The sequence below is a fragment of the Nonomuraea candida genome (assembly GCF_000725485.1).
Taxonomy (GTDB): domain Bacteria; phylum Actinomycetota; class Actinomycetes; order Streptosporangiales; family Streptosporangiaceae; genus Nonomuraea; species Nonomuraea candida.
On record NZ_JOAG01000030.1, the window covers coordinates 1 to 115,343 of the forward strand.

A 115,343-nucleotide genomic window follows, 5' to 3' on the forward strand; every position below is an offset into this window, starting at 1 on the left:
CCGGCAGCAGCACCGGCACCTGGACCCGCCAGCACACCACCATCGAGAGCGGATACTTCCGCAACCTCACCTACGTGCCCCGCACCGGCCGCGTGCTGATCATCGCCGGATTCAACACCCTCCGCCACGCCGACATCGACTTCGGCCGCTCCACCGGCCCGTACTACAAACTGGTCAACCGGCACAGCGGCAAAGTCCTCGACGCCTACGGCGCCGCCCTCGCCGACGGCACCAACCTCGTGCAATGGACGGACAACGGCGGCCACAACCAGCACTGGCACATCACCGACGTCGGCGACGGCTACCGGGCACTGCTCAACCGCAACAGCGGCCGCGCCGTGTCCATCTTCGGGGCCGACACCGCCGACGCCGCACGAGCCGCCCAGTGGGTGCAGAACCTCGCCTTCGACCAATCCTTCACCCTCGAACCGGTCGGCGCCTACTACAAGATCCGCGCCCGCCACAGCGGCAAGCTGCTCAGCGTCGGAGGCGGGTCGACCGCCGACGGCGCCCAGGTCATCCAGTGGCCGGACCAGAACCGGCCCGAACAGCACTGGTCACTGGTCCAGGTGCCGAGCTAGCGCACCGGCGACGCACGCCACGACGGGGGCGGAGGAAGGGCACCGATCCGGGGCCGGTGGCCTTCCTCTTCCGCACACCGGCAGGAAAGGCCCGCCGACGGCCGCCCAGCAGCGGTTGGCAACCGAACGCACGAACCACTGTGGCCGTCCCCATGCGAGGGAATCGAGGTCCCGCAGAATGCGCATGTCATCCCCAGGTCCAGCGGCGGGACGCGCATGGTCGTCACGGCCACGCCGCCGCCGGCACACGTTCATCGGTGCATCCCTCTCGTGCTTGGCCCTGCTCCTCGGCATCGGCGCGCAACCCGCCGTGGCGTTGACGGGCGATGTCGCGATGCACGATCCCTCCGTCATCAAGGCGGGCAGTTGTTACTACGGCTATTCGACCGGAACCAGCGGCCGCGGCGGAGGGACGATCTCCATTCGCCGCACCTGCGACGCGGGCGGCGCGAGCGGATGGACGTATGTCGGCACCATCTTCAACTCGGTACCGGCGTGGATCACGGCTCGCCTCGGCCGGACCCCGCCGGAGCTGTGGGCCCCGGATATCAACTACTTCAACGGGATGTATCACCTCTACTACGCCGCCTCCTACTGGGGTCAGCAGACGACCGCGCTGATGGGGCTCGCCACCGCGCCGGACCCGGCCGGCCCGTGGACCGACCGCGGCGAGGTCACCGACATCAACTACCCCATCGACCCGAACGTGTTCACCGCCGATGGCACCATGTACGTCATGTGGGGCTCCTGGCCCGGAACCTACCTGCGCGTCCTCGACCCGGTGACGGGCAAGCTCTCGCCGTCGGACACGAGAATGTGGCGCATCGCGGAGAACATCGAGAACCAGGCGATGATGCGAGACGGCGCGTACTACTACCTCTTCGGATCGAGGGGCACCTGCTGCGTGGGCACCAACAGTACGTACTACACCGTGGTCGGCCGCTCGACGAGCCCGGCAGGCCCGTTCCTCGACCGCGACGGCGTGGACATGGCGAGGGGCGGCGGCACCACCGTTCTCACCGGTGCGCACCCCCAGGTAGCAGCCGGCGGCGGTGATCCCTTCGACGACGGGCCGCAGCGCATGTTCGCCTACCACTTCTACGACGCCAACGCCAACGGCCGCGGCACGCTGAACATCCGCCCCATCACGTTCAGCGGCGGATGGCCTGTCATGGGTCAGCCGCTGGGGACGACCACGCCGGTGTACGAGCGGATCAGCAACCGCAACAGCGGCCAAGTGCTCGACGTGAACGCCAGCTCGACGGCCGACGGCACCCCGATCATCCAATGGCCCTGGTACAACGGGGCGAGCCAGCAGTGGACATTCCAGGACGCCGGCGGCGGCCACTTCCGCATCGTGAACCGCAACAGCGGCAAGTGCCTGGATGTCAACGGCGCGTCGACCGCCGACGGCACAGCCGTCATCCAGTGGCCGTGCGGGACCGGCGCCAACCAGCAATGGCAGTGGGTGGCGACCGGCGCGTACTTCCAGCTCCGCGCCCGGCACAGCGGAAAATGCGCCGACGTGACCGGCGCATCGACCGCCAACGCGGCGGCCGTCATCCAGTGGCCGTGCGGGACCGGCGCCAACCAGCAATGGACACGCGCGGCATGGTGATCGCGGCATGGTGATCGCGGCATGGTGATCGCGGCATGGTGATCGCGGCATGGTGATACGGCACGCGACATCGCGGGAGAGGCGCCGTCATGACAGCCCCTTGCGGCTGCGCCGAGCGCACCTCTCCCGCGACGTGGCCAGACGCCTGGCCGCCGCCGGGGATGCGGCCGGACTTGCCGGGGCCGGACCTGCCGGGGCCTGGCTTGCCGGGGCCGGACTTGCCGGGGCCTGGCTAGCGGCCCCAGATCCGCCAGGTCTGGTTCAGCGGGCCGGCCTGGTTGACGGGGTTGCAGGTCCACTGGTGGACGACCGCGCGGGGCGCGGTGGAGATGGCGCTGACGTCCACGCACTTTCCGCTGTGCCGGGCGACGAGCTGGTAGTCATGGGGATCGTTGCCCGGGTAGGTGACCTTGCGCAACGTGAACTGCTGGTTCTGGGCGCCGTTGCCGCAGCTCCATTGGATGAGGGGGGCGCCGTCAGCGGCCGACACCCCGGAGACGTCGAGGCACTTGCCGCTGAGCTGGTTGACGAGGGTGTAGGCGCCGGGCACGCCGGCGACCGGGCGGAAGTCCCACAGTTGCTGATCGCCGCCCTCGCAGTGGTACTGCTGCTGGACGTTGCCGTCGTCGGTCCTGAGGTCGGTGTTGTCCAGGCACTGCTGGGAATGCTGGGCGACGGCGACGGAGGTGAAGCCGCCGTCGGAGGGCGGCAGGAGCGTGACGGTGAAGGTCTCGTCGGCATCGGTGTGCGGCAGGTTCAGCGTGGCGCCGTCACCGGAGAGGGTCACGATCGTGTTCCGCACGGTGACCGGGCCCTGGACGGCGCCGCCGCCGTTGTACGGGATGCGCTGCACGACGGCGCGCACCTGGTTGTTCTGCACGATTCCCCTGGTGGCGTCCAGGCGTTGCAGGCGGACGGCGATGTTGCCGGTGGTGCCGCCGCCACCGACGAGCACCTTGGCCACGCCGTCCGCCTTGGTGGCGAAGGCGTCGTAGGCCGGGCTTGGAGTGACGGAGACGATCTGCCCGGTCTGCGAGGCGTAGAAGCGGTAGACCCACCATTCGCCCTTGGGCAGGTGCTGTCCGCTCTGGTGGCGGACGAGCAGGTTGCCCAGGTCGTTGTGCAGGTTGCCGCTGCTGGCCCAGTTCGCGCGCAGGCCGTCGGCGCCGGCGCGTTCCAGCCGGGCGATGTACCACGATCCGTCGCCGGGGTTCTGCTCGTCGGGGGCGGCGTATTCGTTGATCTGGTACGGGCGCGGATGCGGGATGCCACGCGGGTCGAGGGTGGCATTGGCGGCGGCGACGTCGGCGACCGGGTCGCCGGGCAGGGAGTGCCAGCTGATGATGTCGGGGATGACGTCGTTGGCGCGGATGAAGTCCAGGTACTGGTTCCACCAGGGGTGGCCGGGGGACGGCACGCACGCGCAGCTCGGGCCGACGATCAGCTGATCGGGGAAGGCGGCGCGGATGCGCTGGTAGCTGCGTCGCCACAGCTCGAAGTACTGCGCCTGCGGACGGTTCCAGAACAGGTTGAGGTTGGGTTCGTTCCAGATGTCCCACTGCACGGCGATCCCGGCCGCCCGCACGTCGTTGATGAGGCGGGTGAGGAAGGCGTCGTAGTCGCTCCAGTCGCCACCGTCGCCGGGGAATCGGGAGATCGGGAAGCCGTCGGCGCCCCACAGATCGTGCGGGAGCAGGATGAACTCGCCGCCGAGTGCGATGGTGCGGCGCGCCTGCGCCAGCGTGGAGTTCCAGCGGCGTTCGTAGCCGCCCGCCACCCAGCCGCCGGGAGCGCCGAGCTGGGCGCCGCCGGCGCGCATGAAGCGGAACTTGACGTCGCGGTAGAAGTGGTCGGCGGGTCCGGAGGCGTTCTCGGTCATGCCGTAGATCCAGCCGGAGGCCCGGTAGGCCGGGGAGCCGCCGGCCGTGGCGAAGTCCACGGTGATCGATTCGTCGGCGGCTTGCGCGTCGGTGGCTTGCGCGGCGGCGGCTTGCGCGGCGGTGGCCGGCAGGGCGAGGCCGGCGATGGCCAGCGCGCATACGGCGACGCGGGCGGTGGCGGTGCGGAGGAGTGAGCGTAAGCGGGTGTTCACGGGCTGCTCCTGAAGGCGGGGGGTGGGGCCGCGATGGCCCCGGGCGGCGGAGTGACCGGTGGTGCGTCCCTGCGTTCGCCGCGCCTGGGCGGCGAATCGATTCGACCCGGAGCGTAGATCCGAGGCCGGCGCGTGTCAATGCCAGATCTGGCAGACGACCCACATCACCCTGGTCAAGCTGGAACCGGCCCGAAGGCCGAAGCCTCTGCGACCCCGTGGCAGGTGACGAATCGATTCCGCGCCGACGATCACGCTGGGACGACAGCGGCGTGGCCGGGCCTGAGCCGGGAGGCGGCCTCAACCCCCCGGCCTCGGCCGACCTGCGGGCGGCCTGCGGACGGCCCGGCGGGCGGCCGGTAGCCGGCCCGGTGAGCGGCCGGTAGCCGGCCCGGTGAGCGGCGGGCAGGCGGCCCGGTGAGCGACCTGCGGGCGGCCGGCAGGCGGCCGGTGACCAGCCCCGAGCGCGGTCCTCGGCGCCGCCACCGTCAGCTAGCGTGGCGGCACGAGCGGCTTCTGTCGATGATCATGCAGAAGTCAGGAGATGGCGGCCCTATCCTTCGGCGCTCAGGGCCGTCACCGCCTGGTCGACCACCTCGGGCGCCAGCACGTGCTCGATGACCATGACGGCCGCGCCGGTGACGCCCGCGCGGTCGCCCAGGTCGCTGGTCAGGATGTTGAGATGCTGCGTGGCCAGCGGCAGGGACGTGCTGTAGATGACCTCGCGGACTCCGGCGAGCAGATGCTCGCCCGCCTCCGCGATGTCGCCTCCGACGACGATGAACGAGGGGTTGAAGAAGTTGACGACCCAGGCCAGGACCGTGCCGATCTCGCGGCCGGCCTGCCGGATCGCCTGGACCGCCCGGACGTTGCCCGCGCGCACCAGCTCGACGACGTCGCGGCTGGCGGAGGCGTCCTCGCCCGCCTCGCGCAGGCGGGCGGCCAGAGCCCCGCCGCCCGCCACGGCTTCCAGGCAGCCGGTGTTGCCGCAGCGGCAGACAACCTCCTCGAACGAGGGGACCCGGATGTGCCCGATGTCGCCGGCCGCTCCCTGGGCGCCGCGATGGAGGCGGCCCTCGCTGATGATGCCGCAGCCCACCCCCGTGCCGACCTTGACGAAGATCAGGTGCTGGACCTGCGATCTGACCGCCCAGTACTCCCCCAGCGCCATGATGTTCACGTCGTTGTCGACCAGCACGGGCGCGCCGAGCCGGGCACTGAGCCACTCGGGCACCGCGAAGCGGTTCCATCCGGGCATGATCGGCGGGTTGACGGGCGTGCCGGTGCCGTGTTCTACCGGCCCGGGGAGTCCGACGCCGATGCCGCACACGTCGGCCAGGCCGCGGCCGCATTCGGCGAGCAGCTCGTGAAAGGTCTCGACGAGCCAGGTCAGCACGGGCACCGGCCCCCGGTCGATGGGCATCTCGGCACTGCGCTCGGCGAGCGGGTTGGTCGCGAGATCGGTGACGGCCAGGCGGGCGTGCGTCACGCCGAGGTCCGCCGCGAGCACGACCCGTGCGCTCTGGTTGAAGGCGAACGTCGTCGCGGGGCGCCCGCCGGAGTGGATCGCGTCGTCGGTGGGCGCCACCAGGCGCTGGTGCATCAGCGCGTCCAGCCGGAGCGAGAGCGTCGAGCGGGCCCATCCGGTGAGCTGGGCCAGCTCGGCGCGGGTGCGCGGCCGTCCGTCGCGCAGGATCGAGAGCAGGGCCCCTGCTCCGGCGGCCGAGCCGCCGGCGTCGATCAGCGTGCTCTCAGTCAACACCTGCTCCGTTCCTTGAAACCCGAACCTTTCAGGTCACATCATAGTTATGCCATCCCTACCCGCTAGTTTTGCTTGACCGTCGACATAAGACGCCTTTAGCATCCGGCAACATGAGGGACATAAGCCAGAAACCGCCCGATGGCCGGAGGATTCCCTCCCTCGGGGCAGGTTTCACGGGGCGGGCACGTGCCCGGGCCCCCAGATCAGCCGCCGCGGCCACCCCCCGATCAGCCGTGTCGCCGCCCGAGAGGACACGGCAGGCCGGTCTCCGCGGGGCGGCGAGCTGGAGGTGGAACGCGTGCTGAGCATGCGCGGCATCGGCAAGAGCTTCCTGGGCGTCCGGGTGCTGTCGGGGATCGATCTCGACGTGGCCGCCGGCGAGGTGCACGCCGTCGTCGGCGAGAACGGCGCCGGCAAGTCCACCCTCATGAAGATCATCTGCGGGGTTCACGCGCCGGACGAGGGCACGATCGAGCTCGACGGGCGGCCCGTCTCCTTCGGCCATCCGCTCGAGGCCCAGCGCTCCGGCATCGCGATCATCTACCAGGAGTTCAACCTGCTGCCCGAGCGCACGGTCGCCGAGAACGTCTTCCTCGGTCGCGAGCCGGTCCGGCGTGGCCTGGTCGACCGGGCGGCGATGGAGCAGGCCACCGCACGGCTCCTCGACGAGCTCGGCGAAGGCTCCTTCGGCCCGCGCGACGCCGTCAAGCGGTTGTCGGTGGCCCAGCAGCAGGTCGTCGAGATCGTCAAGGCGCTGTCGGTGAACGCCCGGCTCGTCGTCATGGACGAGCCCAGCGCGGCCCTGGCCGAGCACGAGGTCGAGCTGCTCTACCGGCTGATCGGGCGGTTGCGCGAGCGCGGCGTCGCGGTGCTCTACATCTCCCACCGATTACGAGAGGTCTTCGACCTCGCCGACCGGGTCACCGTGCTCAAGGACGGCTCGCGCGTCACCACCCGCCCGATCGCGGAGGTGACCTCCGACGAGCTGATCCGCCTGATGGTCGGCCGCGACCTCGGCACCTACTTCCCGCCCCGCTCCCCCGGCGCCGGCGAGACCCGGCTCAGCCTGCGCGGCGCGGGCAACCACAAGCTCCGCGACATCGATCTGGAGCTGCGCGCCGGGGAGATCGTCGGCATCGCGGGCCTGCAGGGCTCCGGACGGTCCGAGCTGGCCAAGGCGATCTTCGGCGCGGAGCCGTTCACGGAGGGCGAGATGACGCCGTCGCGGCCTCGCTCGGTGCGCGAGGGCGTGGCCCTGGGCATCGGGCTCGTGACCGAGGACCGCAAGGCCGAAGGGCTCGCCCTCCGGCAGTCGGTGCGGGACAACGCGCTGCTCGTCGCCCGCGCGGTCGGCGCCAGGGGCCGCGACGGCGTCCGCGACCTGCTCGAACGCGTACGCCTCGCGCCGCCGCGCCAGGACCAGGAGGTCCGCTACCTGTCCGGCGGCAACCAGCAGAAGGTCGTGCTGGCCAAATGGATGACGATGGCGCCGCGCGTGCTGCTGTTCGACGAGCCGACCCGGGGCGTCGACGTGGGGGCCAAGGCCGCCATCCACGACCTGATGCGCGAGCTGGCCAACGACGGCATGGCCATCATGATGATCTCCTCCGAGCTGCCCGAGCTCATCGGCATGAGCGACCGCGTCGTGGTCCTGCGCGACGGCCGGATCGCCGGCACACTGCCCGCCGGCCCCTCGGAGGAGGCCATCATGCGCCTGGCCGCGGCGGAGGTGGTGTCATGAGCGGCGTCTCGGTGGCGGCGCGGCTGCGCGAGCCCACCCAGGTGGTGTTCCTCGCGCTGCTCGGCCTGATCGCACTCGGCTGGGTCCTCGTCGCGCTCGACGGCGGCCAGTTCCTGACCATGGAGAGCGTCGTCGGGATCCAGCAGCGTTCCGCGGCCCTCGGCATCGTGGCGGTCGGGCAGACGCTGGCCATCCTGGCCGGCTCTCTCGACCTGTCGGTGGCGTACCTGATCAGCCTGGCCTCGCTGGTCGCGGCGGAGATCATGGCGGGCCGGGACGGGAACATCGTCCCCGCGGTCGCCGCGGTGCTGGCCGTCAGCGCGCTGGTGGGGCTGGTCAACGGGCTGGTCATCACCCGGCTCCGGGTCCACGCCTTCATCGCCACCCTCGGCGTCGCCCTGATCATCAGGGGCGTCCTCGACCACCTCTACGACGGGCCCGCCGGGAAGGTGCCCGAGTCGTTCCAGCTCCTCGGCTACTCCCGGATCGGGCCGGTCCCCGTCTCCGCCCTGCTGTGGGCGGGCGTGGCCGTCGCGGCCTGGTTCCTGCTGAGCAGGACCCGGCTGGGATACCGGATCTACGCGGTCGGCGGGAACGAGGAGGTCGCCCGCCTGTCCGGGATCCGCACCGGGCGGGTCGTCGTCCTCACCCACGTGCTGTGCTCGCTCTGCGCCGGCGTCGCCGGCCTGCTGCTGGCCAGCCGGCTCGGCGCCGGGGCGCCCACGGTGGGCACCGACGGCGGCTACGACCTGGAGTCCATCGCCGCGGTCGTGCTCGGCGGCACCGCGCTGGCCGGCGGCAAGGGCGGCGTGGCCGGGACCGTGGGCGGGGTCCTGCTGCTGGCCGTCCTGGACACCCTCTTCAACCAGCTGGAGGTCAACTCCTTCGTCAAGGACGTGGTCCGCGGCGTGGTCATCGTCGTCGCGGTGGCCGTCTACGCCCGGCGGCTCAAGGGACGGCCGGCATGAAGCGGGCCCTTCCCATCCTCGCGGTCCTCGTGGTGCTGCTGGCCGCGATCGCCTTCGTCAATCCCTTCTTCCTGGAGCCCGCCGGCTTCCTGGCGTTCGTCAAACGCGCCGCGCCGCTGGTGATCCTCGCCGCGGGACAGTACTTCGTCATCGTCTCGGGCGAGTTCGACCTGTCGGTCGGCTCGCTGGTGACGGCCGAAGTGGTGATCGCCGCCCGGCTCATCGACGGCGACGAGTCGGCCACCTGGCCCGTCCTCGCCCTGCTGATCGTCATCGGGCTGCTCGTCGGGCTGGTCAACGGCGTGATCACCACCAAGCTGCGGGTGCCGTCGTTCATCGTGACGCTCGGCATGCTGCTCGTCCTGTCCGGGGCGGTGTTCCTGTGGTCGGGCGGCGCGCCGCGCGGCGCGCTGTCGGAGGGCTTCCGCGCCTTCGGCCGCGGCGGCCTCGGGCCGGTGCCGTGGTCGGTGCTGATCCTGCTGGCGGCCGGCGCGGCGGCGATCTGGCTCATGCGCGCCGACTTCGGCAAGACGCTGATGGCCACCGGCGACAACGAGCGCGCCGCGGCGCTGTCCGGGGTCCGGGTCCACCGGGCCAAGATCTACGCCTTCATGCTCTCCGGCCTGGCCGCGACCGTCACCGCGATCCTGCTCGGCGGCTTCGCCGGCGTCTCGGCCCAGGTCGGCCAGGGGCTGGAGTTCTCCGCCATCACCGCGGTCGTCCTCGGCGGCGTGGCGCTCGGCGGCGGCCGCGGCTCGGTGCTCGCCGCCATGGCCGGAGCCTGCACGCTGGAGGCGCTGTTCACCCTGCTCAACCTGTACGGCATCTCGGGGGCACTGGAGTTCACCGTGCAGGGCGTCATCATCATCGCCGCGGTCGCGGCGGGAGCCGTCCGACTTCCCCGGAAGTTCACCCCCCGAAAAGGAGACGCACATGCCGCGTCGTAAGGCCACGGTCGCCGTGTTCGCCGCGCTCGCCCTGGCGGGCTGCACCACCGACAAGCCGCCCGCCACCCAGAGCAGCGGCGCGCCGGCCGCGAGTGCCGCCCAGAGCGGCCAGGGGTCGGGCACGGGCACGCAGTCGAAGTTCTTCGTGCAGGCCGACTTCGACGCCCAGCTCGCCATGCGGTCGCAGACGCCGCAGGGCCCCGAGGGGAAGCCGTGGGAGCAGGCCATCGCCCCCGAGATGACCGACACCAAGACGTTCAAGAAGGACGGGCCGTACCACCTGTGCTTCTCCAACGCCGCGGTCAACAACCCCTGGCGGCAGGTCGGCTGGAAGACCATGCAGGCCGAGGCCGGCCTGCACAAGGAGATCGCGAAGTTCACCGCCCTGGACGCCGAGGGCAAGGACGACAAGCAGATCTCCGACATCGCCGAGCTGCAGGCCAAGGGATGCGACGCGCTGATCGTCTCGCCCAACACGACCGCCACGCTGACCCCGGCCGTGAAGGGCGCCTGCGGCAAGGTGCCGGTCATCGTGTTCGACCGGGGCGTGGAGACCGACTGCCCGGTGACGTTCATCAAGCCCATCGGCGGCTACCTGTACGGCGCCGACGCCGCCGACTTCCTGGTGGAGAAGGTGCCGGCCGGCGGCAAGGTCCTCGCGCTGCGCATCAGCCCCGGCGTGGACGTGCTGGAGACCCGCTGGTCGGCGGCCAAGGTGGTCTTCGACAAGAGCAAGCTCCAGGTGGTGGGCGTGGAGTTCACCGACGGCGACGCCGCCAAGACCAAGAGCATCGTCAACGACTACATCCAGCGGCACGGCAAGCTCGACGGCCTCTGGATGGACTCCGGAGCGACCGCCGTGGCCGCGGTCGAGGCGTTCGAGGACGCCGGCCTGCCGGTGCCGCCGATCACCGGCGAGGACCAGCAGGACTTCCTGCAGAAATGGAAGGACGCCAAGCTCACCGCCATCGCCCCCACGTACCCGACCTACCAGTGGCGCACCCCGATCATCGCCGCGCTGAAGATCCTCAAGGGAGAGGAGGTGCCGAAGGTCTGGAACCTGCCCCAGCCCAAGATCACCGAGGAGACCCTGCCCACCTACCTCCAGCCGGACATGCCGCCGCTGCACTACGCCCTGTGCGGCTGCGAGGACCTGCCCGGCTTCCCGGAGAACTGGGGCGGAAAGAAGAGCTGAGCCGAGACGACGACGAAGAGGGACGCCATGTTCTCCATCGGAGTGAACACCTGGGTCTGGGTCTCCCCGCTGACCGACGACGAGCTGGCGCGGCTCGCGCCGCGCATCGCCCGGTGGGGCTTCGACACCATCGAGCTGCCCGTCGAGCGGCCCGGCGACTGGGACCCGGACAAGGCGGCGGCGCTGCTGGCCGAGCACGGGCTGGCCGCCTCCGTGGTGCTGGTCATGCCGCCGGGGCGCGAGCTCGTGGCCGCCTCCCCGCAGACCGTCCGGGACACCCAGGACTACCTGCGGCACTGCGCCGACGTGGCGGCGGCCGTCGGCTCCCCGGTGATCGCGGGGCCGGCGTACGCGTCGGTCGGCCGGACGTGGCGGCTCTCGCCGGACGAGCGCCGCGGCGCCTACGCCGAGCTGCGCGAGAACCTGCGGCCCGTCCTGGACCACGCGGCCGGGCGCGGGGTGCGGCTCGCGGTCGAGCCGCTCAACCGGTACGAGACCAGCCTCCTCAACACCGTCGAGCAGGCCCTCGACGCGCTGCCCGAGGACTGCCCGCTGGCTCTCGACGTCTACCACCTGAACATCGAGGAGAAGGACCCCGCCCGGGCGGTGCGGGCGGCGGCGGGCCGGATCGGGCACGTGCAGGTGTGCGGCACCGATCGCGGCACGCCGGGAGCCGACCGCTTCGACTGGCCCGGCTTCACCCGGGCCCTGCGCGACGCCGGCTACCAGGGGCCGCTCGTCATCGAGTCGTTCACCGCGCACAACCGGAGCATCGCCACCGCGGCCTCCATCTGGCGGCCCCTCGCCGAGAGCCAGGACGCGCTGGCCACGGACGGCCTGGCCTACCTGCGCACCCTCTGACCCCGGGGCGCGCGCCCACCGGCGCGCGCCCTCCCCGCAGCGTCCGTTGACGCCTCACCTTGAGACGTCCCCCGCAGCATTCGTGAACGCCTCGCCCTGAGGCGTCTCCCGCAGAGTCCCGTTGGCGCCTCGTCCTGAGGCACCCCCCAACCCCCCGGAGATTCGCATGCGACGATTTCTCGCCGCCCTCTTACTCCCGGCCCTGTTACTGGCGCTGTCGCCGGCTCCCGCCCACGCGGGCGGCTCCGCCTTGCACGGCTTCCGCGCCCTGCTGTTCACCAAAGCCGTGGGATACGTGCACGGCTCCATCCCGGCCGGCATCCAGATGGTGAACGACCTGGCCGCCGCCCATGACTTCGAAGTGGTGCAGAGCGCCGACTCCTCGGTGTTCAACGACGGCGACCTGGCCACGTACGACGTCCTGATCATGCTGCAGAACTCCGGCATGGTCTGGGAGAACGACGCCCAGCGGCAGGCGCTGCAGAAGTTCGTCCGGTCGGGCAAGGGCGTCGTGGCCATCCACAACGCGCTCGACATGGGCGTCGAGAACGAGTTCCCCTGGTGGGACGACCTGATCAACGGCGGCGCCCACATGCCGGCGCACTCGCCCGGCACCCTCCAGGGGCTGGCCAAGGTCGTCGACCGGGTGCACCCCTCGACCAGGAACCTCCCGCAGCGCTGGCAGCGGGCGGAGGAGTGGTACAACTTCGCGCCGAACCCGCGCGGCAACGTGCACGTCCTGGTCGCCGCGGACGAGACGACCTACAACCCCGGCTCCGCCGCCATGGGCCCCGACCATCCGATCTCCTGGTGCCGCCAGGCCGAAGGGGCCCGGGTGTGGGCCACCGCCATGGGACACGAGGCGAGCGCGTACGCCGAGCCGGAGTTCCGCGAGCACGTCCTCGGCGGCATCGAGTGGGCGGCCGGGGCGCAGCCGGGCGACTGCGGCGGCACCGTGTGGAGCAGCTTCGAGAAGGTCGCCCTCGACGACAACACCAGCAACCCGATGGAGCTGGACGTCGCCCCCGACGGCCGGGTGTTCTACGTCCAGCGCCAGGGCGAGGTGAAGATCTACAAGCCCGACACCCACCTGACCGTCACCGCCGCCACCCTCAACGTCTACACCGGCGGTGAGGACGGCCTGGTCGGCATGGAGCTGGACCCGGACTTCGCCCGGAACGGGTGGATCTATGTGTACTGGTCGCCGGCCGGCAGCGCCGAAGACGTCAACCGGCTGTCCCGGTTCACCGTGCAGGGTGACACCATCGACCTGAGCACCGAGAAGAAGATCATCGAAATCCCCGCCTATCGTGCGCGGACCTACCCCGAGCCCGGGCACACCGGCGGCGCGGTCGAGTTCGGGCCCGACGGCAGCCTCTACCTGAGCGTCGGCGACGACGTGCCGCCGAACCTGTCGCCCGACTGGCAGGGGTACGCGCCGCTCGACTGGCGTCCCGGCCAGCACATGCTGGACGCGGCCCGGACCGCGGGCAACACCAACGACCTGCGCGGCAAGATCCTGCGGATCAAGCCGAAGGCGGACGGCGGCTACGACATCCCCGAGGGCAACCTGTTCCCGCCGGGCACCGCCAAGACCCGCCCCGAGATCTACGCCATGGGCTTCCGCAACCCCTTCCGCTTCACCGTGGACGCCAAGACCGGTCACCTGCACGTGTCCGACTACGGGCCGGACCGGGGTGGCGCCACCACCGACCGGGGTCCCGAGGGCCTGGTGGAGTACAACGTCATCAAGAAGGCCGGCAACTTCGGCTGGCCGTTCTGCCACGGTGACAACCAGCCGTACGCGCCGTACAACCCCGACACCAAGGAGGTCGGCGCCAAGTTCGACTGCGCCGCCCCCGTCAACGAGTCGCCGAACAACACCGGCCTCACCGAGCTGCCGCCGATCGACAAGCCGGTCATGTGGTACGGCTACGGCACCTCCCCCGCCTTCCCCGAGCTCGGCTCGGGCGGCTCGGCGCCGATGAGCGGCCCCGTCTACCGCTACGACGCCGGCAACCCGTCGCCGACCAAGTTCCCGCCCTACTTCGACGGCGTGAACTTCTTCTACGAATGGTCGCGCCACTACGTCAAGGAGATCCACCTCGACTCCGCCGGCCAGGTCTTCAAGATCAACAGCTTCCTGGGGAACACGCCGTTCCTCAAGCCGATGGACATGACCTTCGGCCCGGACGGCGCGCTCTACCTGCTGGAGTGGGGCACCGACTTCGGCGGCGGCAACAACGACTCCGGCCTCTACCGCATCGACTACGCCGCCGGCGCCCGCTCCCCGGTGGCCAGGGCCACCTCCTCTCGGGTCGACGGCCCCGTCCCGCTGACCGTCGAGTTCGACGCCTCCGGCAGCTACGACCCCGACGGCGACACCCTCACCTACGCCTGGGACTTCGACGGTGACGGCACCGTCGACTCCACCCAGGCCAAGGCCGGCCACGTGTACCGGACGGTGGGCCGGTACACCGCCCAGCTCAAGGTGAGCGACAGCACCGGCAAGGAGGGCTTCGCCAACATCGAGATCACCGCGGGCAACAGCCGGCCCACGGTGACCATCGAGACCCCGCCGAACGGCACGCCGATCCAGTTCGGCCAGGACGTGCCGTACAAGATCAAGGTCACCGATCCCGAGGACGGCGTGATCGACTGCGCCAAGGTGTTCGTCAACCCGGCGCTCGGCCACGACGACCACGAGCACGAGACCGTCGAGCTCCCCGGCTGCGAGGGGGTCGTCAACACCGGCGACCTCGGCGGCCACCCCGACGGCGCCAACCTGTTCTACGTGCTCAACGCCCACTACACCGACGGCTCGCAGGAGATGCCGCTCACCGGCCGCGCCAAGGCGATCCTGCAGCCCATGCGCAAGCAGGCCGAGTTCTTCACCGCCCAGGCGGGCGTGCGCGTCATCGACGAGCCGGGCGCCGAGAGCGGCAAGCGCATCGGCGACATCAGCAACAACGACTGGATCTCGTTCACCCCGATGAACCTGCACGCCGTCAAGGGCGTGAACTACCGGCTGTCCAGTCCCACCGGCGGCGGGACGATCGAGCTGCGCGCCGAGTCGCCCACTGGCCGGCTGCTGGCCGCCACCGCGGTCCCCGGCACCGGCGGCTGGAACGACTACCAGCAGACCCCGACCGTCCCGGTCGCGGCGGACGCGGCCACCTCGACGCTCTACGTGGTGTTCAAGAACTCCGCCAACAACGCCTTCGACCTGGACGCCGTCCAGTTCGTGGGCGAGACCCCGCCCCCCGTGATCGAGCCGGGCCTCTACACGGTCACCGCCCAGCACAGCGGCAAGAACGTGACCACGCAGAACGCGTCGACGGCCGACGACGCCAAGCTCGTCCAGATGGGCGCCACCGGCGACCCCATCCAGCGGTGGGAGGTCATGCCCGCGCCCGGCGGCTACCAGCTCAAGAACGCCGGCAGCGGCAAGTGCGCGGACGTCCCCGGCGGCACGACCACCCCCGGCACCCAGCTCGTCCAGTGGACCTGCCACCCCGCCGGCGCCGCCGACGCGCCCAACCAGCACTTCACCCTGGTCCCGGCCAGCGACGGCCTGTTCCAGATCGTCTCCGCCAAGACCGGATTGTGCGTCGACGTCAACGGCGTCTCCCAGGACGACGGCGCCGCGGTGATCCAGTGGAACTGCACGCTCGCGCCCAACCAGACCTTCCGCTTCACCAAGGCCGACGGCGGCGCCGCCGACACGGCCGCGCCGGCCACCACGGCGAAGCGGAACCCGGCCGAGCCGGACGGCAAGGAGGGCTGGTACACCGCCGCTCCGGTCGAGATCACCCTGACCGCGGCCGACGAGGAGGGCGGCTCCGGCGTGGCCGCCACCGAATACCGGCTCGACGGCGGCGCCTGGACCGCCTACAGCACGCCGTTCACGGTCAGCGGCGACGGGGCGCACACCCTCGAGTACCGCTCGCGCGACGGCGCGGGCAACGTCGAGCAGGCCCGCTCGCTCACGCTCAAGATCGACGCGACCGCCCCCCGGACCACCGCGTCGTTCGCCCCGCCCAACGAGAAAGGATGGAGCAGGACCTCGGTCCCGGTCGAGCTGGCCGCGCAGGACGCCCACTCCGGCGTCAAGCTCATCGAGTACGCCCTCGACGGCGCCGCCTGGACGGCCTACGCCGGAACGCCCGTGACGGTCGACGGCGACGGCGAGCACGAGCTGCGCTACCGCACCACCGACGCGGCGGGCAACGTCGAGGAGGAGAAGGCGGCGGTGCTGAAGATCGACGCCACCAAGCCCACCCTGCTGGTGTCCGGCGTGGCCGACGGCGAGACGTACGGCGACGCCCAGGACGCGGTGATCACCTGGGAGGCCGTGGACGCCACCTCGGGCGTCGACCGCACGACCGGCACCCTCGACGGCGCGCCGCACACGTCGGGCTCGGTGCTGCCGCTGTTCACCCAGACCCTGGCCACGCACACGGTCGCGGTCACCTCCACGGACAACGCCGGCAACGCGGTGACCACGTCCGTACGGTTCGGCGTCACCACGTCGCTGCGGGACATGCAGAACCTGCTCGACCGGTTCCGGGCCACCGGCTGGCTGTCGCCGGCCGCGCACCACAAGCTGGCCAAGAAGCTCACCCAGGCCCGCAAGGCCCAGACCTCCGGAAAGGACGACCGGGCGGTGCGGCTCCTCGGTGACGTCAAGGAACTCGCCGCGGACGGGACGCTCGTCCCGCGCGCCGAGGTGCGCCAGGTGCTCACCCGCGACGCCGACAAGATGATCTCGGTCATCCGCGGCTGAGACCCCTGCACACCCTCCCGCCCGCCGCCCCGCCACCCAGCGGGGCGGCGGCACGGGGGTCCCGCCCGCCTGACGGCGCCGGCTGGCACCACCGACGGCACCGAGGTCGGCGTCAACGATGCCGATGCGGCTCCGGTCAGCCGGTCAGGCGGGGCGGGACGCTCTGGGGGTGATCAGGTTCTGCCGGTCATCCCGGTGGCGGGATGCCGGATCTCGATGCTCGCGGGGTCGGACAGTGCTCGTTCGACGACGACGCCGGCCGGATCAGTGGCCATCGCGGCGATGTAGTCGGCGTTGACCTCCACGCCCAGGGCGCCGACCCGCGAGCCGTCCAGGACGAGCGCGACCCCCGGGCGGCCGACGGAGCCCGCGTGCTGCGGTCCCGCCTCCTTGACCAGCCCGCGTGCCTGCGACTCGCTCACCAGGCTGGTGACGGTGGTCTTGTTCAGCCCGGTCGCGACGGCGATGGCCGACCGGGAGCAGGGGCCGTGCCCGCTGACGTGACGCAGCACCAGGGCGAGGTTGGACCGTCGCACGGTGGTCTGGTCCGCGGGGGCTCCCGCGGCCAGGCCCCGGCTCATCGAGTCGTTCGCGGGGGCGTCAGGCCTGCTGGGGTGCACGCCGCTCCTTCCCGAATAAGTACGGACGGCTCGCCGAATTAAAGGCGGCCGGCTCGGGAGAAGACAAGAGGGAAAACGGTTGCACGTTGCATAACAGTTCGATAACCGCATCGAAAACGGCGACCGAGCTGGCCGAAGAGCGGCGATGCCAACTTGTTACTGAACGCGGGGGTGCTCGGCCGGACATTTCCGTGTTACAACGCTCATTAATTGATCCCGGAGATAAACAAAGGGCGGGTGGCGCGCGTGACGTACGAGCACCTCACCCGCACCTCCGGCGGCGACCCTCCGCCGGCGGGCTCAGCGGCACTCCGAAGGGCGAACCTCTCAGCGGTGCTGCGCGAGCTGCGCGACCACACCTCCCTGTCGCGCGCCGGCATCGCCGAGGCGACCGGGCTGCACCGGGCCACCGTCAGCAACCTCATGGCCGAGCTGCTGGACCGGCGGCTGGTGCGGGAGGTCGGCGTCGAGCACGCGGGGGCGATCGGGCGGCCCAGACGGGCCGTGGCGCTGCACGGCGCGCACGTCGGCGCGCTGGGCATGGAGATCAACGTCGACTACATCGCCGTCCACGGCACCGACCTCAGCGGCCGCGTCCTGGTCGAGCGCCGGGTGGTCTTCGACGCGATGGGCAACGGCCCGGATCGCGCGGTACGCCGGCTCGGGCTCGTGGCCACGGAGGCCGTGGAGGCGATGCGCCGGGCCGGAGCGAGCCCGGCCGGCATCGTGGTGGCCGTCCCCGGGCTCGTGGACGTGGCCCGCGGCGTCGTGACGTTCGCGCCGAACCTCTACTGGCACGACCTGCCGCTGGCCGACCGGCTGACCGCCGCGCTCGGCCCGTCGCGCGTGCCGGTGCGGGTGGACAACGACGCCAACCTCGCCGCCCTGGCCGAATACACCTCCGGCGTCGCCGCGGGCACCTCCGACCTGGTCTACCTCACCGGCGAGGTCGGCGTCGGCGGCGGGATCATCTCGGGCGGCAGACTCCTGCGCGGAGCGGACGGATTCTCCGGCGAGGTCGGGCATCTGCCTGTCGACCCGAACGGCGGCAGGTGCGGCTGCGGCCGCACCGGCTGCTTCGAGACCAAGGTGGGCCTGGCCGCGCTCGTCGCGGCGGCCATGCCCGAGCAGGCGTACGGGCTGCCCGGCAGACCGGTGCCGGATCCCGGCGAACGAGTGGCCGACATCGCCCGCGGCCTGGCTGCCGGCGACGTGCGGATGATGAAGGCGGTGGCGCAGGTCGGCCAATGGCTCGGGCTCGGCGGCTCGATCGTGGCCAACCTGTTCAACCCCCGGGTGATCGTCATCGGCGGCTACTTCGCCTCCCTGGCCGAGTGGCTGCTGCCCCACGCGCAAGATCAGCTGCACCGGCTCGTGGTGGCATCTCCCGCCGCCCCGTGCCGGTTCGTCGCCTCCACGCTCGGCTTCGGCGCCGCGTCCCGGGGCGCCGCGAGCATGGTGGTCAGCCGGCTCATCGAGGACCCGACCACGATCACCGGCCCACCCCGGCCGGCGGCCTCCTGACGGCCCCCGCAAACCCCGGAGACGGCACCCTCCGGCCACCGCAACACCCGCTACGAACCAAGCGGCAACAAGCGCGGCGGCGCGCGCCTTGCCTGACGTCCCCCCGGTCAGGAAAGGGTTTCCATGTCACCACGTCTTCGCACGTGGGCCAGGCTGCTCCACGCGGCCCTGCCACAGAACGGGCGTCGCCCGCGACGCCGGATCGCCGCGGCGACGGCCCTCGCCCTCGTCGCCCCCGTCCTCACCCTCTTACCCGCCTCACCCGCGCCGGCGAGCGCCACCCGCCTCGCCGCACCGGCCGCGGCCGAAACCGCCGCCGCCCCCGCCTTCAAGGTGCTCGTCTTCTCCAAGACCACCGGATTCCGGCACGACGCGATCCCCGAGGGCATCGCCGCCGTGCGCAAGCTCGGCCAGGACAACAACTTCGCGGTCGACGCGACCGAGGACAGCGCCCAGTTCACCGACGAGAACCTGGCGCAGTACCAGGCCGTGATCTTCATGTCCACGACCGGCGACCCGCTGGGCACGCAGGCGCAGAAGGACGCCTTCCAGCGCTACATCCAGGGCGGCGGCGGCTTCGTGGGCGTCCACGCCGCCGCCGACGGCGGGTACGGCTGGCCCTGGTACGGCAAGCTGGTCGGGGCGTACTTCAAGCAGCACCCGGCGATCCAGCAGGCCACGGTCAAGGTCGAGGACCCGGCGCACCCGTCCACGAAGGACCTGCCGACGAGCTGGACCCGTACCGACGAGTGGTACGACTACCAGGCCAATCCCCGTGAGTCGGTGCACGTGCTGGCCTCGCTGGAGGAGAGGTCCTACACCGGCGGCACGATGGGCGCCGATCACCCGATCACGTGGTGCCAGGACTTCGACGGCGGCCGTTCGTGGTACACCGGGCTCGGTCACCTGAAGGAGAACTACAGCGAGCCGAACTTCCTCAAGCTCCTGCTGGGAGGCATCCAGACCGCCGCGGGCGCGGTCAAGGCCGACTGCTCGGCCTCGCAGAGCTCCAGCTTCGAGAAGGTCACGCTCGATGACAGCACCTCGAACCCGATGGTGGTGGACATCGCCGGGGACGGCCGGGTCTTCTACATCGACCGGCTCGGCGAAGTCAAGATCATCAAGCCGGCCGGCGGCACGGTGACGGCGGCGAAGCTGAACGTCTTCACCGCCAACGAGAGCGGCCTGCTCGGGCTGGCGCTCGACCCCGGCTTCGCCTCCAACCACTGGGTGTACCTCTACTACTCCCCCGCCGGCACGAACGTCGACCGGCTGAGCAGGTTCACCGTCACCGGCGACACCCTGGACCTGACGACCGAGAAGAAGCTCCTCGACGTCCCGGTCCAGCGGGCCGAGTGCTGCCACCACGGCGGCGGCATGGTGATGGACCCCAGGACCGGCGACCTGTGGCTGGCCACGGGCGACAACACCAACCCGTTCGCCTCCGACGGCTACACGCCGATCGACGAGCAGTCCGGCCGCGCCGCGTGGGACGCCCAGCGCACCTCGGCCAACACCAACAGCCTGAGCGGCAAGCTGCTGCGGATCCACCCCGAGGCCGACGGCACCTACACCGTCCCGGCCGGCAACCTGTTCCCGCCGGGCACCGCGAAGACCCGGCCCGAGATCTACGGCATGGGCCTGCGCAACCCGTTCCGGATCGGCCTCGACCCGAAGACGGGCGGCGTCATGGTCGGCGAGTACGGCCCCGACGCCGGCGGGGCGAGCGCCACGCGGGGCCCGCAGAACACGGTCGAGTGGAACCTCGTCACCAAGCCGGGCAACTACGGCTGGCCGTACTGCATCGGCGACAACAGCCCGTACGTCGACTACGACTTCGCCACCAAGCAGTCGCGCTCGGCGTTCAGCTGCGCGGCGCCGGTCAACGACTCGCCCAACAACGACGGCCTGACCGGCCTGCCGCCGGCGATCTCGGCGACGATCTGGTACCACTACGGGGCCGACCCGCGGAACTTCCCCGAGCTGAGCGGCGGCGCGCCGATGGGCGGACCGGTCTACCGCCACGACGCGGACCTGCGGTCGGACGTGAAGTGGCCGGCCTACTGGGACGGCAAGGCCATCTTCGGCGAGTGGAACAACGACAGCCTGTGGTCCTTCCAGCTCGACGAGAGCGGCGGCAAGGTCGTCGAGATGAACCGCATCCTCGGCTCCCTGACGTTCAAGAAGCCGATGGACCTGAAGTTCGGCCCCGACGGGGCGCTCTACCTGATCGAGTGGGGCTCCGGCTTCGGCGGCGACAACGCCGACTCCGGCGTCTACCGCATCGACTACATCAAGGGCGATCGCCCGCCGATCGCCCGTGCCACGGCGGACAGGACCGACGGGCCCCTGCCGCTGGCCGTCACCTTCTCCAGCGAGGGCAGCCGGGACCCGGACGGCAAGGCGATCACCTACGCCTGGGACCTCGACGGCGACGGTGACACCGACTCCACCGAACCCCACCCCACCTTCACCTACGACAAGGCGGGCGACTACGGCGTCGTCCTGACCGTGACGAACTCCGACGGCAGGACCGGCACGGCCGGCGTGCCGATCACCGCGGGCAACACCCGTCCCACCGTCACCGTGGACGTCCCCCCGAACGGCGCCTTCTTCGACTTCGGCGACCAGGTGAGGTTCAAGGTCACCGTCACCGACCCCGAGGACGGCACGATCGACTGCGACAAGGTGCGGATCCAGGCGATCCTCGGCCACGACAGCCACGGCCACCCGCTCGACCAGCTCGAAGGCTGCGAGGGCCTCCTGCAGACCCAGCAGGCGGGCCACGGCGAGTACGACAATCTCTTCTACGTCGTCGAGGCCACGTACACCGACGAGGGCGCCGGCGCCGCCAAGCCGCTGACCGGGCGCGGCCAGATCATCCTGGAGCCCAAGCGCAAGCAGGCCGAGCACTTCACGCAGACCGGCCGGGTGGCCGGCGGCAAGGGCACCGACGCCGAGGGGGTGCAGACGGAGACCACGACCGACCCGCAGGGCGGCAACCTCAACATCGGGTTCATCCAGGACGGCGACTGGTGGTCGTTCGACCCGGCGAACCTGTCGAACGTCACCGCCATCCGGTTCCGGGCCTCCTCGGCCGGCGCCGGCGGGACCGTACAGGTGCGGGCGGGCCACCCCGAGACCGGCACGCTGGTCGGCTCGGCCGACGTGACGCCCACCGGCGGCTGGCAGACGTTCACCGACGTCACCCTCGACCTGACCGGCCCGCCCACCGGGAGCGGACCGCTGTACTTCGTCGTGCGCAAGCCGGCGGGCGCGGCCGACAACGCCTACCTGGCCAACTTCAACTGGGTCGACTTCGTCGGCAAGGGCGCCACCGACAACCAGCGTCCGGCCGTGACCGCGACGGCGACCCCGGCGACGGGCGTCGCCCCGCTGACGGTCGGCTTCACCGCGACGGCCACCGACCCCGAAGGCGGCCCGATCACCTACAAGTGGAACCTCGGGGTGAGCGGCGCGCCGCAGCCCACCACCGCCGAGGCGAGCCACACCTACACCGCGCCGGGCACCTACACGGCCGTGGTGACCGCCACCGACGACAAGGGCGCCTCGGCTACCGCGCAGGTCCCGGTCAAGGTCGAGCCGGCGACCACGGTCTGCCTCACCGGCCGTTCCGACGACTTCACCGGGAGCCGGCTCGACCGTGACCGCTGGTCGGTCATCCGGGAGAACCAGGACCTCAAGGTCGCCGGCGGCAGCCTCGTGATCCCGACGTCGAGCACCGACATCTACGGCGCCGGCGGCGACACGCCGAACATCGTGGTGCAGCCGGCGCCGCAGGGAGCCTGGACCGCCACCGCCAAGGTCACGCTCAGGGCCCTCGACGCCTACGAGCAGGCCGGCCTGGTCCTGTACGGCGACGACGACAACTACGCGAAGATCGTGCTGGAGGCGCGCGGCGCCGACGACCACGCCAACCGCATCTTCCAGTTCATCCGGGAGGAGAGCGGAAACCCGAACGAGGTGGCGGCGAGCAACACGGCCGCCCTTGGGGACGCCTATCCGGACACGGTGTACGTGCGGTTCGCCAGCGACGGCACGAACCTGAACGCCTTCTACTCGGCGGACGGCGCCGCCTTCACGGCGATGCCGGAGACGAAGAAGCTGGCCGGCATCGCCAACCCGAGGATCGGCCTGCTCGCGCTGTCCGGCACCGGCGGCCACCCGGTGGTGGACGCCTCCTTCGACTGGTTCCAGATCACGCCGGACGACACGGCCACCACGCCGGCGCCGGACGACGAGTTCGACGGCGGCACGCTGGACTCCTGCCGCTGGAACGCGATCGTCCGCCCCGACGCCACCGGGCTGCGGGTGAGCGGCGGCAGCCTGCTGATCGACACCTCGAAGGGAGACATCTACGGGCCCGACAACACCGGGCCGAAGAACCTCGTCCTGCAGAACGCGCCCAGCGGCGACTGGACGCTGGAGACCAAGCTCGACGGCTCGGCGTTCGACCAGGCCTACCACCAGGGCGGCCTGCTGGTCTACGCCGGTGACGACGACTACGTGAAGCTCGACCTGGTCGCCGACAACGCCCCCGGCTCGGCGGTGCAGACCAGGATCGAGCTGCGCAGCGAGCTCGGCGGCACCGTACTGGACCCGCAGCCGCAGACCGGCACGCAGGGCTCCGGCGTGTGGTGGCTGCGGCTGACGAAGGAGGCCGACACCTTCCGCGCCCACTACTCCGCGAACGGCACCGACTGGACCGAGCTCGGCGGGCCCGCCGGGGTGAGGAACGGCGCCGTGGCGAGCGGGGCGAAGATCGGCGTGTACGCCTTCGGCGGCAACGGCCAGACCGCCCCGGTGACCGCGAAGTTCGACTACGTGCACCTCGCCCGGGGCGGCGGCGACGACACGACGGCCCCGGCCACGACGGCGGCGACCGACCCGGCGGCTCCGGAGAGCGGCTGGTTCACCGGCCCGGTCTCGGTCACGCTGTCGGCCGCCGACGAGGCGGACGGCAGCGGCGTCGACAGGACCGAATACCGGCTCGACGGCGGCGACTGGACCGCCTACACCGCGCCGGTGGTCGTCTCCGGCGACGGCTCGCACACGCTGGCCTACCGCTCGGCGGACAAGGCGGGCAACGTCGAGGACGCCCGGACCCTCACCGTCCGGCAGGACGCGACGGCGCCGATGACCGCGGCGCAGTTCCCGTCGCCGGACGACGGCGGATGGCACGGCGCCGCGGTGCCGGTGACGCTCACGGCGACGGACACCACCTCCGGCGTGGCGAGGACCGAGTACTCCGTGGACGGCGGCGACTGGACGCCGTACTCGGGCGCGGTCACCGTCTCCGGCGAGGGCGGGCACGAGCTGCGCTACCGCTCGACCGACAAGGCCGGCAACGCCGAGGACGTCAAGGCTTCCGCGTTCCGGATCGACAGCGGCGCGCCCACCGTGGTGATCTCCGGCGTCGCCGCCGGTGAGAAGTACGGCGACAGCCAGGACCTGCGGATCGCCTGGCAGGTCGCCGGCTCCGGGTCCGGCGTGAAGTCGGTGACCGGCACGCTCGACGGCGAGCCGTTCGCGCCGGGGACGCTCCAGCCGCTGTACGGGCTGGCCCTGGGCACGCACACGCTCACGGTCACCGCGGTCAGCAACGCGGGCAACCGGACCGAGCAGTCCGTGACGTTCTCCGTCACCACCTCGACGCGGGACCTCGCCGGCCTGATCGACCGCTTCGCCAGGGACGGCAAGCTGACGGACAAGGACGCGCACCGGCTGCGGACCAGGCTCGCCGCCGTGCGCGACGCCGAGAACAAGGAGAAGAAGCCCGAAAAGATCATCAAGGCGCTCCGGACGTTCAAGGACGCCGTCACCCGGCAGCCCCTCTCCGACGACCAGGTCCGGGCCGTTCTCCTCAGGGACGCCGACGCCGTGATCACCCAGTACGGCGGCACGCCCGCGACCTGACGACCGGTCAGGCCGGCGCCCGGACCGGCACCGGCGGCTCCGGCACGCCGCCCGCACACGGTGAGTGCCCTCGCCCCGCGAGGGCACTCACTCCCTCCGCTCCCCCGGCCGGCCGGCCTCCCCCGGCCGGCCGGGGCCGCCCTCCCGCACGCCGTGAACGCCGGCGCGGGGCACCACCACGTGCCCGCGCCGGCATCGCCCGACGACGCACCCGAAGGGAACCACCCCTCGTGAACAACGCGCTGAGATCCGCCATGACCGTCCTGCCGGCCGGGCTGACCCTGCTGGCCGGGCTGACCCTGCTGCCGGCCGCGCCGGCGACGGCCGCCCATCGCGGGCCGATCGAACTGGAGGTGATCGGGGACGGCGCCCACAACGTCAACGTGCTGGTCACCTGGAAGAGGGACGGGCACCCCGTCACCGACGCCGTCGTGGCGAAGCTGGCCGCGACCTCCGCCGATGGCCGCACCTTCGGCCCCGTCCCGCTCAGGTCCTCCTCGGAGGGGCAGAACCTCTACACCTCCCCGGTGCCGCTGCCGAACGGCACCTGGCGGGTGACGGTGACCGCGACCAAGCCCGCCAAGGCGCGGGCGACGGCGAAGGTGCGGGCGAAGGACATCGTCACCGCCGCACCCGCCACCGCACCCGCCACCGCACCCGCCACTGCGGCGGCGACCACGGCGGCGACCACGGCGGCGACCACGGCGGCGACCCGGCCCCGGGCGGCGGACGCCACGCCCGCGGCCGGCGACGCGGGCGCGGGCAGCACCCCGTTCAAGATCGGAATCATCGCCGTCGCGGTGATGGGCGCGCTCGCGGCCTGGCTCGTCCTCGCCCGTCGCAGCCGGCTGTACGCCCGGCGCTGAAGGACACGCCGCCCGGGCCGCCGCGCGCGACCCGGGCGACGTCAGATCCCGCACCGAACCGGCCAGGGCCGGACCGACGGCCTGGACGGGCCGCACGCCGGAACTCGATCCGGCTCCCGTCAGTCGATGACGTCGACGGTGACGTTCGCGCCTTCGAGTCGCGTGAGCTGTTCGAGCGGCGCGTCGTAGGCGCCGATGTGGATCGTCTGGCCGGAGTGACCGATGCCGGCGGTGTTGTAGAAGAAGCCGAGGTTGCCTCAGGGGGCGTAGTAGATCAGGTCGCCGTCCTCGGGGTCGGAGCCGGGGGAACCCTCGTGCTTCAGCCGCCGGGGCAGGTAGCTGATCTTCTCCCTTCCGGAGAACTCCTCGACGGTGAGGGTGAGGGGCAGCAGGGACAGGAAGTCGCGGACGGCGGGGTTGTCCTGATCGATCGTCACCTCGACCGAGGTCGCCGGTGAGGAGAACCGCACCACCGTCCCCACGATCTCCTTCCCCCGGCTCGTGCCGGGGCCGGGAGTCGGGGCCGGCGGCGTCGCGGGCCGCTCAGCCGCCGAGGGGACGGCGGCGGGTGCGGGCGTGCCGCATGCCGTCAGGACGAGCAACGCCGACACAGCGGCGGCGGTCATGGTGTCCGTCAATCGCATGTCTTCGGGGTCCTCGGGGGCGTCGGGGTGTCAGCGGGCGACGTATCCGCCGTCGACGGGCAGGGCGACACCGACCACGAAGCCGGCTCCCGGGCTGGACAGCCACAGCACGGCCTGGGCGATCTCGTCGGCGCGGCCGAGCCGGTTGATGGGCTGGTCGGCCTCCGCCTGGGCGCGGTCGAGCTCGCCCTTGGCGATCATGCCGGTGACCATGGGGGTGTCGATGGTTCCGGGGCAGACGGCGTTGATGCGGATGCCACGCGGCGCGTACTCGAGGGCGGCGCTCTTGGTGAGGCCGATGACGCCGTGCTTGGTGGCGTGGTAGGAGGCGCGGCCGGGGATGCCGACCAGGCCGCCCAGGGAGGAGCAGTTGACGATCGCTCCGCCGGCCTGAGCGCGCATGTGCCGCAGCTCGTGCTTCATGCACGCCCACACGCCGCGCAGGTTGACGGCGTTGACGCGGTCGAAGACTTCGACCGGCTCGTCGGCGGCGTCACAGGGCGGGACCTGGATGCCGGCGTTGTTGAAGGCCATGTCGAGACGGCCGAAGGCGGCGACGGTGCGGTCGACGGCGGCGGCGACCTGGTCCTCGTCGCTGACGTCGCAGGTGAGGGCCAGGACCTGGTGGCCCGCGCCGGTGAGCTGCTGTGCCGCGGCGTCCAGGGACTCCGCGTCGGCGTCGGTCAGGGCGACGGCGGCCCCGGACTCGGCGAAGGCGCGGGCGGTGGCCAGCCCCATGCCGGAGCCGGCTCCGGTGACGAAGGCGACCTGGCCGGTGAAGTCGTAGGCGGGGTTCATGTCGTGTCCTGTCGTGGTGGTACGGGTTCTCGTCCGGCCCGGCCCCGCCGGGTGCTGGAGCGCTCGGCTCCGTACTCGGCGTCGCTGACGTGTTCGAGCCAGGTGGTCTCATCGCCCTCCCACAGCGCCAGATGCGTCATGAAGTGGCCGGGGGCGGCGCCGTGCCAGTGCTCCTCGCCCGGCGGGGTGTGCACGATGTCGCCCGGGTGGGCCTCGACGAGCCGCCCGCCGCGGGACTGGATCAGCGCGACGCCCGCCACGATGAACAGGGTCTGGCCCAGACCGTGGGAGTGCCAGGCGGTACGGGCGCCCGGCGCGAAGCGGACCAGGTTGGCCCGCGCCCGCGAGGGCTCCTCCCCCCGGTAGATGACGTCCCACCAGGCGTCGCCGGTGAACATCTCGGCCGGGGCCTTGCTCGTCTCCGGTTGCGTGATCAGCTCCATCGGCTCAGCTCCCCTCGTCCGGCCGCACCTGCCCGAACAGCACCTCATCGGCCAGCCGCACCAGCTTCGGCGCGTACTCCCCGGACATCACCTGCGCGCCGGACGGCTTCTCGCTCGGCATCCGCATCCCCTCCTTCAAAGCTCCTGTTACCGAGAACGGGCCCGGTGGTCTCCGTTCCCGCAGAAGATGGCCCTTTCCAGGACGTTGCTTTGCCCTGGGCGACCGGCCGGCGGCTTCCGGACCCGGTGCCGCCGCCGGGCGGGACGGCGTACGCGAGCGACGCCGGTCCGTCGCAGCCCGGCCGGAAGCGGCACATGCCATCGCTTCGTCTGACACCACCCAGCAAACCGGGTCCATCGCCCGCGCGGGAGGTCGCGTTCATCGGGGGACAACCTCCACCCCCTTATGCCTCCGGCCGCCGCTTACCCTGGACACCGTCTTCCGCGACACTCCGGCCGGCCGGGCCACGTCCACGCCGCGGAGCGTCGAGAAGGCTCCACCCCGTCGCGCCTGCGCTGTCATGGTCTCTCCGGAGGGCCGGCCGCCGAACTTCTGACCGCGATGACATGTGCGCGATCAGAAGACCCCGGTAAGGCTCACCGAGGCCACGGCGCCCCGCGATCGGCATGGTCAAGGCAGTGTTTCCGGGACCTTGACAGCCGCCACGTTTACGTAAACACTCCCTCACAACCCCCACTTTTGACTACGCAGTCACAACATCGCCTCCACTCCTTCCCCGCACCGCCGTCAAGGGAGGCCGGCATGAGGGCCGGCGACATCCGCGAAATGTTAGCGCTATCAGCCTCGACGTCCCCTCGATCTTCGTCCGAAACGAGAGGTCTTCCATGGACGCCTTCACACCCCCCTCCAGCCGGCGGCGGCTCCGCCCTCGGGTCACCACCGCGCTCGTGTCATTCGTCGCGATCCTGCTCGCGTTCTGCCACCCGATCGTGGCCGCGACCCCGGCCAACGCGGCCGACATCGACACCAGCGCCGCCTACCTCCTGGTCAACCGGAACAGCGGCAAGGTCCTGGAGGTCTTCAACCGGGGCACCGCCGACGGCGCCATCGACCAGTGGGCACGCCACGACAACGCCTGGCAACAGTGGCAGTTCGTCGACTCCGGCGGCGGCTACTACCGGCTGCGCTCCGTGCACAGCGGAAAGGTCCTCGACATCGCCACCGCCTCCACCGCCGACGGCGCCGACGTCGTGCTGTGGACCGACCGCAACGCCACCAACCAGCAGTTCCGCGTCAGCGACAGCGAGGGTGGCCACATCCGCCTGATCAACCGGAACAGCGGCAAGGCCCTGGACGTGTGGGAGCGCTCCATCGCCGACGGCGCCCGCGTCTCCCAGTACACCGACCTGGGCAGCGCGAACCAGCAGTGGCAGCTCGTCAAGGTCCGCAGCCGGCCCGCCTACCCTCGTCCCGGTCCGGTCACCGGTGACATCGGCGTGCACGACCCCACGGTGGTCAAGCGTTCCGACGGCACGTATCTGCTGGCGTACACCGGGGACAACATTCCGCTGAAGACCTCCAACGACCGCACCGCCTGGCGCAACGTGGGCCCGGCGTTCCCCGGCGGAGTGCCGTGGGCCCACCCGTACACGAACAACAGCAACCAGATCTGGGCCCCCGACCTCACCTACGTCAACGGCCGGTACTACATGTACTACTCGGCCTCCAGCAACGGCTCCTCGCGCTCGGCGATCTTCCTGGCCACCAGCACCACCGGGGCCGCGGGATCGTGGAGACATGAAGGCCTGATCTACGAGTCGCGCGCCGGGGACAACTTCAACGCCATCGACCCGACCCTGACCATCGACACCCAGGGCCGCTGGTGGCTGACGGGCCGCTCCACCTCGGTCAACGGCCCCTTCACCGACCGCGACGGGGTGGCGATGATGTCCGGCGGCGGCACCGAGATCCTCGCCGGCCGCGGCGGCATCCACGGCCCCGGCCACCAGGAGTACCTGGACGACAGCGACGGATCGATCCTCTTCTACCACTACTACGCCGACAACGGCGCGCCTCTGCTCGGCATCAACAGACTCGGCTGGGACCAGGACGGCTGGCCGTACGTGTACTGACCTGGAGGACTTACCTGCCGATCAGCCGATCGGATCGCGGGAGGTGGTGCGGCCCGCCCGGCCCCGCGGGGCCGGGCGGGACGGCTCATGCCGGGCCCAGCCGGATGATCGCCAGGCCACGGGCGGCAGCTCGGCGCGTGCCCGGTCGCCGGTGACCTTGGCGGAGTCATTGGCCCGCGGCACGACGGAGGTGTCGTCGCCGGCCGAGGCGGCCCACGTGTGGTCGGGGTCGGCCAGGGTGAGGGCTTCGACGACGCGCAGGCTGGGGAAGCCGCGCAGGCCGACGTCGAGCACGACGCTCTCGGTCACGGACCGGTTGGTCGCGAGCAGCACGACCTCGCCCGTGGCGGGGTGGTGGGTCGCGACGGCGTCCAGGGTCGCGACGGCGCCGAACTCGGGGGCCGCGATTCGGCGCGCCGCTGATGCCGGACGTTCCACCGAGGTTGACCGCCATCATCGGCTCGACGCCGGTCTTGGCGCACCAGCGCATGAAGCGGAAGCCGTCGTCGTCGGCGCTGGGGTGGCCCGGGTCGTGGATGCCGGTGTACACGCACCGGCCCAGATGCTCCGCGAACGGGCGGGTCTCCCCGGCAGTGCGCACTGCCGGGGAGACCCGCCCGGTGCCGCGCCGATCCCGGAGGAAAGGCGTCACTTGTTGACGGTGAAGCCCTGCTGGTTGCCGTAGGTGACGAGCTGGGCCTGCCAGGCCTGCAGGCCGGCGTTCAGGTCGCCGCGCTTGATGTAGGACTGCCCGGCCGTGTCGGCGAAGGCGCTGTTGGCGTAGACCTGGAACGGCAGGTACCGCCATCCGGAGGTGACGTGCTGCGACGCCTTGACCATCACCTCGTTGATCTTCTGCCCGCCGAAGTACTCGGGAGTCTCGCCGAGGAACTCGGCGGAGTTGAGCTGCTTGACCGTGGACGGGAAGCCGCCGCCCTCCATGAAGACGCCGATGCTCTCGTCGGAGCTGTTGAGCCAGCGCAGGAACGCCGCGGCGAGCGCGGGGTTCTTCGACTGCTTGAGCACGGCCTGCGAGCTACCACCGTTCTCGGAGGTGTCCGGCGAGCCGTCGTAGGACGGCACGGGCGCGATCCGCCACTTGCCCTTGCCCTGCTCCACGGAGGATTCGAGGATGCCGGGGATCCAGGCGCCGGTGATGAGCGTGGCGATGTCGCCGTTGTTGAGTGCCTTGTACCAGTCGTCGCTCCAGGACGGGATGTCGGACAGCAGGCCGGGCTGGAGCAGCCGGTTCCACATGCCGGCCCACTTCTTGGTGCCCTCGTCCTGGAGGTCGATCCGCACGTTCGTGCCGTCGACCTGGTACGGGCGGCCGCCGGCCTGCCAGATCAGGGGGTTGATGAACCCCGGGTCGCCGGCGTCGTTGGTGATGTACGCCTTCGGGTCGGCCTCGTGGATCTTCTTCGCGGCGGCGATGTACTCCTCCCAGGTGGCCGGGACGTCGATGCCGTTCTCGTCGAAGACCTCCTTGTTGTAGGCCATGATCATGGGGCCGGAGTCCTGCGGCAGGCCGTAGAGGCCGTCGCCGACGTTCACCGCCTCCCAGGTGGAGGGCGTGTACAGGTCCTTGAGGCCGCCGAGGCCGTACTGCTTCAGGTCGAGCAGTGCGTCGGAGATGGCGAACTGCTGAAGCGCGTAGTACTCCACCTGCGCGACGTCGGGCGCCCCGGCGCCCGCCTTGACGGCGTTCTGCAGCTTGGTGTAGTGGTCGCCCCCGGTGCCGGCGTTGACCACCTTGACCCTGACCTTGGGGTGCTGCTTCATGAAGGCGTCGGCCTGGGCCTGCCCCGTCGGCGTCCAGGTCCAGTAGGTCAGCTCGCCGCCCTTCTGCAGGGCGGCGTCGAGGTCCGCCGCCGACCCGGTGGCGCCTGCGCCTGTGCCCCCGCCCCCGCCCGGGGCGCTGCTCCCGCCGCAGGCGGTCAGTGTCGCGGCGCTCAGCACCGCGGCGGCCAGGGCGGCGATCGCTTTCGTCAGGATGGTGCTCGTGCTTCTCTTCACGGTGACTCCTTCACGTCGTCGTGCTGCTGTGGATGCCGGTGAACGGATGGTGGTGGGCGGCGGAGGGGCTGGTTCCGCGGGTCACTGCTTGACGCTCCCGGCGCCGAGGCCGGACTGCCAGAAGCGCTGCATGAACAGGAAGATCGCCACGATCGGCACGATCGTGAGGAGAGACCCGGTGATCACGAGGTTGAAGATCGGCTCGGCCCCCACGCCCTGGGCCTGCGCGTTCCACTGGTTGAGGCCGATCGTCAGGGGGTACCACTGCGGGTCGCTGAGCATGATCAGCGGCAGGAAGTAGTTGTTCCAGGTCGCCACGATGGCGAACAGGGCCACGGTGACGATGCCGGGCGTGAGCAGCCGGATCGAGATGCTGAAGAACGTGCGCAGCTCGCCGGCGCCGTCGAGCCGGGCCGCCTCGAGCACCTCGGTCGGCACGGACTCGACCGTGTAGGCCCAGATCAGGTAGAGCCCGAACGGGCTGACCAGCGACGGGATGATGATCGCCCAGGGCGTGTTGGTCAGGCCGAGCTGGCTGAACAGCAGGAACGTCGGCACGGCCAGCGCGGTCCCGGGGACGGCGATCGCCCCGAGAACGACGGCGAAGTACGCTCCCCTGCCCGGAAACCGGTACTTCGCCAGCCCGTAGCCGCCGAGCGTCGCCAGCAGGGTCGCCCCGCCGGCTCCGGCCAGCACGTACAGCAGGGTGTTGCCGAGCCAGCGCAGGAAGATGCCGTCGTCGTAGGCCAGCGTCGCGGCGATGTTGTCGCCCAGGGCGAACGACGAGCCGAAGGACAGGCCGAACGTCGAGAGCAGGTCCGGCTGCGTCTTGGTCGCGTTGATCAGCAGCCAGGCGATCGGGAGGAGCGCGTACACGAGGAAGGTCGCCGTGACGATCGTCAGCGCGAGCGACTTGCGGGGCGCGAGGAGCGGGTTGCGGCGTCGCGCGCGGGATCGGGACCCCGCCCGGCGGGCCCGCGGGTTGATGGTGCGGTGTTTGGTGGTCATCAGCGGACTTCCTTCCGGGAGCCGCGCAGCTGCACCACGTAGGCGATCACGGCCGTGATGACGCCCATGACGATCGCGACGGTGGCCGAGTAGTTGTACTGCTGCCCGGCGAACGACAGGCTGTAGGCGTACATGTTCGGGGTGAACGAGCCGGTGATGACGTTGCTGGCCAGGGGTTGCAGCACGCTCGGCTCGTTGAAGAGCTGGAAGCTGCCGATGATCGAGAAGATCGTCGCGACGACGATCGCCCCGCGGATCCCCGGCAGCTTGATCGCCCTGATGACCTGCCACCCGCGGGCCCCGTCGATCTCGGCGGCCTCGTACAGGTCCGTGGGGATCGTCTTCAGCGCGGAGTAGAAGATGACCATGTTGTAGCCGACGAACTGCCAGGTCACGATGTTGCCGATCGAGATGAGCACCCATGAGGGCGCGAAGGGCCGGATCACCTCGGAGCCCAGCCACTCGTTGATGCCGGCCGCCAGGCCGAAGTTGTCGCCGTACATGAAGCCCCACATCAGCACCGCGACGACCGCGGGCACGGCGTAGGGCAGGAAGATCACGATGCGGTAGAAGCCCGTCGCGTACAGGCGGGCGCTGTCGATCGCGAGCGCGGCCAGCAGGGCGAGGCCGAGCATGATCGGCACCTGGACGACCAGGAAGAGCAGGACCCGGCCGAAGCCCTCCCAGAACTGCGGGTCCTGGAGTGCGAAGACGTAGTTGTCCAGCCCGACGAACTGGTTGCCGCCGACCATCTTGTTCTGGAACAGGCTCAGCCACAGCGCGTACGCCAGGGGGGTGATGAACGTGAGGACGAAGACGAGCGCGAACGGCCAGACGAACTTCCAGCCGTTCCAGTCGCGTCTCGGCTTCGTGAGGGTGGTGCGGGGCGGCACCGTCGGGAGCTCCGGTGCTCGGGCGAGGGTGGTCATCGTGCGCCTCCGATCGTGGTCGGGCCCGCGGAGCCGAAGACTCGGCAGCCCCATGCGCCGAGCTCCAGCTCCTTGCCCGCGGGAAGTGTGCCGCCGGTGACGGGCTCGACGTCTGGGGGCGGCGTCGTCGTGGGCTCGCGGCCCCAGGTGAAGACGGACGCCGGGCAGCGCGCCGCCCGCGGGGAAGGAGGGGGAGGGGAAACCATCGTCAGCAGTACTCCGTCGTGCGGTGGGGGCCGGCACCTAAATGTTGCCGACAACATAAGGGGCCTAGCATGATGTTGTCGACAACATCGGCGATCCCCGATCGATGTCGATGTGAGGTTGACTTACAGTGAGCCGCCAGGACCCCCCAGGACCCACCAGGTGAAGGAGCATCGATGAGTCCCGATCCCGTAGCGGACGAGTCCGCCGGGAGTGCGTCGGCGTCCGGCGAGAGCCCGGCGTCCGGGCCGCGCCGGCGGCGCGTGGCGTCGTCGACCCTGAAGCGCGCCTCGGCCCTGGGCTCCGGCAGGCCCGCGACCATCTACGATGTCGCGCGCGCCGCGGGCGTCTCCCATCAGACGGTCACCCGCTACCTCAACGGCTTCGAGGGGATCCGTCCCGAGACTCGTGCCCGCGTCAAAGACGCCTTGCGGGCGCTCGACTACCGCCCGAACCTCAACGCGCGCTCGCTGAACTCCGGCCGGTCGCGCCGGATCGGCGCCCTGATCCAGGAGATCGACCAGTACGGCCCGAGCAAGGTCCTCCAGGGCGCGACGGCGGCCGCCCGCGAGGCCGGCTACGTCCTCGACGTCGTGGCCCAGGACGTCAGCAGGCGCACGTCGATCATGGCCGCGCTCGACCTGCTCAGCGAGCACGACCTCGCGGGCATCCTGGCCCTGTCGTCCACCGACGAGATGACCCGGGCCTTCGAGTCCTCCCGGTTCGGCGTGCCGGTCGTGATCTGCACCGAGCCGGACGACGTCACGAGCGGCCATCCCTCGGAGCTCACCACGCGCGGTTTTCCGGGTCTTGTCAGGCACCTCGCCGACCTGGGGCACCGGCGGTTCCTGCACATCGCCGGCCCGACGGCCTGGTCGTCGGCACGCAACCGGGCGCGCGCGTACGAGGCGGCCGTGGCCCGGCACGGCCTGCGCTCGGTCGCGACGCTGCCCGGGGACTGGACCGCCCGGTCGGGATTCGACGCGGTGATGGGGGTCCCCGGAGAGCTGGGCGCGACCGCCGTCGTCGCCGCCAACGACCAGATGGCGCTGGGGGCCATGCTCGCGCTGACGCGGCGAGGGCTCAGCGTCCCCGGGGACGTGAGCGTCACGGGCGTCGACGACATTCCCGACGCGGCCTTCTTCTCCCCGCCCCTGACCACGTTGCGGGCCGACTTCGCGGCCCAGGGCCGTGCCGCCGTCGCCGCGCTGCTCGCGCAGATCGACGGTGGTGAGTCCGAGGTCGACAGGACGTGGCACTCCGAGCTCGTGGTCCGGGAGTCCACTGGCGAGGCGCCCTGATCGGCCGCGCGCGGCGACGTCGAACATGGGGCCACCCCCTTGTGTGAGCCAGTGAGTATCGGCGATGTTAACGTAAACATCGATGGCCTGCCATGACCGGATGCGGTCGTGACCCAAGCGTGACGAGCGCCGGTGCGCCGCGGGCGATCGGGGTGTGCCTGCTCGGGGATGCCGGGCGGCTAACCTTGATCTCGAAGCGGCGCCCGCGGACGGCCGCGTCCGGATCCCAGGGGAGCGAACAGGTTTGGCGAGGTAGTGAGCAGCACCCAGATGCCCCAGGCGGGCAGTCACGATGCCGCCCGGCCCGGCATGCCGGCCAGGCGGAAGCGCGGCGCGTCGATGGGGGACGTCGCCCGCTTGGCGCAGGTCTCCTCGCAGACGGTCTCACGGGTCTCGAACGGGATCACGAACGTGGCGCCCGAGACGCGTCAGCGCGTCCTCGCGGCCATGGCGGAGCTGGGTTACCGGCCCAACAGCGCGGCCCGCGCGCTGAAGCGGGGCGAGTTCCGCACGCTCGGCGTCATCACGGTCACCCTGTCGACCGTCGGGAACGCCCGAACCCTCGAGGCGATCTCCGACTCGGCGGCCGAGCAGGGATACGCGGTGACCCTGATGCCGGTCGCGGTGCCCACCCGCGACCAGGTGCAGGGCGCGTTCACCCGGCTGGGTGAGCTGACCGTCGACGCCATCGTCCTCATGATGGAGGGGCACCTGCTGGACGTCGACGTCTCGCTGCCGCGCAACGTGCCCGTCGTGGTCGCCGACGCCGACGTGGGCGAGCAGTTCATGATCGTGGGCAGCGCTCACGAGCACGGCGCGCGGGCGGCGGTCGAGCATCTGCTCGGCCTCGGGCACCGCACGGTCTGGCATGTCGCCGGTCCCGACGACGCCTACGCGGCCAAGGCCCGCGAGGCCGGCTGGAGCGCCGCACTGCGTGAGGCGGGGGCCCGGGTGCCGCCGGTGCTGCGCGGCGAGTGGTCGGCGGACATCACCGGCGGCTGGTCGGCGGAGTCCGGCTACCGCGCGGGGCGGCTGCTCGCCGGCGAGCCGCACTGCACGGCGGTGTTCGCCGCCAACGACCAGATGGCGCTGGGCCTCTACCGCGCGCTGCAGGAGCGCGGGCTGCGCGTGCCGCAGGACGTGAGCGTGGTGGGGTTCGACGACATCCCGGAGGCGGCCATGTACCCGCCGCCGCTGACGACCGTGCGGCAGGACTTCGACGAGATCGGGCGGCGTTGCGTCGCCGTGGCGCTGCACCAGATCGCGGCGCAGAGCCCGGAGGCGGGCAGGACGTCCGTGGACACGGTGCTGGTGCCGCGCGCCAGCACCGCGCCACCACGGGATCGCTGATCCCGCGGTGGCGCGGCCCGCCGGATCAGGGGGCCGTCTCCACCACGGCGACGCCGTACGGCTCCAGCGTCGTGGCACCGTCGAAGCTCGCGGAGGCCAGGAGCTCGGTGCCGGACACGTCGACCCGGACCTCCTGGGGAACGGCCGTCGTGTTGATGAGGAACGTGAGCACCCTGCCGTCGCCGGCGACCCGGCGCGACAGCTCGACGCCCTCGGGAAGGTCGGCGGCCCGCACGCCGGTGCCGGACAGGAGAGCGTCCACGGTGAGGCGGACCCCGTCGGCGTCCGGGAACGACGCCGAGTAGAAGACGCCGCCGCCCTCCCCGGAGGGCTTGAACGTGAGCGCCGGCGTCCCGGCGTAGTACTCGCCGGCGTACCGGGCGAGGACCTCCGTCCCGGCGTCCGGGTGTACGACGTCGCACAGGATCGTGGCCGTCGCGCCGCCGCCGCCGTCGCCGTCCTCGCCGAACGCGAGCGGCACGACGGTGGACGGCGGCAGCGCGTCGGTCTCCTCCACCCACACCCCGGCGAGGTCGCGCAGAGGCACGGGCGCCTGCCCGAGGTGGAGGCGGTCGTACTCGTCGACGAGGCCCGACATCGGCGTCAGGAGCAGGCGCCCGCCGCCGGCCACGTACCGGCGCAGGGCGCCGGCCGTCTCGTCGCCCATCATGTAGAGGCACGGGGCGATCACGGCGGCGTACCCGTCGAACGGGCCGGTCGCGGGCACCACGTCCACCGGTATGTTCCTGCGGTGGAGCTCGGTGTACCAGCGCTCCACCTCCCGCACGTAGTCGAGGGAGCGGCTCGGCCCCGCGGAGAGGCCGATCCCCCACCGGGACTGCCAGTCGAAGACGACGGCCACGGCGCCGTGCTCCACCTGGCTGCCCATGATGCGCGGTGAGGTCCGGGCCAGCTCCGCGCCCAGCTCCGCCACCTCGCGGAAGGTCCGGGTCTCCGCGGTGCCGTCGGTGCCGATCACCGCGCCGTGGAACTTCTCGCAGCCCGCACGCGACTGGCGGAGCTGGAAGAACTGGATCGTGTCGGCGCCCCGGGCCACCGCCTGCCACGACTGCTGGCGCATCTGCCCCGGGCGCTTCAACGAGTTGTACGGCTGCCAGTTCTGGCGCGACGGCGTCTGCTCCATCAGCATGAACGGCTTCTGGTGACCCACGGCGCGCATGAGGTCGTGGGCCAGGCAGATCTGGGCGGGGGTGGTGTCGTGCGCCGGGTAGCTGTCCCACGACACGATGTCGAGGTCGTCGCCCCAGTCGAAGTAGTCGTAGTCGGGGAACGTGCCCATCAGGTTGGTCGTGACGGGACGCTCGGCGTCGAAGCGGCGGATCGCCGCCTTCTCCTCACGGAAGGACTCCAGCACCGCGGCGCCGTAGAACCGCCGGTAGTCGAGCGAGAACCCCGGCAGCACGGACTTCTCGCCGAGCGCGTCCCCGAGCTCGCCGGGCGGGAAGATCTCGTCGAACGAATGGTACGTGTGGCTCCAGAACGCCGCGTTCCAGGCATCGTTGACGGCGTCGATCGTGCCGTACCGTGCCCGGAGCCAGTCCCGGAAGCCGGCCGCGCAGTTGTCGCACCAGCAGAAGCCGCCGTACTCGTTCGAGACATGCCACGCGACGATGCCCGGCTCCGCGGAATAGCGCTCCGCCAGCCGCTCGGCCAGCGCCGCCGAGTACCGCCGGTACGTCGGCGAGCTGATGCACGCGTTGTGCCGCCCGCCGTGCCGCATCCGGCGCCCCTGCACGTCGACACGGTTGACGTCCGGATACCGCAAGGACATCCAGGCGGGCAGGGCCGCCGTCGACGTCGCCATGACGATCGACAGGCCGGCCTCGGACACGGTCTTGACGATCCGGTCCAGCCGCGTGAAATCGTATTCGTCCTCGGCGGGCTGCAGCGTGGCCCACGAGAACACGTTCAGCGTCACGGAGTTGATCCGGGCCTGCCGGAAGAGCGCCATGTCCTCGGCCCATACCTCCTCGGGCCACTGCTCGGGGTTGTAGTCGCCGCCGTAGAGCATGCGCTCCGTACGCAGCACCGTTGTCATCTGGTCCCGCTCCCGTCAGTCATCTCAGTCGGTCGTTGCCGGCGACCCGTGATGGCGTCGTCATCGTTCGCCCGGCCCAATGTTGCCGACAACATCGGCCGCCATCATCATGCATAGGTCATCGGCCCGTCAACGTGACCTGCTCCCTCTCCCCCGCCGCCCGGCTCGACCTGAGCTCGGGAGATTTCTCCGCCCAGCCCTCGATGATCACCAGCCGCTACCGCTCACGCCGGGCGGGTCGCAGGCCAGGACTGAACCGTCACTTGCCACATCGCCGATGGGCTCAAGGACGAGCGAACGGAACGAGCGTCATCGACGCGGCCGGATCGACGCGACCGAGCCGTCAATCCGCGAACGCCGCCGCGTACGACGCCACGCAGGTCTCCGGCGTGGCACGTGACGTCACGACGTGGCCGTCGATGGTCAGCGGCGGGTCGAACGGCACGTGCAGCACCCGGCCGGCGCGGGGGCCGGTCAGCTGCTCGGCCGGCATCACCGTCCAGCTCCCGGGGTCGCGGCCGACCTCGTACAGCACGTTGAGCAGGTCCCCGGCGGGCGGCCGTGATGGCGGCGAAGGCAGCAGGGCGAGGGTCGCGTCGTGCATCGGAGGGTCACTGTCGCGGGCGGGGAGCCGCAGGCCGTGCGGGTCGAGGTCGTGCAGGCTGGCCGTGGCCCCGGCGGCGGCCGGGTGGCCGCTGGGCAGCACCGCGTGCAGGGGCTCGGACCAGGCGCGTACCACCGTCAGCTCCGTGGCGGTGACCGCGCCGCGCACCAGCGCCAGGTCCAGCTCACCGTCGCGGACGGCGTCGAGGCGCGCGGTCACCGGCAGGTCGACCAGGATCGGCTCGGCGGGGCGCGCGCTGCCGCGCAGGCGAGCCAGGGCGCGCTCCAGCCGCTGGGTGACGCAGGAGGCCACCCCGATCCGCAGCGCGGCCGCCGGTTCGCCGGCCACCACCCGCACGCGGGCCGCCGCGGCCAGGGTCTCCCGGGCCGCGGCGAGCACCCGTTCGCCGGCCGGGGTGAGCCGCACCTTGCGTGAGGTGCGGTCGAGCAGGCGCACGCCGAGCTCGCGTTCGAGCCGGGTGAGCTGCTGGCTCACCGCCGGCTGCACGATCCGCAGCCGTTGCGCCGCGCGGCCGAAGTGCAGCTCCTCGGCGACGGTCACGAAGTAGTGCAGGGCCCTCAGTTCCATTCCTCCTGATCTATCACATGATGTGATCGCTGCCGGTGGTTTCTGGTCATTGTTCGCGCAGCTCACTTCGGCTGTGATGGGTGACGGCCCGCCCGGCGCGGGCCCGGCATGAGATGTCGCGACACCTGGAAACACCCCGGACGGAGACATGAAGTGAGCACCATCACCCTCGGCATCATCGGCACCGGAATGGTCGGCGCGGGGGTCGCCCGCCGGGCCGTCGACGCCGGCCTCGGCGTCATCCTGAGCAACTCGCGCGGTCCGCGGACGCTGGCCGGGCTCGTCGCCGAGCTGGGCCCGCGCGCCCGCGCGGGCACCGCGGCAGAGGCGGCGCGCGAGGCCGACCTGGTTCTCGCGTCCCTGCCGCTGGCCGCCCTCGATCGGCTGCCCCGCGCGGAACTGGCCGGCAAGACCGTGATCGACCCGATGAACTACGCGCCGAAGCCCGGGTGGCGGCTCCCGGAGCTCGACAGCGACGAGCTGACCTCCAGCGAGCTGGTGCAGCGTCGCCTCGCCGGCGCCCGGGTGGTCAAGGCGCTGCACAACATCGGCCCCAGGCAGGTGCTGGACCTGTTCCGCCCGGCCGGCGCTCCCGACCGCACCGCGCTGCCGCTGTCCGGCGACGACCCGGCCGCCAAGAAGGAGGTGGAGGACCTGCTGGACCTCCTCGGCTTCGACGCGGTGGACCTCGGCTCGCTGGCCGGCAGCTGGCGCAGCGGACCCAACACCCCGCTGTACGCCTTCCCGTACGTGGGACAGCCGCCGGCCGGTCTGACCGTGCACGAACTGGTGGCCTGGGTCCAGTCCGCGCCCGGTGTGCCGGTGTCCGCCGCCCGGGTCAAGGAGCTGGCCGCCGCCACGGTGCGCGGGCCCGCCGGTTTCGAGATGTAGCGGCTGCCAGGCGAGCCCCGGGCAGCACCAGGACGACCTGAGGTGTTCACGAACCGGTTCGCGGGCGTGGGGGCGGAGCGGTGCTGGCGCGCAGGGAGAGGGGCGGGGTGAGCATGACGTGGCGGGCCGGCGTGCCGGGGTGGGTCATCCGCTCGGCGAGCAGGCCGACGGCGCGTTCGGCCAGGTCGGAGATGGGCACGTCGGCCGCGGTGAGCGGGGGGTGGAACTGCTCGGCCCAATGGCGCCCCACGACGCCGATGACGGAGAACTGCCGGGGCACCGTCCGTCCCGAGCGCCGCAGCGCGCGCTCCAGGCCGGGCAGGGCGGCCTCGTTGATCGTGACGATGCCGGTGATCCGCGGATGGGCGGCGAGAAGGTCCCGCGTGCACGCCTCTCCGGCCGTCGCCTCGTCCGGGCAGCACAACGCCCGCACCGTGAGGGAGCGCGCGGCGGCGGCGGCGTTGAAGCCGTCCAGGGCGCGGCGGGCGGGACCGTAGCCGGAGTCCAGGAACGCCTGCGGCCGGTTGACCAGCGCGATCGCCTGGTGCCCGAGGTCGGCCAGGTGGTGCACGCACCTCGCCACGAGCCCTTCGTAGTCCAGGTCGACCCAGCAGCCGGGCGCGGCGCCGGCGGTGTGGCCGATGGCCACGAAGGGCAGGCCGGACCTCTCCAGGCGCGCGGCGCGGGCGTCCTGCACCCGGACCTCCATGAGGATCACGCCGTCGACGCGCCGGCCGCTGACCATGCGCTCGAACGAGCGGTCGTGCTCGCCGCCGCTGGGCGAGAGCACGACGTCCAGCTCGTGGCGGCCGGCGGCGGCCACGACGTCGGCGACGAAGCCGAGCTGGATCGGGCTCAGCCGGCGCCCGGCGGGCGGGATGACCAGGCCGATGGTCCGGGTCCGGCCCTCGGCCAGCGCCCGCGCGCTGGCATTGGGCCGGTAACCCACGTCGTCGATGACCTCCAGGATGCGCCGGCGGGTCACCTCGGACACCGCCCGCTTACCGCTGAGGGCGTAGGAGACGGTGCTTCGTGACACGCCCGCCCGCCTGGCGATCTCCCCGATGTTCACCCAGTCCCCCGCGCCGGTCCGTCGGCGAGCCGCGATCGAAACGATTCGACACCACGGTAGGAGCGCTCCGGAGTCGTGTCAAAGCCGCTGCCTGCGCAGCTCGTGGCCGGCGGCCAGGATGAGGTAGGCGCCGGCCGTCCAGGTGTAGGCGCGGTCGCGCAAGCCCTCGCCGGTGCGCGCGTCGAAGTTCTCCGCGAAGCCGGACCGCTCGCACAGCCGGCGGAAGCGGGCGCTGATCTCGTCGGCCAGGGAGAGGTGGCCGGCCCGGCGCAGGCCGTCCTCGATGAGGACGGTCGACGGCGCCCAGATCGGCCCGCGCCAGTAGCCGTCGTCCTGGTAGTGCTCGGAGGCGGGGTGCTCGGTGGCGGGCCCGAACGCGGTGAGGTGGGACTCGATGCGGGCGGCCAGTGCCGCCCGTACCCGCTCCGGCAGCTCGTCGCCCAGCACGATGGGCATGAGGTCGAGCAGGCTGGAGGTGGACCAGGTGCGTCCCGAGCGTACGGCGCGGGCGACGAACCGGTCGCCCGTCCACAGCTCGGCCAGCAGCGCGTCCCGCATCCGGTCGGCGGCGCCGGACCAGTGCGCGGCCTTCTCCGGATCGGGGGCGAGGCGGGCCAGCTCACGCATCTGGAGCACGAGGAAGGCGGCCAGGTCGGCGGTCTCGACGACGCGCTCGGGGTCGAAGGTGGTGGCGTTGTCCCAGCCGCTGTCGTTGCCGTGCTGGTAGTGCGGCAGCTCGCGTCCGGGGGCGCGGCGGGCCGTCAGCCAGAAGGTGGTCCAGCGTTCCAGCAGCGGGTAGACGTCCGGCCCCGGAGGCAGGCGGCGCGCGGCCCAGCCGTGGATGGGCGGCTTGACGAAGTTGTAGAGGATCTCCGAATGGGTGACGGAGTCGGGCAGCGCGCCGGCGGCGTCCTGGTGGTCGAAGGGCAGCCGGAACTGGTCCCAGGCCAGGTCGGGCAGGCCGCCCGCCAGGGCGATGGCGTTGAAGCAGTGGTCCCAGCTCCACACCTTGTCCATCCAGTGCTTCGACATCAGGACGGCGGGCCGGGTGATGAACCCGGCCGGGCGCACGGTGGCCGACCACAGCACGTACGCGGCCAGCTCGGCAGCGGGCGTCTGGTCGCTGCGCCAGGGCGCGACCGCGTCGGTGAAGGCGTCGAAGTCGGCACGGGCGGCCTTGGCCACCTGCTCGAAGGGGTCCGCGGCGGTGTAGGGGGCGCGGGCGGTCTCGTACTCCTCGATGGCGATCTCCCACTCGCCGCCCAGGACGACGCCGCGTTCGGCGGTGCCGAGCGCCTGCGCGCCGAGCGGCTCGGCCGTCCCGGCGAGCACGGTGATCCGGTAGCGGCGGCCGGTCTGGTAGACGGTGAAGACGAACGCGTCGTCGACGGGGTCCCGGTAGAAGTACGGGCCGCTGAACGGCGTCAGGACCGGATCGGCGGCCAGCACGCGCAGCCCGAGGCCGCGGCCCCGCACGCGTACGGTGTCGGCGCTGTCGTAGGCGAGGCGGATCCGCCCGTCCCCGGCGCTCCAGGTGAGCTGATGCGGGGTGGCCGTGACGGCGGCCTCCGCGGTGGGGACCAGCCGCAGGACGGGGTGCATGCCGGTCTGATGGGAGACCAGATGCACGTCCCGGGCGTAGGTCTTCTCGGCCACCACGGGCGAGAAGCAGAACCAGGATCCGCGGTAGCTGAACGGGATTTCCCGCAGGGAGAACACCGGGCCAGAAACGGCGACGGTCATGGAGCGAGGGTCCCTTCTCAATCTTTGACTGCGCCCGCCGTGACCCCGGCGGCGACGTAGCGCTGGGCGATCACGAGCAGGACGGTGGCCGGGATGGAGGCGACCACGGCGGTGGCCATGATGGCGTTCCATTCCTGGTTGTTGTTGCCGATGTAGTGGTAGATGCCGAGGGTGATCGGCTGGTGGTCGCCGCCCTGGTCGAGGGTGGAGGCGAAGATGAAGTCCGACCAGGCCCACAGGAACGCGAACAGCGACACCGTGATGAGCGAGTTGCGGGAGACGGGCAGCACGATCGAGACGAAGGTGCGCACCACTCCGGCGCCGTCGACGCGGGCCGCCTGGAGCAGCTCCTCGGGGATGCCGGACATGAACGTGGTGAGGATCAGCACGGCGAACGGCACGGCGAGGGTGGAGTCGGCCACGATCAGCCCGGGGACGGTGTTGAGCACGCCGGTGGACAGGAAGATGGCGTAGAAGCCCATCGCCATGATGATCCCGGGGATCATCTGCGCGATCAGCAGCACGAAGCTCAGCACGCCACCGCCGCGCGGGCGCAGCTTGGCCAGCGAGTACGCGGCCGGCGCCGCCAGCAGCAGGGTCAGCGCCACCGTGCCCAGCCCGACGACCAGGCTGGTGCCGAGGTAGGGAAGCTGCTGGTCGAGCACGTCACGGTAGCCGTCCAGGGTGCCGTCGAGCGGCAGGAGGTCCGGCGGGCTCTTGCGCATGGCGGTGTCGCGGGTGAACGAGACGTTGATCATCCAGTAGACCGGGAACAGCATCACGGCCGTCAGCACCAGCCCGAGCACGGTCTTGAGGTGCCTCATGTCAGGGCCTGCCGTCGCTGCACGCGGATGTAGACCAGGCCGAAGACGAGGGCCATCACGATCAGCAGGTTGCCCACGGCGGCCCCCGGCCCGAAGGAGGGCACGAGGTTGCCGAAGCCCAGCCGGTAGGACCAGGTGGCGAACGTGGTGGACGCCCCGCTCGGGCCGCCCTTGGTCATGATCCAGATGATGTCGAACACCTTCAGGGTGTAGACCAGTCCGAGCAGGATGGTGATCGCCGACACCGGCCGCAGCAGCGGGAAGGTCACCCTCCAGAACCGCTGCCAGCCGTTGGCCCCGTCGAGCGCGGCGGCCTCGTAGACGGCCGCGGGAATCGCCTGAAGGCCCGAGTAGAGCACCACCAGGTTGAACGGGATGCCGATCCAGATGTTGGCGATGATCACCGACCACAGCGCCCAGTCCGGCGAGGTCAGCCAGTTCACCGGCCCGATCCCGAGCCAGCCCAGCGCGGCGTTGACCACGCCGGAGTCGCTGTTGAGCATCCACGACCAGGTGGAGGCCGACACGATCAGCGGCAGCAGCCACGGCACCAGGAACAGCGCCCGCAGCGTCGCCGACAGGCGGAAGCTCTTGCTGAAGAACAGGGCCAGCGCCAGCCCGATCGTGAACTGGAAGGCCAGCGACACCAGCGTGAAGACCACCGTGTGCCACAGCGCCGGCCCGAAGGTGGCGTCGGCGAACACCTTGGCGTAGTTGCCGAACCCGGCGAAGGGGGCGTCACCCTGCACGAAGGAGCGCACCGTGTAGTTGCGCAGGCTCAGCTCGACGTTGCGGTAGAGCGGGTAGGCGTAAAAGACCAGCAGGTAGAGGACGACGGGGGCGAGGAACGCCCACGCCGCCCACTGACCCGATCGGCCGCGTGCCGCCCGGCGGACCCCCGGGGTCGCCGCGGCGGGACGCACCGACGTCTGCATCACTCGGCTCATGCGTCTACTGGATCGCGCTCGCCGCGGCGGCCTGGGCGGCGGCCATCGCCTCCTGCGGCGGCTTCGACCCGCTCAGCGCCGCCTGCACCGCGCCCCACATCGGCTCGGAGATCTTCGGGTACTTGGTGCCCAGGTCGTCGCTGGTGCGGCCCTTGGCGGCCTTGACCGCCTCCACCCACACCTTCAGCTCCGGGTTCTGCTCGACCTGCCTGGCCTGCACCTGCTCGGTGGGCGCGACGTAGGACAGGGTGGTGGTCGTGGTGAGCGAGTTCTCGCCGCTGGTCAGGCAGGTCACCAGCTTCTGGGAGGTGGCGTAGCGGCCGGTGTCGGACTGGACGGGCATGCTGACGAACTCGCCTCCGGTCGGGGCGGGCGCGGTGCCGCCGTCCTTGGCGGGGATCGGGATGACGCCGTACGCGAAGCCGGTCTTCCCGGCGTTGGCCAGTTGCCAGGTGCCGTTCTCGGCGAAGGCGAACTCGCCGCCGGCGAACTCCTGCCAGCTGGTGGTCTGGGTGTTGCCGATGACGGAGTTGGGGGCGTAGCCCTTCTTCAGCCAGTCGCTCCACAGCGTCACCGCCGAGACGCCCTCGGGCGAGTCGAGCTTGGTGAGGTTCGCGCCGGACCCCCAGAACCAGGGCAGGAACTGGAAGCTGCCCTCCTCGGTGCCGATCGCCGAGAACGTGATGCCCTTCTTCCCGGCCGCCTTCACCTTCTCCAGGGCCGCGGTCAGGGACGCCCAGTCCTTCACCGCGGCGATGTCCACGCCGGCCCGCTTCAGGACGTCCTTGTTGTAGTACAGGGCCAGGGTGTTGGCCCCGATCGGGACGCCGTAGGTCTTGCCGCCGCTCTGGCCCGCGGCCAGCAGGTTCGGCGCGATCGACGAGACGTCCAGCTTGTTCTCCTCGGTCGTGGTCAGCACGCCGGCCTCGGCCAGCGTCGAGACCACGGGGTTGTCCACGATGAGCACGTCGGGCGAGTTGTCCTGCTGGGCGGCCAGCAGGGCCTTGTTGGTGAGGTCGCTGGTGTCGTAGCCGGTGCGCTCCACCTTCACGCCCGCCTGGGCGCCGCACGTCTCCAGCAGCTTCACCCACGCGGAGCCGGCGTCGTACTGGGGGTAGGGGTCCCAGATCGTGTAGGTCCCGCCTCCCGCGGCCTGGCTCGCGCCGCTCGTGCTCCCGTCATCGCCGCCGGACGGCGAGCAGGCCACCAACCCGCCCGCGGCGGCCAGCACCGCCAGACCCACGCCGACGACCTGCCGGCTCCCTGCCGCTGAACTCATTGATCTACCTCCGCTGAGAGGAGTGGTGCGACCGTCCCCGATCGAGTCGAACCGATTCGGCGAATCGGTTCGACCGACCATAGGCGTGCCTCCTCCGGGGCGTCAATGGGCCCGGCGCGGTTTTCGGAGATGTCACGGGGAGCGACACATCCTCGTCACGGAAACCCGGCAGCCCGGCGCCTCATGAACCGATTCGACCTACGATGGTCGTCATCATGGGGAGCGAAGGAGCGCGGGTGAACATCGGGGAGATCGCCGAGAGGGCCGGCGTGTCGCGCAGCACCGTCTCCTACGCGCTCACCGGCAAGCGCCCGGTGTCGCCGGAGACCAAACGGCGCATCCAGGCGGTCATCGACGAGCTCGGCTACCGGCCCAACGCGGCCGCCCGGGCCCTGAAGGAGGGCCGGACCCGCACCATCGGGCTGGTCATCCCGCCCGCCAGCCGGCGCCTGACCGACATGCAGCTCGGCTTCGTGGCCAGCGTGGTGGACGCCGCCGCCCGCGCCGATCTCGACGTCCTGCTGTCGCCGTCGGGGGGCGAGCACGACCGCTCCTTCGAGCGCGTGGTCACCGGCCGGCGCGTGGACGGCGTCATCCTCATGGAGATCCGCCTGGAGGACGAACGCGTCACCCGCCTGCGGCACAGCGGCCTGCCGTTCGTCGGCATCGGCCGCACCGGCCAGCCCGAGGAGATGCCCTGGGTGGACATCGACTACGAGACGCTGATCGCCCGGTGCGTGGACCACCTGGCCGACCTCGGCCACCGGAAGATCGCGCTGGTCAACCGCAACGCCGACCTGGTCGCCGCCGGGTACGGCCCGGGCCGGCGCGCCCAGAGCGGCTTCGCCCGCGCCGTGGCCGCGCGCGGCCTGCACGGCGTGCAGGTCTGCTGCGCCGACGACGCCCCCGCCGGGCAGGCGTGCGTCGAGGAGCTGCTGGCCGCCCAGCCCGGCCTGACGGCCATCGCCACCATCAACGAGGCCGCCGTGGCCGGGATGTACCGGGCGCTGGAGCAGCGGGGCCTGACGGTCCCGGGGGACTTCTCCATCGCCGGTGTCGCCGCCCGGCACTGGGCCGAGAGCCTGCACCCGCCGCTCACCGCCGCCGACGTGCCCGCCGACGAGATGGGCGTGCGCGCCGTGGAGCTGCTCATCCAGAGCATCGCCGATCCCGCCGTCCCCCACCGCCACGTGCTGATCGCTCCGCCGATCTCGTTGCGCGGCACCACCGGACCGGCGCCGGCACGCGCCTGACCACCGGGCGCGGGCCGGCCCGCCCGGGATGGGGGAAGCCGGCGTGAAGATCCCGTGACGGCAGGATGCCGGGCACGTTTCCGGCTCTTGACCCTGGACCGGGCGGACGCCTATCGTCCAGTCGAATCGATTCGCCGAATCGATTCGACTCTCCTGCTTCCCGAAGGGAAAGGCCCATGGCCATGCCCTTGTCCCGGCTGCTTCGCAGGCTCGTGCCGCGTGCCGCCCTCGCTCCCGTGCTGGCGCTGACCGCGCTCCCGCTGGACGCCTTACCGGCGATCGGCGCCGCCGCGCCGGCCCTCGTCCTCCATTACGACTTCGAAGGCGACCTGTCGAGCGGCGCCGTCGAGGACCGCTCCCCCTCCGGGCTCGACGGGGTCCTCACCAACCCCGGGAGCGCCCGGGCCGTCACCGGGGCCGACGGCACGCAGGCCCTGTCCCTGCCCGGCGGGCCGGCCGGCTCGCAGAGCGCCCCCTACGTGACGATCCCGGCCGGCCTGTTCCGCGACCGCGCCGCCATGACCGTCTCCACCTGGCTGAAGTGGGCCGGCGGCCCCGACTTCCAGTGGGTCTACAACCTCGGCAAGGACGCCGCGACCGCCACCTTCGCCACCCCGTCCTACGCCGGTGACGCCACCACGAGATCGTCCATCAAGCCGGTCAACGGCACCGCCGAGGCCGGCGTGCCGGGCCTGCAGAAGCTGCCCGCGGGCCAGTGGCTCAACCTCGTCACCACGATCGACGGCAAGACCCTCACCTTCTACGTGAACGGCGCGCCCATCGGCGCCACCTCCGCCCGGCTCGACCTCGCCGCCGTCATGAACGGCGCCACCACCTCCGGCTTCCTCGGCAGGGCCTTCTGGGGCGGGCACCCCTTCCTGGCCGGCGACCTGGACGACTTCCGCGTCTACGACGCCGCCCTGACCGCCGGGCAGGTCGCCGCGCTGGCCGGCGACCGCCTGGCCACCCCCTCGAAGGTCGAGCAGACCGCCGTCGAGGTCACGACCCATCCCGGCGTCGCGCCGGAGCTGCCGAAGACGGCCACCGCGCAGTTCACCGACGGCATCCGCCGCGGCGTGAGCGTCACCTGGCAGAGCGTCGATCCGGCCCGGTACGCCAAGCCCGGCCGGTTCACCGTCAAGGGCACCGCGCTCGGCACCCCCGTCCAGGCCACCGTCACGGTGATCGGCAACGACCTCGCCATCGACCTCGGCAGCCAGACCGGCGCCTTCCACGGCGGCGCGTCCGGCACCCTGTACGGCGTGTACGCCGACGGCCTGCCGAGCCGCAACCTCCTCGAAGGCATCAACCTGCGCACGGTGTCCACCAAGGCGCAGGACGGCCCGCAGCATCCGGGCGCCGACGCCTTGGAGGTGGTCAAGCCCCTGGCCGACAGCAGCGGCGGCGACGTGTACATCTACATGACCGACATCTACCGCGGCTTCCCCTACCAGTGGCCCGGCGGCACGCCGGAGGCGAGGCTGGACGACTTCAAGTCCAAGATCGCCAAGCAGGTCGACCAGGTCCTCACCCTCGACCCGAAATATCAGGACAACATCGTCTTCGTGCCGTTCAACGAGCCCGAAGGCAACATGTTCGGCACCGGCCAGTGGAGCTACGACAAGGTCAGCTGGCTCACCGACCCGCGGCACTACTTCAGGGCCTGGGACGAGGTCCACGCCCTGATCAAGGCCAGGATGCCCGCGGCCAGAATCGCCGGCCCCAACACGAGCATGCTGTTCGACCAGGTGAAGGGCTTCCTGCGGCACACCGTCCAGGCGGGCACCGTGCCCGAGGTCATCACCTGGCACGAGCTGGGCGACCCGGCCCGCATCCGCACCAGCGTCGCCAGATACCGGCAGTGGGAACAGGAGGTCTTCAAGGGCACCCCGTTCGAGGGCAGGCGGCTGCCGATCAACCTCAACGAGTACGCCTTCAACTATCACACCTCGGTGCCCGGCCAGATGATCCAGTGGATCTCGGCCATCGAGGAGTCGAAGGTCGACGCCGACATCGCCTACTGGAACATCGACGGCAACCTGTCCGACTCCGCGGTCCAGGCCAACCGCGGCAACGGCCAGTGGTGGCTGCTGAACGCCTACGCCCAGCTGAGCGGCGACACCGTCAAGGTCACCCCGCCCCGCCCGGACGTCAGCTACACCCTCCAGGGCGTCGCCACGCTCGACAGGGCCAAGGCGCAGGCCCGTGCCCTGTTCGGCGGCGCCTCCGGCACCGCCGGCGTCCGCTTCGACAAGGTGGACGCCGCGCTGTTCGGCGGCACCGTCCACGCGCTCGTCCAGGAGATCCCCTGGACCGGCCAGCTCGGCGACTCGGCCCAGCCGCGCGTTCTGGCCGAGCTCAGCCGGCCGGTCAAGGACGGCTCGGTGGCCTTCGACTTCGGCGGCGATCTGCCCGCGCTGAAGGAGTCCTCGGCGTACCAGATCATCCTCAGCCCCGGGGCCAACGCCTCGCCCGCCACCGCGCCCACCACCCTGTGGCAGGCCACGTACGAGGCCGAGGACGCGGCGCACACGGGCGCCGGCTACAGCCTCAACGGCCCCGAGGGCACGCCCGCCGACGTCGGCAAGTTCTACACCTCCGGCGCCTACAACGTCGGGGGCCTGCGTACCGGCTCGGACGTGCGGCTCGACTTCACGGTCTCGGTCCCCCGGACCGGCGTCTACGACCTGTCCGTCTTCGCCAACTCGCTGAACACCTACGGCGCCGTCCGCGAGCAGGGCCCGACCAACGTCTTCCTGCGCGTGGACGGCCGCGCCGAGCAGGAGCTGCACCTGCCCCTGGGCTACAAGTGGGTGGTCTGGGACCACGCCGACACCAAGGTCACCCTGACCGAGGGCGAGCACGTGCTCACCCTGGCCGCGCGCAGCCTCGACGGCAGCCGGGCCACCAAGGGGGACGCGATCATCGACAAGATCGATCTCACCCTGGCCAACCCGGCCGCCACGGAGCAGATCTACGAAGCCGAGCACGCCACCCTCGCCGGCGCGAAGCCGGGCTACACCCGCGGGAAGGTCTCCGGCGCGGGCGTCGTCACCGTGGCGAAGGACCAGAGCGCGACCTTCTGGGTCTACTCCCCCACCGACGGCGGATCGGCGCTGGCCGTCGACACCTCCGGCGGAGGCCGGGGCCGGCTAGAGATCAACGGCCGGCACGCCGGCGACGTCGGCGCCTCCACCAGGGTGCAGGCGTTCCTGTCCGGAGGCATCAACAAGATCACCGTCACCGGCCGGTCCGGCAAGCTCCGCCTGGACCGCCTGCGCGTCCTGCCGGGCGCCGGCACCCTCCAGCCCACCTGGTACGAGGCCGAATCCGCGCGCATCGCCGGCACCGCCAAGCCGATCGACCTCCCGCTGGCCAGTGGCGGCAAGGCGGTCACCGACGTCGGCGGCGCCCCCGGCGACGCCGGCACCCTCACCTTCGACGTCACCGCCCCCAAGAACGGGACCTACGCCCTGACCGTCCGCTACTCCAACCCCGAACAGTCCCCCGCCTCCCATTACAACCCCGACCCGCTGGCCCGCCACGCCGAGATCTCCGTCAACGGCGCCCGGCCTCAGCGGACCTGGTTCCCGCACTCCTTCCACGCCGGCAACTTCTGGGAGCTGACCGTCCCGGTCCAGCTCACGAAGGGAGCCAACACCATCGCCTTCGCCTCGCAGGAGCTGCCGAGCTTCGACGGCGTCTCCTACATCTCCGACACCTTCCCCGACATCCTGCTGCGCTCGCGCCACGCCCCGATCGTGGACAGGATCGCGGTAACGCCCATCGGCGCGTAGGCCGCCGGTGCCCCCGGGCAGGCCGGTCGCGGGCCGGCCTGCCCGGGTTCGCCTGGATTCACCTGGGTTTCGCCGGGGTTCGCCTGGGAACAGCGGTGCCCGGTGCCCGGCGGGGAGGACGTCACGTCGCCGGGACGTCCTCCCCGGCGGGCGGGAGCCCTACATCGGATAGCCCCATGACTGGTTCGGGCCGCCGACGCAGTCCCACACCTGGAGCCGGCGGCCGTTGGCGGTGTCGCCGTGGGCCAGGTCCAGGCACCGGCCGGACCACGCGTTGCGATAGCTGTTCCCCACCCGGGTCCAGCGTTGCTGGGGCAGCCCGTTACACGCCCACACCTGCAGGGGTGCTCCGTTGCCGATGACCTCGGCGGGCTGGTCGAGGCACATCCCGCCGATGCCGAGTGATCCGTTCGCGTGGTGCGTCCACTGCTGGTTCGGCCCGCCCCAGCAGTCCCAGATGCGGACGGCGGCGGCGTTGGCGGCCGCCGGGTCCATGTCGACGCAGTTGTTCGTCCCGTTCCAGCGCATCTCGCCCGTTCCGCCCGGCGCGGGCGTCCACGCCTTGTCGAGGCGGTGGAAGGTCAGCGACACCAGCCTGACCTCGCCGCCGAGCGCGTAGGCGGAGATGCCCAGGCTGCCGGGCGAGGAGTCGAAGTCGGTGTTCTCCGTGTAGGAGAGCCGTCCGTCGTTGCCGAAGGCTTCGACCTGACCGCGGTCCACCAGCACGCGCATCTTGATCCGGTTGGCGACCGGAGCCAGCGGCTTCCACTCCATCTGCCGCAGAGCCCGGTTGTAGGCGATGGTCCGGTCACTGGAGCCGTCCGCGCGCTGGTGCAGCCGGAAGCCGAACTCCGCCGCCGTGGCGCCGGTGAGGTCCCATTCCGAGATCAGCTCGTAGGTGTCGGCGTGGATGCCGTTCAGCGGATCCGTACTGTCGCTCGGCGTGATCGTCCGCGCGCCCCAGGTCTGGGCCGGCCGGCGGATGGCAGAGATCTCGCTGACGGGCAGGCGGGTGACCCGCAGCCCTTCCGGGAAGCTGCGCAGTGCGAGCTGGGCGGGGAAGGACGCGTTGCCGGTCCAGGTCGAGCCGCGGTTGCCGGGTTGCCAGAACATCTGGACGACCCGGTTCGTCGGGAGGTTGGTGAAGGTGAGGCCCGCGTAGACCGAACCGTCGAAGCCGGCGCGTCCCTGGTCCAGGCGCTGTGGGGCGGGGAATCCGGCGTCCGGGACGAAGACGCCGTTGTTGTCGAGGGTGCCGACCGCGTACTCGCCCTGGGCGTCGTTCAGGACCCATCGTTGGTCGCCGGTGTCGCCGTCGACGGGCAGCTGGTAGATGTCCGGGCACTCGAACGCCCAGTCGGCGCGGTACTCGCCCCGATACGTCCACGAGAGCAGGTTCGCCGAGCTGAAGAACTTCACGGTGTTGCCGCCGTCGGCGCCCCAGAGCACCATGCCCCAGCGGTTGCGGGCGGCGTCCCAGAAGACCTTGGGGTCACGGCTCTCGTACGGCGTCGAGATGACCTTCGCTCCGCCGTCGTACATCTGGAAGCGGTTGCCGCCGTCGGTGCTGTAGGCGATGGAGACGCCGTTGGTGCCGGTGAAGAGCAGGATCGGGTCGTGATCCCCGTTCTTCAGGCCGGTCACGTTGCGGGTGTCGACCCAGCCGCCGCCCGACCACAACGTGGCATTGTGCACCCCGGGTTCCAGGGCGATCGGCCGTTGCGTCCAGTGCACGAGGTCGGGGCTGGTCGCGTGCCCCCAGTGCATGGTGTCCCAGGTCAGGCCGTGCGGGTTGTGCTGGTAGAACAGGTGATAGGTGCCCCGGTAGTACAGCGGCGCGTTCACGTCGTTCATCCAGCCGCCTTGCGAGCTGAAGTGGAACTGGCCGCGGAACGGTTCGTCGTAGCCGGTGGGGGCGTAGGGATACTCGGGATAGTCGGCGGGCTCTCCCGCCAGCGCCGCGCCGGCGGGGACGATGACGAGGCCGGCCACGGCGATCGCGATGGCCAGGATCGCGGAGACGACATGGCGTTGTGTTCGAGCGAGTTCGCGCATCACATTGCACGCCTTTCGGGGGGGACGAGAGGGCATCGGGGCTCTCTCGGGCGACGCGCCCGGCTCAGCCGGGCGGCAGCTCTCCGGAGCCGCGGACGATCAGCCGGGTCGGTATCTCAACGGTCCGGGCCCTGGACCGGTCGCCGTCCAGGCGGGCCATCAGCAGCTCGGCGGCCGCCTTCCCGATGGCCTCGGGGTCTTGTGCGACCACGGTCAGGGCGGGCTCCAGCACTTCGGCCAGCGGAAGGTCGTCGAATCCGACCAGGGCCACCTCCTGCCGGCGGAGCCTGGCCAGCCCGAGGACGACCCCGGTCGCGGCGAAGTTGTTGGCCGCGAAGACGGCCGTCGCCGGGTCCTTCGCCGCGAGCAGCCGGGCGACGGCCGCCGCTGCCGCCTTCTCGTCGTGCCCGGTCTCCACCAGCCTGCGGTCAAAGGGGATGCCCGCCTCGGCCAGGGCGTCCCGGTAGCCCTGGAACCGCTCCCGCCTGGTGTACAGCGTCGGGAGGTCGCCGATGAACGCGATCCGGCGGTGGCCGTGCGCGATCAGATGGGCCACGCCGGTACGGGCCCCCTCCCGGTTGGCGCTGACCACGCAGTCCGTGGTGAGCCCGCTCGGCGGCCGGTCCAGGAAGACGATCGGCAGACCCGTTCCCCGCTCGGCCCGCAGGGAGTGATGGTCGCTGTCGGCCGCGGGCACGACGAGCAGCGCGGTGACCCTGCGGGCGAGGAAGGTGGAGGTCAGCGACCGCTCACCTTCCGCGGTCTCCTCCGAGGAGCCGACGATGAGGGTGAGGCCGCGGGGCCGCATCGCGGCCTCGATCCCCCCTGCGACGGTGCCGAAGAACGGGTTGCCCATGTCCGGGATGATGAGCCCGACCGTGGAGTCGCGCGCCCCGACGCGCATGTTGCGCGCCATCAGGTTGGGCTGGAAGCCCAGCTTCTCCATGGCCGCCAGGACCCGTGCGCGGGTCTCGGCCGACACCGAGTTCTCCCCGTTGACCACCCGGGAGACGGTCTTGGCGGTGACGCCGACCTCCCGGGCCACATCGCTCATGGTCGCGCGGCGTACCTTGGACATGGGCCACCGTTCTTCTCCGTCGAAACCACTGCATCGGGGACAGGCTAAAGGTGATCAAGCGCATTCCTGGCATCGGTCAGGAGGATCCGGAGGCGCGGATCTCCTCCCGGTCGGCGGCTGATGCGTCCCTTGATGCCTCCTTCGATGCGTCCTCGTCCAGTTCCAGCGCACCCGTCATGATCGCGACGACCTCGGCCATGCTGCGGTCGGCCGGTCTGATCACGCCGATCCGCCGGCCGAGCCGCTGGATGTGGATGCGGTCGGCGATCTCGAAGACGTGCGGCATGTTGTGGCTGATCAGGATCACCGGCAGCCCGCGGTCGCGAACCCGGCGGATCATGTCGAGGACCTGTCCCGACTCCTTGACGCCCAGGGCGGCGGTCGGCTCGTCCATGACCACGACGTGCCGGGCCCAGGCGACGGCGCGGGCCACCGCCACGCCCTGCCGCTGGCCGCCGGAGAGCGTCTCCACCGGCTGGGTGAGCGAGCGCAGCCCGATCTTGAGGTCGGCCATGTGCCGGGCCGACTCCTCCCGCATGCGCTTGTGGTCGAGCATCCGGAACACCTTGCCCAGCAGGCCGGGCCTGCGGATCTCGCGGCCGAGGAACATGTTGCCGGCGATGTCGAGCGAGGCCGCGACGGCCAGGTCCTGGTAGACGGTCTCGATGCCGTGCCGGCGCGCGTCCAGCGGGTTGCGGAAGCGGATCGGCCTGCCGTCGAGCAGGATCTCGCCCTCGTCCGGCTGGAGCGCTCCCGTCAGCGCCTTGATCAGGCTCGACTTTCCCGCGCCGTTGTCCCCGATGACGGCGAGCACTTCGCCGGGCATCAGGTCGAAGTCCGTGCCGTCGAGCGCGGTCACGTGACCGTAGCGCTTGACCAGGCCGCGCGCCTGCAGCACCGGGGTCTGCGGGGTGTCGGTCATCGGATCCTCCTGCGGGAGAGCTGGTCCACGGTGACGGCGAGGATGACCAGCACGCCGGTGATCAGGGTCTGGTAGATGGAGGGCACGCCCATGAGCTGGAGCCCGTTGCGGAAGACGCCCACGATCAGCGCGCCGATCAGGGTTCCGAGGACCAGCCCGCGGCCGCCGAACAGGCTGGTGCCGCCGAGCACCACGGCGGTGATGCTGTCGAGGTTGTCGGTCTGCCCGGCCTGCGGGTCGCCGACGCCGGTCCGGGAGACCAGCAGCAGCGCGGCGATGCCGTACACCAGGCCCGCGACCGTGTAGACGCCGACGGTGAGGCGGGCGGTGCGGATGCCGGTGAGCCGGGCGACCTCGGGACTGTTGCCGAGGGCGTAGACGTGCCGGCCCCAGGCGGTCTGCCCCAGCAGGTAGGCGAAGAGGAGGAACAGCAGGATCGTCAGCAGCGAGCCGTAGGTCACCCGGGTGTCGCCGATGGCGAAGGTCTCCCCCAGCGCGGTCAGCGGCGCGGGCAGGTTCACCACCGTCTGGTCTTGCGAGTAGATGTGGGTGAGGGCGAAGGCCACGTTGAGCATGCCGAGCGTGACGATGAACGGCGGCAGCGGGATCGCGGTGACCAGCATCCCGTTGACCGCGCCGAAGGCCGCGCAGACCAGCAGCCCGAGCGCGATCGCCACCAGCGGCGGCACGGTGCCCTCCGCGGCGAGCTTGGCCATCAGGATGCCGCCGAACGCCATGATGGCGCCGTTGGCCAGGTCGATCCCGGCGGTGAGGATGATCAGCGTCTGGCCGATGGCCAGCGTGCCGACCACCATCACCTGCTGGATGATCAGCGAGAAGTTCCCGCCGCTGAGGAACTGCTCGCTGTTGAGGGAGAAGAAGACGCAGGCGAGCAGCAGGGCCACCAGGGGCCCCACGGTCGGGGTGGTCAGCAGCCGCCGCGCGGCCGACGGGCCGGCGGCAGGCGAGGGCTTCGGGGGCTTCGAGGGCGTGAGCGTCGTGGTCATCGGTTCTAGCCCCAGCAGTTCTGCAGGCCGAACGCGGTGTCCTTGGCGTCGACGCCGGCGGCGGGCCTGTCGGTGATCAGCGTAACGCCGGTGTCGGTGTAGCCGGAAACCTTGGTGCCGTTCTTGCCGAAGGAGGCGACGGCCTTGACGCCCTGCTCGGCCATCTTCAGCGGGTACTGCTGCGACGTGGCCGCGATCTGGCCGCCCTGCACCGCCTTGGTGCCGGTGCACCCGCCGTCGACCGAGACGATGAGCACGTCCTTCTCCCGGCCTTTGGCCTTCAGCGCGGTGTACGCGCCCAGAGCGGCGGGCTCGTTGATGGTGTAGACGACGTTGATGTCGGGGGCCTTCTGCAGGCAGTTCTCCATCGCGGTCTGCCCCTTGGCCTGGTCACCCCCGGTGTCCTGGGAGCAGACGATCGACGGGTCGCCTTCGGCGATGCCGAATCCCTTGAGGAAGCCGTCGTGGCGGAGCCGCCCGACCGCTACACCGGGCGCGAGATCGAGGGTCGCGACCTTGGCGGGCTTGCCGGCCATCGCGGCCTTGGCGTACTGCCCGATGAGCTCGCCGGCCTTGAAGTTGTCGGTGGCGAACAGCGCGTCGGTGGCGTCCTGCGGCTCGGTCGGGCTGTCCAGCGCGATGACCATCACCCCCGCCGAACGGGCCTTCTGCAGGGCGGGGACGATCGCCTTGGAATCGCTCGGCGTGATGAGGATGCCCTTGACGCCGGCGGCGACCATGTTCTCGATGGCGGTGATCTGGCCGGCGTTGTCACCGTCGAACTTGCCCGCGGCCGTCATCAGCTCCACGCCTTCCGCCTTCGCGGCGGCCGCGGCGCCCTCCTTCATCTTGACGAAGAAGGGGTTGGTCTCGGTCTTGGTGATGAGACCGACCTTGATCGTGCCGGAGCCCGCCCCTGCCTGGGAGGTCCCCCCGCCGCCGCCCCCTCCGCCGCAAGCCGATAGAGCGATGGTCGCCACGATCGCACCGGCGGCGAGCGCGCCAGTGGTCCGAATGGTCCGAGACATGGAGTACTCCCTGGTCCTATGGGGGGAATCGAAATGTCAACGTTGACACATGTCAACGTTGACATCCGCTTGCCAGTGATGATGAACTCCCGGGGACGAAACGTCAATGCCTTCCGGTCGTAACAAGTCGGCGACTTCGCCGGAAGCCTGCCCGTCCCCCAGAAAGGCAGCCCATGTCCCTGACCCAGATCGCCGTACTCGGCGAATGCGTCGCCGACGCCTTCACCACCGGCATTCCGGAACGGGGTGAACTGACCCTGCGCGTGCTGCCGGGCGGCGGGCCGGCGAACACCGCGGTGGCGCTCGCACGCCTCGGCACCCGCGCCCGTTTCCTCGGCAGGATCTCCCACGACACCTTCGGCGCCCTGTTCCGCGCCCACCTCGACGCGTCCGGGGTGGACCTGACCGCCTGCGTTCCCGCGGCCGAGCCCAGCACGCTCGCCGTGGCCAGCCTGGACGACGCGGGCCAGGCCGGATACTCCTTCCACGCCGAGGGCGCCGCCGACTGGCAGTGGAGCGCGACCGAGCTGGCCCCCGGCCGGATCGGGGAGGCGGCATGCCTGCACACCGGCTCCCTGGCGCTGGTCCGCGAACCGGGGGCCGGGCACATCGAGGAACTGCTGGCCACCGTCCGGGAGACCGTCACGGTCTCGATCGATCCGAACGTGCGGGCGGCGCTCGTCGACCCCGCCGTCTACCGGGCCCGGATGCCTCGCTGGTGCGCCGTGGCGGACATCGTCAAGCTGAGCGACGACGACCTGGCGCACATCCACCCCGGCGAGCCGGCCGAGCAGGTCTGCGACACCTGGCACGCCGCGGGCGTCCGGCTGATCGTCATCACCCGCGGCCCCCGTGGCGCGCTCGTCTCCGTGGACGGCGCGCGCACCCGCGTTCCCGCGGTCGCGACCGAGGTGGTCGACACGGTCGGCGCGGGAGACGCCTTCACCGCCGGCCTGCTGCACCGGCTGGGCGCCGAAGGGCTCCTCGGCGGGCGGCTCAAGACCCTCGGCCTGGAGCGGGCCGCCGAGGCCGCGGCCTTCGCCTCCCGGGTCGCCGCGCTCACCTGCTCGGTCGCCGGGGCCAATCCCCCCTGGGCCGCGGACCTGGCCGCCCGGAAGCTCACCTGAGATGAGCGGATGGTGATCCACCATCGCGGCCGCGCCGGCCGGCTGCGCACGTGGCGTGCCGATCGTCCCCGCGCGCTCCGGTGACCGGTCCCTCCCCGGGCGGGGAGGGACCCCGCTCACCGCCTCAGCCGATGCTCCAGTGCTGGGCGGCGGTGCCGGCGCAGGTCCACCGGCGGACCTCGGCGCCGGGCGTGGTCACCCCGTTGTGGTCGTCCAGGCAGAGGCCGCTGTGCCGGTTGCGGACCCGCGCGTACGCGGGGTCCGGATCGGGGCCGTTCGACAGGGCGTCAATGTCCATGTTCCCGTAGGTGTCCTGCAACAGGGCTGGCGACTCGGCGTGCGCGACGGAGTTCCACGGCAGCCAGAGGCCGACGCCGCCGTACCGCAGATCGGACAGGCCGATGGCCTCCTCGACCAGCCCGTCCCGGGCGTATCCCAGCGCGTTGCCGGGATACTGCGTGGTCAGCTTGGTCTCGTTGGCCAGCAGCCGGGCCTGCTGCAGATAGTGGGGGTCGCCGGTGGCCCGGTAGAGGCGGTAGTAGTCGTAGAGCATCCCCGACTGCCAGGTGTCCATCCCCGAGTGTCCGGTGGCGATGATGCTCTGCCCTCGCACGCCGTGACGCGCGTAGGCCGGCCGGCTGGACTGCACGGGGTAGTTCCAGGCGTACTGCCATGTCTCGGCGAAGTCGGCAGCACGCGTGGCCGCCTGCAACCACCGCTGGTCGCGGGTGTGGTCGTACAGCGACAGGAAGGCGCGCAGGGCGAGCGAGGCGGCTTCCTTGTCGGTCACGTTGGGGTTGTCCGGCGTGCCGCCGACGTAGGTCGCGGGCAGGTGCACGGTCCGCCACGCGAACTCCGCGGCCCGCAGCGCCGCGGCGCGGTAGCGGCTGTCGCCGGTCTGGACGGCCAGCTCCAGCAGGAACGGGATCGCGTTGTGCGAGTTGTACGTGGCCCGATTGTCCGGCGCGGTGCCCGCGAGGTTGTAGGACCGGTAGTAGGACCCGTCCGCGTTCTGGTGAGTGACCAGCCAGTCACCGAAGCGCCGCGCGTAGGCCTCCCAGGAGGGGACCGGCGTGCCACGGCCGCGCATGAACCGGGACGCCTTGAGCACGCCCTCCATGCCATCGGTGGCGATCCGCAGGTAGGTCGGGTAGAAGCTGCGCCAGCCGGGCGGGTTCACGTCGTACCAGGTTCTCGGCAGTCCCGACGGCGCCCAGGAGTTGGCCGCCCAGAAGTCCAGGATCTGCCGCCCCTTGGTGACGTGCTCCGGGCGGTTGTTGAGGTACCCGTCGCGCAGCAGCAGATACGCCGCCGGGAGCTGCTGGCCGACGAACCCCATCTGGTAACTGACCTCGTGCACCTCACCGCCCGGCAGGCGCGCGCTGAACGGCAGCCCGGGCGCTCCACCCCACGTCGACTGGTACGACGCCAGCACGTCGATCGACGATCGGTAGACCTGCTGGATCGGAACCTTGGTGACCTGCGGATTCACCATGTCCCAGTGGTAACGCCACGAGTCGCGGACCGCCGCCCCGAAGTCCGCGGTCCGGTTGACCCGGATCCGGAACTCGTAGTTCTGGGTGAATCCGGCGGTCACCGGGTTGCTGCGACGCACCCACGCGGCGGCACGGTTGACGTAGTTCCTCTCCCCCTCCATGCCGGGGTAGACGATCGCCACCTTGGTCGAGGGCACCTTCTGGGCGCCCAGGGCGGCGTGGGTGATGCCGGCGTCGACCAGCCAGGCGCCGGAACCCTCGTCCACCCGGGAGGCCGGCCGGGGGTTCTGGTGGGCGATGCTCACGTCGAGGCCGCCGGCGGGATCGTGCATCATCACGAACGGCAGCGGCAGCCGCATCTCCCGGAAGTAGAAGTAGTCGTCGGTGTAGTCGCCGGCCAGCGCGCCCGCGGGAACGTTCCTGTTGCGGTCGTACCACACGCCGGGAGCCAGGAACTGGTAGTCCTGAATCGGCCGCGGGCCGGCCGAGCCGATGGTGAAGCGGGAGTTGAAGCCCTGGTCGGCGCCGTTGGCGCTCACGACGGTCACCGTCCGGTTCACCGCGAACCCACCCGCGGCGGCGGCCGAGTAGCCGTCGCGGAACCTGAACACGCTGCCGTTGCGGCTGCGCACCTCCCCGGTGCCCACCAGTTGCCCGCCTTCGAGCGCGACCGACGTGTACCGCCCGCCGGCGTCGACCGGCGTCTCGCCGTTCTTGACGATCAGCTGGAGGGGCTGCTGCTCGGTGAGCACCGTCGCGCCGCTGGTGACCTGCCGCACGACGATCGGTTGCGCGGTCGCGAGAACGAGCTCGTAGTCGCCGGAGCGCAGGGAGCCGTCGGCGGCCCGCGCGGGAGTGACGTGCATGGGCAAGCCGGCCAGAACGGTCACGGCGCCGGCGACGAGCATGGCACGCCGGCCCCGCCGTCTCCCGCTTAATCGGTCTCTGCTCGTGGATGTCATCGGCGTTCCTCTCGTGGCGGAAGTCGGGCCGGGGCCCCGCGGCTACGCGCCGGGGGCGGGCGGTGTCCGCGGCGGCCGTCGCGCCGGTGCCCGTCGGCGCCGGGATGGTGGTGAACCGCCGGCCGGAGAGTGCCCCTCGCCCGGCTCGGTGCCGGTTCTGTCAGGCGATGCCGCCGTGCGGGGCGGCGGTGACGTCGCAGGTCCGCCGGCGCACCGCGGCGCCGGGTGTGTCCACCCGGGTGCAGCCGTCCGGGCGGAGAGTGCCGTGCCGATCGACCGGCGCGGAGGAGGCGTTGGCTCCGATGGTGGCGGATGCCGGACGGGCGGCACCGAGCGGAGTGCCCTGTGCCGCGATGATCATCATGACGGTCGTCCTGCGGTCGCCGCCGGATGCTGAGCGGGGAGTGGCGGGTCCGGTCATAGGGATGCCCCTTTGATTGTTAGCGCTAACATTTTCGGGCTGGTGAAGCGCTAAAAGTGGGCCATGAACAGCTGTGAGCCATTGTTAACGTGAACACCACCCCCGTCAAGAGACGCGAAGCAGGGCCCTCGGGGCGCGGACGCGTCACGAGGCCGTTGACGTGGCCCTTCTCATCGCGCCGACTGACTGCGCAGACATGGAGGATCGTGGTTTGTGCACGCTCGATCAGGACGTTCAGCCAAGGCAGCCGGCGCCCGAGGTTGTGGCGCGGGCTCTGCCCGTCGTGCATTCCCGTCCGGCCGGCTGCGCGGCCCGTTCGTTCGAGGTGGAACCCGATCTGTCCGGCGGGCCGTCGGCTTGCTGGTGGATATCAAGTGGCCGGTTCCGCGAAGCACCTGGACAATCACCTGACATGATGGGGATCTCCGGGTTCGAGCCGGCCTTTCTCGCCGGGCTCGAAGCCATCCGTGAGGAACACGGACCGAGCCTGGCCGCGCTCGGTGGCCGGCGTCTGACGGGGTTCGCGATCGTGCGCTTCGTCGAGGACGGGGACTGGTTCGCCGACTGCCCCGTCGTCCTGGACTTCGACGGTGTCCAGGTGGAGATCTGCCACTGGAAGTTCGACGAGCTGTCGATCGGCTGGAACAGCATCGACACGACGGCCGCGCTCAGTGGCTGGGAGGGGGCCGAGCTCGCTCCGGCCTGGTCCGGCGCCGACGAACGGCTGGAGCCGTTCGTCGGCCAGGAACTGCGCGAAGTCGCCCTCCTCGAGTGGCGTTCGCCGAGTCATGACCTGGCGAACGGCACCATCGCGGTGGAGTTCGTCTTCGACGCAGGCCGTTTCCACATCGCCAACGGTCTTGATGAGAACAGCATCGATCTCGGCGACGCTCATCCGCACTTCGTGCGGCACCCACTGGGCGCGGCGTGACCAGACGGGCGCATCGGGCGGCTAACGCGGCGTGACCAGGCGGGCCTCGTAGGCGGCGATGACGAGCTGGGCGCGGTCGCGGGCGTTGAGCTTGGCCAGCAGACGCCCGATATGCGTCTTGACCGTCCCGGGACTCACCTGGAGCTGGGCGCTGAGCTCGGCGTTGGACAGCCCGTGGGCGATGAGGGTGAGCACCTCGCGCTCCCGGTCGGTCAACGTGTCGAGCCCGTGAAAGGGCTGCTGGACCGGCCGGCGTACGAACTCCGCGATCAGCCGGGTGGTGACGGTCGGCGCGAGCAGCGTCTCACCCGACGCCACCACCCGGATCCCCTTCAGGAGGTCGTCCGGAGGCGCGTCCTTGAGCAGGAACCCGCTGGCACCGGCGCGCAGCGCCGAATAGACGTATTCGTCGAGGTCGAACGTGGTCAGGATGAGCACCCGGGTGTCCCCGGCGATCTGCCCGGTCGCGGTGATGCCGTCCATCTCGGGCATTCTGACGTCCATGAGCACCACGTCGGGTGACTCCGTACGCGCGAGCGCCACCGCCTCCCGCCCGTTGCCCGCCTCTCCGACCACGGTGAGATCGTCCTCCGAGTCGATCAGCAGCCGGAAGCTGCCGCGCAGGAGCGCCTGATCGTCGGCGATGAGCACCCGGATCACGAGTCTCCCCCTGTCGTGCCCTCTCCGGCCGGGCCCGGCATGGCCTGCTGGTGTCCAGTCCGGGCTCGCCGGACCCACGTTCTCGGGCTCACGCTCATGATCCTCGTCATCACGTCCATCATGACCGATCCGCGCCTGCCACTGGCACCACGCCGATGCCTGCTCGGCATGCCTGCCGTGCCTGCCGTGCCTCCCGTGCCCGCCCGGCCGCCCCGGCAGCACCCGCTGTCCGGGCCCGTCGTCGACCACGGAGATCCGCACCCTCCCGTCGGCGACCGACACCTCGGCCCGGCAGCGGGCGGGAGCGGCGTGCTTGACGACGTTGGTGATCGCCTCCTGGACGATGCGGTATACGGCCGGCTCCATGCCGCCGGGCACGGTTCCGTCCACCGACAGCTCGACCCGCACGCCGGCCTCGGCCGCCTGGCGCGCCAGGGACGGCAGGTCGGCCAGGCCGGGGAGCGGCGCGCCGGCGGGCGGGCTGCCGGGTTGGCGCAGCACGCCGAGAAGATGGCGCATCTCCGCGAGCGAGCCGCGCCCGATCTCCTCGATGGTCCGCAACGCCTTGCGCCCCTCCTCCGGATGCTTGTCGAAGACCTTGGCCGCCACCCCCGCCTTGACGGTGATCACGCTCAACGAATGGGCGACGACGTCGTGCAGCTCGCGCGCGATCCGCAGGCGCTCGTCGGCCGCCGCCCGCTCGGCCTGCCTCCTGGCCTCGCGGGCGGCGAACTCGCGGCGGGTGCGCGCCGCCGTGCCGAGACTCCAGCTCGCGACGAGGACCAGCCAGGCCGCACCGAGGATGACGACGGGGTCGGGCCAGCCGTTCGCAGATCGTGGCGAGCCCAGGATCGAGACCAGGAGCGCGCCTCCGTTGACGAGCAGGCCCGACACCAGGGCGATCGCCGACCGCCGCACCGGCAGGCCGGTCGCCACCGGGTAGATGGCCAGGGCCGCCACCACCGTCGGCATCAGCCGGTTGCCCTGCAGCGCCAGCACGGCGACGCCGATCAGGAGCGCACCGTAGTAGGCGGGCTCCGGCCGGATCCGCCGGACCGCCACGGGCACCGCGAGCAGCCAGCAGAGCACGGTGGTCACGGCATCGGTGGTCAGCTCCGGCGGACTCGCCGTGGACGCCGCCGCGAGCAGCGCCGCGACCACGGTGTCGGCCAGGATGAGCAGCCAGGGTGGAGGCCGCCGGGCGAGCAGGTTCACAGCTCGACGTTATCGGGGAACGGCCGGGGGCGAATCGGAGCACGGGCCGTCGGACCAGGGTCGTACTCCGCCCGCGTACACCGGCATCGTATGCCCCTGGTCCGATCCGAAAGATCGGATCTGGCTCCGACGCGCGGAAGCGCCGCCGTTCGGCATCGTTGCCGCCATGAACCGACGCAGACTCATCGCCTTGTGCCTGGCGGCCTGTCTCGCCCTGCCGCTCGGCGGTATCGCGCTGGCCTCGGCGCAGGCCCACGGCCTCGTCTGGAAGGACTGCGGGGACGGCCTGCGATGTGCCGAGCTGGCCGTCCCGGTGGACTGGGCCGATCCCGGCGGGCCCAGGACCTCCGTGCACGTGGCCAAGCTGCCCGCGACGGGCGAGAGCGCCAAGCCGCTGGTCGTCAACTTCGGAGGGCCGGGCGCCAGCACCTCGTTGCTCCGGCGAGAAGGCGGGCCGGACGCTCAGCCGGAACTGCCGGGCCTGCTCGACGAGTTGCGCAGGAGCTTCGACGTCATCGCCATCGATCCGCGCGGCCTGGCGGAGCCGGCGAGCGGCGACAGGGTGAGCTGCGCGGAGCCCGACGCCTCCGTCTACGGGCTGCTCCTGGCCAGGACGAAACAGGACTGGGACACTCACGCCGCCAAGAACGCCGCCCATCAGGCGAGCTGCCGCACGGCGGCCAGATCGGCCTGGCGCGGGATGACGGCGTGGAACGTGGCACACGACATCGACGCCCTGCGAGCCGCGCTCGGCCAGGACAAGCTGATCTACGCGGGCAACTCCTACGGCACCGTCTACGCCCAGGCCTACCTGGAGCTGTTCCCGCAGCGGGTCGGCCGGATGTACTTCGACGGCACCGCCGACCACACCCGGCAGGAGTTCGAGCCCTGGGTCCGCGACTACGCGCTCACGCAGGAGCGCCATCTCACTCGCTTCCGCGACTGGTGCGCCCGCCGCGCCGACTGCGCCCTGCGCGGCACGGACGCCGGCGAGGCGTGGGATGAGCTCGTGGCCAGGGTGCGCCGCGCGCCACTGCCGGCGTCGTCCGGACGGACGGTGCACGAGGGGCAGCTGTACGCCGGCGCGATCAAAGGCATGAATCCGGCGTTGTGGCCACAGTTCGCCACCGCCATCCGCAAGGCCCTCGACGGTGACGCCGGCGACTTCCTGGAAGAGCTGCTCCCGGACGAGGGCGGCACGTCGGTGAGCCAGGACTCCTTGTGCAACGACTTCATGCCGAAGCTGCCGACATACGAGGAGTTCCAGGGCATCGAGGCCCGGCTCCGCCAGATCGCGCCGAGGTTCGGCTGGCTCGAAGGACGTCTCGAGCTCGGGCGATGCTGGGGGCGCAGCGGGGGCGCGTCCTGGGCGCCGCGCCCGCTGCGGGTGACGGACGCCCCGCCGATCCTCTTCGCGATCGGGGAGCTCGACAACAACACCCATTACCGCGGGCAGGCGCACGTGGCCGAGCAGATCCCGTCCGCACGGGTCCTGTGGCACGGCGACGGCCACGCGCCGTGGGCGCGAAACACCTGCGTGCGGCGGCACGCCAACGCCTACCTGACCACGGGGAAGCTGCCCGCCCCGGGCACCCGCTGCCCGGCCGAGATCATCCAGAAGGTGGGAAAATGATCGAGGTCACCGAACTGACGAAGCGGTACGGCTCCACCCGCGCGGTGTCCGGGCTCACCTTCCGCGTCGAGCCCGGGCAGGTGACCGGCTTCCTCGGGCACAACGGCGCCGGCAAGTCCACCACCATGCGCATGATCCTCGGTCTCCACAGGCCCACCTCGGGCACGGCGTTGATCAACGGCGTCCGCAAACAGGACCTGCGCGACCCCATGCGCGAGGTCGGCGCCCTGCTCGACGCGGCCGAGGTGCAGGGCGGGCGCACGGCGTTCGCCCATCTCCAGGCGCTGGCGTACGCGGGCGGGATCGGGCGCCGCAGGGTCGTGGAGGTGCTGGAGGAGGTCGGCCTGGCCGGGGCGGCCCGCAAGCGGATCGCCGGATTCTCCCAGGGGATGCGCCAGCGCCTCGGCATCGCGGCGGCGCTGCTCGGTGACCCGGGCGTGCTCATCCTCGACGAGCCGGTCAACGGCCTCGACCCCGACGGCATCCGCTGGCTCAGGACACTGCTCAGATCCCTGGCGGGCGAGGGGCGCACCGTCCTGCTGTCGAGCCACCTGATGACCGAGATGTCCCTCACCGCCGACCGGCTCATCATCATCGGCCGGGGCCGGCTGATCGAGGAGAGCACGACGGCGGACCTGCTGGCCCGCTTCCAGAGCGGCGTCCTGGTCCGCTCCCCCCACGCGGCCCGCCTCTCCAGGGCGCTCGAAGCGGCCGGCGCGACCATCCGCTCCGCTCACGACGCCCAAGCCGTGGAGAAGCCGGCACCCGCCCGGCCCACGAACACAGCAGCGCCCACGCACCCCTCCCAGAGCTCCCGCCTGGGTGAGGAGCCGGCACACGCCCGGCCCGCGGGCACAAAAGCGGCCACGCACCCCTCCCAGGACTTCCGCCTGAGTGAGGAGCCGGTGCCCGGCCGCCTCGTGGCCGCCGGCATCGAGGCACGCGCCGCGCGGGACGCCGGCGGAGAAGAGCTGCTGGTGACCGGCCTGACCGCGGCCGCCATCGGCGACATCGCCCTGGCGCACGGCTGTGCCGTGCACGAACTGGTGCCGCGCCGGACCTCATTGGAAGAGGCCTTCATGGAGATCGCCAAATGATCGACCTCGTCGCGTCGGAATGGCTCAAGCTACGCTCGCTCCGCGCCACCTACTACGTCCTGGCCGCCACGCTCTCGGCCGTTGTGCTCACCGGCTTCGCCGCCTACTCGATCTCACGCTACTTCGACACCCACGGCCCCGGCGGTGATGCCGTCGGCACGGGTCTCGGCCTCAGCGCCGACCTTCCGCCCGTGCTGTTCGGCATGCTGGGCGTGTTCGCCATCTCCGGCGAATACACCACCGGCATGATCAGACTCACGCTGACCACGATCCGGAGCCGATGGACGCTCCTTCTGGCCAAGGCCGCCGTGGTGGCCGCCATGGCCGCTGTCGCAGGTCAAGCACTGGCGTTCGCCACCTACTTCACCGCGCAGGCCGTGGTGGCCGGGCGCCCGATCGGCGCCTCGTTCGCCGAGCATACGGCCCTGACCGAGGTGCTGACCAGCGGCGCCGGCGCCGCCGTCGCCGGGGTGCTGGGGCTGGGCCTGGCCACGGTCCTGCGTTCGACGCCGGGAGCGCTCATCGCGCTGGTCGTGCTCCCACTGGCCCCGACCGTGCTCGAGCGCTTCCTCCCGGCTCCGTGGAACGACTGGGTCAGCTCCCTGACGATTCCGTCGCTGACCAGGCAACTGGCCGCCGTGCCCGACGCCGGAGCCTTCGGCCCCGCGACGGCCGCCACCGTCCTGGTGGGTTACGTCGTGCTGTCCCTCCTGCCGGCAACTGTGGCGATCAACCACCGCGACGCCTGACCTGGCCCATGCGGACGGCCACAGATGCGGGAAGGGACGGCCATCACGCGCCTGGCCGCCCGGTGCTTCGATGGGGCCGGGGCTTGCGCCCGAGGTGAGTGGCTTGTTCGTGTCCGTCAGGTGCTCTCGTGCAAGAGGATCTCAGGCATAGTGACGGTAGATCGCCTGGGCCACGCAGGCGGGCTTGGCGCCGCCGTCGGTCTCCACCGTGAAGGTCAGGTGCATCTGGACACCGCCGGCGACCTGCTCCACCGTGTCCACGACGCCGGCCAGGCGAATTCTGGCGCCGACGGGAACCGGGCTGGGGAAGCGGACCTTCTCCAGCCCGTAGTTGACGCTCATGGAGACGCCGCTGATCCGCAGGAGCCGGCCGAACAGGGGGATGATCAGCGACAGGGTCAGGTAGCCGTGGGCGATCGGGGACCCGAAGGGGCCGTCCTTGGCCCGTTCGGGGTCGGTGTGGATCCACTGGTGGTCGTCGGTGGCATCGGCGAAGGCGTTCACCCGATCCTGGCTGATCTCCAGCCATTCCGTACGGCCGAGGTCGGTGCCGGCCAGCGCCTTCAGTTCGTCGATTCCGTGGGCGGTGATGGGCATGTGAGACGGTCCTCCGGTTCAGGCGGTGGGGGTGGTGTCCGTATGGGCGGCACGCAGGCCGAGCCTGGCGAACGGCCCTCCGGCTCAGGCAGTGGGAGTCGTGTCCGCGTGGGCGGCATGCAGATCGAGCTTGGCGATCTTCCCCGAAGGGGTTCGGGGGAGGCTCTCGGCCCAGACCACCGACTTGGGGATCTTGTACTTGGCGAGCCGGCCTCGCAGAAAGCCGAGGAGGTCGCCGGCGTCGGCGGTGGCGCCGGGTCTGAGCACGACGACGGCCCGTCCGACCTCGCCCCACGTCGCGTCGGGGACACCGATGACGGCGCACTCGGCGACGGCGGGGTGGCTCGCGAGCGCCTCCTCGACCTCGGCCGGATACACGTTCTCCCCGCCCGAGACGTACATGTCCTTGATCCGGCCGACGATGTAGGCGTATCCGTCCTCGTCGGTCCGGGCGACGTCCCCGGTGCGCAACCAGACGTCCCCGGTGCGCAGCCAAGCGTCCTCGGTACGCAACTCGATCTCCTCGGTGCGCGGCCCGACCTCCTCGGTACGCAACCCGACGTCCCCGGCGCGCGGCCCAACCTCCTCAGTGCGCAGCCCGACCTCCTCGGTACGCAACCCGACGTCCCCGGCGCGCGGCCCAACCTCCTCGGTGCGCAACCCGACGTCCCCGGCGTGCGGCCCGACCTCCTCAGTGCGCAGCCCCATGTCCCCGGTGCGCGGCCGCTCGTCCGGGGCGGCGGGCGGGAGGCCCCAGTAGCCCGTCATGACGTTCGGGCCCTGCACCAGCACCTCGCCGTTCTCCCCCGGCGCGGCGTCGCGGCCGTCGGGCAGCACCACGCGTACGTCGGTGAAGAAGTGCGGCACCCCGGCCGAGCCGGCCTTGGCCACGGCCTGGTCCGCCGGCAGGTAGAGCACGCCCGGGGAGGCCTCGGTCATGCCGTAGCCCTGGCTGAAGGCCAGGCCGCGGGCCAGGTACGTCTCGATGGTGCGCATCGGGACGGGCGCGCCGCCGCAGTTCAGCGTGCGCAGGCTCGACAGGTCGGCCGCGGTCCAGCGTGGGTGGGCGGAGATGGCGTCGAACATCGTGGGCACGCCGAACAAGTGGGTCACCCGCTCGGCCTCGACCGCCTCCAGCACCCGGCCGGGGTCGAACGCGCCCTGCAGCACCACGCGGCCGCCCTTGAGCAGGGTGGGCAGGCAGGTCATGTTCAGTCCCGCGGTGTGGAACAGCGGCGCGACCACCAGCGTCACCTCATCGGCGGTCAGGTCGATGTCGACCAGGACGTTGACGCTGTTCCAGGTGAGGTTGGCGTGCGAGAGAACCGCCCCTTTGGGACGGCCGGTCGTGCCGGAGGTGTACATGATCATGCAGGCGTCGCCGGGAGCGACCCGCTCGTCGATCGGGCCGCTTCCCGCGCCGGCGAGGAGGCCCTCGTATTCGGCGAGGGAGATCCGGCAGGGCACGTCCAGATCCGTGGCGGCGGCGTGCACGAGGACCGCGGTGCCGGAGTCGGCCAGGACGTGGGCCTGTTCGGGGCCGGCGAGCCGGGTGTTGAGCGGCACGAACACCGCGCCCAGCACCCCGGCGGCGAACAGGGTCTCCAGGAAGGCCGGATGGTTGGGCCCGAGGTAGGCCACCCGGTCGCCGCGTCCCACGCCCCGGTCCCGCAGGACGTGGGCCAGCCGCACCACCCGCTCGTGCATCTCCCGGTAGGTGACGTGCCGGCCGTCGTGGGTCACGGCGACGCGCCCGGGGGTCTTGCGTGCCCGCCGGGCCGGCCACGAGCCGATGCCTTGGTTGCGCATGCCGCTCCTGTCAGCTCTTGCCCAGGCCGAGCAGCCGGGCCGCGTTGTGCTTGAGGATCAGCGGCCGGACCTCGGGTTTGATGTCGAGTTCGGCGAAGTCGGCCAGCCAGCGGTCGGGGGTGATCAGGGGGTAGTCGGAGCCGAAGAGCACCTTGTCCTTCAGCAGCGTGTTGGCGTACCTGATGAGCTGGGGCGGGAAGTACTTCGGTGACCAGCCCGACAGGTCGATGTGGACGTGCGGCTTGTGCGTGGCGACCGCGAGCGCCTCGTCCTGCCACGGGAACGACGGATGGGCCAGGATGATCCGGAGCTCGGGGAAGTCCACGGCGACGTCGTCGACCAGCATCGGGTCGGAGTATTTGAGCCTGATTCCGCCGCCGCCGGGCACGCCGGCGCCGATGCCGGTCTGGCCGGTGTGGAAGAGCGCCGGAACGCCGAGCTCCTCGATGGCCTCGTACAGCGGGTAGGCGACGCGGTCGTTGGGGGCGAAGCCCTGGAGGCTGGGGTGGAACTTGAAGCCGCGGACCCCGTGCTCCTCGACCAGGCGGCGGGCCAGGCGCACGCCGGACCGGCCGCGCCAGGGGTCGACGCCGGCGAACGGGATCAGCACGTCGGCGTGCTCGGCGCAGGCGGCGGCGACCTCCTCGTTGCGGATCGGCGGATGGCCGGTCGCGTGCTCGGCGTCCACGGTGAACACCACCGCCGCCATCTTCCGCTCGCGATAGTGGGCCGCGATCTCGGGAATGGCGGGCCGGCGGGTGCCGTGGGTCTTGAAGTGGCGGGCGGAGGCGGCCGACAGCTCGGCGCTCAGGGACGGGTGGCCGTCGGCGGAGATCTCGGCGTGGGTGTGCATGTCGATCGCGATGAGGTCGTCCGGGTTCGGGGACGGCATCGAAAAGGCTCCTCGTGGGGGGTTCGTGTGTGTTTTCAGGCGCCCGGGACCTGCGGGGCGGGATGCCGTAGCAGGTCCGCGGGTGTCTCAGGCGCCCAGGATCTGCGGGGTGGGGATGCCGCAGCAGGTCCGCGGGCGTCTCAGGCGCCCGGGACCTGCGGGGCGGGGATGCCGTAGCTCTGCGGTTTCCGCCCCACCGAGGCGGGCCAGGCGGCGGCGATCGCGTCGGCGCTCCAGCCGCCGTCGGCGTAGGCGGTGACGATCTCTTCCGGGTGCGACCAGAGGGAGAGCTTGTCGCCGCCGAGGCCGACGCACTGGCCGGTGACGCCTCCGGCGGCGTCCGAGGCGAGGAAGACGACCAGCCCGGCGACGTCCTCGGGAGTGCCGAAGCCCTCGGACTTGCGCAGCCAGCCGGGCAGCGGTGCGCCGTCCTTCTCCGACGCCTCGACGTACGGGGCGAAGGCGGGGATGGTGCGGGTCATCTCGGTCGCCGCCACGGGCACCACCGCGTTGACCGTGATCTCGGCCCGCGCCAGTTCCAGCGCCCAGGTGCGGGTCATCGCCGCGATGCCCGCCTTGGCGGCGGCGTAGTTGGTCTGCCCGACGTTCCCCCGCTGGCCCGCCGGCGAGCAGGCGGTGATGATGCGGCCGCCCTCCCCCTGCTCGCGCATCCGTATCGCGGCGGCACGGGCGCAGGTGAACGTGCCCCGCAGATGCACGCGGACCACGTCGTCGAAATCCTCGTCCGACATCTTCCACAGCACCCGGTCACGCAGGATGCCGGCGTTGGCGACCATGACGTCGAGCCGGCCGAACTCCCGCACCGCGCGGTCGACCAGGGCCTGCGCCGCCTGGCTCGTCCCGACCGCGGCCACCTCCGCCACGGCCCGGCCGCCGCGGGCGGCGATCCGGGCGACGGCGTCCCCGGCCGCCTCGGCGTCCACGTCGTTGATGACGACGTGCGCGCCCGCCCCGGCGAGCGCGGAGGCGTAGGCGAACCCCAGCCCGCGCCCGCTTCCGGTGACGATCGCCACCTTTCCTGTCAGATCCACTGGTGACTCCTTGGGTATCCGGGTCGGCCGGTCATGTGAGCGGGTGCTTTCAGAGGAAGGTGACGGGGGTGAGGCGGGGCGCCCGGTCCTCGATGGCCTGGGCCGCGTCGAGGATGAGGTCCTCGGTGAAGCGTCCGCCGATGAGCTGGACGCCGGCCGGAAGTCCGTCCGCCACTCCGGTCGGGACGGTGACCGCGGGCAGGCCCAGCACCGGCACGGAGGTCATCGGCCACTGCGCCGCGAACAGGCTGCGCGCCCGGGTCGGGTCGGTGATGTCGGCGTCCTGCTCGAAGGGCGGCTCGGCCGAGACCGGGGTCAGCAGGATGCGGCCGGTGCCGAGCAGCTCCTGCAGCCGGGTGATCAGCGTCGCGCGGCGGGCCCAGCCCTGGATGTACGCCGTGAGGTCCGGCTTCTCCCCCCACAGCTCCGCGGCGGCCTCGTAGAAATGGGCCAGGTTGACCCGGGTCGCTTCGCCGCCGATCTCCAGCATGCCGGGCAGCATGGGCCGCATGTCCTCGGCGAGAAGGAGATGCCAGAGCCGGGCCGCCTCCCCGAGCAGGGGCAGCTCCAGCTCCTCCACGTCGTAGCCCGCTTCGCTCAGCCACCCGGCCGCGGTGTCCAGCGCGTCGCTGACGGAGCGGTGCGGGGCGGCCAGGCCCACGTCACGCACGAGTCCCACGCGGATCGGCCCCGCCTGCGGCACGGCCTTCGGGGTGCCCGGCCCCGGAGGCAGGGCGGGAATGCCGAACGGGTCGCGCAGGTCCGGGCACGCCATCGCGCGCAGGGCGGCGCGCGCGTCGGCCACGCTCCTGGCCAGCGGGCCGTGCACCGACCAGGCCTGGAAGGTCAGCGGGCCCTCCAGCTCCATCTCCCCCGGCGCCGTCCAGCCCGACACCAGGCCGACGGTCGGGCGGATGCCGACCAGCCCGCAGCAGGCGGCGGGATAGCGGATCGACCCGGCGATGTCGTTGCCCTGCCCGATCGGGGTCATGCCGGCGGCGACGCCGCTGGACGCGCCCCCGCTGGAGCCGCCGGGCGTGCGCTCGTGGTCCCACGGGTTGAGCGTCCTTCCGTGCGGGTCGTTGGAGGAGAACCAGCGCAGCGAGAAGGCGGGCGCGTTGCTGCGGCCGAGGAGGATGGCCCCGGCGTCGCGCAGGGCGGTGACGCACGCGTCGTCCCCGGCGGCCGTCGCGCCGGCCGCGACCGACAGCCCGTTGCTCATCAGGCGCGACTTCTGCCCGGTGTTGATCTTGGTGGACACCGGCACGCCGTGCAGCGGGCCCAGGCGCTCACCGGCGGCCACCGCCGCGTCGGCCCGGCGCGCGTCGGCCAGGGCGTCCTCGGGACGGACGTCGAGCAGGGCGTTCAGCACGGGATTGACGTCGCTGATCCTGCTCAGGCAGGACTCCACCACCTCGACCGCCGAGATCTGCCGGGTGCGGACTCCTGTCGCGAGCTCGGTCGCGGACAACTGCCAAAGTTCCATGCCTGCTCCTGGGCGGATGGTGAGCGGAGAATCCGGCGGCCTGCCGACGCGGCGCGCAGGGCCGGGGAACGCGATGCCGAGGAGAGTACGTGATACAACGGCGATGTACAACGGTGTTGTATATCGGGTTCTTTCTGGTTAGCCTCCGTCCATGCCGGTGGAAATCGACCTCTCCCAGCGCCTCGCGACCATCGCCCAGGCCACGCTCGACATCGTGGCGGCCGATGGCATCGACGGCGTGAGCATCAGAGCCGTGGCCAAGCGGATCGGCGGCTCCACGACGCTCGTCACCAACTACCTGCCCACGCGTGAAGCCCTGCTGCGCAACGCCGTCGAGCACGCGATTCACTCGTGGGACGCCGAGGCGGGCCAGGCCGTCGGCCGGTCCCCCGGCAGGGAGCGGCTGGCCGTCATCGCCCGCTGGGCGTGCTCCACCACCGGCAACGACCAGGTGCTGCGCCGGCTCTTCATGGAGATCCTCGGCCGTGCCGGGCCGGAGTCGGAGGCGCTCACCGTGCTGAGGAAGGACGCGCGGCAGGGCCGGGACCTGCTGGCCGACGCCGCTCGCGACGCCGGGGCGGCCGATGCCGCGTTCACCGCCGACATCGTGCACCTCGTCCTGCGCGGCTTCTACGTCTCCAGCCTGGAAGACCCGGAACGCTGGAACAGCGACAGCGTGACCCCCCTGATCGACCGGCTCGTCAGCCTCCTGATCGGCAGCCCCCCGCCGCGCCACGAGTGAGCGCGGTCCCCCCGGCGAAGCGAACGTCCTCGATCCGCCCAGATCGCGAAGGGTCCACCCCCCATGACACGTCCCCGCCCGGCCGCCCTCGCCGCGGCCCTCCTCAGCGCCTGCACCCTCACCGCCTGCGCCGGCGGCGGCGGCGCCCCGGCCGCCGGGAGGGCGGCCGGGGTGTCCGTCACCACGTCCGTCCCCGCCGCCACCACCGAGGTCGAGGCCATCACCTGGAACGTCCCCGCCGGCGAGCCCCCCACGCTGGATCCCGCCCGATCCGCCATCGACTCCGTCAGCACCGTCGTGGCCAACCTGTGCGAGGGCCTGTTCACCCTGGGCCCCGGCTACCGGCCCGAGCCCGCCCTGGCCACCTCCATCGAGCATCCCGACCCGCTCACGTACGTGATCCGCCTGCGCGCGGGCGCCACCTTCTGGAACGGCGACCCCGTCACCCCGGAGGACGTCCTCTACAGCGTCGAGCGCGTCCTCGACCCCAAGCTCGGCTCGTCCTGGATCGGCTGGGCCGCCCACCTGGACGGCATCACGGCCACCGGCGACGGCGAGATCACCGTCAAGCTCAAGAAACCGGACGTCGTCGTGCCGAACTTCTTCGCCATGCCCGCCTTCTTCGTCGTGCAGAAGGAGCACGCCGAGAAGGCCGGCAAGGACTTCGGCACCGCCACGGGCGGCGTCATGTGCACCGGCCCCTACAAGGTCGGCGACTGGGCCCAGGGCCGGCACATCACGCTGACCCGCAACGACGCCTGGTGGAATCCTCGCAAGCCCAAGGTCGGGAACGTGCGCTTCACGTTCGTCACCGACCCGGCCGCCCAGGCCGCCGCGCTGGCCGGCGGTGACGTGGACGGCCAGTTCAACGTCCCGCGCGCCGCGCACGACCAGCTGGCCGCCAAGGGCCACCTGCTGTACGGGGCGAGCCTGGCCACCACGTTCCTGTCGGTCATCAACCCGGACGGCGCGCTCTCCGACCCCGCCACCCGGCAGGCGCTGCACGCCCTGATCGACTACCGGGGGATCATCCAATCCGTCTACCGGGGCACCGCGCAGCCGCTGCGGGCCCTGGTCCCGCCACAGGCCTGGGGTTACGGCAAGGACGTCTACCAAGCCGCCTACGACCGGCTCCCCCAACCGGCCCAGGACCTCGGCAAGGCCAAGAGCCTGGTCGCCGGGTCGGCCAGGGCCAAGGAGAAGATGGTGCTCGCCTACACCCCCGCCATCGAGGAGGAGAACCGGATCGCCACGGCGATCGCCGACGCCGCCACCCGGGCGGGCATGCGCATCGAGCTGAAGCCACTGACCGCCGAGCAGTTCGGCGCCGTGTTCTCCTCCCCCCAGGCGCGCGCGGGCATCGACCTCCTGCTGTCGAGCGGCTATCTCGACTTCCCCGAACCGCTGGCCTACTACCAGTTCTTCACGACCGGGAACTTCTACAACTTCGGCGGATACGAGAACAAGGAGTACGACGCCGCCATCGCCGCCGCGCTGGTCACCGCCGACGACGCCGCCCGCGCCCGGCAGGTGGCCAAGGCGCAGGCCATCATGGCGAAAGACCTGGTCAACATCCCGATCGCGACCCAGTACGTCAACGTCTACTACGGCTCCCACCTCGCCGGGCTGGTGCCGCGGCAGAGCTACCTCAACACGCCGTGGGCGGCCGGCCTGGGCGGGGCATGACGATGGCCCGCTCACTCGCCGCCTGGCTCGGCCGGCGCGCGCTGGCCGCGCTTGTCACCCTGCTGGTCGCCTCGATCCTCATCTACGGCTCGCTCCGGCTGGTGCCCGGCGACCCCGTGCTGGCGGTGACCGGCGGGCGCCGCCTCACCCCGGACCAGATCGCGGCGCTGCGCGCGGGCTACGGCCTCGACCGGGGGCTCGTCCAGGGCTACCTGGAATGGCTGGGCGGCGTGCTCCGCCTGGACCTGGGCACCTCGCTGACCTACCAGAGCGGCGTCACCACGCTCCTGACCGGCCGGCTGGGCGTGTCCGGCCTGCTGGTCGCGTACTCGGCGGTGCTGGCGATCGCGTTCGGCTTGGCGGTGGCGCTGGTGTCGGCGGTCAAAGGGGGCCTGGTCGACAGGGCGGCGTCCATCGTGGCGGCGCTCACCACCGCCACGCCCACGTTCGTGGCGGCCATCGGGCTCCTGGCGCTGTTCGCGGTCGGCCTGGGCTGGTTCCCCGCCACCGGCGCCGGCACCGGCCTGGCCGGCCGGTTGTGGCACCTGACGCTGCCCGCGGTGGCCATGGCGATCGCCGCGTTCGGCGTCCTGGCCCGGGTGGGCAACGCCGCCTTCGCCGGCGAGCTGGGCCGCGAGCACGTGGAGGTGGCGCGCAGCCGCGGGGTGAGCGGCGGTGCGATCATCCGCCGGCACGTCGTGCGCAACGCGCTCGCGCCGCTGCTCACCATCGCCGGTCTGCTGGTGGCGAGCCTGTTCGTCGGCACCGCCGTGGTGGAGACCGCGTTCGGCGTGGACGGCGTCGGCTCGCTGCTGGTCAGTTCCGTGTCGCGGCGGGACTTCCCCGTCGTGCAGGGCATCGCCCTGGTCGCGGTGGCGCTGTTCGTGCTCGTCAACACGCTGGTGGACCTGGCGCTGCCGTTCATCGACCCGCGCGTGACCGTCGGAGGGCTGAGCCGATGACGCTGACCATCCCCGCCCTGCGGGCCGCGACCGCCGGGCGACGGCGCCGGCGCCCGCTCGGCGTCACCCTCGCCGTCGCCTTCCTGGCGCTGGCCACCGTCACGGCGGTGCTCGCCCCGGTGCTGGCGCCGCACCCGCCGGACGCCACCAGCCTGCTGAACTCGCTGGCCCCTCCCGGGACGGAAGGGCACCCGCTGGGCACCGACTCCACCGGGCGGGACGTGCTGTCGAGGATCATGTACGGCGCCCGGCTCTCCCTGCTCGCGCCGCTCGGCGTGGTGCTGCTGTCGGGGCTGCTGGGGACCGCGGTCGGGCTGCTCGCCGCCCGCGCGGGAGGATGGGCCGACGCCGTGCTCTCCCGGGGCATGGACATCGTCTTCGCCTTCCCCAGCCTGCTGCTGGCGATGCTGGTGGTGGCGGTGTTCGGGCCGGGGCTCACCGCCCCCATCTGCGCCCTGGCCGTCGGCTACACCCCGTTCGTGGGCCGGGTGGTGCGCAGCATGGCGATCCAGGAGGGCGCGCGCCCGTACATGGAGTGCTACCGGGTCATGGGGTTCGGCGAGTGGTCGGTGGCGCTGCGCCACCTGCTGCCCAACATGCTGCCGGTCCTCCTCGCGCAGAGCGCGCTGGCCTTCGGCTACGCGCTGGTGGATCTGGCGGCCCTGTCCTACCTCGGGCTCGGCGTGCGGCCCCCGGACGCGGACTGGGGCTCGATGATCGCCGAGGCGCGCAGCGCCATCCTCCAGGGCGAGCCGTGGAGCGGCCTGCTGCCCGGCCTCGCGGTCATCCTGACGGTCGTCAGCGTCAACGTGCTGGGCGAGCACCTCGGCGGCGCCGTCTCCGGAAAGCAGCGGGCGGGAACGTGACCATGCTCATGGACAAGGAGACCACGGCCCGGCCGGACGAGCGGGACGTGCTCGGCATCTCGCGGCTGGGCCTGGCCGTCGGCTCGGGCGAGCGGGCGACGCCGCTGCTCGCCGGCGTCACCGTCCGGGTGGGACGCGGCGAGACCGTCGGCCTGGTCGGCGAGTCGGGCTCCGGCAAGTCGCTCACCGCCCGCACCGCCCTGGGCATGCTCCCGCCGGGCGCGCGGGCCACCGGCCGCGTCACGGTGTCGGGCGTGGACGTGCTCGCCGCCGGCCGGAGGACCCTGCGCGACCTGCGCCGCACCCGCGTGTCGATGATCTTCCAGGATCCGCGCGCGTCGATCAACCCGGTACGCCGCATCGGCGACTACCTCACCGAGGGGCTGCGCGCCCGCGGCGTGCCCGCCCGCGCCGCCGCCGGGCAGGCCCTGGACCTGCTCGACCGGGTCGGCATCCGCGACCCGCGCGCCGCCGTGCGCCGCTACCCGCACCAGTTCTCCGGCGGCATGCTGCAACGGGTCGTGATCGCCGGCGCGCTGTCCACCGAGCCGGAGCTGCTGCTGGCCGACGAGCCCACCACCGCGCTCGACGTGACCACCCAGGCCGAGGTCGTCGGCCTGCTGCGGAACCTGCAGCGCGACCACGGCACCGGCATGCTGTTCGTGACCCACGACCTCGACCTGGCCGCCGCCGTCTGCGACCGCGTCTACGTCATGTACGCCGGCCGCATCGTCGAGGAGGCCCCCGGTGCCTCGCTGTTCGCCGCACCCGCCCACCCCTACACCAAGGCGCTGCTGGAGGCCAGCCCGTCCGTGCACGGAGACAAGGCCGCGATCAAGGCGATCGCGGGACGGCCGCGCTCCCTGGCGGAGTCGCCGTCCGGCTGCTCCTTCCGCGACCGCTGCCCCCTGGCCGGCGACGACTGCGCCGAGCGGGTGCCCGCCCACCGCCCGCACGGGGCCTCCGCCACCGCGTGCCTGCGCCCGGAACAGGTGATGCCATGACCGAGCCCGTACTGACCGTGACCTCGCTGGTGAAGAGGTTCGGCCCCGTCGTCGCGGTGGACGAGGTGAGCTTCGAGCTGATGCCCGGAGCCTGCCTGGGCATCGTCGGCGAGTCCGGATCGGGCAAGACCACCATCGCCCGCGTCCTGGCCGGGCTCGAACGCCCCACCTCCGGGACGGTCACCCTCGCCGGCGAGGTCGTCCGCGACCACTCCCGCCGCGCCCGGCGATGGCGGGCACGGCAACTCCAGATGATCTTCCAGGATCCGTACGGCTCCTTCGACCCGCGCCAGAGCATCGCCCGATCCATCGCCGAGCCGCTGCGGCTGCACCGGCCGGGCGCCCGCGAGCGCCATCGGGCCCGGGTCGAGGAACTCCTCGACCAGGTCGGTCTTGACGCCCGGGCCGGAGCGGCGCTGCCGCGCGAGCTGTCGGGCGGCCAGCGGCAGCGGGCCGCGATCGCCCGCGCGCTGGCCATCGAGCCGCGCGTGCTCGTCCTGGACGAGGCCGTCGCCGCGCTCGACGTCTCGATCCAGGCCCAGATCCTCACCCTGCTCGACGACCTGCGCCGCGGCACCGGCATCGCGTACGTGTTCGTCAGCCACGACCTCGCGGTCGTCCGCCACGTCACCGACACCGCCATCGTGATGCGGCACGGCCGGGTCGTGGAGCGCGGCGAGACCGGGCGGATCCTGCGCAGCCCCCAGCACCCCTACACCCGCCTGCTGCTCGACTCGATCCCCGCGCCCGGCTGGGATCTCGACCGGGTGGCCAGGGACCGGCGGGCCCTCGACCCGCATCCAGCTCACGGAGAGTCCTCATGCTCGACATCCACCACGTAGGGCCGGCGGCCGTGCCGCACGACGCCGCCCAGGTCATGATCCCCATGCGGGACGGCGTCCGGCTCGCGGCCGACCTCTACCTCCCCGAGCCGCCGGACCCCGGCCCCGTCGTGCTGGTCCGCCTGCCGTATGACAAGGACGGCGTCTACTGCTTCATGCCGCGGATCAGCCGCCACTTCCTCGCCCACGGCTACCGGGTCGTGGTCCAGGACGTGCGCGGCAAGTACCGCTCGGAGGGCGCGACCGAGTTCGGGCTGCACGAGGTGGACGACGGATACGACACGATCCGGTGGATCGCCGGGCAGCCGTGGTGCGACGGCGACGTCGTCATGTGGGGCGACTCCTACTACGGCTACACCGCCATCGCCGGGGCGATCGGCGGCCACCCCGCGCTCCGGGCCATCGCGCCCCGCCTCACCGGCTCCCAGCTGTCCACGACACTCGGCCACGGCGACGGCACCCGGGACGTCGAGCAGACCGCCCGCAAGATGTACCTCGCCTCCCACTACGTGGACGCCGGCCGCTACGAGTGGACGCCCGACTGGGGCCGCCGCCCGCTGCGGGCCACGTTCGAGGAGTTCTTCGCCCGCATCGGCAGGCGCTCGCCCGGTTTCGACGCCGAGTTCGGCGGAGAGTCCAGGTTCGTGCCGCCGCCGTTGAAGGCGCTGCTGGACAGCCCGCCCGTGCCGGCCCTGTACACGATCGGCTGGTTCGACAACTGCGCCGTCTGGTCCTGGCACGACGTCCGGGCCCTGTCCCGTGACCCCGCCTGGTCCGGCGGGCTGCGCCTGCGCCTGGAGGCCATCGACCACGAGAACTACTGGCTCGGCCACGCCCCCGTCGCCCCCGGCCACGACCACGCGGTCACCCCCGCCGCGCTCGAAGCCCTGCTGCCCCGCTGTCTCGGCCCGGCCATCGAGTTCTTCGACGCCGTGCTCGGCCGCGCCGGGGACCTGGCGGGCCTGCCCCGCGTACGGTACGAGATCTGCCACGGGGAGTGGCGCGAGAGCGACACCTGGCCGCCCCGCGAGGCCACCGGCCTGGAATACCACCTGTCGTCGTCCCTGCGCCTCACCCCGTCGCCGGAGCCGGAGGCGAGCGTGCTGGGCTGGGTCCACGACCCGTCCGACCCGGTCCCCTCGGCCGGCGCGAACCCGTTCGCCGCCCTGCTCGACCGGGCGGACCTGGCCGCGGCCGGAGCACGTGCGGACGTGCTCCGCTTCACCGGGCCCGTCACCGGCGCGGACGCCGATCTGGTCGGCGCCGTGACGCTGACGCTGCGCCTGTCGGCCCCGGCCGGCGCGCACGTCCACGCCCGGCTGCTGGACCTGACGCCCGGCGGTGCCGCGTATCTCGTCGCCGAGGGGCAGGTGCGGCTCGACGCGCCGCTCGACGAGGTCGTCGTGGACCTGCAGAGCGTCGCCTACCGGCTGCGCGCCGGGCACCGCCTCGCCCTCGACCTCATGAGCAGCGACTTCCCCGACTACGTCCCCGAGTGCCCCGCCGGGGCCGACCCGTGGGCGAGCCTGCCCGGCGAGCCGGTCACCCGGGAGATCACCGTCGGCGGGCCCCGCCCGTCCTGCCTGCGCATCGGCCCGGTGTGGCCCGACCAGCTCCGTACCGCCCTGTGAAGACCTTTCGAGGAGAGCCTGCCATGTCCTTCGCTCCTGCCCTGACCTTCGCCTTCGAGATCCGCGCCCGCCTGACCCCCACCCTGCACGTCGGCCACGGCGACGGCGAGCGGACCGAGTTCACCCCCATCGTCGGCGGCACCGTGGACGGCCCGATGCTGCGCGGAACCGTCCTGCCCGGCGGGGGCGACTGGTCCTGCACCCGCGGCCGGATCTGCCAGCTGGACGCCCGCTACCTCATCCAGGCCGAGGACGGCGCCGTCATCGACATCGTCAACCGCGGCTACTACCACGAGGGCTTCGACAGCCCCGACCAGTACGACGGGACCCTCCAGGTGAGCAGGGCGGGCGTGTACTTTCGGACCTCGCCGACCTTCCGCACCGACGCGCCGGCGCACGCCTGGCTCGCCCGTACCGTCTTCGTCGGCCTGGCCCGCGAGGGGGCGACCGAGGACGAGGTGGTGATCCGCATGTACGCCCTCGCCTAGGACGATCACGTCCTGCCGGGCACCGTTAACGGGAGGTTCGCACCAGGCGGGAGAAGCGACATCCGGAAGATGGGAAACGTTTACGGATCATCAATCCAAGATCACCCAAATGGCAGCCGGCGATCTTTACGTTTGCGGCGTTTGTGCACTCCCCCCACCGCACGTGGAAGGACATCCATGCGCAAGTCCGCTCGGGCACTCGTCGTCGCGCTGGCGACCGCCCTGGCACTCAGCAGCGCGAACATCGCCGGCACCGCCGCCTTCGCGCAGGACGGCGATCCCACGCTGGCCGCCCTCACCCAGGTCGTCCCCGAGATCGGCGAGGAGGCCAGGGCCGTTCCGCCGACCGAGATCCCGGACGGCGACGTCCAGCGGCCCTTCGCCGCCGCGGTCGACCCCGGCCGCACGCTGTCGGTGAACGTCAGCGAGGAGACGATCGGCATCGGCACGCCGGACGCCACCGGGGCCGGCAACCAGCCGCTGCCCGGCCTGGTCACCTACGCGGCCCAGCAGCCCAGCGTCTCCTTCGCCCACCAGCGCACCGGCCAGATCGCCCGCGCGCTGACCGTCATCCACGACGCCTCGGCGCCGACCGAGTACCGCTTCCCGATCTCGGCCCCCGAGGGCAGCATGCTGGAGGTCGAGGACGACGACGGCACGGTCCTGATCTACAACATGCGAGTGGTGGAAGGCCATGTGCCGGCTCATCTTCTCCAAGAGCCTCACCAAGAAGATCTACAACGTCTGGCTCGTCGCGGGCGTCGCCGGCGCCATCGAGGCGCTGAAGGGCGCCTGCGACAAGCTCAAGGGCAAGGCGAAGCTGATCTGCAAGATCGCCTACACGGCGGGTGGCGCCTCCGTCATCTACAAGATCCGGGAGGCCGCCAACAAGAAGCAGTGCTTCGCGATCCGGTTCCAGGCTCCGGGCATCGTCTGGTACGAGGTCCGCAAGAAGAGCTGCCAGAGCAAGTAACCCCCGTCTCGAACTGACGCCCCCGCCGGGCCTCGGCGGGGGCGTCGCCCTACGCGCACATCTCCGGAGCTCTCCATGCCTGCTCGCACGCCACGGGCCCTCGCCGGTGGCCTCGCCCTCCTGCTTCTCCCCCTGGCCGCGCCCCCGGCCGCCGCGCAGCCGCCGCCTCCGGCCGCCACCGCCCAGGCCCCCGCGAATCCGGGCGGCCCCGCGACCGGCCAGGACACCCCTGCCCAGGCCGCGGCCGACCCGGGCGACCCGTCCCGCGCCGCCGCCGAGCCGAGCGCGCCGGACGAGGCCTCGGCCCGGCTGTCCGCCCGCCTGACGGGCCGGCGGGTCGAGGTGGCGGACGCCCGTACCGAGACCACCACCACCTACGCCAACCCGGACGGCACGCTGACCGTCGACACGTTCGCCGGCCCGGTCAGGTTCCGCAGCGACGGCGCCTGGACGCCGGTGGACATCGCGCTCACCAGGGCCCCGTCCGGCGAGATCGTGCCCCGGGGCCACGGCAGGGCGCTCAGACTCGGCGGCGGCCGGAGCGGCCCCGCCGCCCGGCAGGCCGGCGCGCCCGCGCTGACCGACCTGATCACGATCGGCGAGGGCGCCGCCAAGGTCACCATGCAGTGGAAGGGCGCGTTGCCGGCGCCGCGGCTGTCGGGCGAGAGGGCCACGTACCCGGACGTGATGCCGGGGGCCGACCTGGTCGTCACCGCCACCCGGACGGGCGCCGAGCAGTTCCTGCTGCTGAAGTCGCGCCCGGCGGCGCCGCTGACGTACACGCTGCGGCTGAAGGCGGCGGGCCTGGAACCGCGCCGCGCCGAGGACGGCGGCGTGGTGCTGGCCGACGCCAGGGGCAGGGCCGCCGTCACCATCCCCGCCCCGGTCATGTGGGACGCCGCCAGGCACCCGGTCTCCGGCGAGCACCTGCGCCGCGCTCCGGTGGACATGAAGATCTCCGGCCGTGACCTCGTCCTGACCCCCGACCCGGCCTTCCTGAACGACCCCGCCACGACGTACCCCGTCACCGTGGACCCCTCGCTCAACCTGGGCCAGGTCTTCGACACGTTCGTGCAGGAGGGCTACGGCACCGACCAGTCGGGCGCCACCGAGCTGAAGATCGGCAACAACGGCAGCGGCCAGGTCGCCCGCTCGTTCATCACCTGGAAGACCCCCGGCATCGCGGGCAAGAAGATCGTCTCGGCCACGCTGAAACTGTGGAACCACCACTCGTGGTCCTGCAACGCCCGCTCGTGGGAGGTCTGGTCGGCCAACAAGGCCTCGACGGCGTCGCGCTGGCCCGGCCCCGCGCTGGTCAAGGAGTACGCCTCCAGCAGCCAGACCAAGGGGTACGGCAGCGGCTGCGCCGACGGCTGGGTCACCGCGAACGTCACCTCGCTGGCGCAGTACTGGGCCGACCAGGGTTACCAGGAGTCCGGCATGGGCCTGCGGGCCACCAGCGAGACGGACGAGTACGCCTGGAAGCGGTTCCATTCGGGCAACGCGCCGTCGTACGTGCCGGTCATCTCCGTGACGTACAACTCCTTCCCGAGCACCCCGGTCTCCACGTGGCTGTCGCCCTACAGCGACTACGGCGGCGTGCGCTGGACGAACACGCTCACCCCGCAACTGCGCAACCACGTGCGCGACCCCGACGGGGGCAACGTGCGCGGCAAGTTCGACCTGTACCAGGGCTCGACGCTGCTGGTCGACGACCTCTACGGCGCGTACGTGGCCAGCAACGGCTTCTCCGGCGCGAACGTGCCGGCGGGGAAGCTGGCCAGCGGCAAGACGTACACGATCCGGTCGTGGGCCCATGACGGCTCGCTGACGTCGAAGGCGTACCAGACGGCGACCTTCTACGTCGACACCGTCAAACCTCCCGCCCCCAAGGTGACCTCCACCGACTACCCCGGCGACGGAAGCTGGAACGGCGACGCCGGCAAGGCGGGCACCTTCACCCTCACCCCCGCCTCCACCGACACCGGCTGGATCGCCTACAGGCTCGACGGCGGCGCCACCACGAAGGTGCCCACCGTCGGCCCGGCCGTCACGGCCAAGGTGACCCCGCCGACGACCGGCGCCCACACGCTCAGCGTGTACACCGTCGACAAGGCCGGCAACGCCTCCCCCACCACCTCCTACACCTTCAACGTCGGCTCCGGCGCGGCCGTGGCCTCGCTCACCGCGCCCGCCGACGGCCTGCGCAGCACCGGCAGGGTGCCGCTCGCCGTGACGGGCACGGCCTTCACCCGGGTCACCTTCCAGTACCGGCGCTCCGGCGGCGACGCCTGGGCGGACCTGCCCGCCGCGAACGTCACCGGCGCGGACGGCAGACCCCTGACCGCCTGGCCCGTCGCCGCCCCCGGCAGGCTGTCCGGGCTGACCTGGGACGCGGGCACGCAGCTCGGCGACGCCGCGGTGCAGGTGCGCGCGGTCGTCTCGGGCACCAGCACCAGCACGAGCACGGCGGAGTCCGATCCGGTCGAGGTCGTGGTGGACCGCCGCGCCACCCGGGCCGCCACGAAGGAGATCGGGCCGGGCGTGCTCAACCTCCAGACCGGCGACTACCGCCTCCGGAGCACGGCGGGCGGCCCCTCCGGCCTGACGCTCACCCGTACGGCCTCCTCCCGCGAGCCCGGCTGGTCGCTCGCGCTGCCCACGCTCAAGGAGACCTCGGCCACCTCGGTCGAGGTGACCCGGGCCGACGGCACGCCGGTGCAGTTCACCAGGACCGCCGACGGCTGGAAGCCGGAGCCCGGCGCCGAGGAGCTGACCCTCACCGGCGCGTACACGCTCACCGACGCCCGCGGCGAGACCACCACGTTCACCCGGCAGGGCGACCTGTACGTCCCCGAAGGCCACCGCTACGACCAGGGCCGGCTGAAGTCGATCACCCGGTCGGGCCGCACCCTGGAGCTCGGCCACGACGCCGCGGGCCGCCTGGCCACCGTCTCGCTGCAGGGCACGGTGATCGCCCAGTACGGCTACGACGGCGCGGGACGGCTCGCCGAGTCATGGGACCCGCGGATCAGCCCGCCGCTGAAGACCCTCTACGGGTACGACGCCGCGGGCCGCGTCGCCTCGGTGACCCCGCCCGGCGAGCTGCCGTGGACCTTCGCCTACGAGGCCGACGGGCGGCTGCGCACGGTCACCCGCGCCACGCTGAAGCCCGGCACCGCCGACCAGGTCGCCGGCGAGGCGAGCACCGCCGTCGCCTACGGGGTGCCGCTCACCACGGCGGGCGGAGGCCCGGCCGACGTGACGGCCAAGGAGGTGGCGGCCTGGGGGCAGGCCGTGGCGCCCGTGACCGCGACGTCGGTGCGGCCGCCGGGGCTCGCCGCCACGGTGACGTACCTGGACGGGTCGGGCCGGGCGGTCAACGTCCTGACGCCCGGCGGGCACCTGTCCGCCACCGACTACGACCGGTTCGGGCACCCCGTGCGGGTGCTCACCGCCGCGAACAGGGAGCTGTCACAGCGCGACATCACCGACTACCGGCTCGCCGAGCTCGCCATCACGGGCTACGAGCCCGAGGAGCGCGCCGAGCTGCTGTCCACGCGTTCGCTCTACGACGCCACGGGGCGGCGCAAGCTGGCGGAGCTGAGCCCGGTGCACATCGTGAACCTGGAATCCGACGTGGACGACCTGCCCGCCGGGTACGCCATCGGCGCCAGGACCCGTGCCGTCTACACCTACGACGAGGGCCGGCCGGCCGGTGCGGCGGCCCGCGACCTGCCGACCACCGTCAAGGTCGGCGCGGTGATCGTCGGGCGCGAGTCCAAGCCGGACGCGGACGTCAGGACCACCTCCCTCACCTACGACTGGGCCACCGGGCAGCAGGTCGCGACGGTCCGCGACCCCGGCGGCAAGGCGGTCACCGTCCCGGCCCCCGTCCCCGCGCTCTACACCGCGACCGGCGCGGCGCCGTGCGGCGGGCGGCCCGAATGGGCGGGGCTGGTGTGCCGGGACGGCGGGCGCACCTACACCTACGACGCCTCCGGCCTGCCCGCCACGGTGACCGAGGGCGGCACGGTCACCACGCTCAAGCGCGACGCCGCCGGCCGCGTCACCGCCACCACGACGGGCGGGGAGGCCGAGATCGGCATCGGGTACGACCCCGCGACCGGCCGGCCGGCCCAGCGGTGGCGCGGCACGGAGCGGATCGTCACCGCCTACGACCGGCTGGGCCGGGTGATCTCCCACACCGACGCCGACGGCGGCCTGACCCGCACCGAGTACGACGACCTCGACCGCCCCGTCAAGGTCACGGACTCCTCGCCGTCCACCCGGGTCTACGCCTACGACGCCGGGATCGAGCCGCGCGGCCTGGCCACCTCGGTGACCGACTCGGTCGCGGGCACCTTCACCGCCCGCTACGACGCCGAGGGCCGCCAGGTCGAGGGCGACCTGCCGGGCGGCCTGCACCTGCAGACCGGCTACGACGAGCGCGGCCAGAGCTACGCCCGGATCTACACCCGGGACGGCCTGGAGGGCCCGGTGATGATCGACCAGGTCGGCCGGAACGCGCACGGCCAGGAGGTGCTGAGCATGCGGACCGACCTCATGGCCGAGCGGCAGCTCGGCTACGACAGGGCCGGCCGGCTCACCTCGGCGCTGGACATGGCGTTCCCGGTGTGCACTTTGCGCCGCTACGACCACGACGGGGCGGGCAACCGTACCCGGCTGGCGGTGCAGTCGTCGGACGAGGACTGCCCGGTGGCCGACGACGCGGCCTCGGAGATCACCACGTACGGCTACGCCTCCGACGGCAGGCTGACCGGCGACGGCTACGCCTACGATCCGGCGGGCCGGACCACCGCGCTGCCCGGCGGGCGCACCGTCGGCTACTTCGCCGACGGGCTGCCGTCCCGCATGACCTCCGGCGAGCGGAGCCTGACCTGGACCCGCGACCCGGCGGGCCGGATCCGCTCGGAGACGACCGAGGCGGGCGCGGTCACCGTCCACCACTACGGCTCCGACGGCGACAAGCCCTCCTGGACCGCCGCGAGCGGCACCATCGTCCGCAACGTCGCCGGGATCGGCGGAGACCTGGCCGCGCTCACCGGCGCGACCGGATCGGTGCGCCTGCAGTTGCTCACCGTCGGGGGCAGCGTCGGGACGGAGCTGGAGCTCGACACCGGCCTGGCCACCGTGGCCGGGTACGACGAGCACGGCGTGCCGTCCCAGCCGCTCCGTTACGGCTGGCTCGGCGGGGCGTTCCACCCGACCACGCTGAACGGCACGGTCCTGGTGTCGGGCCGCCTGTACGACCCGTCGCTCGGCCGCTACCTGCAGCGGCCGTACTGAGCGAGTGACCGGGGAGGAGGGTGAGGTCGTCTCACCCTCCTCCCCCGGCAGCCGCCCGTCACCGACCCGCCGGACCTTGATGGGTCGTGCCCCCGGGCGAGCCCGCTTCAGAGGATGAGCTGGGCGAGGTCGGTGATCTCCCGGGCCGCAGGTGCGGCTTCCAGGCGGGCCAGGGGGTCGGCGTCGGCGAGGCCGTCGAACGACAGCCGCGTGAGCTCCTCGATGCGCCGGATCGGAACCTGGTACGTCTTGTAGGCGCCGTAGGAGAACTCTCCGGGCACGGCCTCCAGGCCGGCGATGAGGTGGTCCTGGCTGAGCAGGTAACCGGTGGCCGACAGCTCGTCGTCCCGCCTGACCATCGCCACCACCTTCCAGTACTGGCGGGGCAGCCGGACGCCCCGGTAGGGGTCGTCGTCGTCCGCCAGCACCGGGCCGGTGAAGACGGTGACCTTCAGATCGCGGTTGTCGGCGTTGTCCAGGATGTAGTCCTCCAGCCCGGCCCAGGTCGTCCGGTTCTGGTTGAAGTCCTTGTGCTGCGGGGTGCAGTTGGTGAAGTGGAAGGTGTCGTCGTTGCCGGCCTTGGCCACCGCGTGGCTGGCCCCCCACGCGGGGTCCAGGCGGCGGACCAGGTGACCGCGGTCCAGGGGGTTGTCGCGGTAGACCTCCTCCCCGGCCTGCTCGCCGTCGGGGAGGCGGGGGTCGTAGATCCAGCGGTCGGGGTCGCGGCTGATGCGCAGGCTGGTCTCGCCGTCGATGTTGACCGCGGTGAAGAAGGCCAGCCGCCGCTGCCGGTTCATCACCACGCTGAAGTGGTGGTAGTTCAGCACGTACGCCGGGCCGTCGCCGGCGTGCCGGTTGATCGCCGCCAGCGGGACGAGGTCGGGGTGCAGGGCGGGCAGCGGCACCCGATGCCCGCCCGGCAGGAAGTCCGGGTCGTAGCCGCGGCGGGCGGCATAGTCCGGGTCGATCCGGATCGCCTCCGGCGCCGCCGCGGCGGAGCCGGCGGCGCCCGGCCCGCGGAGCTGGATGTCGAAGGGAGTCGTCAGGGTGAGCGTCAGCGGCACCTGCCCGGCCGCCGGCCGCGCCGTCACCGGCTCCGCCCGCTCCACCGGCTGGGTCTGCCGGGCGAGCGGGCGATCGGCAGGAGCAGGCGGGGCGGACGGGGTGAGCGCGTGCCCGGCGGGAGCGGGCGGGGCGGGCTGGAGGCCGGCGCGTTCGGCGAACAACCGGTCGAGCAGGGCCTGCTGGGCCGGCGGGAACGGCCGGCCGCGCAGGAAGGCCAGCAGGCTGCTGATCCGCACCCCTTCGTTGATGAATCCGCCGTACTCGTCGTGCTCGGGGGCGCGGACGCCGGCGTGGTGCAAGGCCACGATCTCCCACTGGTCGTTGAAGACGGGGGAGCCGGAGGAGCCGGGCTCGGTGTCGGTCTGGTAGTGCAGGAACGATTCCAGGATGTCGACGATCCGGTTCTCCCGGAGCGCGACCTGTTTCTTCTCCCCGCCCGGATGCTGAATGATCGTGACGAAGTCGCCGATGATGACCTTGCCCTCCGACGCCACCAGCGGGTTGAACCCGAACCGGGCCAGCTCGCCCGCGGCGGCTCTCACCGCCACCAGGGCGAAGTCCAGCTCCCGGTCGGCGACGAAGAACCGGCCCGGATCCAGCGAGAACGCGTGCAGCGGCAGCGGCCGCCCGTCGATGCCGTCCTGGTAGTCGAACTCGACGCTGCTGCGGCCGGCCGTGCCGGCGTCGGCGAGCACGTGGTGGTTGGTGAGCAGCAGCTCCGGGGAGACCAGCGATCCGGTGCCGTAGCCGGCCAGCCGCCCTCGATCGTCACGGACGACCACCCGCCCGACCGCTCGCGCCGCCACCGCCCCGCCCTCCAGGTAGCCGACGGGGAGCAGATCGTCGGTCTGGATGATCCGCTCCAGCACCGCCACCGCCGCCGTCACGGCCGCCGGGTCCGACGCGGCCATCGCCGCGGGCTCTATCGGGTGGATGTCCCGGTAGCGGTGGCTGAGCCGATCGATCCGGGTGGCCACGCGCACCGGCTCGTCGGCCCGGGCGATCCCGCCGGGCTCGGCGAGCACGGCGATCGTCCGCCGGCGCTGCTCGCTTCTGGCGGCCACCCGCTCCGCCACCTCTTCCCGCAGCCCGGCGGGCACTTCTGTGACCGTGACCATGACCTGTCCCCATTCCCCCGATAACCGCCAGTCCATCGCTTTCCTGGCATGGGGCCGTATTCCCCCAGCAGGACGGACGTAAGTCTCCCCAGACCCTCTGACCTGCATATTTGTCGGAAACTTCGCCAGTTCGAGACGGCTGCGGGACAGCGCCGTGGCGGCCGCGCGAGCTGTCAGCCCTCCCCTGGCGGTGCCGGGCGCCGGGGCGCCCGGCGAAGCCGCCGGTGGAAGATCCCCGCGACGCGGTGCGTAACGCGTGCGACACGGACGGCGATGAGCCGTTGCGAGGAAAGGGGGGACGATGAGGATCCCACGATGGGCGACCGTGATCATGGTCATGGCCCTCGGCGGCTGCTCCGCCGGCGGCTCCGGCACGGGCGCCCAACCGTCGTTCTCCGCCCGTTCGCTGCCGCAGGTCTCTCCGACGACGGACGGGGGGCCGTCAGGGCGACGGTCCGATGCCGCCACGCCGCCCGAGCCTGACCGCACCCCGCCGGCGACCGGCAACCCGGCCCGTGGGCGCGAGCCGTCCGCGACGGAGAACCCTGCCCGTGGGGGCGAGCCATCCGACGGGAAGACCTCATCCAGGAAGCCGGCCACGCGAGATCCGGCCACGCGAGGACCTGCCACGCACGAGCCGGCCACCAGGACGCCCCGCTCGCCGGAGCCGGTCACCCCCACCCCGGCGCCGTGGCGCACCCCGACCGTAGGCAACGATCACGCCTCGGTACGCCTCGACCACCGCTACCCGACCAACACCTGCCTCATCTACTCCGCGCCGCGACCGGGCACGACGGTCCGGATCGAGAGCCTGTCCGCCGCCTCCGGCCCGTACAGCCCGGCCGAGGATCCGACGGACGGCGGCGCCATCCCCACCGGCACCGAACGGGCCACCATGGGCGTCACCGGCAAGCCGTGCGTCCCCGGGGCCGAGGCCGGGAACGAGGTGCCCGGCGACGTGGGGTGCGAGGCGGGCGCGGAGCTCACCGATCGCAGCGGGTGCGGGCTTTACCCGGACTACCGGACGCCCACGCCGCTCGGCACGTACGAGGTGAAACTCACCTGGCGGCTGTCCACCCTGTGCCGGGACACCTCGTTCGCCCCCTGCCAAGGGGTGCGGCCGGAGCCTGAACGGGAGCGGCCGGTCCGGGTGACCTGGTCGGTGTCGACGAACTACTGCGTCCTGGTGCAGGGCGACCGGCCGGGCCTCTACCAGGTGGTCGGCTGCGCCGTTGAGTGAGCCGGACCCGCCCTCCCGCCCCGCCGGCGCCGAGCCTCCGGCGGGACGGGATGGCGCGCGACCGCAGGCCCCGGGGCCCGGGCCCGCCGCGCGCCGCTCCTCCCTGCGCGCGCGGATGCGCGGGGCCGTGGCCCGGCGTGCGCGGCGCAGTCCGGCGGGGCGCGGCGCGCGTGATCCCGCGGGACGTGCGAGGGGCCCCGCGGGACGTGCGAGGAGTGCAGCGGGACCCGCGCCGGGGGCTGCCGCCGATGCCGGGACGGAGCCGCCGCAGTCCTCCTTGCATCACCAGCTCGACCTGATCGGCAAGGTGGGACCGCCCGCGACCCTGCTCACCGCCCTGTTCGTGTGGGCGGGCTATGTGGCGACGCTGCAACGCTTCCGGTATTTCGGGGTCTATCTGGAACTGGCCGACCTGCCCACCCAGGACCTGATCCTCTACGGGGTGGAGACGGCCTACCCGATCGTGCTGGCGCTGCTGCTGGCCGCGCTCGGCGGGCTCGTGCTGCACACGGCGCTGTCGCGGGTGACGGCGTGGCGTCCCCGCTGGTCACGGCCGGCGTCGGCGGGCGCGGTGGCCGCCGCCGGCGTCGCGATGCTGGCCCGTGGCCTGACCGGCGTGCTGCGGCCGGCGCTGGCCGAGCGCGAGACGCCCGGTGTCACACCGCTCTGCCTCGCGCTGGGGGTGCCCGCACTCGTCTACGCGTACTGGCTGCTGGGCCGGCCGCTGGGCGACAGGTTCGGGCAGGCGCGGCTGATCGCCGCCGGGATCGGCATCGTGGGCCTGTTCTGGGCCGTCAGCAGCTTCGCCGGAGAGAGCGGCGTCGCACGCGGCCTGGAGGACGCCCGCCGCCTGCACACGCTGCCCGAAGTCGTCATCTACTCCAAGCGCCCCATCCCGGACCTGCCGGCGGTCACCGCCCACGACGACTTCGGCGCGGACGCGGGGCACCGGCACCGCTACCGTGGTCTCCGCCTGCTGCTGGAGTCCGGAGGGCGGCTGTTCCTGGTGCCGCTCACGTGGCGGCCCGGCGATGACCGGGCGGCCATCTCGACGTTCGTGATCCCGTACGACAAGGACATCCGGCTCCAGTTGCTGCCCGCCGCGCGCCCCGGCGGGCAGCCGTAGCCGTGGCCGCGCCGGGACGAAGCCGACGGCTGACCGGCCGCGCGCGGGCTGGGCTCATCGGCCGGGTGACGAGCGCGCGGCTCTCGCCCGGTCAGGGCTGGAGGTCGGTGAAGGTGAGGATGGTCGGGCCCGTGCTGCCGCCGTAACCCGGCGCGAGGCAGTCGAGGAGCGGCGTGATGGGGTTGTCGAGGGTGACGCCCTCGGAGGTCACGGTGTCGCCGGCGAACTTGCCCGCGGTGACGGTGCCGACGACGACGAAGGCCGCCTGGCCCGCGAACAGGTTGAGCGTGACGGTGTAGCTGATCGTCGACGACTCGCCGGTGTTCCAGGTCACCGTCTCGGTCGCGGGCATGGAGCCGGACAGGCAGCCCAGGCTCCCCTGCCCGAAGATCGTCGAGGTGCCCGAGGTGATGTCCGGGTCGCTCGACACGCAGGTCGGGTAGGTTCCCGTGCCCGTCATGGTCACGGCCTGCTCGGCCAGGCGCAGCTTCGGCGAGAAGGCGAGGGTGTTGGTCCCGTCGATCGAGCAGATGACGTCCTGGCCGATGGCGTGCGCCGGTCCGGCGTACGCCATGCCCAGCGGGCCGAGCAGCGCGAGGACGGCGCCGCAGACCGCAGCCCTGGCGGAGGTGACTCTGGTGAGCATACGGCGTCCCTTTCTCCACGAGGCGGAGCAGGCGCTGGGGGTTCGGTTCTCCAGCCTCACCAAGGACGGTAATGATTACTCTACGTACCGACAAGGTACGAATCTGCAACCTCCGGGCCATAGCCAGAAACCGGTGAGGAAGCTGTCATGTCTTCATAACTCCAGTGGTTCCGTCCGATGCCACATCGCCCGACCCCGTCCGCCTCCGTTCACCCCGGTAGGGAGCGCCCGGTGACCTCTCCTTCATCCCGGCAGAGCCGACGCATGCGCGTCCTGATCGCCGTCGCGGCCGTGGCCGCCCTCAGCCCGATCGTTCCGGCCGCGGTTCCCGCCCATGCGGCCGCACCCGTGCAGTGCCAGGGAACCGAGACCGTCACCTACAGCCCGGGGATCACCTTCACGCCACAGAACATCGAGATCACGGTGAGCGGGCAGTTCAGCTCCTGCGTCGACGGCTCGGGCCAGGTGACGAGCGGGACGTACGGGGAGCAGTTCACGATCTTCGCCGGCTGCAACGCCCTCTTCGACGACTTCGAGGGCCGGCGGGCCGTCGAGTGGAACACCGGCGACAGCAGCGTCATCGACGGCGCCGGGAGCAGCACCGCCGTGGCCGGCCAGGTCGTCACCACTTTCACCGGCACCGTCGTTGAAGGCCGCTTCCAGGGCAGGCCCGCGTTGCAGACCGTCACGCTCGTTCAACCGGATCTGCTGCGGTGCCTCACCACCGGCATCACCAGGACGAGCGGGCTGACGACGCTCACCATCACCTGAGCCGCCACGGGCTCGACCGGCGGTTCCGTCCTGACGCGAGCCGCCGGCGCCGGCCGGGGTCACCTCGTACGGGTCCGGCTCGACGTTCGCCAAGCAGAGATACGGCGAAGATCCAGGACCGGTAGGCTCACGCCATCGAAGAGTGAACGGCCGGCTCTGGGGACGGGGTGTTGAAGGCGGACAGCCCACAGATTGCCTTCCGGCTGGAGCGGGGCTCAACGGGGTTCCGTCACTTCGGCGACCCGCCGCTGCCGGAGACCGATCCTCGGACGTGTCGTGCCGCCTGGTACGCCGCAGCCCGGGCCGCCCGCGGACAGGTCGGGACTTTTGCGGAACAGCGGTACCCGCAGAACTTTCACAGCGCTACGATCAACGATCGAGATGGAGTGCACGTGGCGCTGTTTCACGCCCAGTATCCACTGATCGCCTTCGTGGACGACCGGCGTCACTGCTACACCGACGGGTTCCGGGACCCACCCGCCTGGGCGGCCTCCCTCCACGCCTTCGGCTTCACCGTCTTGAGCGCGTCGCTGCTCATGTCACCGCCGGCAGAGGCGGACACTGCTGCTCTGTCCCCCGCGGAGTGGAGGCAGATCGAGTACTGGCAGCCGCGGACCCTTGGCGCGACGCTCTTCAATTCGTGGGACTGACGCCTGGCCGTCCTGGGCCGGCTCAGCCTTCGGTGGCACACCATCGGCATCCCGGGACGCCAGGTCAACGCCACCACCGGTCCGGCCCGCCGGCCGGCGTCACGCCGTGCGCATCGAGGTGGTGATCTTCTTTCGGGTACGGAACCGTACGTGCCTTCCGCCCGTGGTGAAGCGGGCCGTGGCGGTGAGCGTGCCGGTGGGGGTGGCCTGTGCCGGCGGGGTGAGGGTGAAGCGGAGCGTGGCCGAGGCGCCCGGTCGCAGGGGGGCGTGGCGGCCCTGGCCGGTGATGTGCCAGCCGGCGGGCGGGTGCAGCCGGATCCGCAGGTCGGTCCAGGTCGTGGCGGAGCCGTTGTGCAGGGTGACCGTGACCGTGCAGGGCCGGTCGGCCGTCGCGCTGGTGCTGGTCAGGCGCATGCCGTAGGGCAGGCGCGGGTCGGGCGCGATGGAGGCGTCGATCGCCGCGTTCAGCTCGGCGGCGAGGTGCGGCCGGGCGCGGGCGAGGTTGTGGCGTTCGCCGGGGTCGCCGCTCAGGTCGTACAGCTCGAAGCGGCCGCCCGGCCCGGCTCCGGCGACGCCCGGCGCGAACCGGATCGCCTTCCAGTCGCCCCGCCGGATGGCCTGCACTCTGTCGGGGCGGTTCCACAGCAGGTGGGAGTGGCCGGTGAAGCCGGACCCGTCCAGCAGGCCGCGCAGGGAGGTGCCGTCGAGGTGGGCGGGCGCGGGTATCCCGGCCAGGTCGGCCAGGGTCGGGAGCACGTCCCAGAAGGCGACGGGCTCGTCGATGACGCGGCCGGGGTCGGGCAGGGCCGGCGACCAGGCGATCATCGGCACGCGGATGCCGCCCTCGTACAGGTCGCCCTTGTCGGCGCGGTAGGGGCCGTTGGAGTCGAACAGGCGGGGGGTGACGCCCTTCTCCCGGTGGGGGCCGTTGTCGCCGGTGAACAGCAGCAGGGTGGAGTCGGCGACGCCGGCCTCGCGTAGCGTCCGGACGATCCGGCCGACGTGCGCGTCCAGGCGGGTGACCTGGGCGGCGTGCCGCCGGTTGGCCCGGGTCCACGGCTCGTCCTCGTACCGCCCGGCGTCCCCGGGCACGTCGCTGGGCGAGTGCGGCAGCGTGGTGGGGAGGTACAGCAGGAACGGCTCGCCCGCGGCCGCGGCCGCGGTGATGAACGCGCGGGCGCGGCTGAGGAACAGGTCGGGGGCGTAGGCGGCGCCGTTGAGGGGGACGGTGGCGCGGTTGTGCCACAGGTAGCGCGGCCAGTACTGGTGGGCGTGCTTGTGGCCGATGAAGCCGAAGAACTCGCCGAAGCCGCGGGCGTTCGGATGGGAGGGCTGGCCGGCGATCTCGGGCCCGAAGCCCCATTTGCCGATGCACGCGGTGCGGTATCCGGCCAGCTTGAGCAGGCCGGCGAACGTGACGTCCGCCGAGGTCAGGGACGGGTCCGGGCCGCCCAGGGGGTTCTCGCGCACGGTGGCGTGACCGGCGTGCAGGCCGGTGAGCAGGCAGGCCCGCGACGGCCCGCACACCGGAGCACCCGCATAGGCGCTGGTGAAGCGGAGCCCCTGGGCGGCGAGCCGGTCCAGGTTCGGCGTGTCGATCAGTTTCTGGCCGTAACAGCCGAGCTGCCCGTAGCCGAGGTCGTCGGCCAGGATGATGACGATGTTGGGCCGCCTGGGCAGCGTTGACCGCGCGGGCGCTGCGGGCGCTGCGGGCGCTGTGGGCAATGTGGACGGCGTGGCCGCCCGGGCCCGGCCTGCCGCGCCGAGGAGCGTCGTGGTCGCCAGGGCTCCCGTGGAGGTCAGGAAGGCGCGGCGGGTCGGGGTGTCGAGGTTCATGGTCTCCGCTTTGATCATCAGGTCCGCGGGAGCGTAGCGGCTGATCGTGAACCGGCGGCGGCGCCACGGTGAACGCTCTCCCGGTGACGACCGGAACGAGGGGGCGGCGCCCCGGTCGGCGGCACGCGGGGCCTGCCATTTCCGCCGCACGCGGATTAAGATCCTGCGTGGGAGAACAGGAGTGAGCCATGGCCCGAGTGCTTGTTCTGACCGGTGATGCGGCGGAAGAACTGGACTCCATGTACCCCGTCTTCCGGCTCCGTGAAGGGGGTCACGAGGCGATCGTGGCCGCCCCCACCACCCGCGCGGTGAAGCTGGTGGTCCACGACTTCGAGCCCGGCTGGGACGCCTACACCGAGAAACCCGGCCACCAGCTGCCGGTGGATCTCGCATTCGCCGACGTGCGGCCCGAGGACTACCGGGCGCTGGTGATCCCGGGCGGCCGCGCGCCGGAGTACATCCGCACCGATCCCGACGTCGCCCGCATCGTGCGCCACTTCTTCGCGCACGGCCTGCCGGTGGGCACGATCTGCCACGGCCCGCAGGTGCCGGCCGCGCTCGGCCTGCTGCGCGGCCGCACCACGGCGGCGTTCCCGCCGCTGAGGGCCGACATGGAGATGGCCGGCGCGACCTTCGTGGACGCCCCCGACGTGGTGGACGGCGCGATGGTCTCCTGCCGCGGCTGGCCGGACCTGCCCGAATGGTCGCGTGCCTTCATGCGCGTGCTGGAAGGCGCGAACGTGCCGGTGTAGGCGGACGAGGAGGCCGGCTCGGGGAACATGCGACATCGCCGCCGGCCCCTCCAGCGAAGCGGAACTGTCGGTCCAGGCGGTTACCGTGAGCGGGTGCCCGCACGCTCCAACGACGTTCAGGCCGCCGTCTCCTTCGTCAAGGCGCGCCTGAATTCTGACGTTGTCATCATCGAATCCGCCGGCCTGCCCGATCGCACGACAGGGGAGACGCGCGAGGTCGAGGTCCTCCCCGCCGCCCATGTAGCCGGCGGGCGAGTTCGCGCACGATGGCGACGAACGGCAGACCAGTGACGGCGCACGCCCCGGCACACCCTCGGCATCGAGATCGGCTTCGGCCAGAGCCTCGGCAAGCTCGCCGCAGGCTCGCCCGACACCACGCCTCGACGCGACACCCCCTGAATGATGAGAAGGAACCCCTCATGCCTGAGAACACCCAGCAGCAGCGCAAGGTCATCGCCGAGGCCGTCGTCTCGATGGACGGCTACACCAGCACCGGCCCCGAGGACGACATGAGCTGGGCCATGGCGCACATCACCAGCGAGCAGAGCGAGCTCATGTACGAAGGGATCTGGCGCGGGGTGAGCACGGCGGTCGTCGGCCGCGTCAACTGGGAGGGCTTCACCTCCGTCTGGCCCGGCCTGACCAGCGATCCCAGCAGCTCGGCCCGCACCCGTGACCTGGGCAACTGGCTCGCCACCGTCGAGAAGGTGGTCATCTCCACCACCCTGCAGCAAGCGGACCTGGACAAGACGGAGTGGACCAACGCCCGAGTCTCCCGCGACCTCGAGGCCGAGGTGCGCTCCCTCAAGGCCGCGCCGGGCCGTGACATTCTCGTCATCAACAGCGCCAGCATCATCAAGGCGCTGCTCAAGGCCGACCTGATCGACGAGCTCCACATGACCGTGGTCCCGGCGACCCTCGGGGGCGGAGTGCGCCTGCTGCCCGACGGCCTCGCATCGACCTGGCGGCTTTCCCACGCCGCCGTCATCCCCGAGACGGGCGCCGTCGCCCTGTGCTACCGCCGCCCCTGAGCCGGCGTCTCGCCCCACCGGCAGTCGCGCGTCGGCCCACCCTCGGCAAGCCGGCGCCCGAGGGCGGCGCCGAGTCGCGCGGTGCCCGGTCATGACCTTCGAGCGGTTTGGGCTCGAACAGGGTGGGATAAGCCCCGTAAGATTCGATCAATGGGGTGGGAAGCACTTGCGCAGTGGGGTGAAGACGCCGCTCGCATCGAACGGCTCGTCGGTGGGGTCGCCAACGACGTGTGGAGCGTGCGCGTCAAAGGACGCCGTGCGGTCGGTCGTCTCGGCACCAGGAGCGACGCTGATCTCGCGTGGGAGACCGGACTCCTCGTCCATCTCGACCGTGCGGGTCTGACCGTGCCGGTGCCGATCCCGACGCGGGACGGCCGGCTCTTCGCCGACGGTCTGGTGGTGATGACCTATCTGGATGGCGGACCGCCCGAGACGCGGGCCGACTGGCGGCGCGTGGCCGGCACGCTCCGCGAGCTGCACCGGCTGACGCGGGGCTGGCCGCAGCGCCCGGGCTGGCGCTCGTCGACCGACCTCCTGCACGCCGAGAGCGGGACGAGGATCGACCTGGGCGCGATGCCCCCGGAGGGCGTTGCCCGATGCCGGGCAGCATGGGCGCGGCTGTCCGGACGCCAGACCTGCGTCGTCCACGGCAACCCCGGCAATCCCGGCAACATCCTCATCACCGCGGATCGGGTCGCGCTGATCGACTGGGACGAGTCGCACGTCGACGTCCCCGACCTCGACCTCGTGCTGCCCGGCAACGCCGCCGGCCTCGACGACGCCGCGCTCGACATCGCCTCTCAGGCATCGGCGGCCTGGGAAGCCGCCGTCTGCTGGGGCGACGACTACGCGGTCAGGCGGCTCGCCGAAGTCCGAGCGGTCTGAGCACGCATGGGCACGTGAGCAGGTGGTCGTCTCGGTGATCGAGCGATCGCCAGGTCGTCCTGGTGGCCGCCCCACCGCATGTCCGGGGCGGACGGCCTCGGGAACGAGCCGTCCAGGAATGGTCTACGGGAGCTCAAAGCCGAGAGCGGGCACAAGGAGGGCGCCGATAGCCTGCGCACGCGTAGTGATCAAGCGCATCGGGGGGCAGGACATGCGCAAGAAGACGGAGCAGGGTCGTGGACGGGTGTCCGCGAGGGCTCTGATGCTGATAGGTGGAGCCGCCGCCGTCATAGCCACCGCCGTCATAGCCACCACAGTGGCCATAGGCGGGGGATCGACACCGTCCCCCGGCCGGCAGGACTCCTCGCCTCAGGGCACGGACGCTCAGCGAGATGTCGCCCGCGATCGCGCTCCGGCAGCTGCTCAGCTGTGGCGCAAACCGAACACCCCGGCCGCCTCTCCCGCTCCGGCGCCGGCCGCTCTTCCCCGCGGGAAGGACGCGCGTCGAAGCAAGGAGGCCGGCCCCACGAAGCACGTGGGCGCGGTCAGCGATCGCGTGCGCGCCGACGAGCCGGCCGGCCGCCGCGAACCCGTACGGCCACGACGCCCGGCCGCCACCGCGACCGATCGCCGATCGTCCCGCCCCGCCTCTCAAGCAGAACAGGGACAGGACGGCCCCGTCTCCTCCTGGCCGGCGCCCCTCGGGCCCGGCCAAGGTTCATCGCTGCTCGGCATGAAGTGCGATGAGCTGTTCCCCCCGCACAAGCCGGAGTTCCAGATGCGCAACGCCGCATGCCATCGCCTCTTGGGCTGACACACCGCGCCAACGACCTGCGCCTCCTCCACCTCGGGCCGCGCGCCCTCTCCGACGGGCTCGCCGGCTACGGCGCCGCCGCCATCCGCGCCCCCCTCACCGCCGCATGAACCGCCGGCTCAGGCCCGGGACCGGCGAAGGGGCCGAAGCGGGGATCGTTTCCCGCGAGTGGGGCATCCAGCGGTTGGCGGGGAGGAACATGAGCGTCCGGCATCCTCAGCCGGAGGTGCGCAGGCGGCGTTCGGCGGGTGGGATCAGCAGGACCTCCAGCGCGCGGGCGCAGGTCCGCGCGTGCGTGACGAACCAGCCGATGCGCGCGTCGCTGATGGCCAGCGGGGTGGCGCGTACGGCCAGCGCGTAACGCACGTGGTTCTGCCGGTCGAGCACCGGCACCGCGACGGTGCGGATGCCATCGCCCGACTCCCCGTCATTGAGCGCGTACCCGGACTCGCGCACGCGGGCCAGCTCGGCGCGCAGTTCGGCGTGGTCGACGATGGTGCGGCCGGTCAGCGCGGGCAGCGGGCCGAGCGCCTCCAGGTCGGCGTTTCCCTCCGGGGCCCAGGCCAGCAGGACCTTGCCCAGCGCCGTGGAGTGCAGGGGACGGCGCAGGCCGGCGCCGCTGTCGGGGTTGAGCGAGCCGCCGCTCAGGATGACCGCGTGCCGGTCGTTGCGGACGGCCAGGTCGACGGTGGCGGAGGTGATCCGGGCCAGCTCGGCCAGCTCGGGGGCGATGCGGTGCAGGCCGCGCCGGTGGAAGGAGAGCTGGCCCAGCTCCGTGATCGAGGGCCCCAGCCGGTAACGGCCGGTGCGGGCCTCCTGCTCCAGGAAGCCCGTGCCGGCCAGTGTCCTGGCCAGGCGGTGCGCGGTCGAGGTGGACAACCCCATCCTGCGCGACAGGTCGGACAGGCTGAGCGAGGCGTCACCGCCGCCGAAGCAGCCGAGCATGCCGATCGCCCTGCGTACGGACTGGACGCCGCCGTCTGCTGCCATACGGGAAACTCCGTCTTCCGAGTAGGGAGAGCCGTGACCAGGTGAGAGCCGTTCCGGCCGGACATGCTTCCCGCATCGCGGGATATTCTTTGCATTTCCTACCAAATTACCAGCAAACTCTGCGTCATGACCACAGCCGCACTCGACGCCATCTGGTTCACCCGCTGTCCCGTGCCCACCGCGACGGGTATCGCCGCCGACCAGGGCTGGCTGGCAGACGAGTTCGCCGACGACGGGATCGAGGTCCGCTCGCTGCAGGACGAGGATCCCGGCGTGCCCCGCGAGACCCACTACACCCACGCCCTGACCGGCCTGTTCCGCGAGGGCGGCAACGTGCCGGCGCTGTGGGCGCGCTCGCGCGGCGAGGCGACGAGGCTCATCGGGCTCACCTGGATCGAGGAGCGGCAGGCCGTGCTGGTTCGCGGCGGCACCGCTCTGGAGGGCCCCGGGCAGCTCAAGGGACTGCGGCTGGCGGTGCCCCGGCATCGCATCGCCATCGACTTCTGGCGGGCGATGGCCCTGCACGGCTTCCACGGCGCGCTGTCCCTGGCCGGGCTCGGGCTCGGCGACGCCGAACTGGTGGACGTCGAGGCCGGGCCCGGCGGCGGCCAGTGGGAGGCGGAGCTGGCCGCGCTGGCCGCCGGCCGGGTGGACGCGGTCTACGTCAAAGGCGCGCTCGCCGTCGAGGCCGCCGTGCGCCACGGCGCGGAGGTCGGCCTCGACCTGGACGCCGTACCGGACCGGCGGGCGCGGATCAACAACGGCACCCCGCGCCCGATCACCGTGCACCAGCGCCTGCTGGACGAGCATCCGGAGGTGGTCACCCGCTTCCTGGCCGTCCTGCTGCGCGCCGCGGACTGGGCCGCCGGGCACCCGGCCGAGGTGGCCAGGATCCTCGGGGCCGAAACCGGCGCCGGCGCGGCGGGCGTGGCGGCGGCCTACGTCCCCGGCGCCTCGCTCCACCTCGACCTGTCCGCCGAACGCCTCGACCTGCTGGCCGAGCAGGAGCACTTCCTGCGCGGCCACGGCTTTCTCGAATCGCCCGTGGACGTCACGGCCTGGGCCGATCACACCCCCTTGCAAGGAGTCAACCATGCGTAAGCTACTGCCGGCCCTCCCCCTCGTTCTCCTGGCGGCGGCCTGCGGCGGCACCGCCACGACGGCCGGGCAGGAGCAGGTCGTCGTACGCATCTCCGACCCCGGCAACAGCGGCTTCCTGGCCGCCGCGAAGAAGGACGGCAGCCTGGACGCCGCCCTGGCCAAGGTCGGCGCCAAGGTCAAGTGGGCCGGCGACTTCTCCGTGTTCGCCCCGGCGGCCCAGGCCATCAACGCGGGCTCGCTCGACATCGCCACCGGCTCGATCACCGCAGGCGTCACCGCGCTGGCCGTCAAACCCAGCTTCAAGATCTTCGCCACCGTCCCGCCCGACCGGGCCGGGGAGGGCATCGTGGTGAAGAACGGCTCGCCGATCAGGTCCGTGGCCGACCTGGCTGGGCGCAGCGTGGCCGTCGGGCACGGCGGCACCAGCGAGTATCTGCTGCTCAAGGCGTTGCAGACGTTCAACGTGCCGGTGGAGAAGGTCAAGCGGGTCTACCTGCAGCCGTCACAGACCGCGCCGGTCTTCGGCTCGGGAGAGGTGGACGCCTGGTCGACGTTCTCCACCTTCCTCATTCCCGCCGTCACCGATCTGGACGCCCGGATCCTGGCCGACGGCGAGGCGATCAAGTCCGACAACTACGTGATCTACGTGGCCGCCGACAAGCTGCTGCAGGAGCATCCCGACGTGGTCAAAGCCCTGTTCGCGTTCATCAAGGAGGGCAGCGCCAAGGAGATCGCCGACCCGGCCGCGTACCTGAACGTCTTCACCCGGACGGGCCCACAGGCCGTGCAGGGCGAGCAGAAGGACCTGGTGGTGGACATCCAGAAGAAGGGCAAGCCCGCCCAAGCGGTCACTGCACCCGAGATCGCGAAATATCAGGATGTGGCGAAGTTCTTCCTCGACCAGAAGGTGCTCACCGCGCCCCTGGACGTCTCCCAGCACGTCGTGGACGTGACCACGCTCGGGGAGGCGACGTCATGAGCGTGGCCACCGCCACGGAGGCCGGCGTCGAAGGGCTCGTCGCCCCCGCACCGCCCCGCCGGGCCGGCCGCCACCCCGCCGTCACGCTCGCGCTGCGTGCCATCGGCCCCGTCCTGTTGCTCACGGCCTGGTACGCGGCCACCGCCTCCGGCGCCCTCACCAAGGACGTGCTCGCCGGCCCGCAGGACGTCGTCAGGACCTTCGCCGAGCTGTGGGCCGACGGCCAGCTCCCGGAGGCGCTGCGGGTGTCGGTCACCAGGGCCGGGCTCGGCCTGGTGCTCGGGGCCTCCACCGGGCTGCTGCTCGGCGTGCTCTCCGGCTTCACCCGGCTCGGGGAGGAGCTCGTGGACTCCTCGATGCAGGCCCTGCGCGCCATCCCGTTCCTGGCGCTGACCTCGCTGTTCATCGTGTGGTTCGGGATCGAGGAGGCGTCCAAGATCCTGCTGATCGGGGTGGCCTGCACGTTCCCCATGTACATCAACGTCTCCAGCGGGGTGCGCAACGTGGACCGCAAGGTCGTCGAGGCCGCCCGCTCGTTCGGCCTCGGCCGGCTCGCCATCGCCCGCGAGGTCGTGCTGCCGGGCGCGCTGCCGTCCATCTTCGCCGGGCTGCGGCTGTCCACCACGCTCAGCGTGATCGCGCTCATCGCCGCCGAGGAGATCAACGTGACGGCCGGGCTCGGCTACCTCATGGCCCGGGCCACCGACTACCTGCGCACCGACATCCTCGCGCTCTGCGTGCTGCTGTACGCGGTGATCGGTCTGGCCGCCGACCTGGCCCTGCGGCTGGCCGAGCGGGTCACGATGCCCTGGCGCAGGGCGGTGACGATCCGATGAGGCTCGCTGTGCGGGCGAGAGGCCTGCGCAAGGTCTTCGGCGCGCGGGCCGTGCTCGACGGGGTGGACCTGGACGTGCGGCGTGGCGAGTTCCTGGCGCTGCTCGGGGCGAGCGGCACCGGCAAGACGACGCTCCTGCGCATCCTGGCCGGGCTGGACGCGGCCGACGGCGGGAGCGTGCTGGTGCCGCCGGTGCGCACGGTCGTCTTTCAGGAGCCGCGGCTCGTCCCGTCCAAGCGCGCCCTCGCCAACGTCATCATCGGGCAGGGCCGTGCCGCCCGCGCCAAGGGCCTGGCGGCCCTGGCCGAGGTGGGGCTGAGCAGCCACGCCGGCGCCTGGCCCGCGACGCTGTCCGGCGGCGAGGCCCAGCGCGTCGCGCTGGCCAGGGCCCTGGTACGCGAGCCGGAGCTGCTGCTGCTCGACGAGCCGTTCGCCGCGCTGGACGCCCTGACCCGGCTGCACATGCAGGACCTGATCGCCGAGTTGTGCGCCCGGCACCGGCCGGCCGTGGTGCTGGTCACGCACGACGTGGAGGAGGCGATCCTGCTCGCCGATCGGATCGCGGTGCTGCGCGGGGGCACGTTCGTCACCGACGTGCGGGTCGGGCTCGACCGGCTGCGTGACCGTACCGACCCCGACTTCGTCGAACTGCGGCGCCGGCTCCTCGCCGACCTGGGCGTGGACACCCACGCGGCAGCGGCGCCATGACCGCCACGGGCTGGACCCGCGACACCGCCGCCGCCCGAGTTCCTCCACGAGACGGGCCGGTCACCGCGGCCTTCCCCGACGCCGCCCGTTTCCGCTGAACCCCTAGGAAAGATCTGACATGTCCGTCCTGCTCATCTCCGGCAGCCCATCGGCCGCCTCCCGCACCGTACGCCTGCTCGACCACCTGGCCGACCGGATGGGCCGGCCCGCCACGGTCCTGCGCCTGCGCGACCTGCCCGCCGAGGCCCTGCTGCGCGGCGACACCGCCCATCCCGGCCTGGCCCGCGCCGCGGAGCTGGTGGCCGCCGCCGGCGCGATCGCCGTCGCCACCCCGATCTGCAAAGCGGACACCCAGATCGAACCGCTGGCGCGGGAGCTGCTCCCGCGCATCGACGCCCTGCTGGAAGAGGTCCCGCTGGAGGCGGCGGCATGACGACGCGCAGCACCGCACGCTTTCACGTGGTCCTGCCCACCAGGAGCCCCGCCCCCGCCGCGTTGCCGCCTTTCGTCACCGACGTGCGGCCGGCGCTCGCCGACTCCGCCGGGCGGGCCGCCGTGGCGGCGGACCTGTCCGGGTGGGCGGGAGCGCTCGTGCCCTTCGACCCGGACGGGCAGGAGTCGCTCACCGTCGCCGCCGGAGTCCTGCGCCGCACCCGCCATCTGCGGGTCGCCGCCGAGTTCCACCCGGCCGTGGCCACGCCGGTCTACGCGGCCAAGCTGTCGGCGTCCCTGCAGCGGTTCGCCGCCGGACGGCTCGGCTGGCGGCTCGCCGTGGACCTGGACCCCGCCGTGGCCAGGGCGCAGGGCGACTTCCTGACCGGCGCCGCCCGGCTCGCCCGCGCCGACGAGTTCCTGACCGTGGCCAAGGGCGTCTGGCGCGGCGGTCCGTTCGACTTCAGAGGTGACTTCTACGAGGTGGTGAAGGGCGGCTTCGGCGCACCGCTGTCGTCCTCGCCCTTCCCCGAGGTGCACCTGTCGGGAACCTCGCCCGAGGCCCTGGAGCTGTCGCGCCGCCACGCGGACGTGCACGTCTTCTCCGCCGGCGACGACCTGGCCGCGCTCATCCCCGAGCTGCCCGGCCTGCGCCACGGCGTGCACCTGCCCTCGATCGACGCCGCCGGCGAGTACGCCGCGCTCGGGGTCACCGAGTTCTTCCTCCGGACCGACGACGTCTACCGCCTCGGCGAGCACCTGAAGGAGCGGGCTGTTGACCGTTGACATCTACTGGCGTATCCACATGGAGGGCGACCAGCCCTCGCTGCGCCGCCGCGTCCGCAGCCGCGGCGGTTTCGCCCCCGGCGGCACCGCCCCCGGCGCCAGGGACGGTCAGGACGACGGCTACAGCCACGCCGACTACATGGCCGAGGTCGCCGGGGCCGCCGAGGAGTCGGGCTTCGTCGGCGGGCTGCTGCCGAACTTCCCGCACACCGACGACCCGTGGGCCGCCGCCGCGACGCTGGCCCGCGAGACCACCTCGTACCGGTTCATGGTCGCCTTTCAGCCGGGATTCCTGCACCCCGTGCAGGCAGCGAGAATGACGGCCACGCTGCAGCGGGCCACCGGCGGCCGGATCGTCTACAACGTCATCTCCGGCGGCGGCGGCCCCGCGCAACTGTGGTGGGGCGACAAGGTGGAGCACGACGACCGCTACGCGCGGACCTCGGAGTTCCTGGACGTGCTCAAGGGCGTCTGGCACGGCAGCCACACCCATCACGGCCGGTTCTACCGGGTGGAGAACGCGGGACTGCCGGAGGAGCTGGCCGGGCAGCCGTTCCCGGAGATCTTCCTCTCCGGCTCCTCCCCCGCCGCCATCGACGCCGCCGGCCGCCATGCCGACCACTACCTGTCGTGGCTGGAGCCGTTCGAGGCGCTGGCGGAGAAGTTCGACGCGGTGCGCGCGCACAGCGCCACGCCGCCCCGCTTCGCCGTGCGGGTGGACCTGCTGGCCCGGGAGAGCGAGGAGGAGGCGTGGGCGGAGATCGAGGCGGGCTGGCGGGCCAGGCCGCGCGGGAGCGGCGCCCAGGAGGGCGACTCCGTCGGCGTGCGGCGCAGCCGCGCCTTTCTCGCCGATGCCGGTGACGATCCCCGCGCCCTTGAGGTCGCCCCGAACGTGTGGGGCGGGTTCAGCCAGTTGCGCGACGGCCCGGCCTTCGGCCTCGTCGGCGACTACCACCAGGTCGCCGAACGCCTCGACCAGCTCCTCGACCTCGGCGTGGACGCCTTCATCCTGGCCGGGATCCCGCACCTCGAAGAGGCCCGCCGCGTGGGCCGCCACGTTTTGCCGCTCCTGAAAGGACGTACCTCATGACCACCAAGGTCGGTTTCTTCCCGCAGAACAACACGCTCTGGGTGGCCCGCCACCGCGACCTGCTGCCCGGCGTCGAGTGGGTGGACCTGAACGCCCTCGGCCGGGGCGAGCGCGTCGACCCCACCAAGGCGCTCCCGTCCGCGCACGGCGATCACCTGTTCGACGGCGGGTACGACTTCATCGGCACCGGCTCCACTCCCCCGGTCACCGCTCAGGCCAAGGGCCACGACATCGTGTACGTGGCGATCTCGCAGCCGCGGGTCGAGAACGGCCGCCTGGTGGTGCGGGACGATTCGCCGATCGGATCGGCAGCGGAGCTGAAGGGCAAGAAGGTGGCGCTCGGCCACGGCTCCTGGCAGACCACGCTGCTGCTGCTGGCGCTGGAACGCGAGGGGCTCGGCTGGGGCGACATCGTGCCCGTGGACGCCTACGGCAACGCCGCCGAGCTGCTGGTGAACGGCGAGGTGGACGCCTGGGTAGGCTCCTACCCGTACCTGACGCCGGTCGAGTCGCGCACCCGTACGCTCGTGGAGACCGACGGCCTGTTCAGCCACCGCTCGCTCTGGTTCACCCGCCGCGACTTCGCCGTGGAGCAGCCGGAAGAACTGGCCAGGATCGTCACGGCCCTGCAGCGGGCGGATCTCTGGACGGAGCGGCACCCGCGCGAGGCCGCCGCCCTGTTCGACGGCGACGATGACGGCGGCAATGACGGCGGCAATGTGGACGCGTGGGAGCACGCGCTGCGCACCCGCCCGTGGGGGCTGCACCCCGTCAGCGAGGAGTTCGTCGCCGAGCAGCAGCACGCCGCCGACCTGTTCCACGCCAACGGGCTCGTTCAGCGCCGGATCACGGTCGCGGACGCCGTGCTTCCCGAGATCGGCGAGCTGGTGGCGCGAACCCGGTGACCGCCGGATGGCGGTGCCGGCGTCGGCGGATCGCGGGGGGCAGCGCGGCGCACACGACGCGAGCGGTGCGCAATCCCGCTCAAGCATGGCAAGCTGGGGTTTAGCTCCCTGGTCGCGTGGATCCGGGGATTCCACCAGTGTCTCCCACCTGATACTGCCTGGGGCGAGGACAAGGCGGGAGAAGGCTGATGTGCCAATGCCGAAGCACGACACCGTGGTGCGCGCGGGCGGGGAACCGTCCGGTCTGGAAAGGATGCTGATCGGGCTGCTGGAGGCCACTCACCTGGCCACCTTCGAGCAGGTTCCGGCGTTGGTGGACGAGCACGCCTCCCTGGCCGGGCTCGACGGCGTGCTGATCTACCTGGCCGACCTTCAGCAGACGGTCCTGCGCCGGCTGACCGGCCACGGCCTGGACGCCGGCCAGGACGGCAGCGACGACGATCACGAACTGCGCATCGACGGCACGCTGGCCGGCCGGGCGTTCCAGGAGTGCCGCATCCTGGGCAACAAGAACGGCCAGGGCAACGGCGACGACGCCGGGCCCGCCGAGCACTGGTGGGTGCCCGTGCTGGACGGCACCGAACGCATCGGGGTCCTGCGGGTCGGCGCGGCGGGCGACGAGCGGGACATCGGCGACGCCGCGCGCCACCTGGCCTCGATGGTGGCGCTGATGGTGGTCAGCACGCGTGCCTACAGCGACTCCTATCCCCGCCTGGTACGCACCCGGCCGATGAACGTGGCCGCGGAGATGCAGTGGAACCTGATGCCGCCGCTGACCTGCGCCACACCGGAGCTGGTGATCGGCGCGGTGCTGGAACCGGCCTACGAGATCGGCGGTGACGCCTTCGACTACTCCATCGCCGACGGCGTCGCGCACCTGGCCGTCTTCGACGCCATGGGCCACGACGTCTCGGCGGGGCTGACGGCCAACCTGGCGATGGCCGCCTGCCGCAACCACCGCCGGCAGGGCGCCGATCTGGTCACCAACAGCATGATGATCGAACGGGTGCTGATCGAGGAGTTCGGCCGGGCCACCCGCTTCGTCACCGCCGTCCTGGCCGACCTGGACCTGACCACCGGCGTGCTGAGCTGGGTCAATCGCGGCCATCACCCGCCCGTGGTGATCCGCGGCGGGCGCTGGAGCACCACCCTGGAATGCCCGCCCGCCCATCCGCTGGGCCTGGACCTGGGGCTGGAGCCGGTCCTGTGCCGCGAGCAGCTGGAGCCGGGCGACCGGGTCCTGCTCTACACCGACGGCATCACCGAGGCGCGGAACGCCGGCGGGCGCGAGTTCGGGCTGCACCGCTTCGTCGACTTCGTCATCCGCCACAACGCCGACGGCCTGCCGGTGCCGGAGACGCTGCGCCGGCTCGTCCGCAGCGTGCTGGCCTACCACGACGACCGGCTCCAGGACGACGCCACCGTCCTGCTGGCCGAATGGCGACCGGACGAGAAGCGCCGGCTGGGACCTCTGTGACGTGCGCTGCCGAGGCAGCGGGGTCGGACATCGTCAGCGTTCCGTGAACCATGGCGGAGGCGGAGGCGGAGGCGGAGACGAGGACGGACGCCGGCGGGCACGACGGCAGCGCACGATCCGGGCGCTGCCGTCCGCTGTCCTTCATCCTCACCCCTGGCAAGCAGGGGACAGCCCTCGGCGCCCTAGGAGCCGGTGACCGGCGAGGCGATTCCTACGAGGACGCCGCAGGGGTCTCGGACATACGAGACCACTTGCCCCCAAGGGGTGTGGTGTGGCTCGGCCACGGCGGTGGCACCCGCCGCGACGGCGCGGGCGAAGCCGCCGGCGACGTCATCGGTGATGAAGGTGAACTCGAGCCCTGCCGGAGGCGTGGAAGGGTCGAGGGCGGTGTAGGGAATGGGCACTGCCTGCACCCCCAGCCGATGGCTGGTGAAGGCGAGCGCCGTGCCGCCGGTATCGAGCTGGGCGAAGTCTCCGGACTCGTGAACGAACGCGCGGGCGAGCCCGAAGGCCCGCTCGTAGAAGTCAACGGCTTGGACCACGTCCGGGACGTACACGATGGCGTAACCGAACCTCATGGCGGCTCCTGGAAGATCAGTACGGGGCACGCTCCAAGGCCACCACGGAGCCGGTGCGGCGGTCTTGCAAGAATCAGACATCGTGCTGCCGATCACCGTGGTGCGATTGCCATCCCGGTTCGAGACGCGCGCCCCGCCCCGGCCTCGGCCGGCGGCCCGGACCGGCGACTGGTGCGGCTGCGACTCCCGATCGGAATGCCGCCCGGCCAGCCCGAACAGCCTCGCCGCGGCGGGCCGGCGGCATGCCGAAGTGGTCGAGGAGATGGAGCGCGGCGTCTTCGGCGGCCTGGCCGTGCTGCCCGAAGGGCGGTCCTCCCGCAAGCGGGAGCGCCCGCCTGGCCGTGCTGCCCGAAGGGCCGTCCTCCCGCAAGCGGGAGCGCCTGCTCCGCCGGTTTTACCCGGTGAGCACACAGGTTGACGATTTCGTGTGGGCCGCATGCGGGCCGCTTGGGCCGGCCCGTACGAGGGCTCATGGATGATGGGAGAGCCGGGGCCGACCTGCCTGTCCACCAGGGCAAACGCCTGCTGAGGAACGCATCCGACTTCCCGGTGCGTATCGCCTTTCCGGCGCCGCGCGAAGCGCTCTCATGACAACCTCGGGGAGTGTCGGGAGGGGAAGCCATGACCAGACAGCAGGAACATCGTGCCGGTACGGCTCCGGCGGCGCGGGAGGCACGTCCCGCCGAGCGGTACGAACGTTATGTCGGCGGCGACCCCGAGACCGAGCGCGTGATCTTCGAACGGCTGGCCCGCGACCTCATGGGGGTCCAGCTGAAGATCCGGCAGCGCAGCGGCGCCGCCGGCATCGAGCGGGCCTTCCACGCCAAGGCGATCCTGGGCGTGGAGAACGCCACGCTGAGGTTCCGCCCCGACCTGCCGGAGGACCTGCGGGCCGGATTCGCCCAGCCCGGCGCCGAATACCCGGTCACGGTGCGGCTGTCCAACGCCAGCGGCGCCCGCCAGCCGGACTTCACCCCTGACCTGCGCGGCGCGGCGCTGCGGGTCCAGGTGGGGCCGGAGGAGGCCCACGACCTGCTGATGACGAACTACCCGGTCTCGCACGCCCGCGACGCCCGCGAGTTCGTCGCGTTCGCGCGGGCCATGGCCGGGGCCGACACCACCGTGCGCAAGGCGATCGGGGTGTTCGTCAAGCTGCCGCTGGCGGTCGGCTGGTCCTCGGCCACGCGCATGCGGCGGAACGTCACCGCGGGAACCCGGCGCCAGGTGCGCAGCCTGGCACTGGAGACGTACTGGAGCCGGGGCGCGATCCTGTGGGGCCAGGCCGGGCCGGTCCGCTTCCGGCTCCGTCCGGCCGCGGGTGCCCCGCCGGCGCCTCCCGCCTCGGAGACCGACCCCGACTACCTGAGCCACGAGCTGGCGGCCCGCCTGGCCGGGGCGGACGTCGTCTTCGAGCTGTGCGTGCAGCGCTACGTGGACGGCAGGAGCACGCCCATCGAGAACGGCGCCACCGACTGGCCGGACGAGGACACCCCCGCCGTCCCGGTGGCCACGCTGACGATCCCGCGCCAGAGCCTCGACACCGCAGACGCCCGCGCCGCCGCGCTCCGGGTCGACCAGCTCGCCTTCGACCCGTGGAACACGACCGGCGAGTTCCGCCCGCTCGGCAACCTCAACCGCGCCCGCAAGGCCGCGTACGAGGCCGGCAGCGCCCACCGCCGCGGCCACCGCTTCCTGACGCCGGTGCCGAGGCGCAACGTCGTCGTCGGCCGGCTGCTGCAGCGCGGGTTCGGCGCGCTCAACCGGGTCGTCCCGTGGCACAGGCTGCCGACCTGGGTGGGGCTGCTGAACATCGAGGCCATCCGCCAGGTGCTGCGCCGCGACAACCTCGTCGACACCGACGTCCACGAGGCCCCGCCGCAGCCGCACCCGGTGCCGCCGCCCATCGACGAGCACCTGCGCACCCGCCGCACCTACGACGGCACCTACAACGACCTGTCCGCTCCGGCGATGGGCGCCCTCGGCTCGCCCTTCGGCCGCAACCTGCGGCCCGTCTACCGGCCTGACCTCTTCGACGTGCCCAATCCGCTGGTCGTCAGCAGGGAGCTGCTCCACCGCGACGCGTTCATCCCGGCCCGGTCGCTGAACATCCTCGCCGCCGCGTGGATCCAGTTCCAGGTGCACGACTGGGTCGACCACAAGCGGCACCCGGCCGGGACCAGGAGCGTCGAGGTGCCGCTGCCTGCCGGCATGACCTGGGTCAACACCCCGGGCGGCGCGCCGGAGGCGGTGATGCGCTTCGCCGAGGACCAGGGAGTGCCCCAGCCCGGCGGCATGGGCCCGCCGATCCTGAGCTCCAACGCCGCCTCCCACTGGTGGGACGGCTCGGAGGTCTACGGCGGGAACGAGACCGTCGCCAAGTCCCTGCGCGGCCCGGACGGCAGCGCGGAGCTGCACCTGGAGGACGGGCACCTGAAGCCGGGCCCGGACGGCATCCCGATCACCGGGTTCCGGGAGAACTGGTGGCTCGGCCTCAGCGTCATGCACACCCTCTTCGCCCGCGAGCACAACGCCGTCTGCGCGGCCCTGCGCGCCGAGTACCCCAACATGGACGAGGACGGCGTCTACCACGTCGCGCGGCTCGTCGTCGCGGCTCTCATCGCCAAGATCCACACCGTGGAGTGGACGCCCGCGATCCTCGCCACCGACCTCATCGACATCGGCCTGCGGGCCAACTGGGAGGGCCCGCCGGAGAGCTGGCTGACCCACCTGGGGCTCTGGCTGGCCGACGAGCACGCGCTCAAGGGCATCCCGGAGACCCTGCCGGACCACCACGAGGTGCCCTACTCGCTCACCGAGGACTTCGTCACCGTCTACCGCATGCACCCGCTGATCCCGGACGACTACACCTTCGCCGACCACGCCACCGGGCGCACGCTGCGCACCCTGGGCTTCAACGACGTGCAGGGCGCCGCCACGGAGACCGTCATGCGCGGGGTGGGCCTGGCGAACTCGCTCTACTCCATGGGCGTCGCCCATCCGGGCGCGATCACGCTGCGGAACTTCCCGCGCGCGCTGCAGGCGTTCGAGCGGGACGGGGAGATCATCGACCTGTCCGTGGTCGACCTCGTCCGCACCCGCCGCCGCGGCGTGCCGCGCTACAACGACTTCCGCGCCGGGTTGCACAAGCCGCGCCTGCGGCGCTTCGAGGACCTCACCTCCGACCCGGACACGCTGGCCCGCCTCAAGGACGTCTACCGCACGGTCGACGACATCGACACGATGGTCGGCCTGTTCGCGGAGAACCCGCCCGAGCGCTTCGGGTTCAGCGACACCGCCTTCCGCATCTTCATCCTGATGGCCAGCCGCCGCCTGCAGAGCGACCGGTTCCTCACCGTCGACTTCAGGCCCGAGATCTACACGCCGCTGGGGCTCGACTGGATCGCGCGCAACGGCATGAACAGCGTCATCCTGCGCCACTGCCCCGAGCTGGCGGCCCACCTGCCGCGAACGGCGAGCGCGTTCGCGCCCTGGCGCCCGCCCATGCCGGACGCGGCCGGCGGGCCCGAGCGCGCCTGAGCGCCTGGGGCCTGAGCGCCTGGGGGCCTGAGGGCGCCTGAAGGCGCCGGGAACGAGCGAAAGCGAGATCGACCATGGACGTGAAGCCCGTGACCGGGCGGGAAGGGCTGCCGGAACTCCTGGCCCGGCCCCTGCTGGAGACCATCTGGAAGCGGCGCACGCACCGGGTCAGCAGGGGCGCGTCCGTCCCGGCCGGTTCGATGAGCTACCGCTCGCCGCATCCGCCGATGCCGCTGACGGAGCTGGAGGAGGCGGTGCTCATCGCCCTGACCGGCTGCTCCGGCCTCACCATGCCGGACCGGCCGTTCGAGGACCCGCGCAACGGCGACCCGATCATGGCCAAGCCGAACCTCACCATGGCCGGGCGTACGGCGGGCAGCCCCGACAACGCCCAGGGCACCCACTTCTTCATGATCAACGACACCGGCACGTACTACCTGAGGAAGCTCCCGCCCGCCCCCGGGCTGCCCTTCGAGGCCGGCACGCTGGTCGAGCGGGCCCGCCAGGCGAAGGTGAGAGTCCTTCCCCACCGGCTCGACGTCGCCGAGGGGATGCGGGACTTCCCGGCGTATCTGGACTCCAACCGGTTCCTGTCCAACCTCCCCGGCACCACGATCTTCCTGCCCGTGGTGGACCTGTCGCACCAGTACATCAACGGCCTGATGTACCTGCTCACGCAGCCGGAGGGCGCCCGTCCGACGCTCGTCGACGACCGCAACTTCTACCGCCCGGCGGGCGTCCGCAAGTGGATCAAGAACGGGTTCCTGAACCGGGAGCTCAAACTGCCGCTCGGCGCCCTCGGCCCGATGCGCACCCAGGTCGAGGCCGACCTGCTGCTGCAGAACCTCATGCTGACCGCCGACGCCATGGGGCTCGGCGCCTGGATCCACGCCACGATCCACCCGCAGATCATGCTGGGCGACCCGAAGTTCTCCCGCGCGTACGGGCGGATGCTCGGCTTCGACTTCGTCGTTCCCCGCTTCCGCCTCGCCGACGTGCTGCGCTGGCACGTTCCACTGCCGAAGTACGCCGCGCTGCGCTCCCACCCGGTCGGCCTCAGGGCCGGCGGGGAGCACCTCATCAAGGCCGCGTGCCCGCCCAACCACCCCTCGATGGCGGCCGCCGTCGACGCCGTCATCCGGGCGAAGTTCGGCCCGGACGGCATCTACCGTGACGAGCAGACCTTCGCCCGCATCTACAAGGGCGACTACGGACGCCGTTACCTGGCCGAGGCCGGCGCGTACGACCAGCCGGTGATCGACTGTGTGCGGGACGTCTGCACGTACATCCACGACACCCACGGCCGGTTTCCCGCGCACACCGACGCCGTCCACGTGCCCGGCATCTGGCTGCAGGCCCACCACGTCGAACCGGAGTACTACGAGCGGTTCTTCGCCGACGGGACGACCGACGCGCACGACCGGCATGCCGCGCGATGGCACGCCTGACCTCGCGAAAGGCAGGGAATCCATGAAGGTGTACGAGGCCATCGTCAAAGGGCTCGAAAGCGCCGGGGTCGACACCGCCTTCGGGGGCAACGGCGAGAACGTCGCCAGCCTGATGCTGGCGCTCGAACGCTCCCGGACGATCCGGCCGATCATGACCCGGCACGAGCAGGCGGCCTCGTTCATGGCGTGCGGGTACGCGATGTACACCGGCCGGCTCGGCGTCTGCTTCGCGACGGTCGGTCCGGGGGCGTTCAACCTGTTCTCCGGCCTGGCGGTCGCGCTGTCGGACTCCTACCCGGTCCTGGCGATCACCGGTTTCGTCTCCCTGGACTGGCGCGGGCGCGGCGCGGTCAACGACACCTCGGGCCTGAACCGCACGCCCGACTCCCACGCGATGTTCTCCGCGACGACGAAGAAGTCCTACCTGCTCACCGACCTCGCCGACACGTGCGACCTGCTGGAGGAGGCCGTGAACGTCGCGTA

89 protein-coding genes and 2 pseudogenes (1 of these 91 running past the window's edge) are annotated in these 115,343 nt (G+C 71.9%); 52 read left to right on the forward strand and 39 right to left on the reverse strand.

Annotated features, from left to right (window positions below):
* Nucleotides 1–581: RICIN domain-containing protein (locus tag IO39_RS27595; protein ID WP_169789128.1), on the forward strand; the 581-nt coding region annotated here is incomplete at its 5' end.
* Between the two features lie 274 nt (nucleotides 582–855).
* Nucleotides 856–2,199 (forward strand): RICIN domain-containing protein, encoded by a 1,344-nt coding sequence (locus tag IO39_RS27600; protein ID WP_211267191.1) that lies wholly within the window; start codon nucleotides 856–858, stop codon nucleotides 2,197–2,199.
* Between the two features lie 232 nt (nucleotides 2,200–2,431).
* Here the strand turns inward: IO39_RS27600 and IO39_RS27605 are convergent, their stop codons facing one another.
* Together IO39_RS27605 and IO39_RS27610 are read right to left on the reverse strand one after the other, a co-directional pair.
* Entirely contained in the window at nucleotides 2,432–4,291 is a 1,860-nt protein-coding gene (locus IO39_RS27605; RefSeq protein ID WP_043628897.1) for an RICIN domain-containing protein, read from the reverse strand.
* Between the two features lie 550 nt (nucleotides 4,292–4,841).
* Nucleotides 4,842–6,050, reverse strand: a complete 1,209-nt coding sequence (locus IO39_RS27610; protein WP_052423435.1) for an ROK family protein — start codon at nucleotides 6,048–6,050, stop codon at nucleotides 4,842–4,844.
* 307 nt (nucleotides 6,051–6,357) lie between these two features.
* On the opposite strand from IO39_RS27610, the gene IO39_RS27615 reads away from it, so the two are divergent.
* From IO39_RS27615 to IO39_RS27640, 6 genes are all read left to right on the forward strand, one after another.
* Complete coding sequence (locus IO39_RS27615) at nucleotides 6,358–7,791, forward strand: sugar ABC transporter ATP-binding protein (protein ID WP_211267201.1); 1,434 nt, start codon at nucleotides 6,358–6,360, stop codon at nucleotides 7,789–7,791.
* Nucleotides 7,788–8,759, forward strand: a complete 972-nt coding sequence (locus IO39_RS27620; protein WP_043628900.1) for an ABC transporter permease — start codon at nucleotides 7,788–7,790, stop codon at nucleotides 8,757–8,759. Before IO39_RS27615 ends, IO39_RS27620 begins: the two co-directional genes overlap by 4 nt.
* The gene (locus tag IO39_RS27625; protein ID WP_052423436.1) at nucleotides 8,756–9,706 is read left to right on the forward strand and encodes an ABC transporter permease; all 951 of its coding nucleotides are present in this window, start codon (nucleotides 8,756–8,758) and stop codon (nucleotides 9,704–9,706) included. The genes IO39_RS27620 and IO39_RS27625 overlap by 4 nt, the downstream gene beginning before the upstream one ends.
* Entirely contained in the window at nucleotides 9,693–10,901 is a 1,209-nt protein-coding gene (locus tag IO39_RS27630; RefSeq protein ID WP_043628901.1) for a substrate-binding domain-containing protein, read from the forward strand. Before IO39_RS27625 ends, IO39_RS27630 begins: the two co-directional genes overlap by 14 nt.
* A gap of 27 nt (nucleotides 10,902–10,928) precedes the next feature.
* Nucleotides 10,929–11,762, forward strand: a complete 834-nt coding sequence (locus IO39_RS27635) for a sugar phosphate isomerase/epimerase family protein (protein WP_043628902.1) — start codon at nucleotides 10,929–10,931, stop codon at nucleotides 11,760–11,762.
* Nucleotides 11,763–11,928: 166 nt separating this feature from the next.
* Nucleotides 11,929–16,548, forward strand: a complete 4,620-nt coding sequence (locus IO39_RS27640; protein WP_084773602.1) for a ThuA domain-containing protein — start codon at nucleotides 11,929–11,931, stop codon at nucleotides 16,546–16,548.
* A 173-nt stretch (nucleotides 16,549–16,721) separates the two neighbouring features.
* On the opposite strand, the gene IO39_RS27645 is transcribed toward IO39_RS27640, so the two are convergent.
* On the reverse strand, nucleotides 16,722–17,168 hold the full coding sequence (locus IO39_RS27645; RefSeq protein ID WP_043628903.1) for a MarR family transcriptional regulator: 447 nt from the start codon (nucleotides 17,166–17,168) through the stop codon (nucleotides 16,722–16,724).
* Nucleotides 17,169–17,414: 246 nt separating this feature from the next.
* Here IO39_RS27645 and IO39_RS27650 point away from each other — a divergent pair, with 246 nt between their 5' ends.
* The 3 genes from IO39_RS27650 to IO39_RS51020 all read left to right on the forward strand — a co-directional run bounded on the left by IO39_RS27650 (nucleotide 17,415) and on the right by IO39_RS51020 (nucleotide 25,495).
* Nucleotides 17,415–18,692, forward strand: a complete 1,278-nt coding sequence (locus tag IO39_RS27650; RefSeq protein WP_043629167.1) for an ROK family transcriptional regulator — start codon at nucleotides 17,415–17,417, stop codon at nucleotides 18,690–18,692.
* 123 nt (nucleotides 18,693–18,815) lie between these two features.
* Complete coding sequence (locus tag IO39_RS27655; RefSeq protein WP_063765351.1) at nucleotides 18,816–24,629, forward strand: ThuA domain-containing protein; 5,814 nt, start codon at nucleotides 18,816–18,818, stop codon at nucleotides 24,627–24,629.
* 230 nt (nucleotides 24,630–24,859) lie between these two features.
* Complete coding sequence (locus tag IO39_RS51020; RefSeq protein ID WP_052423437.1) at nucleotides 24,860–25,495, forward strand: hypothetical protein; 636 nt, start codon at nucleotides 24,860–24,862, stop codon at nucleotides 25,493–25,495.
* Between the two features lie 257 nt (nucleotides 25,496–25,752).
* On the opposite strand, the gene IO39_RS27665 is transcribed toward IO39_RS51020, so the two are convergent.
* The 3 genes from IO39_RS27665 to IO39_RS27675 are packed head-to-tail and all read right to left on the reverse strand — an operon-like array spanning nucleotide 25,753 to nucleotide 27,380.
* The gene (locus tag IO39_RS27665) at nucleotides 25,753–26,139 is read right to left on the reverse strand and encodes a cyclophilin-like fold protein (protein ID WP_211267192.1); all 387 of its coding nucleotides are present in this window, start codon (nucleotides 26,137–26,139) and stop codon (nucleotides 25,753–25,755) included.
* 30 nt (nucleotides 26,140–26,169) lie between these two features.
* A complete protein-coding gene (locus tag IO39_RS27670; protein ID WP_043628904.1) occupies nucleotides 26,170–26,937 on the reverse strand; it encodes an SDR family NAD(P)-dependent oxidoreductase in 768 nt (255 codons plus the stop codon).
* A complete protein-coding gene (locus IO39_RS27675) occupies nucleotides 26,934–27,380 on the reverse strand; it encodes a (R)-mandelonitrile lyase (RefSeq protein WP_052423438.1) in 447 nt (148 codons plus the stop codon). The genes IO39_RS27670 and IO39_RS27675 overlap by 4 nt, the downstream gene beginning before the upstream one ends.
* 909 nt (nucleotides 27,381–28,289) lie before the next feature.
* Here IO39_RS27675 and IO39_RS51895 point away from each other — a divergent pair.
* Nucleotides 28,290–29,474: a family 43 glycosylhydrolase gene (locus IO39_RS51895; RefSeq protein WP_245642283.1), complete on the forward strand. Its 1,185-nt coding sequence runs from the start codon at nucleotides 28,290–28,292 to the stop codon at nucleotides 29,472–29,474.
* 21 nt (nucleotides 29,475–29,495) lie between these two features.
* Here IO39_RS51895 and IO39_RS54850 read toward each other — a convergent pair whose 3' ends face one another.
* The 5 genes and pseudogenes from IO39_RS54850 to IO39_RS27705 all read right to left on the reverse strand — a co-directional run bounded on the left by IO39_RS54850 (nucleotide 29,496) and on the right by IO39_RS27705 (nucleotide 33,427).
* Nucleotides 29,496–29,912, reverse strand: a complete 417-nt coding sequence (locus IO39_RS54850) for a hypothetical protein (protein ID WP_043628906.1) — start codon at nucleotides 29,910–29,912, stop codon at nucleotides 29,496–29,498.
* Nucleotides 29,887–30,075: pseudogene (locus IO39_RS59905) on the reverse strand (hypothetical protein); the annotation flags it as partial. The gene IO39_RS54850 and the pseudogene IO39_RS59905, both read right to left, overlap by 26 nt.
* A 47-nt stretch (nucleotides 30,076–30,122) precedes the next feature.
* On the reverse strand, nucleotides 30,123–31,490 hold the full coding sequence (locus IO39_RS27695) for an ABC transporter substrate-binding protein (RefSeq protein ID WP_043628907.1): 1,368 nt from the start codon (nucleotides 31,488–31,490) through the stop codon (nucleotides 30,123–30,125).
* 81 nt (nucleotides 31,491–31,571) lie between these two features.
* Complete coding sequence (locus IO39_RS27700; RefSeq protein ID WP_043628908.1) at nucleotides 31,572–32,498, reverse strand: carbohydrate ABC transporter permease; 927 nt, start codon at nucleotides 32,496–32,498, stop codon at nucleotides 31,572–31,574.
* Entirely contained in the window at nucleotides 32,498–33,427 is a 930-nt protein-coding gene (locus tag IO39_RS27705) for a carbohydrate ABC transporter permease (protein ID WP_043628909.1), read from the reverse strand. The genes IO39_RS27700 and IO39_RS27705 overlap by 1 nt, the downstream gene beginning before the upstream one ends.
* 380 nt (nucleotides 33,428–33,807) lie before the next feature.
* Between IO39_RS27705 and IO39_RS27710 the strand changes: the two genes are divergently transcribed.
* Nucleotides 33,808–34,932 carry a LacI family DNA-binding transcriptional regulator gene (locus IO39_RS27710; protein WP_084773606.1) on the forward strand — a complete coding sequence of 375 codons (1,125 nt, stop codon included), beginning with the start codon at nucleotides 33,808–33,810 and terminating at the stop codon, nucleotides 34,930–34,932.
* Between the two features lie 255 nt (nucleotides 34,933–35,187).
* Complete coding sequence (locus tag IO39_RS27715) at nucleotides 35,188–36,282, forward strand: LacI family DNA-binding transcriptional regulator (protein WP_245642284.1); 1,095 nt, start codon at nucleotides 35,188–35,190, stop codon at nucleotides 36,280–36,282.
* 25 nt (nucleotides 36,283–36,307) lie between these two features.
* Here the strand turns inward: IO39_RS27715 and IO39_RS27720 are convergent, their stop codons facing one another.
* Together IO39_RS27720 and IO39_RS27725 are read right to left on the reverse strand one after the other, a co-directional pair.
* On the reverse strand, nucleotides 36,308–38,341 hold the full coding sequence (locus IO39_RS27720; RefSeq protein ID WP_043628910.1) for a beta-galactosidase: 2,034 nt from the start codon (nucleotides 38,339–38,341) through the stop codon (nucleotides 36,308–36,310).
* Nucleotides 38,342–38,684: 343 nt separating this feature from the next.
* Nucleotides 38,685–39,533: a LysR family transcriptional regulator gene (locus IO39_RS27725; protein ID WP_043628912.1), complete on the reverse strand. Its 849-nt coding sequence runs from the start codon at nucleotides 39,531–39,533 to the stop codon at nucleotides 38,685–38,687.
* A gap of 108 nt (nucleotides 39,534–39,641) precedes the next feature.
* On the opposite strand from IO39_RS27725, the gene IO39_RS27730 reads away from it, so the two are divergent.
* The gene (locus IO39_RS27730) at nucleotides 39,642–40,424 is read left to right on the forward strand and encodes an NADPH-dependent F420 reductase (RefSeq protein WP_052423441.1); all 783 of its coding nucleotides are present in this window, start codon (nucleotides 39,642–39,644) and stop codon (nucleotides 40,422–40,424) included.
* 46 nt (nucleotides 40,425–40,470) lie between these two features.
* Here IO39_RS27730 and IO39_RS27735 read toward each other — a convergent pair whose 3' ends face one another.
* The 5 genes from IO39_RS27735 to IO39_RS27755 form a co-directional block, all read right to left on the reverse strand.
* Entirely contained in the window at nucleotides 40,471–41,496 is a 1,026-nt protein-coding gene (locus IO39_RS27735; RefSeq protein ID WP_043628914.1) for a LacI family DNA-binding transcriptional regulator, read from the reverse strand.
* Nucleotides 41,497–41,574: 78 nt separating this feature from the next.
* Nucleotides 41,575–43,239: an amylo-alpha-1,6-glucosidase gene (locus tag IO39_RS27740; RefSeq protein WP_043628916.1), complete on the reverse strand. Its 1,665-nt coding sequence runs from the start codon at nucleotides 43,237–43,239 to the stop codon at nucleotides 41,575–41,577.
* Between the two features lie 17 nt (nucleotides 43,240–43,256).
* On the reverse strand, nucleotides 43,257–44,063 hold the full coding sequence (locus tag IO39_RS27745) for a carbohydrate ABC transporter permease (protein ID WP_043628918.1): 807 nt from the start codon (nucleotides 44,061–44,063) through the stop codon (nucleotides 43,257–43,259).
* Entirely contained in the window at nucleotides 44,060–45,010 is a 951-nt protein-coding gene (locus IO39_RS27750; RefSeq protein WP_043628921.1) for a carbohydrate ABC transporter permease, read from the reverse strand. Before IO39_RS27750 ends, IO39_RS27745 begins: the two co-directional genes overlap by 4 nt.
* A 4-nt stretch (nucleotides 45,011–45,014) precedes the next feature.
* Nucleotides 45,015–46,289, reverse strand: a complete 1,275-nt coding sequence (locus tag IO39_RS27755; protein WP_043628924.1) for a sugar ABC transporter substrate-binding protein — start codon at nucleotides 46,287–46,289, stop codon at nucleotides 45,015–45,017.
* Nucleotides 46,290–46,525: 236 nt separating this feature from the next.
* Between IO39_RS27755 and IO39_RS27760 the strand changes: the two genes are divergently transcribed.
* Both IO39_RS27760 and IO39_RS27765 read left to right on the forward strand, forming a co-directional pair.
* Complete coding sequence (locus IO39_RS27760) at nucleotides 46,526–47,542, forward strand: LacI family DNA-binding transcriptional regulator (protein ID WP_043629191.1); 1,017 nt, start codon at nucleotides 46,526–46,528, stop codon at nucleotides 47,540–47,542.
* A gap of 176 nt (nucleotides 47,543–47,718) precedes the next feature.
* Nucleotides 47,719–51,339, forward strand: coding sequence for a LamG-like jellyroll fold domain-containing protein (locus tag IO39_RS27765; protein ID WP_211267194.1), 3,621 nt, complete (start codon nucleotides 47,719–47,721; stop codon nucleotides 51,337–51,339).
* A 159-nt stretch (nucleotides 51,340–51,498) separates the two neighbouring features.
* Here the strand turns inward: IO39_RS27765 and IO39_RS27770 are convergent, their stop codons facing one another.
* The 5 genes from IO39_RS27770 to IO39_RS27790 all read right to left on the reverse strand — a co-directional run bounded on the left by IO39_RS27770 (nucleotide 51,499) and on the right by IO39_RS27790 (nucleotide 57,429).
* The gene (locus IO39_RS27770; protein ID WP_084773608.1) at nucleotides 51,499–53,394 is read right to left on the reverse strand and encodes a ricin-type beta-trefoil lectin domain protein; all 1,896 of its coding nucleotides are present in this window, start codon (nucleotides 53,392–53,394) and stop codon (nucleotides 51,499–51,501) included.
* A gap of 64 nt (nucleotides 53,395–53,458) precedes the next feature.
* Nucleotides 53,459–54,472, reverse strand: coding sequence for a LacI family DNA-binding transcriptional regulator (locus tag IO39_RS27775; protein WP_043628925.1), 1,014 nt, complete (start codon nucleotides 54,470–54,472; stop codon nucleotides 53,459–53,461).
* Nucleotides 54,473–54,548: 76 nt separating this feature from the next.
* The gene (locus IO39_RS27780; RefSeq protein WP_043628928.1) at nucleotides 54,549–55,394 is read right to left on the reverse strand and encodes an ATP-binding cassette domain-containing protein; all 846 of its coding nucleotides are present in this window, start codon (nucleotides 55,392–55,394) and stop codon (nucleotides 54,549–54,551) included.
* Nucleotides 55,391–56,401 carry an ABC transporter permease gene (locus IO39_RS27785; protein ID WP_043628929.1) on the reverse strand — a complete coding sequence of 337 codons (1,011 nt, stop codon included), beginning with the start codon at nucleotides 56,399–56,401 and terminating at the stop codon, nucleotides 55,391–55,393. The genes IO39_RS27780 and IO39_RS27785 overlap by 4 nt, the downstream gene beginning before the upstream one ends.
* A gap of 5 nt (nucleotides 56,402–56,406) precedes the next feature.
* Nucleotides 56,407–57,429 carry a sugar ABC transporter substrate-binding protein gene (locus IO39_RS27790; RefSeq protein ID WP_043628930.1) on the reverse strand — a complete coding sequence of 341 codons (1,023 nt, stop codon included), beginning with the start codon at nucleotides 57,427–57,429 and terminating at the stop codon, nucleotides 56,407–56,409.
* A 173-nt stretch (nucleotides 57,430–57,602) separates the two neighbouring features.
* Here IO39_RS27790 and IO39_RS27795 point away from each other — a divergent pair, with 173 nt between their 5' ends.
* The gene (locus IO39_RS27795; RefSeq protein ID WP_043628931.1) at nucleotides 57,603–58,556 is read left to right on the forward strand and encodes a carbohydrate kinase family protein; all 954 of its coding nucleotides are present in this window, start codon (nucleotides 57,603–57,605) and stop codon (nucleotides 58,554–58,556) included.
* A gap of 124 nt (nucleotides 58,557–58,680) precedes the next feature.
* Here the strand turns inward: IO39_RS27795 and IO39_RS27800 are convergent, their stop codons facing one another.
* Entirely contained in the window at nucleotides 58,681–60,918 is a 2,238-nt protein-coding gene (locus IO39_RS27800) for an RICIN domain-containing protein (RefSeq protein WP_245642302.1), read from the reverse strand.
* A gap of 256 nt (nucleotides 60,919–61,174) precedes the next feature.
* Nucleotides 61,175–61,435 carry a hypothetical protein gene (locus tag IO39_RS27805; protein WP_157548962.1) on the reverse strand — a complete coding sequence of 87 codons (261 nt, stop codon included), beginning with the start codon at nucleotides 61,433–61,435 and terminating at the stop codon, nucleotides 61,175–61,177.
* Nucleotides 61,436–61,595: 160 nt separating this feature from the next.
* Between IO39_RS27805 and IO39_RS27810 the strand changes: the two genes are divergently transcribed.
* The gene (locus IO39_RS27810; RefSeq protein ID WP_211267196.1) at nucleotides 61,596–62,366 is read left to right on the forward strand and encodes a hypothetical protein; all 771 of its coding nucleotides are present in this window, start codon (nucleotides 61,596–61,598) and stop codon (nucleotides 62,364–62,366) included.
* 21 nt (nucleotides 62,367–62,387) lie between these two features.
* Here IO39_RS27810 and IO39_RS58015 read toward each other — a convergent pair whose 3' ends face one another.
* A complete protein-coding gene (locus IO39_RS58015; RefSeq protein WP_043629198.1) occupies nucleotides 62,388–63,026 on the reverse strand; it encodes a response regulator in 639 nt (212 codons plus the stop codon).
* Nucleotides 63,027–63,266: 240 nt separating this feature from the next.
* Nucleotides 63,267–64,241 (reverse strand): annotated as a pseudogene (locus IO39_RS59480) (sensor histidine kinase); the annotation flags it as partial.
* 166 nt (nucleotides 64,242–64,407) lie between these two features.
* Here IO39_RS59480 and IO39_RS51025 point away from each other — a divergent pair.
* From IO39_RS51025 to IO39_RS51030, 3 genes are read left to right on the forward strand one after another with little or no spacing between them, the layout of a single operon-like run.
* The gene (locus IO39_RS51025; RefSeq protein WP_169789129.1) at nucleotides 64,408–65,874 is read left to right on the forward strand and encodes an alpha/beta fold hydrolase; all 1,467 of its coding nucleotides are present in this window, start codon (nucleotides 64,408–64,410) and stop codon (nucleotides 65,872–65,874) included.
* Entirely contained in the window at nucleotides 65,871–66,971 is a 1,101-nt protein-coding gene (locus tag IO39_RS27830) for an ABC transporter ATP-binding protein (protein ID WP_052423445.1), read from the forward strand. Before IO39_RS51025 ends, IO39_RS27830 begins: the two co-directional genes overlap by 4 nt.
* Entirely contained in the window at nucleotides 66,968–67,720 is a 753-nt protein-coding gene (locus IO39_RS51030; protein WP_052423447.1) for an ABC transporter permease, read from the forward strand. Before IO39_RS27830 ends, IO39_RS51030 begins: the two co-directional genes overlap by 4 nt.
* Nucleotides 67,721–67,861: 141 nt before the next feature.
* On the opposite strand, the gene IO39_RS27840 is transcribed toward IO39_RS51030, so the two are convergent.
* The 5 genes from IO39_RS27840 to IO39_RS27865 form a co-directional block, all read right to left on the reverse strand.
* Nucleotides 67,862–68,317 (reverse strand): MaoC family dehydratase, encoded by a 456-nt coding sequence (locus tag IO39_RS27840; protein ID WP_043628944.1) that lies wholly within the window; start codon nucleotides 68,315–68,317, stop codon nucleotides 67,862–67,864.
* Nucleotides 68,318–68,401: 84 nt separating this feature from the next.
* Nucleotides 68,402–70,126: an acyl-CoA synthetase gene (locus tag IO39_RS58025; protein ID WP_245642287.1), complete on the reverse strand. Its 1,725-nt coding sequence runs from the start codon at nucleotides 70,124–70,126 to the stop codon at nucleotides 68,402–68,404.
* A 10-nt stretch (nucleotides 70,127–70,136) separates the two neighbouring features.
* Nucleotides 70,137–71,018, reverse strand: coding sequence for an amidohydrolase family protein (locus tag IO39_RS27855; RefSeq protein WP_043628947.1), 882 nt, complete (start codon nucleotides 71,016–71,018; stop codon nucleotides 70,137–70,139).
* A gap of 140 nt (nucleotides 71,019–71,158) precedes the next feature.
* Complete coding sequence (locus IO39_RS27860; RefSeq protein ID WP_043628948.1) at nucleotides 71,159–72,070, reverse strand: SDR family NAD(P)-dependent oxidoreductase; 912 nt, start codon at nucleotides 72,068–72,070, stop codon at nucleotides 71,159–71,161.
* A 49-nt stretch (nucleotides 72,071–72,119) separates the two neighbouring features.
* The gene (locus IO39_RS27865) at nucleotides 72,120–73,556 is read right to left on the reverse strand and encodes an amidase (RefSeq protein WP_043628950.1); all 1,437 of its coding nucleotides are present in this window, start codon (nucleotides 73,554–73,556) and stop codon (nucleotides 72,120–72,122) included.
* Nucleotides 73,557–73,707: 151 nt separating this feature from the next.
* Between IO39_RS27865 and IO39_RS27870 the strand changes: the two genes are divergently transcribed.
* The 8 genes from IO39_RS27870 (at nucleotide 73,708) to IO39_RS27905 (ending at nucleotide 81,777) form a co-directional block, all read left to right on the forward strand.
* Nucleotides 73,708–74,298, forward strand: coding sequence for a TetR/AcrR family transcriptional regulator (locus tag IO39_RS27870; RefSeq protein ID WP_043628952.1), 591 nt, complete (start codon nucleotides 73,708–73,710; stop codon nucleotides 74,296–74,298).
* Nucleotides 74,299–74,361: 63 nt separating this feature from the next.
* Nucleotides 74,362–75,984, forward strand: coding sequence for an ABC transporter substrate-binding protein (locus tag IO39_RS27875; RefSeq protein ID WP_043628955.1), 1,623 nt, complete (start codon nucleotides 74,362–74,364; stop codon nucleotides 75,982–75,984).
* A 2-nt stretch (nucleotides 75,985–75,986) separates the two neighbouring features.
* Nucleotides 75,987–76,946 carry an ABC transporter permease gene (locus IO39_RS27880; RefSeq protein ID WP_052423449.1) on the forward strand — a complete coding sequence of 320 codons (960 nt, stop codon included), beginning with the start codon at nucleotides 75,987–75,989 and terminating at the stop codon, nucleotides 76,944–76,946.
* The gene (locus IO39_RS27885) at nucleotides 76,943–77,812 is read left to right on the forward strand and encodes an ABC transporter permease (protein WP_043628958.1); all 870 of its coding nucleotides are present in this window, start codon (nucleotides 76,943–76,945) and stop codon (nucleotides 77,810–77,812) included. Before IO39_RS27880 ends, IO39_RS27885 begins: the two co-directional genes overlap by 4 nt.
* A gap of 2 nt (nucleotides 77,813–77,814) precedes the next feature.
* Entirely contained in the window at nucleotides 77,815–78,816 is a 1,002-nt protein-coding gene (locus IO39_RS27890) for an ABC transporter ATP-binding protein (RefSeq protein ID WP_043628959.1), read from the forward strand.
* Entirely contained in the window at nucleotides 78,813–79,658 is an 846-nt protein-coding gene (locus tag IO39_RS27895) for an ABC transporter ATP-binding protein (protein ID WP_052423451.1), read from the forward strand. The genes IO39_RS27890 and IO39_RS27895 overlap by 4 nt, the downstream gene beginning before the upstream one ends.
* Entirely contained in the window at nucleotides 79,637–81,289 is a 1,653-nt protein-coding gene (locus IO39_RS27900; protein WP_052423453.1) for a CocE/NonD family hydrolase, read from the forward strand. Before IO39_RS27895 ends, IO39_RS27900 begins: the two co-directional genes overlap by 22 nt.
* Before the next feature lie 23 nt (nucleotides 81,290–81,312).
* Complete coding sequence (locus tag IO39_RS27905) at nucleotides 81,313–81,777, forward strand: DUF3237 domain-containing protein (RefSeq protein ID WP_043628961.1); 465 nt, start codon at nucleotides 81,313–81,315, stop codon at nucleotides 81,775–81,777.
* A gap of 101 nt (nucleotides 81,778–81,878) precedes the next feature.
* Here IO39_RS27905 and IO39_RS27910 read toward each other — a convergent pair whose 3' ends face one another.
* Nucleotides 81,879–82,226, reverse strand: a complete 348-nt coding sequence (locus tag IO39_RS27910; protein ID WP_157548964.1) for a hypothetical protein — start codon at nucleotides 82,224–82,226, stop codon at nucleotides 81,879–81,881.
* Nucleotides 82,227–82,274: 48 nt separating this feature from the next.
* Complete coding sequence (locus tag IO39_RS54855) at nucleotides 82,275–82,436, reverse strand: hypothetical protein (protein WP_157548966.1); 162 nt, start codon at nucleotides 82,434–82,436, stop codon at nucleotides 82,275–82,277.
* 35 nt (nucleotides 82,437–82,471) lie between these two features.
* On the opposite strand from IO39_RS54855, the gene IO39_RS27915 reads away from it, so the two are divergent.
* Both IO39_RS27915 and IO39_RS27920 read left to right on the forward strand, forming a co-directional pair.
* Complete coding sequence (locus IO39_RS27915; RefSeq protein WP_043628966.1) at nucleotides 82,472–82,750, forward strand: hypothetical protein; 279 nt, start codon at nucleotides 82,472–82,474, stop codon at nucleotides 82,748–82,750.
* A gap of 75 nt (nucleotides 82,751–82,825) precedes the next feature.
* Entirely contained in the window at nucleotides 82,826–88,060 is a 5,235-nt protein-coding gene (locus IO39_RS27920; RefSeq protein ID WP_052423454.1) for a DNRLRE domain-containing protein, read from the forward strand.
* A 107-nt stretch (nucleotides 88,061–88,167) separates the two neighbouring features.
* On the opposite strand, the gene IO39_RS27925 is transcribed toward IO39_RS27920, so the two are convergent.
* Nucleotides 88,168–90,243 (reverse strand): DNA/RNA non-specific endonuclease, encoded by a 2,076-nt coding sequence (locus tag IO39_RS27925; RefSeq protein ID WP_043628967.1) that lies wholly within the window; start codon nucleotides 90,241–90,243, stop codon nucleotides 88,168–88,170.
* Between the two features lie 301 nt (nucleotides 90,244–90,544).
* On the opposite strand from IO39_RS27925, the gene IO39_RS27930 reads away from it, so the two are divergent.
* Together IO39_RS27930 and IO39_RS27935 are read left to right on the forward strand one after the other, a co-directional pair.
* A complete protein-coding gene (locus tag IO39_RS27930; RefSeq protein WP_157548968.1) occupies nucleotides 90,545–91,483 on the forward strand; it encodes a hypothetical protein in 939 nt (312 codons plus the stop codon).
* Nucleotides 91,484–91,760: 277 nt separating this feature from the next.
* Nucleotides 91,761–92,609: a hypothetical protein gene (locus tag IO39_RS27935; protein ID WP_052423455.1), complete on the forward strand. Its 849-nt coding sequence runs from the start codon at nucleotides 91,761–91,763 to the stop codon at nucleotides 92,607–92,609.
* A 91-nt stretch (nucleotides 92,610–92,700) separates the two neighbouring features.
* Here IO39_RS27935 and IO39_RS27940 read toward each other — a convergent pair whose 3' ends face one another.
* The gene (locus IO39_RS27940; protein ID WP_043628971.1) at nucleotides 92,701–93,255 is read right to left on the reverse strand and encodes a hypothetical protein; all 555 of its coding nucleotides are present in this window, start codon (nucleotides 93,253–93,255) and stop codon (nucleotides 92,701–92,703) included.
* A gap of 264 nt (nucleotides 93,256–93,519) precedes the next feature.
* Between IO39_RS27940 and IO39_RS27945 the strand changes: the two genes are divergently transcribed.
* Both IO39_RS27945 and IO39_RS56890 read left to right on the forward strand, forming a co-directional pair.
* Entirely contained in the window at nucleotides 93,520–94,026 is a 507-nt protein-coding gene (locus IO39_RS27945) for a hypothetical protein (protein ID WP_043628973.1), read from the forward strand.
* Between the two features lie 392 nt (nucleotides 94,027–94,418).
* Complete coding sequence (locus tag IO39_RS56890) at nucleotides 94,419–94,676, forward strand: hypothetical protein (RefSeq protein ID WP_211267197.1); 258 nt, start codon at nucleotides 94,419–94,421, stop codon at nucleotides 94,674–94,676.
* A gap of 99 nt (nucleotides 94,677–94,775) precedes the next feature.
* Here the strand turns inward: IO39_RS56890 and IO39_RS27955 are convergent, their stop codons facing one another.
* Nucleotides 94,776–96,530 carry a sulfatase-like hydrolase/transferase gene (locus IO39_RS27955; protein ID WP_157548971.1) on the reverse strand — a complete coding sequence of 585 codons (1,755 nt, stop codon included), beginning with the start codon at nucleotides 96,528–96,530 and terminating at the stop codon, nucleotides 94,776–94,778.
* Between the two features lie 170 nt (nucleotides 96,531–96,700).
* Between IO39_RS27955 and IO39_RS27960 the strand changes: the two genes are divergently transcribed.
* The 4 genes from IO39_RS27960 to IO39_RS59080 all read left to right on the forward strand — a co-directional run bounded on the left by IO39_RS27960 (nucleotide 96,701) and on the right by IO39_RS59080 (nucleotide 100,104).
* Nucleotides 96,701–97,264, forward strand: coding sequence for a DJ-1/PfpI family protein (locus IO39_RS27960; protein ID WP_043628976.1), 564 nt, complete (start codon nucleotides 96,701–96,703; stop codon nucleotides 97,262–97,264).
* A gap of 419 nt (nucleotides 97,265–97,683) precedes the next feature.
* A complete protein-coding gene (locus IO39_RS27965) occupies nucleotides 97,684–98,295 on the forward strand; it encodes a dihydrofolate reductase family protein (protein ID WP_043628977.1) in 612 nt (203 codons plus the stop codon).
* 150 nt (nucleotides 98,296–98,445) lie between these two features.
* Nucleotides 98,446–99,180, forward strand: coding sequence for a phosphotransferase enzyme family protein (locus IO39_RS27970; protein ID WP_043628978.1), 735 nt, complete (start codon nucleotides 98,446–98,448; stop codon nucleotides 99,178–99,180).
* Nucleotides 99,181–99,972: 792 nt separating this feature from the next.
* The gene (locus tag IO39_RS59080; RefSeq protein WP_281200156.1) at nucleotides 99,973–100,104 is read left to right on the forward strand and encodes a hypothetical protein; all 132 of its coding nucleotides are present in this window, start codon (nucleotides 99,973–99,975) and stop codon (nucleotides 100,102–100,104) included.
* 106 nt (nucleotides 100,105–100,210) lie between these two features.
* Here IO39_RS59080 and IO39_RS27980 read toward each other — a convergent pair whose 3' ends face one another.
* On the reverse strand, nucleotides 100,211–100,984 hold the full coding sequence (locus IO39_RS27980; RefSeq protein WP_043628982.1) for an IclR family transcriptional regulator: 774 nt from the start codon (nucleotides 100,982–100,984) through the stop codon (nucleotides 100,211–100,213).
* Between the two features lie 126 nt (nucleotides 100,985–101,110).
* Between IO39_RS27980 and IO39_RS27985 the strand changes: the two genes are divergently transcribed.
* From IO39_RS27985 to IO39_RS28025, 9 genes are all read left to right on the forward strand, one after another.
* A complete protein-coding gene (locus tag IO39_RS27985; RefSeq protein WP_043628984.1) occupies nucleotides 101,111–102,085 on the forward strand; it encodes an ABC transporter substrate-binding protein in 975 nt (324 codons plus the stop codon).
* A complete protein-coding gene (locus IO39_RS27990; protein WP_043628986.1) occupies nucleotides 102,078–103,064 on the forward strand; it encodes an ABC transporter substrate-binding protein in 987 nt (328 codons plus the stop codon). The genes IO39_RS27985 and IO39_RS27990 overlap by 8 nt, the downstream gene beginning before the upstream one ends.
* A complete protein-coding gene (locus IO39_RS27995) occupies nucleotides 103,061–103,900 on the forward strand; it encodes an ABC transporter permease (protein ID WP_043628989.1) in 840 nt (279 codons plus the stop codon). The genes IO39_RS27990 and IO39_RS27995 overlap by 4 nt, the downstream gene beginning before the upstream one ends.
* Nucleotides 103,901–103,908: 8 nt before the next feature.
* Entirely contained in the window at nucleotides 103,909–104,607 is a 699-nt protein-coding gene (locus IO39_RS28000) for an ABC transporter ATP-binding protein (protein WP_439331487.1), read from the forward strand.
* Nucleotides 104,608–104,725: 118 nt separating this feature from the next.
* Nucleotides 104,726–105,040 (forward strand): NAD(P)H-dependent oxidoreductase, encoded by a 315-nt coding sequence (locus tag IO39_RS28005; protein WP_052423457.1) that lies wholly within the window; start codon nucleotides 104,726–104,728, stop codon nucleotides 105,038–105,040.
* On the forward strand, nucleotides 105,037–105,825 hold the full coding sequence (locus IO39_RS51035; protein ID WP_084773616.1) for an LLM class flavin-dependent oxidoreductase: 789 nt from the start codon (nucleotides 105,037–105,039) through the stop codon (nucleotides 105,823–105,825). Before IO39_RS28005 ends, IO39_RS51035 begins: the two co-directional genes overlap by 4 nt.
* Entirely contained in the window at nucleotides 105,815–106,915 is a 1,101-nt protein-coding gene (locus tag IO39_RS28015) for an LLM class flavin-dependent oxidoreductase (RefSeq protein WP_043628993.1), read from the forward strand. The genes IO39_RS51035 and IO39_RS28015 overlap by 11 nt, the downstream gene beginning before the upstream one ends.
* Nucleotides 106,912–107,820 (forward strand): ABC transporter substrate-binding protein, encoded by a 909-nt coding sequence (locus IO39_RS28020; RefSeq protein ID WP_043628994.1) that lies wholly within the window; start codon nucleotides 106,912–106,914, stop codon nucleotides 107,818–107,820. The genes IO39_RS28015 and IO39_RS28020 overlap by 4 nt, the downstream gene beginning before the upstream one ends.
* 196 nt (nucleotides 107,821–108,016) lie before the next feature.
* A complete protein-coding gene (locus IO39_RS28025) occupies nucleotides 108,017–109,297 on the forward strand; it encodes a PP2C family protein-serine/threonine phosphatase (protein WP_245642305.1) in 1,281 nt (426 codons plus the stop codon).
* A gap of 182 nt (nucleotides 109,298–109,479) precedes the next feature.
* Here IO39_RS28025 and IO39_RS28030 read toward each other — a convergent pair whose 3' ends face one another.
* The gene (locus IO39_RS28030) at nucleotides 109,480–109,875 is read right to left on the reverse strand and encodes a VOC family protein (RefSeq protein WP_043628996.1); all 396 of its coding nucleotides are present in this window, start codon (nucleotides 109,873–109,875) and stop codon (nucleotides 109,480–109,482) included.
* A 621-nt stretch (nucleotides 109,876–110,496) separates the two neighbouring features.
* On the opposite strand from IO39_RS28030, the gene IO39_RS28035 reads away from it, so the two are divergent.
* The 3 genes from IO39_RS28035 to IO39_RS28045 form a co-directional block, all read left to right on the forward strand.
* The gene (locus tag IO39_RS28035) at nucleotides 110,497–113,412 is read left to right on the forward strand and encodes a peroxidase family protein (protein ID WP_084773617.1); all 2,916 of its coding nucleotides are present in this window, start codon (nucleotides 110,497–110,499) and stop codon (nucleotides 113,410–113,412) included.
* Between the two features lie 74 nt (nucleotides 113,413–113,486).
* A complete protein-coding gene (locus IO39_RS28040; protein WP_043628997.1) occupies nucleotides 113,487–114,860 on the forward strand; it encodes a hypothetical protein in 1,374 nt (457 codons plus the stop codon).
* A gap of 22 nt (nucleotides 114,861–114,882) precedes the next feature.
* Nucleotides 114,883–115,343 carry the 5' portion of a thiamine pyrophosphate-binding protein gene (locus IO39_RS28045; RefSeq protein ID WP_043628999.1) on the forward strand. The gene runs 1,249 nt beyond the window's last position, so 461 of the gene's 1,710 nt are visible here — the first part of the coding sequence; its start codon is at nucleotides 114,883–114,885; the stop codon falls past the right edge of the window.

Bases quoted from the DNA above. Each gene is read 5' to 3' on its own strand.
- IO39_RS27615 (WP_211267201.1), top strand. From the start codon at position 6,358: ATGCGCGGCATCGGCAAGAGCTTCCTGGGCGTCCGGGTGCTGTCGGGG.
- IO39_RS27620 (WP_043628900.1), top strand. From the start codon at position 7,788: ATGAGCGGCGTCTCGGTGGCGGCGCGGCTGCGCGAGCCCACCCAGGTG.
- IO39_RS27625 (WP_052423436.1), top strand. From the start codon at position 8,756: ATGAAGCGGGCCCTTCCCATCCTCGCGGTCCTCGTGGTGCTGCTGGCC.
- IO39_RS27630 (WP_043628901.1), top strand. From the start codon at position 9,693: ATGCCGCGTCGTAAGGCCACGGTCGCCGTGTTCGCCGCGCTCGCCCTG.
- IO39_RS27635 (WP_043628902.1), top strand. From the start codon at position 10,929: ATGTTCTCCATCGGAGTGAACACCTGGGTCTGGGTCTCCCCGCTGACC.
- IO39_RS27640 (WP_084773602.1), top strand. From the start codon at position 11,929: ATGCGACGATTTCTCGCCGCCCTCTTACTCCCGGCCCTGTTACTGGCG.
- IO39_RS27655 (WP_063765351.1), top strand. From the start codon at position 18,816: ATGTCACCACGTCTTCGCACGTGGGCCAGGCTGCTCCACGCGGCCCTG.
- IO39_RS27665 (WP_211267192.1), bottom strand. From the start codon at position 26,139: ATGCGATTGACGGACACCATGACCGCCGCCGCTGTGTCGGCGTTGCTC.
- IO39_RS27670 (WP_043628904.1), bottom strand. From the start codon at position 26,937: ATGAACCCCGCCTACGACTTCACCGGCCAGGTCGCCTTCGTCACCGGA.
- IO39_RS27675 (WP_052423438.1), bottom strand. From the start codon at position 27,380: ATGGAGCTGATCACGCAACCGGAGACGAGCAAGGCCCCGGCCGAGATG.
- IO39_RS27700 (WP_043628908.1), bottom strand. From the start codon at position 32,498: ATGACCACCAAACACCGCACCATCAACCCGCGGGCCCGCCGGGCGGGG.
- IO39_RS27705 (WP_043628909.1), bottom strand. From the start codon at position 33,427: ATGACCACCCTCGCCCGAGCACCGGAGCTCCCGACGGTGCCGCCCCGC.
- IO39_RS27710 (WP_084773606.1), top strand. From the start codon at position 33,808: ATGAGTCCCGATCCCGTAGCGGACGAGTCCGCCGGGAGTGCGTCGGCG.
- IO39_RS27720 (WP_043628910.1), bottom strand. From the start codon at position 38,341: ATGACAACGGTGCTGCGTACGGAGCGCATGCTCTACGGCGGCGACTAC.
- IO39_RS27725 (WP_043628912.1), bottom strand. From the start codon at position 39,533: ATGGAACTGAGGGCCCTGCACTACTTCGTGACCGTCGCCGAGGAGCTG.
- IO39_RS27730 (WP_052423441.1), top strand. From the start codon at position 39,642: ATGAGATGTCGCGACACCTGGAAACACCCCGGACGGAGACATGAAGTG.
- IO39_RS27740 (WP_043628916.1), bottom strand. From the start codon at position 43,239: ATGACCGTCGCCGTTTCTGGCCCGGTGTTCTCCCTGCGGGAAATCCCG.
- IO39_RS27745 (WP_043628918.1), bottom strand. From the start codon at position 44,063: ATGAGGCACCTCAAGACCGTGCTCGGGCTGGTGCTGACGGCCGTGATG.
- IO39_RS27750 (WP_043628921.1), bottom strand. From the start codon at position 45,010: ATGAGCCGAGTGATGCAGACGTCGGTGCGTCCCGCCGCGGCGACCCCG.
- IO39_RS27755 (WP_043628924.1), bottom strand. From the start codon at position 46,289: ATGAGTTCAGCGGCAGGGAGCCGGCAGGTCGTCGGCGTGGGTCTGGCG.
- IO39_RS27765 (WP_211267194.1), top strand. From the start codon at position 47,719: ATGGCCATGCCCTTGTCCCGGCTGCTTCGCAGGCTCGTGCCGCGTGCC.
- IO39_RS27770 (WP_084773608.1), bottom strand. From the start codon at position 53,394: ATGCGCGAACTCGCTCGAACACAACGCCATGTCGTCTCCGCGATCCTG.
- IO39_RS27775 (WP_043628925.1), bottom strand. From the start codon at position 54,472: ATGTCCAAGGTACGCCGCGCGACCATGAGCGATGTGGCCCGGGAGGTC.
- IO39_RS27780 (WP_043628928.1), bottom strand. From the start codon at position 55,394: ATGACCGACACCCCGCAGACCCCGGTGCTGCAGGCGCGCGGCCTGGTC.
- IO39_RS27785 (WP_043628929.1), bottom strand. From the start codon at position 56,401: ATGACCACGACGCTCACGCCCTCGAAGCCCCCGAAGCCCTCGCCTGCC.
- IO39_RS27790 (WP_043628930.1), bottom strand. From the start codon at position 57,429: ATGTCTCGGACCATTCGGACCACTGGCGCGCTCGCCGCCGGTGCGATC.
- IO39_RS27795 (WP_043628931.1), top strand. From the start codon at position 57,603: ATGTCCCTGACCCAGATCGCCGTACTCGGCGAATGCGTCGCCGACGCC.
- IO39_RS27800 (WP_245642302.1), bottom strand. From the start codon at position 60,918: ATGCACGTCACTCCCGCGCGGGCCGCCGACGGCTCCCTGCGCTCCGGC.
- IO39_RS27805 (WP_157548962.1), bottom strand. From the start codon at position 61,435: ATGACCGGACCCGCCACTCCCCGCTCAGCATCCGGCGGCGACCGCAGG.
- IO39_RS51025 (WP_169789129.1), top strand. From the start codon at position 64,408: ATGAACCGACGCAGACTCATCGCCTTGTGCCTGGCGGCCTGTCTCGCC.
- IO39_RS27830 (WP_052423445.1), top strand. From the start codon at position 65,871: ATGATCGAGGTCACCGAACTGACGAAGCGGTACGGCTCCACCCGCGCG.
- IO39_RS51030 (WP_052423447.1), top strand. From the start codon at position 66,968: ATGATCGACCTCGTCGCGTCGGAATGGCTCAAGCTACGCTCGCTCCGC.
- IO39_RS27840 (WP_043628944.1), bottom strand. From the start codon at position 68,317: ATGCCCATCACCGCCCACGGAATCGACGAACTGAAGGCGCTGGCCGGC.
- IO39_RS58025 (WP_245642287.1), bottom strand. From the start codon at position 70,126: ATGCGCAACCAAGGCATCGGCTCGTGGCCGGCCCGGCGGGCACGCAAG.
- IO39_RS27855 (WP_043628947.1), bottom strand. From the start codon at position 71,018: ATGCCGTCCCCGAACCCGGACGACCTCATCGCGATCGACATGCACACC.
- IO39_RS27865 (WP_043628950.1), bottom strand. From the start codon at position 73,556: ATGGAACTTTGGCAGTTGTCCGCGACCGAGCTCGCGACAGGAGTCCGC.
- IO39_RS27870 (WP_043628952.1), top strand. From the start codon at position 73,708: ATGCCGGTGGAAATCGACCTCTCCCAGCGCCTCGCGACCATCGCCCAG.
- IO39_RS27875 (WP_043628955.1), top strand. From the start codon at position 74,362: ATGACACGTCCCCGCCCGGCCGCCCTCGCCGCGGCCCTCCTCAGCGCC.
- IO39_RS27880 (WP_052423449.1), top strand. From the start codon at position 75,987: ATGGCCCGCTCACTCGCCGCCTGGCTCGGCCGGCGCGCGCTGGCCGCG.
- IO39_RS27885 (WP_043628958.1), top strand. From the start codon at position 76,943: ATGACGCTGACCATCCCCGCCCTGCGGGCCGCGACCGCCGGGCGACGG.
- IO39_RS27890 (WP_043628959.1), top strand. From the start codon at position 77,815: ATGCTCATGGACAAGGAGACCACGGCCCGGCCGGACGAGCGGGACGTG.
- IO39_RS27895 (WP_052423451.1), top strand. From the start codon at position 78,813: ATGACCGAGCCCGTACTGACCGTGACCTCGCTGGTGAAGAGGTTCGGC.
- IO39_RS27900 (WP_052423453.1), top strand. From the start codon at position 79,637: ATGCTCGACATCCACCACGTAGGGCCGGCGGCCGTGCCGCACGACGCC.
- IO39_RS27905 (WP_043628961.1), top strand. From the start codon at position 81,313: ATGTCCTTCGCTCCTGCCCTGACCTTCGCCTTCGAGATCCGCGCCCGC.
- IO39_RS27915 (WP_043628966.1), top strand. From the start codon at position 82,472: ATGTGCCGGCTCATCTTCTCCAAGAGCCTCACCAAGAAGATCTACAAC.
- IO39_RS27920 (WP_052423454.1), top strand. From the start codon at position 82,826: ATGCCTGCTCGCACGCCACGGGCCCTCGCCGGTGGCCTCGCCCTCCTG.
- IO39_RS27925 (WP_043628967.1), bottom strand. From the start codon at position 90,243: ATGGTCACGGTCACAGAAGTGCCCGCCGGGCTGCGGGAAGAGGTGGCG.
- IO39_RS27930 (WP_157548968.1), top strand. From the start codon at position 90,545: ATGAGGATCCCACGATGGGCGACCGTGATCATGGTCATGGCCCTCGGC.
- IO39_RS27940 (WP_043628971.1), bottom strand. From the start codon at position 93,255: ATGCTCACCAGAGTCACCTCCGCCAGGGCTGCGGTCTGCGGCGCCGTC.
- IO39_RS27945 (WP_043628973.1), top strand. From the start codon at position 93,520: ATGCGCGTCCTGATCGCCGTCGCGGCCGTGGCCGCCCTCAGCCCGATC.
- IO39_RS27955 (WP_157548971.1), bottom strand. From the start codon at position 96,530: ATGATCAAAGCGGAGACCATGAACCTCGACACCCCGACCCGCCGCGCC.
- IO39_RS27960 (WP_043628976.1), top strand. From the start codon at position 96,701: ATGGCCCGAGTGCTTGTTCTGACCGGTGATGCGGCGGAAGAACTGGAC.
- IO39_RS27965 (WP_043628977.1), top strand. From the start codon at position 97,684: ATGCCTGAGAACACCCAGCAGCAGCGCAAGGTCATCGCCGAGGCCGTC.
- IO39_RS27970 (WP_043628978.1), top strand. From the start codon at position 98,446: ATGGGGTGGGAAGCACTTGCGCAGTGGGGTGAAGACGCCGCTCGCATC.
- IO39_RS59080 (WP_281200156.1), top strand. From the start codon at position 99,973: ATGCCATCGCCTCTTGGGCTGACACACCGCGCCAACGACCTGCGCCTC.
- IO39_RS27980 (WP_043628982.1), bottom strand. From the start codon at position 100,984: ATGGCAGCAGACGGCGGCGTCCAGTCCGTACGCAGGGCGATCGGCATG.
- IO39_RS27985 (WP_043628984.1), top strand. From the start codon at position 101,111: ATGACCACAGCCGCACTCGACGCCATCTGGTTCACCCGCTGTCCCGTG.
- IO39_RS27990 (WP_043628986.1), top strand. From the start codon at position 102,078: ATGCGTAAGCTACTGCCGGCCCTCCCCCTCGTTCTCCTGGCGGCGGCC.
- IO39_RS27995 (WP_043628989.1), top strand. From the start codon at position 103,061: ATGAGCGTGGCCACCGCCACGGAGGCCGGCGTCGAAGGGCTCGTCGCC.
- IO39_RS28005 (WP_052423457.1), top strand. From the start codon at position 104,726: ATGTCCGTCCTGCTCATCTCCGGCAGCCCATCGGCCGCCTCCCGCACC.
- IO39_RS51035 (WP_084773616.1), top strand. From the start codon at position 105,037: ATGACGACGCGCAGCACCGCACGCTTTCACGTGGTCCTGCCCACCAGG.
- IO39_RS28020 (WP_043628994.1), top strand. From the start codon at position 106,912: ATGACCACCAAGGTCGGTTTCTTCCCGCAGAACAACACGCTCTGGGTG.
- IO39_RS28025 (WP_245642305.1), top strand. From the start codon at position 108,017: ATGCCGAAGCACGACACCGTGGTGCGCGCGGGCGGGGAACCGTCCGGT.
- IO39_RS28030 (WP_043628996.1), bottom strand. From the start codon at position 109,875: ATGAGGTTCGGTTACGCCATCGTGTACGTCCCGGACGTGGTCCAAGCC.
- IO39_RS28035 (WP_084773617.1), top strand. From the start codon at position 110,497: ATGACCAGACAGCAGGAACATCGTGCCGGTACGGCTCCGGCGGCGCGG.
- IO39_RS28040 (WP_043628997.1), top strand. From the start codon at position 113,487: ATGGACGTGAAGCCCGTGACCGGGCGGGAAGGGCTGCCGGAACTCCTG.